Below are 115,343 nucleotides of genomic sequence, written 5' to 3'. Positions count from 1 at the left end.
ACCCTTCTATCATCAAGCACGTAACTTCTGATCTGCGAGCCCCATTCTATTTTCTTTTTCGATCCCTCTACCGCAGCAATTGCTTCGTTACGTTTCCGTTCCTCAATTTCATATAATTGAGATTTTAATAAACGGATAGCATTCTCTTTATTCTGCAATTGCGATCGCGACTCCTGGTTTTTAATAATAATGCCTGAAGGTTTGTGGTATAAACGTACGGCTGTTTCAACTTTGTTTACATTTTGTCCGCCTGCTCCACCAGCCCTAAATGTTTCGAATTCTATATCAGCAGGATTAATATCAATCTGTATGGTATCGTCAACCAAGGGGTAAACATATACAGAAGCGAAAGAGGTATGCCTACGCGCATTAGAATCGAATGGAGAAATCCGAACCAAACGATGCACACCATTTTCGCCTTTCAGGTAACCATATGAGAAATCGCCATCAAACTGAAGCGTTACCGATTTTATACCGGCAACCTCCCCTTCCTGGCTATCCTGTTCTGTAATTTTATAACCATTCTTTTCTCCCCACATCATATACATCCGCATTAGCATATAAGCCCAGTCGCAGCTTTCCGTTCCACCGGCTCCGGCTGTAATCTGTAAAACGGCAGAAAGTTGGTCTTCTTTGCTACGGAGCATATTTTTAAGTTCCAGTTCTTCTACGGCAGTTTTACTGATCTCGAACTGATCTTGCAGCTCGGCTTCTGAAGCATCGCCCGATTGGAAAAACTCAAACATTACCGCGGCATCTTCAACCGCATTATTGGTTTGGTTAAAGCCATCCGTCCATTTTTTCTTTGAACTGATTTCGGCAAGAATTTTTTCTGCTTTTTTAGGGTCGTCCCAGAAATCGGGAGCCATTGTTAATTTTTCCTCTTCGCGGATGGCGTAAAGTAGCTCATCAACGTCAAAGATACCTCCTCAGCGACGTTACTCTGTCCCTTAAATCTTGAATATTTTCTTTGGTCATGAAACAAATATATAAAATCGCTTTGAGCATAATGCACGGCGGAAAGCGATTTTAATTAAACTGACCCCTTATTGCTTGTTAATCAATTTTATTTTCTTTATTAATCCATCAGGCACCATGACTAATTAACAAATGAATAATGAACCACCGTTATTTCTTCATCGACATATAATCTAAAGTCAGGTTAGAGAGTAATTTAACCCCTAAAACAAAACCGCTTTCATCCAGGTAAAAATCTGGTGTGTGGTGCGATGGAGCTTTTAAAGGATCTTTACCTTTTGGCATCCCTCCTAAAAACACAAATAAGCCAGGTACTTTTTCCTGGAAGAAGGAGAAATCTTCTGCGCCTGTAACTGGTGGTTTTAACTTCACATGATCCTTACCTGCCGTTGATTCCATGCTTGGCAACATCTTTTCGGTTAGCGCAATGTTATTAAAAGTAACCGGATAATGGTTGCTATAGGGGATTTTAACTTCAGCCGTTGCACCGCCTGCTTCGGCCGTTTTGGTTACAATGGTTTTAATCCTTTCGATAAACATGGCCTCATCTTCCTTACTAAAGTTGCGTACGGTACCCAACATTTCTACCTTTTCGGGAATAATATTCGACCGTACACCACCATTAATTGCGCCAATGGTAACTACACCTGGGTTTTCGGTCACATTTAAATTCCTACTTACTATGGTTTGCAGGCTATTGATAATCTGGGCCGAAACCACCACCGGATCGATACTGCTCCATGGATAAGCCCCATGTGCCTGGCGGCCGGTAACTGTAATCTTCATATCGTTTACTGCAGCCATTGTACCACCCGGGCGATAAGTTATATCGCCAACTTCGGTTTGAGAATTGATATGCAAACCGAAAATTACATCAACTTTAGGATTTTCGAGTACGCCTTCCTTAATCATTAATGCCGCTCCACCTTCATCTCCGGCAGGCACGCCTTCCTCAGCGGGCTGAAATATAAATTTCACCGTCCCCTGAATATCTTTTTGCATAGAAGCCAATACTTCTGCTACGCCCATTAAAATAGCCACATGACTATCATGTCCACAGGCATGCATTACGCCAACTTCTTGTCCGTTATACTGCGTTTTTACCTTTGAGGCAAATGGGACGTCTACCCGCTCGGTAACCGGCAAACCATCCATATCGGCACGCAAAGCCACAACCGGCCCAGGTTTACCTCCTTTTAGCACACCAACTACGCCTGTTTTGGCTACACCTGTTTTTACTTGTATACCTAAAGATTCTAAATGTTTTGCAATAATGCCAGCTGTTCTAACTTCGGTATTTCCCAATTCGGGATGTTCGTGGAAATCGCGTCTCCAGGTAATTACTTTTTGTTCGATGGCATCAGCTTTTTTTGAAACCAACGGCCTTAAATCCGATTTTTGGGCGAAAGAATTTAATGTCAGTAGCGAAAAACCGATCAGGAATATTTTCTTCATAATGAATGATTGAGTTTAGGTGCTCTAAGCTAAACAATTTTAGGGAGAGAAGGAATTGGATAAAAAACAAAAGCCATCCCTTGGGATAGCTTTTTGGATGATTAACCTTTTTTATAAATTACAATCTTTCTTACGTAGATATCACAAGCGATCACCTCGTCGTTAGCTCCTAGTGCCACACCTCTGGCAAAATCTAATTGGCCAAGCCCTATTTTTTCCCTAACATCACCGTTCTCGTCAGTTTTAATAATGTAACCGCCAGCGGCAATGTATAAATAATCACCTTTACCCTTAATGGCCCAATAGTTATCTGAAACTTTCCAAGTTTTTAGGTATTTGCCCTGCTTATCAAAAACCTGCATCCTACCGGCATCACTAACATAAATATTCCCTTTAAAATAACATATGCCTAACGGCGTATAGAATTGACCATTTGCTCTGCCCTCGGTACCAAATGTGAAAAGTAACTTACCAGTTGAATCATATTTCTTAATCCGATCGTTTAGGCTGTCTACAATCCAAATATTCTGTTCGTCGTCAATAGTTAGTTCCTCTACATTTCCAAATCCATTATCTCCTGTTCCGTAAACGCCCCATTCTCTAATTAGCTGCTTATTAGCATCGAACATCTGAACGTAACTACTACTTTGGGTACGGGTTGCTATATAATTTCCATTGCTAAAAAAACCAATTGCCCTTGCACCCGGCCCACTATAAAAAAGCTCCTTATAATTTCCATTGATATCAAATTTCTGAACACGGTTTAAGCCCTCATCACTTACATAAATATTTCCAGCTTTATCTGTTTCAATGTGATAGGCAAAGTTAAATTGACCAACTCCGTTACCCTCTGTTCCAAAAGACAGTGCGCGATAATAATTTAACCCAGAGGTATATCCAAAATCTGCATCGCTAAATCTACTGAATGACGTTGTAGAGTTGTAAGTTCTAACTTTGTAAAAGTTCTTGGTTAAAGATTTGCTAATCGCCGAATCATCAAAAGTTGTATCGCTTAATTCTTTTAGCAAAACATATTTCTGGGTAACATCATTAAACTTGAATAACTGATACTTCTGAGCCAAGGGCATTGGTGTCCAGGATATAGTAATACGTGTTCCGTAAACACCTTTTGATGCTTTTAGATTTATGGGCCGATCAACATCGAGGGTATCTGTAATTCTTAAGGTATCTATTATAGTTACCCCATCCTTTTCACAAGAAGAAAAAAAGAAACAAGAAAAAAACAGGCAGCATGTTGCCAGTAGTGAGAGCGCTCTAAACATATTTTATTTTTTTGGCGAAGATAACTACTTAACCTCATTTGCTAAATAATTATCGTCAATTAATTTTACCCAAACATTCCCTTCAGCTTATCCATAATCCCACCTTCACCTGTTTGGCCGGGTTGCTGCGCTTGTCCACCACCATTAAACATCCCGATTACATCACTTACATCAAACTTACCATCATCACCGCCCAAACTCCCCAAAACATCTTTAATGTTAAAAGAGTTATCGTTCGGGTCGTTTGTTTTCTGGGTAAACTTGGCAATCAAGCCGGGGATAATGCTTGCCGCTAAAGATTTCGCCGTATCGGCATTAATGCCCAAGCCATTTAATTTCTCGATAAAATTCCCCGAAGCCTGTTCAGCAACCTGGGTGCCTTCTGCTTTGTTACCGTTAAATATATCAGTTAATGCACCAATATTACCTGATGATACCTGGTCTTTCAGCGTATCGAAGATAGAACCCGATGCAGCCTGGATTACCGCTTCATTTTGTTCATTCGGAATAGCGGTATTGTTTACAACACTTTCCTGTACGTTTTCACGCACCATTTCATTTAAGTTTTCTAACATCATGTAGAATTTAAGGTTAAAATAATTGATGAACTAACAGGGACGTTGTATTAAAGTTAAGTGGTTTAACCGACATTAAAAATTCTTATTCATTTAGAACATTAAAAAGACCATTTTAAATTTTTGCTTTATTACTTTTACAAAAAAACAAAGATTATGTTACCTAAAGTAAATTTCACAGAAACTGAGGCCTACAAGTATTTAGCCGATCATTTTATAGATATTAATCAAAAAAGCATTAAAGATCTTTTTGCTGAGGATGCAGATCGTTTCAATAAGTTTTCTGTTTTTTTTGAAGATATTCTGCTAGATTATAGCAAGAACCGCATCAGCGACGAAACATTAGCACTATTGATTCAATTAGCCCGTGAGTGTAAATTGGACGAAGCTATAAAGTCGATGTACAACGGCGATAAAATTAATGAAACAGAAGACCGGTCGGTACTTCATATTGCCTTACGTAATTTAAGCAACACGCCAATTTTAGTTGATGGCAAAGATGTAATGCCCGAAGTAAATGCAGTACTGGCTAAAATGGAGAAATTTAGCAACAGCATCATCAGCGGCGAATGGAAAGGTTATACCGGTAAAGCCATTACTGATGTCGTTAATATCGGTATCGGTGGGTCAGACTTAGGTCCTGTAATGGTTACCGAGGCACTAAAACATTATAAAAACCACTTAAACATTCACTTTGTTTCGAATATTGATGGTACACACATCGCCGAAACATTAGCAGATTTAAATGCCGAAACAACATTATTCTTAGTTGCATCAAAAACCTTTACTACGCAAGAAACCATGACGAATGCACACTCTGCACGCTCTTGGTTTTTGGATAAAGGCGGAAAAGAAAATGATATTGCTAAACACTTTGCTGCATTATCTACCAATGCGAAAGACGTTTCTGCTTTTGGTATCGATACCGAAAATATGTTTGAGTTTTGGGATTGGGTTGGTGGCCGCTACTCGTTATGGAGCGCTATCGGTTTATCCATCTCATTAAGTATAGGTTTTGATAATTTTAAACAATTGTTAGCGGGTGCCCATGCAACTGATAACCATTTTAAAACTGCTGAGTTTGAAAGCAACCTGCCTGTAATTTTAGGTTTGTTAGGCGTTTGGTATATCAATTTCTACAATGCAGAAACACAGGTTATTTTACCTTACGATCAATATATGCACCGTTTTGCTGCTTATTTCCAACAGGGAGATATGGAAAGCAATGGTAAACATGTAGATAGGAACGGTAATGAGGTTGATTATGAAACCGGACCAATTATCTGGGGTGAGCCCGGAACAAATGGCCAGCACGCCTTTTATCAGTTAATTCATCAAGGTACCCGGATTATTCCTGCCGATTTTATTGCCCCGGCACAGAGCTTAAATCCGCTAGGTGATCATCATCCTATCTTATTATCGAACTTCTTTGCACAAACAGAAGCTTTAATGAACGGTAAAACAGAAGAAGAAGTAACCGCCGAATTGAAGAAAGAAGGCAAATCAGATTCAGAAATTGAAAAAATTGCGCCGTTTAAAGTATTTGAAGGCAATCGCCCAACAAACTCTATCCTATTGAAAAAAGTAACGCCATATACGCTGGGTAGCTTAGTTGCCATGTACGAACATAAAATATTTGTTCAGGGAATTATCTGGAACATCTTTAGTTTCGATCAGTGGGGAGTAGAGCTTGGCAAGCAATTAGCAAAAAAAATTCTTCCAGAGCTGGAGGGAAGCGAAAAAGTTTCGAGCCACGATAGTTCTACCAACGGCTTAATTAACCAATACAAGGCCTGGAGATAAAATATATTAAAAAAAGCGAGTGTAAATACTCGCTTTTTTTGTTTAAATCCATAATTTAGGTGCATCCTTGTTATTGTCTCACGCTAGTGAAAAATCCAAATTAACTTATTAATGAAATAATTGCTCGCTTTCGCCTTTGATTATTTCTAATCATTTAAAAAAACTACTAATGAAAAAAAGAATTCTTTTTGCTTTGGCCATTTCCGGTCTGTGCTTAAGTGCCTCTGCCCAAAAAGTACAGTTTACGGAATTCGACCTTGACAATGGCCTCCATGTCATTCTACACCAAGACAAAACCGCTCCGGTAGTTGCTGTTTCGGTAATGTATCATGTTGGTTCTAAAGATGAAGAAACCCAGCGTACAGGTTTTGCTCACTTTTTCGAACACTTATTATTCGAAGGTTCGGATAATATCAAAAAAGGTGAATTTATGAAATTAGTGAGTAGTAATGGCGGCCAGAACAATGCCAATACTTCTCAGGACCGTACTTTTTATTATGAACTTTTTCCATCAAACCAATTGGAACTGGGTTTATGGCTGGAAAGCGAAAGAATGTTACACCCCGTAATTAATGAAGGTGGGGTAAAAACACAAAATGAAGTAGTAAAAGAAGAAAAGCGTCTACGCATCGACAACTCTCCATATGGAAAATTTACAGAGAAAATTTTCGGCCATTTGTTTGATGGGCATCCTTACCGTTGGCAGCCAATTGGCTCAATGGAGCACTTAGATGCTGCAAAATTGAGTGAATTTATTGCTTTCTTTAAAAAATACTATGTGCCTAACAATGCGGTTTTAACCATTGCCGGCGATTTAGATGTAGAAAAGACTAAAGCTTTAGTAAAAGCATACTTTGCTGAAGTACCTAAAGGTGCACCAGTAGTTCGTAAAACATATGAGTTACCAGAAATTACCAAAGAAATTATCGATACCGCTTACGATGCCAACATTCAGATCCCCGCCATCTTCGCAGCTTACCGTGTACCAGGAATGAAGAGTAGAGAGAGCAAGGTTTTAGGGATGATCAGCTCTGTTTTATCAGAAGGCGGAAGCTCGAGATTAAGCACTAAAATGGTCGATCAAAAGAAAACAGCCTTACAGGTTGCTGCTTTCAACTATTCGCTTGAAGATTACGGCGCTTACATCACCCTGGCATTACCTAATAAGAATACACCGCTTAACGATTTATTAAAAGATATTGATGAAGAAGTTTTACGCCTTCAAACCGATTTAATTAGCGAAAGTGATTATAAAAAACTGCAGAATAAATTCGAAAACAACTACGTAAGTGCAAACAGTAAAATGTTAGGTGTTGCCGAAAATCTTGCAGATGGTTATACTTTCCATGATAAGGATACAAACGATATTAACAAGGAACTTGAGGTAATCAGATCCATTACCCGCGAGGAGATCAGAGACGTTGCTAAAAAGTACCTGAACAAAAACCAAAGAGTTGTATTGTATTACTTACCTAAGAAATAAGCTGACCGCTTTTTCATTTTAATTATTAAAAACATGAAGAAATTATTCATTATAGCTGCAGTTTCCTTATTGGCTCAAGGTATTTCAGCACAAACTATAGATCGAAGCCACAAACCAAAACCAGGTCCGGCACCCGTTATTACTGTTGGCGATCCTGTTATTTATAAATTAGCAAATGGCATTACTGTTTTGGTGGTAGAAAACCATAAACTGCCAAAAGTATCAGCAAGTTATAGTATCGATGCAGGTCCTATTACTGAAGGCGCAAAAGCCGGCGTAGTTAGTTTGATGGGCAGTATGCTGAATGAAGGAACCACCACCAAAACAAAAGCACAGTTTGATGAGGCTGTAGATCAGCTGGGTGCCGATGTAAGTGCTGGTGCGTACGGTGGAAGTGCTTCTGCATTAACCCGTTATTTCCCTCAGGCCTTTGCTTTAATGGCCGAGAGTATCCGTAAACCCGCTTTTCCTGCAGAATCTTTTGAAAAATTAAAATCGCAAACCATTACCGGATTAAAATCTAATGAGAAAAGTGCGAAAGCCATTTCAGCCCGTGTGGTAAATGCATTGGCTTATGGTAAAAACCATCCTTATGGAGAGTTCGAAACCGAGGCTTCTATTACAGGCATTACTTTAGATGATGTAAAAGCAGCTTATAAGAAATACATTACACCATCTAGAGGTTATCTAACTTTTGTTGGTGATATTAAACCGGAAGCTGCAAAAGCCTTAGCAGAGAAAGCCTTTGGCGATTGGAAAGGAACGGCCTTAACTTTACCAGTGCTTACTAAAGTTGCTAATCCTGCCAAAACTGAAGTTGATATCATTAATGTAAGCAACGCTGTTCAATCTGAAATTACAGTGGTGAACTTAATCGACCTGCCAATGAACAGCCCGGATTATTTTCCGATTTTATTGGCGAACCAAATTTTAGGTGGCGGCTCTGAATCGAGGTTATTTGATAATCTTAGGGAGAAACATGGCTTTACTTATGGTGCATACTCAAGCACAGGTTCTGGTCGTTTTCAATCTAAATTTTCGGCCAGTGCAGCCGTTAGAAACGAGAAAGTTGACAGTGCTGTGGTAGAATTTTTAAGAGAAATTAACACGATCCGTACTACAAAAGTAACTGCTGATGAATTACAGAATGCCAAAAATCTTTTTAATGGATCGTTTGCATTGGGCTTAGAAAACCCAGCACGTACTGCAGGTTTTGCGAGCAATATCTTAATTAATAACTTACCTAAAGATTTTTACCGTACTTATTTACAAAAGATTAATGCGGTAACAACCGACGATATTTTAAGGGTAACCAAAAAATACTTTAACCACAATAATACTCGTATTGTTATTGTGGGCAAAACTGATGCATTTGCAGCAGGCTTAACTAAAGCAGGTTTTAAAACACAGGTTTATGATAACTATGCCAATGCGGTTAAAGCAACCGAAACTGCTGCTGTACCAACAGCTGCACCTGCAGAAATTATCAAAAACTACATTAAAGCCATTGGCGGTGAAGAAGCCATTAAAAAAATTACTTCATTACAGCAAAACGGCGAAATGGAAATGCAAGGTCAAAAGCTTACCGTTACCATGAAAAACATGGCGCCTAACTTAAGCAGCATGGAAATTTCTATGGGCGGCCAAACGGCCATGAAACAGGTTTATAATGGCAAAACAGGTTATGCCATGCAAATGGGTCAAAAGGCTGAATTAACCGGTGATGACCTGGCTGAAAAGAAAGATGATAAAGGTTATGGTAGTCAAGTGTACTACGCAACTGATGGAACGAAAATTGAAGCAGCCGGAACAGCAAAGGTAGGTACTGCTGACGCTTTTAAATTAAATATCACTTCTCCATCGGGCAAAAAGAAAACTGAATATTACGATACCAAATCTGGTTTACTTTTAAAAGACGAGAGTACCACTACCAAAGGAGGCGCTGAAATTAGCCAGTCTGTGGAATATTCAAATTACAAAAAAGTAGGCGATGTATTATTTCCGTTTACCTTAACTCAATCAGTAGCAACCCCACAAGGTGCTCAGGAGTTTTCAGTTGTAATTAAAGACATTAAAATTAATCCGCCGTTAAAAGCCGAAGATTTTAACTAGGTTTTAGACAGAATTTATCTCGAAAGCCGTCCTGATGCAAAATCGGGACGGCTTTTTTTTGCATTTTTTTTTATTGCAGGCAACCAATTATAAAAAGTGTACGTAACGATTAAGATTTTAATGGATTTTTCTTTAAAAACCCATGATTATCAAAAAACAGGGATAGTTTTCAAATAAACAAAACAGAAATCTTAAAAAATTCGGATATGGCTGCAAAAAAACAAGTTATCGCAATTTTATTTGTTGCATTTCTGATCATGTTATGCCTATCGGTAAAAGCTAAAAACAATTCCTCCATCACGGTAAAAATTTCAATTGCTCTGCAAACGAATCGAATATGATGATATAAAAATGAATCTACCAACAATTTTAATCCTAATTAAGTACCTATGAAAAAACAAAATTCAATCTTTTTATTAGCCGCAATTACTGCCTTGCTTTTTGCCTGCTCAAAAAAACAAGCAGAGGAAATAAAACCCGAAACACCGACACCCAATGGCCCAACACCTGTAACCACCGCAAATGTAACCTACACAAATTTTGCCGGGGCATTGTTTCAAACCAAGTGTAACAGCTGTCATGGCCCTAATGGGGGAATGAAGGGGGTATGGGCATTGAATGGTTTAGCCTCTATAAAAAATGATGCACGTGTAGCTAATTCAGTTTTGGTTACCAGAACAATGCCTAGAGGCGGTTCTTTAACCGCGAGCGAAAGAGAATTATTACAGGCTTGGGTTGACAAAGGTATGCCAGAATAATAAAAAAGGATTAACGCTGATCAAGATGGTTCCATTAAAAATTTAAATAGATACACCAATGCAAAAACTACTTTTCACCTTAATAGCCTTGTTATTATGCACAGGTATAAAAGCGCAGATATGGGTAAGTAAAAATGTAACTTCTTCATTTTTCTCTTCCACACCTGTTGAAGATATTGATGCGTTAAGCAAAACAGGCGCTTCGGCCCTCAATATTAAAACTAACGATATCATTTTCAAAATCAACAATACTTCTTTTCAATTTAAGAAAAAGTTGATGCAGGAGCATTTTAACGAAAACTATATCGAAAGCGATAAATACCCGACTTCAGATTTTAAAGGAAAAATTATAGAACAGATTGATTTTTCAAAGCCAGGTACTTATCCCATCACTGTAAAAGGAAATCTGCAAATCCATGGAGTTACCAAAGAATATCAGGTTAAAGGTTCGCTGGTTATCACAGCTGATGAGGTAAAAGCTACTTCGGCTTTTAATGTAAAACTTGCTGATCACGACATCAAAATCCCAACGATTGTTTTCAAACAAATTGCCGAAACCATACAGGTAAAAATGACGGCTACTTATCAACCTAAAAAATAAAACCTTATGAAATATCATCTAAAATCACTTTTATACTTGTTTGCCCTTTGTTTACCAATAGTTGCTTCTGCACAGGATTCGCTTGAAAATGCATTGCAGATGCCTGTAGAAAAAAAGAATGTAAAGGCCACATTTAAAGCGACCAAACTCATTAACATACAAACCAATGAAACCATTTACAAAAATGAACTTGATTTCAGGGTAGACCACCGGTTTGGAGATATTGCCGGATCTGGTGGCGGAATTAAAAACTTTTTTGGTCTGGATCAATCAACCGATATCCGCATCGGTTTTGAATATGGAATCAGCGATAAACTTTCTGTAGGCTTAGCCAGGGCAAAAGGTGCCGGAGTTGTAACACAATTGTATGAAGGAAATTTAAAATACCGGTTGCTGGAACAAACAGATGATGAAAAAATACCCGTAGCGGTAACATTGTTTGGCAGTACAACCATTGCAGCCGTAAAGGCTTCAACTGATCCAACAGCGGTAAATGCTTACAGCCAATTTCAAGATCGTTTGACCTATGTGGTGCAAGCTATAATTGCCCGTAAATTTAATTCGAACTTCTCAATGCTGGTAATGCCATCATACGTACACCGCAACTTTACTGTTTTTGGAGATCAGAACGATTTGCTTGCGCTGTCAGTTGGTGGCCGTATCAAGATCACTAAACGGATGGCTTTTGTTGCTGATTATACTATTCCATTCAGGGATAAAGATAAAAAGGCTTATCTGGAAAGTACATTGGGCACACAATATTACAAAACGCTAGGCGCCGGACTGGAGTTTGAAACCGGAGGTCATATTTTCCACCTTAATTTCACTAACGCCACAGCCATACAGGAATCGCAATTTATTACCGATACCAATACTTCCTGGCTGAAAGGACAATACCGTTGGGGTTTTAGTATCGCCAGAAGGTTCTCTTTTGATAAGAAGAAAGCAAAGTAGATCAAATTCAACCAAAAATAAAAACTAAACGATTATGGAACGTAACGAATTTATCAAATCATTGGGACTGGGTGTTGCCATGGTTTGTACCGGAGCTTGCTTTTCTGCCTGCGGTAAAAAAAGTGATGCACCAGAACCCGACAAACCTAATGGTGGTGGTGTTCCTTCGGGTACTACCGCAAGTGTAGATCTAAGTACACAGTTACAAGCTGTTGGTGCATTCATTACTGTAAACAGCATATTGTTTATCCGTACCGCAACAGGGAATGCCAGCACCTCGTTTGTGGCCACACAAGCCGTTTGCCCACATCAGGGTGGGGCATTAAGTTTTATTCAGGCCAGCAATTACATTCAATGTGGCTTACATAGTTCGAGATATAGCACTTCAGGCAGCATTTTGGCCCAACCAAATGATGGTGGCACCACGAGTGCACTAAAAGTTTATCCGCTTACTGTTTCAGGGAATACACTGACTGCCACAGCCTAAGCTTTTGTTTTTAAGGGTAAAGCAGTATCGATTGATACTGCTTTTTTTTTATGATTTTGATTAAACAGTTACATTCTGCGCTTTTACATCAAAAGCATCGCGTAAGCCTATAGCCAGCACATTAAAGGCATAAACCGTAAACATAATGGCTAAACCGGGCAAAACAGCTAAGTAGGCTGCATCCATAATAATATAGCCATAATGTTCCTTAATCATGCTCCCCCAACTGGGCATAGGTGGTTGAGCACCAAAACCTAAAAAGCTCAAGCCGGTTTCTAATAATATAGCTGATGCAAAATTGGATGAGGCCACTACTAAAATTGGTCCGGCAATATTCGGCAAAATATGTTTGATAATGGTTCTGCTTGTGCTAAAGCCCAAAGCTCTGGCAGCTTCTACAAATTCGACCTCTTTTAAAGCCATTACCTGCCCACGTACCAATCTGGCTACATCTACCCAGGTGGATAAACCTACCGCTATAAATATCTGCCAGAAACCTTTACCCAAAGCAAACGATATAGCAATAACGAGCAGTAATGATGGTAGCGACCAAACAACATTCATAAACCAACTGATGGCTGCATCTACCCGACCACCAAAATAACCCGCAATCGCGCCCAAACTCACGCCAATAAAAAGAGAGATGAGAACAGCCATTAAACCTACTGATAGCGAAACACGGATACCTAAAATCAAGCGGCTTAATAAATCACGTCCGTAAATATCAGTTCCTAAAATATAGGTTCGTGTATAGATGTTATTTTCTTCGAAAAGCGCTTGTGGTGTTCCTGTTTTTGAAGGTAAAACACAGCTTGGACATAAATCTTTCAGTTCGTACCTGGTTTCCTTGGCTTTTTCATCCTCGCCAATATATTCCTGCACAAAAACATCTTTGCCTTTTATCTTGTAAGAAGTAATCGGGATACTTTTAAAAGTTGGTGTTTGCCCGTTTAACATTCTTTCGAAAAAGTTAAGCTTTTCTACTTTCGGGTTCCGACTTACAATTAAAAAAGTAAAAGTACTTCCGGGTTTCTTTTTGTTTAACTGAAGAATCTGAATATTAGCATTTGGAGAATCATCGGGCATAATTAAATAACCCAAAATACCCATTACCATCAAAAGTAAAATAAAGACTAATCCGCCGAATGCAAATTTATTCCGCTTAAACTTTAACCATACTTTTTTTGATGGGCTATTATCCATTATCTAACCATTCTGCCTTTCCAATTGTATTTTCCACTGTTTCCGGCAATGCCAATGTACACCATATAAAGTACGTGCAGCACATTTAAAACAGGGATTAAAATGAGTAAACTGCGCCTTTTGGCAAAGCCGGTTACATCCCATAAAAATAAGGTTTCTAAAACCATTTTAACCAATAGTTGATAAAATGTGATGGTCAAAAAACCCGGAATAAAAAGCCCGGTGATAAAGTTTGCCAGAATAGTGAGGTTAAAGAACCAAATTAGAACCCCTAATACGATAATGGCCTTATTCTTATAACGGGTACTTTTCGAAGCCCAACGTTTTCGTTGCTGAATAAATGCGCCCAAAGTTTCTTTTGCATGCGTATACACAATAGCTTCTCTATTTTTGAGAAAACCGATCTGATCAGGATACTTGGCCGCAATTTTATGCAACAGTAGCTCGTCATCACCCGATGCCAGATCATCTATACCCTGAAAACCACCAACTTCATAAAAGGTTGTTTTCTCGTAAGCTAAATTTGCTCCATTACAGGTTGAGGGTTCCTTATTGCCAATAGTAGAGGCCCCCAAACCGATCAGGTATAGAAACTCTAATGATTGTAGGCGCTCAAAGAAACTTTTCTCCTGAAAATAGGCTACCGGAGAGGAGATCATTTTATAATTTTTCTGCTCATATAGGTTTACAATGGTAGCCAGCCAATCTGCACCCATCCTGCAATCGGCATCAGTGGTAATAATCAGATCGCCAGAACAAGTTCCTATTGCAGTTTGTATCGCCTTTTTTTTGTATGAATTCAGCGCCCTATCTTCATTCAGCTTAATCAGTTTCACATTCCGGTCTGCATAACTTAACACAATTTCTGCGGTACGATCGGTAGAATGGTCATCAATAATAATAATTTCGGTTAAAACCTTAGGGTAACGCTGAGCAACCAGGTCATCAATGGTTTTGGTGATATTGGCTTCCTCATCCCTTGCCGCAACAATGATAGAAACTTTGGTTTGAGGATCAGACTTTTGTGGAGTAAAATAAACCAGGTTATGCCATCCTCGGATAAAATTAAGGACTAAAAAACCATAGATTAAGGTTAAAGCAGCAGATACTAGACTAATTAGATTTAAGATTTCCAAAAAAATTGAGTTTAAAAACGAAATAAGTGCCTAAGATAGCAGGAATTATAATATTTATGAGCCAAATACTTGCAGTACATGCAATAACGGCCACATGTTGGTCTGTTACGTGTTTAAATAATTCAACAGCGGTAACACTTCTGATGCCCACATCAAAAAGATCAAGTGACGGCAATGCCGATTGTACCAAAAAGAGCAAACAGGTCATCATGATGATATCTGCATAATGCAACTCTGGCACCAACCATATAAACAAGATGAAGTATTGTGAGCTAAACACCAAATAGCGGACAAAACAATAGATTATGATTTTGAATAGTTCCCTTTTTCGGTACCTCGCTAAAATGCTGTAAAATTTCTTGTATTTCCTGGTAAATTTAATGGAAAGCAAAATGCCATTTAACCATCGGATGTTAAAGTAGAAGACCAGGAAAAACAGACAGAAAAATACTGCCAGAAACACCACTGCGATAAACAGCACCTGATCGATCGGGATAAAACGGTAAACAAAAAAACAGGCGGCAATGGCACCAAAAACATTCGTTAATACCAGTTGGCCAATGCTGCCCACACTCATGGCCACTATACCCACAATCCTTCTTTTAGGCGACAGGAAAAATACCCTTCCGCCATACTCTCCTAGCCTGTTGGGCGTAAAAATGGCCAGTGTTAATCCGCAAAATACCGATTCGATAGCGCGATAAAAACTGATAGGCTCGATGTGGCTCATGAGGTATTTCCATTTCCCAGCCTCCAAAAACCAATTCACAAACATCAACAATACCACAACACCGATTACCGTAATAATTTCGGTTTGAGGGATATCTTTTAATAATGTATTAAAATCGTGCAGATTTTTGTTCGCAACGAGTTTATGGTAAATAAACCAAAAAGCAAATATTACGATTGCAGCTTTGATGAAGATTGATAATATTTTTTTGTTCTTGCCTGTCAAGATTATCTTTTTAGTTTGCAAATATGCTTAATATTGCTGTAATGTTGAACGAAAAAAAGGAGCGGGTTATTATGGGCATTGATCCAGGCACAGCGGTGATGGGTTATGGCGTAATTTTAGAGAAGGGAAATAAAACAGAACTGATCAGTTTAGGGGTAGTAAAGATGACCCATTTGGATGATCCTTTTCTTAAACTTCAGCGGATATTCGAAAAAACTGTGGTTTTAATCGATCAGTACAAACCTGATGTTTTAGCTATCGAAGCACCGTTTTATGGAAAAAACATTCAGGTATTGTTAAAACTGGGCCGGGCGCAGGGCATTGCCATTGCAGCTGCACTCTCCAGAAATATCTCGGTTACCGAATATTCTCCACGCAAGATCAAACAATCCATTACCGGCAGCGGAAATGCCACTAAAGAGCAAGTGGCAGCCATGTTGCAACGCTTGTTAAACTTTAAAGAAACGCCGGAGTTTTTAGATGCTACTGATGGTTTAGCCGTTGCAGTTTGCCATTCTTTTCAAAAAATTACCTCAGGAGGGAAATCAAAGACCTATTCGGGCTGGGAATCTTTCGTAAGTGATAATAAAACCAAGGTTAAAGGTTTAGCGGCTAAGGTGAAGAAATAGTTATGAAATCAAACCGAATTTGTCACGTTGAGCTTGTCGAAACGCTTTTCCGAAAATTTTAACAATTCCTTCGACAGGCTCTCCACAGGAGTCCTTCGGACAGAATGACAATGCTATATTTGTGATACAGCCCAAATCAAGAAGATAGTAATCCATTTAATCTAAAATGGTCCGTGCCGGGCACGGACCATGGAGCGCGTTGGTGAAACACCAAATATTATTAGCAGATAAATCAAAAAAAGATGTCATCCTGAGGTTACGATTGCTCATCGAAGATAATCATAATGCTATAGGCTTTAAGATTCCCGCCTGCGCGGGAATGACGATCGATTATTTAAATCTGTCATTGGTAGCGTAGTTAAAAGAATAAATTCTTATTGCCCTGCCCGATGAATTATATTTTTAGTCGCTTCATCCATTGCTAATTTATTCTTCCTGATAAAATATTTTATAGTGAAAAAGGTTGCAATACCTATCAATATTAACATCCACAAATTGGAAATAGCGATAATGATTTCTTTAAAAATTGTCCAGCCATTTACAATGCCCAACCAAAGCCTGTTAATAAATGCCGGACGGTAGTCGTACAGATTGTCATTAGCAACAATCATTGTTTTAACCGTATTGTCCTGATAAAAATTAAGTGTAATGGTACTAAATTTCACACGGCTATCGATTTGCATATTTTCAATTCTCTTGTCAACATAATCGTCTTTGATATAAAGAGAAGATTCTACATTGGCACTTTTTTTCGAGGCTACTTTATTGATCTTTTCAATCGCATCAACACGATTCTGGGCTTTTAGTTTATTGGCTAAATAAGCGATACTTTGATCGTCCATTTTCATCGTTTGGTGGTCTACAAAGACAGCCATTTTCGCGATGGTATTAGTAAATTCATCCAGTTTCTCAGATGGAACCTTGGCCACCAGATAACCTTGCGTGCGATAGGAGGTAATTTCTTTTAACGAATCGGTAGATTGTTTAACCTTATCGGTTTCCTGAATGGAGCTTTCGATAGAGAACTCAGCAACCGTTCCGCCTTCGGCTTTGATGGTTTTGCTCAGCTGCTCTTTGGTACTTTGAACATTCTTAACCCTAAAACGCATATCGGCGGTTTTGACGATTTTCTCTGCAACGGTACTATCTGCGGTTTCACGGCTTAGCTCTTGAGTGTCGACGGCATCAGCGCTTGCATACTTTTCATTCGATTTCTGGCAGCCAAAAATTGTTAAAACTATGGCTATAGCAATAATATTCCTTTTCATGATTGTGTGGTTCTAAATAAATAATCATTTTAAATATTTGCTTCAAATGGCCATAAGAAGTGCAGCGTTTTGGTTAGCTTTTAACGCTGTGTTTTCCCTTAATACCAGAATTATATTTAGGTAACCCAATACTGAGTTTTGCCTAGTAAGAAGGGAGTTTGGAAGGGTTTTTCGGTTATTATAAACCTCGCAGGTTTTGAAAACCTTTTTTTGAAAAGCAGGTTACTGTGTATATCGGTTCCGAAAGCCCTGCCATCCGCTTTACCTCTCTGCGTTCGGTGCCCGCTCCTGTCAGGTTTAAATTACTTAGGCAGACCTTTCTATCCTAAACCCGACAGTCGCGATAGCCCCTGATTCTTCATCAGGGCTAAAGCAAATGGCGGGACTGCTGTAACCTAAATGCTTCTGAATTTGCTTTTCAAAAAAGAAAGTAATATCATTTCTAATGACCTCAATGAGGGCTGCAGGACTTAAAATCTGATGGATTTGTGCCTATAAACAAAAAAGCCGGTCATGAATGAACATGACCGGCTTTATATTTTGATAGTAGAACGCTTATGCGTCTAATATTTTGAATACACCTTTAATGGCAATAATTGCGCCGATGAACAAAACAATCCAGGATGCTAAAGATACTTGCCACGAATCATAAGCGAAACGTGCATAAGTACCCACCATGCAAACCAGTACACCAAAAATCATTAATTTATAAATTCCTGGCTGGTTAGCCGTTTTCATACTTTCTGTATTGTGCTTTAATTCGTTGTTCTCCATAATATTTATTTTTATGATGCTGCAAAAGTAATACTTATTGCTGAATAATTATAAAACTTAATAACTTTTTAATCGTTCTAATCTTTGTTTCGCTTTATCTTTATCACTAAGTTTTTCTCCCTGATACAAAGGCTTTTCCCAATCGCCATACATGGGGTTTGGCAACACGATATACTTTGTTCCAAACAGGTGCTGATTTGTGTTTACCTGTTCAAGGGTATTTTTATTTTCGCGATAAAAAATATTGCTGAAATCGCTTAAATTATCGCCACATAACAGGAGAATATTATGCGTTTCAGTAATTTTCTGGCGGCGCGGTTCTTTATTTGATGTTCCTTTCGATACCACTAAATGCGCATCATCGGCATATGGAAAGCCATAATGTTGAAGATTCTTCAATGTTGCGGTATAATCCTTTTCATCGCGGTTGCTCACATAAAAAGTTTCGATATGCTTTGATGCTGCAAATTTTAAAAAAGCTAAAGCACCGGGAACGGTATCGGCTTTGGCCAGGTTTGTCCATTCCGTCCAATCTTCTGGTACATAACTCAGGCCTTTTTTAATTTCATGTCCCTGAAAAGCAGAGTTGTCCAAAACCGTCTCGTCTATATCAACGATCACACAATTTGGCTTCTTACTGGTATCAGCCCATAAAGCTTCCTTTAATGATAAACGGGCAAAATTATAAGCCTGAAAGCATAACGCCCTATACTCGCCAGATGTTTGCTGCCAAAGCACTGCATTGGTATAATCACGGGCAGGATTTTGGGCTACAGCAAAAATTGGCAGCAAAAACGATATAACGATGAACAGGTATTTTTTCATGATTTGGAATTAATGCCCAAAGATATTAAACTCCTGTGATGCAGCATTCATTTAAACATCATTTAAATCATGTCTCAATAAATACAGGGGAAAAAAATCGTGAATAATTTAATCTATTAACTTTTTAGTTATAGAATTTATTAGCTTTGAAAACACACAAATAAAATCAAAAATATGAAAATCAAAAGTTTACTAGGGATAGCTATTGCCCTACTTTTCTTTGCAGCCTGCAAGAAACAACCAAATCCAGAAATTAGTACAACCGATTTTAACATTAATAAAAAGTCATTGTATTTAACGCAATCCATTGAACTTAATGCAAAAGATGCAACCGCAGGTGGTAATTATATTTGGAATTATGGCGATGGAACTATTGAAACCAAAGGGAGTAAAACTGAACATCAGTACAAAACTTCTGGCATCTTTGAAGTGACTTTGACCGTTTACAACAAGACTAGTAAGATCAAAGTAAGGGTACTTCCCGGGGATATCAGTTATCAGATTAAAAATAACAGCACCTTCGACTTAGATCTGAATTCTTATGTCAACCTACCTGTTAATACAGTAAGGTCGGTATTAAAGCCAAATGGACTCTCAGATACTATTTATGTTAAATTACAGGCTACAGGAAATTTATTGCAGCTTACAAACATTAGTGGTATTGCGAAAGGAAAAGCTTTTCGTTTTGATGATATGTTTTGGCAAAAAGATTCTATGCATAACATCCTCTCGGTAGATAACAATACTAAAATTCAACTTGGCGCACATGGGGAGCTAGGAATTAGTTCTACACTTGGGAATTTATAACAATCGGTTTAAAACAAAAAAGCCCGTTCCTTAATCGAGACTGGCTTTTTTGTTATAAAGATTTAACCATTCAGAAAGCTTCCCCTATCGGTTTTTGATAAGATTAGCGTTTCTGCTTCTGGATAAGCTTGTGTAAAAGTTGTAGGAATTTTATTTTTGCTCCTTTCGTTCCATTTAAACTCAACAGCTAAAAATTTATCTTTCGTTTTTTCAACATAATCGATTTCTTGCTGCTGTGTAGTGCGCCAAAAAAAGCAATCTGCTTCCATTTGATGCTGATGTAAAAACTTCATCCGCTCCGCAATCATATAATTCTCAAACAATGCACCTACATCATTTCTGTTAGCTATTGAATTAAAATTACGCGTAATAGCATTCACAATACCAGTATCATAAAAATAGATTTTCTTATTCTTTTTGATTTCATTACGCACATTGCCTGCAAATGCTGGTAATGTAAAAATCACAAAAGATTTTTCAAGTAAATTGATATATTTATCTACCGTTTTTTGATCAGCTTTAACCAACTGTGCCAGTTCAGAGAAATTAACCTCGCTCCCGACCTGTAAAGCTAAAGCCTTTACAATTTTTTCGAACAGTAAGGGCTTTTTCACTTCTTCCAAGGCAAATAGGTCTTTATATAAATAACTGTCAGCAAGCAGTTTTAAATGTTCTTCTGCATTTTGAGGATCATTAATTATTTCGGGATAAGAACCATAAATCAAACGCTGTTCTAATGATCTCTCTTCGGTAAGAAAATCGGTATCGTTTACCAGTTCCGCATACGAAAAAGGCAAAAGCATCATCTCGTATTTTCTGCCAGTTAAAGGCTCGTTAATCTTTCCAGACAACTCAAAAGCCGACGAACCTGTAGCGATAACCTGAACTTTGTTAAAGCGATCGACGATAATTTTAATTAATAAGCCAACATCAGTGATTCGCTGGGCTTCATCAATAAAAAGCACCTCATAATCACCGAGCATCCGCGCAATCTGTGTTGCATTGGGCTTGGCTAAAGCTTCCCTCACATCTGCATCATCTCCGTTCAGGTACAATGTCCTTTTATCCACTTTGGCGAGCAACTGTTCTACGAAAGTAGTTTTACCGGTTTGCCTTGGGCCAAATATAATAAACGCTTTTCCCTTAAAGAGCCTTGCAGAGGCATAATCCAATTGTTTCCTAACAATCATAGCAAATATTTACTATACAAAAGTATAATAATTTTGGATTACAATCCATAAAAAACATAATAATTTTGGATTACAATCCATAAAAAACATAATAATTTTGGATTTACTTCAATATAGGCCATAAAAAAGCCCATTTCAATTCAGAAATGGGCTTTGATAATTTTGACTGTTGACTAAAGACTTCCGACTCTAGGCCTGATCTTATCCATTCAATGCTGCCGCACCACTTACAATCTCAGTTAACTCAGTTGTAATTGCTGCCTGACGTGCCTGGTTGTATGAAAGTTTTAAGGCTTTCAATAATTCTCCGGCATTTTCAGTTGCTTTATCCATTGATGTCATACGCGCACCGTGCTCAGAAGCGTGAGAATCTAAAACGGCTTTATATAACTGAATTTTAATTGATTTAGGAATTAACTGCTCTACAATTTCTTCTTGAGAAGGCTCTAAGATATAGTCAACATTTGTTGTTTTCTTATCTGTTTTTAGATCAGCCGGGGCTTGTTCTGCTTTAGGTAAAGGCAACAACTGCTCTGTAGTAATAAATTGTACTGCTGCGTTTCTAAAACGGTTATAAACTACTTCTACTTTATCAAACTCACCCTTAATAAAACCAGCCATAATCACATCGGTGATTTTGGTTACGTTTTCGAAAGTTAAAGCCGAGTATACTTCGTTATTATTGCCAATAACGTTGTATTTACGTTTTTCGTAAAAGTCTTGAGTTTTCTTACCGATAGAAATAATGCTCACATTACCGTTTTTCAACTGTTCGCTATATTTTTCAGCAATTAAATTGTTGGCCGCTTTAATTACGTTCATGTTAAAAGCACCAGCCAAACCACGGTTTGATGATACAGTAACAATTAAAACCTTATTGGGCTCACGCTCTTGGATAAAAGGCGATGAAGACCCTTCTAAACTTGCCGATAGATTACCTAAAATCTCTTTCAGTTTAGTTGCATAAGGACGTAAAGCGATAATTGCATTAGTAGCACGTTTCAACTTTGCTGCCGAAACCATTTTCATAGCCTTGGTAATCTGCTGTGTTGATTGTACCGATGCAATCCGGTTTCTTACTTCTTTTAAATTAGCCATTTTTTAAGTATCGAGTATTAAGTATCAAGTATCAAGATTGGATTGTTCACATATCTTGATACTTGATACCCGCTACTTGTATCTAATTAGTATTTACTTGAAATCTCTTTTGCTACTGTATCTAAAACACCAGTAATGCTATCATCAAATTTACCAGCTTTTAATGCAGCTAAAGTTTCTGGATGACGTAACTCCAATTGCGTTAAGAATTCAGTTTCAAATTCTTTAACCTTGTTAACCGGAACACTACGCATTAAGTTTTTAGTACCTGCATAAACAATTGCCACTTGTTTCTCTACTGTAAATGGAGAGAACTGTGCTTGTTTCAACATTTCTACGTTACGTGCACCTTTATCTAAAACCGATTTCGTTGCAGCATCTAAATCAGAACCGAATTTAGAGAAAGCCTCTAACTCGCGGTATTGAGCCTGATCTAATTTTAAAGTACCCGCTACTTTTTTCATCGATTTGATCTGTGCATTACCACCCACACGTGATACCGAGATACCTACGTTAATTGCCGGACGGATACCTGAGTTGAACAAGTTCGATTCTAAGAAAATCTGACCATCAGTAATCGAAATTACGTTGGTTGGGATATATGCTGATACGTCACCTGCCTGAGTTTCGATAATCGGTAAAGCTGTTAATGAACCACCGCCTTTAACGATATGTTTAATCGATTCAGGCAAATCGTTCATCGCTTTTGCGATATCATCGTTAGAGTTGATTTTCGCAGCTCTTTCTAACAAACGACTATGTAAGTAGAAAACATCACCCGGATAAGCTTCACGGCCCGGTGGACGACGAAGTAATAACGATACCTCACGGTAAGCTACAGCTTGTTTAGATAAATCATCATAAACAATTAAAGCTGGTCTACCTGTATCGCGGAAAAACTCACCAATTGCAGCACCTGCAAACGGCGCATAGAACTGCATTGGAGCAGGATCTGCAGCCGAAGCGGCAACAACAACTGTATATGGTAAAGCGCCGTTTTCTTCTAATGTACGTACAATGTTAGCTACAGTTGAGTTTTTCTGACCGATAGCAACATAAATACAGAACACAGGCTGGCCTGCTTCATAAAATTCTTTTTGGTTGATAATAGTATCGATACAAACGGCAGTTTTACCAATCTGACGGTCGCCAATAACCAACTCACGTTGACCACGACCGATTGGAATCATTGCATCAATTGCTTTAATACCAGTTTGTAAAGGCTCATTTACCGGCTGACGATAAATTACACCTGGTGCTTTACGCTCTAAAGGCATTTCGTAAGTTTCACCTAAGATTGGGCCTTTACCATCTAAAGGCTCACCTAAAGTGTTCACTACGCGGCCAAGCATACCTTCACCAACTTTAATAGAGGCAATTTTTTTGGTACGTTTAATCGTATCACCTTCTTTGATCTCGTCTGAAGCACCTAAAAGTACCACACCAACGTTATCTTCTTCAAGGTTTAATACGATACCTTGTAGGCCGTTTGCAAATTCAACTAATTCTCCCGATTGAACTTTAGTTAAACCGTAAACACGGGCAATACCGTCGCCCACTTGCAACACGGTACCAACTTCTTCCAGTTCGGTTTCTGATTTGAAGCCCGCCAATTGCTGTCTGATAATTGCCGATACTTCGTCTGGTCTTACCTCTACCATAATTTTACTTTATATCTTTTTGTAAATGTTTAGTGCTTAGCGCATGGCGCTTGGCATTTATTCGCCATCCGCTTATCGCAATACTTTTTTATTTGGCGTTTGGTGCATGGCGTTTTCCGCTATACATTTATCGCCACGCGCTTACTGCGCAAATTCTTTTTTTAGTTTACTTAAACCGCTGGCAATACTAGCATCAAATTGCTTATCACCAACTTTTAATATAAATCCACCAATTAATTTTTCGTTAATTTTTTCGTTAACAATAACCTGGTTGGCGTTTAATTCTCTTTTAACAATCGCAATAATCTGCTCTTTAGCCGCAGGGCTTAGCGCACTTGCTGTAGTTACATCAGCAGTAACAATACCTTTAATTAGGTTATATTGTTGAACGAACTGTTTAGCAGTGGCAAATAAAATCGCCGAACGGCCTTTGTTTACTACAATCTTGAAAAACGAGATGGTTAGTTTACTTACTTTATCAGCAAAAATACCGTTCAAAATACCCGTTTTTTTATCTAAAGGTACAATCGGGTTTTTTAATATTGCTTCTAGTTCAGGGGTTTCATCAACCACTTTCTCAAACAAAACCATATCATTATAAGAATCCTCTAGCGCATTGTTTTCAACGGCTAGGTCTATTAATGATTTGGCGTATCTGCTTGCAACTTTAATTTCTGACATATCTTTTGGGTTGGCGTTTAGCGGCTGGCGTTTAATACGCTTATCGCTTTACGCAATACGCTTAGTTTAATTCAACGTCTTTTAACAAGTTAGCTACTAAAGTTTCTTGTTTTGCCTTATCATCCAATTGCGTACGTAAAACACGTTCTGCAATTTCTAATGATAATGAAGAAACCTGGTCTTTAACTTCAGCTAAAGCTGCTTTCTTTTGGTTCTCGATTTCGATTTTAGCTTTCTCGATCAATTTAGCACCTTCAACCTGGGCTTGTTTTTTAGCTTCGTTTAAAATACCATCCTTTAAAGTTTTAGCTTCCTTTAAAATCTCATCACGTTCTGCACGGGCCTGTTGCATCAAATCTTGATTTTGGCTGGTTAAACGAGCCATTTCTTGTTTGGCTAATTCAGCTTTGTTAAGGGCCTCATCAATGCTTTGCTCACGTTCGTGAATTGCACCTAAAATAGGTTTCCATGCAAATTTTCTAAGTAAGATCAATAAGCAGATGAATGCTAAAGCGGTCCAAAAAACCAAACCTATACTTGGGGTTACTAATTCCATTTTATCTAATTTTTTATTCTTAATACTTTATAAGGTAGGGTAAATAACCAATCGTTAAATACCCTACCAAAATTTTTCAGTTTGAATTATTGAGGATTGTTACCTAATAATGCAACTACCACACCGAATAAAGCAGCACCCTCAATAAGGGCAGCAGCGATAATCATTGCAGTCTGAATTTTTGATGCAGCTTCTGGTTGACGAGCAATACCTTCCATTGCTTTACCACCTACTTGACCGATACCGATACCTGCACCGATTACTGCTAAACCGGCACCGATTGCCGCGATTGAACCTACCATAACTAATTTAATTTATATTAATTTGTAAAAAATAGTTTTCTGTTAATGATGTTCTTCTACTGCCATACCAATAAAAAGGGCAGTTAGTAATGTAAAAATAAAGGCTTGTAAAAATGCTACCAACAACTCCAATATATCCATGAATACCACGAATGCAACTGAAACTGGAGAAATCCAAGCTGTTTCGAAAATAAATATTAAGGAAATTAAACTTAATACGATAATGTGACCTGCCGTAATGTTAGCAAACAAACGAATCATTAAAGCGAAAGGTTTAGAAATGATACCAATTAACTCTACAGGAATCATAATCGGATACAACCACCATGGTACATCAGGTAACAAAATATGTTTCCAATAGTACTTGTTACCGTTAATGTTAACAATAATTAAAGTACCCAATGCCATTACAAAAGTTAAGGCAATATTACCCGTTACGTTAGCGCCACCTGGAAAAATCGGAATCAATCCCAACAAGTTATTAAACCATATAAAGAAGAACACAGTTAGTAAATAAGGCATAAACTTTGCGTATTTGTGGCCGATGTTTGGCTTAGCAATGTCATCCCTTACAAATACAATAATCGGCTCAACCAGAGATTGTAAACCCTTTGGTGCTTTACCAACGCGTTTCTTATATGCGCTAGCGACTGAAATGAATACGATTAAGATTACTAAAATCGCTACAAACATTGCTGCAACGTTTTTAGTGATGGAGAAATCTATAACAGATTTACTTGCTTCTTCATCAATCTTTCCATCAGCACCAACCACTTTAATATGGTCTTCTTCTAAACGATAATTATTGTATTTACCGTTATAATCATGTTCACCATGATGGAAGTGACCAGAAGAGAAGAACTCTAAACCGTTAGCCGTATATAAAATTACAGGAAGAGGCAACGAAGTATGCCCCCAAAGGTGCCACATATGCGAATCGGCAATGTGTTCCATAATTACCTTAGTTGGCTCGAATTTTTCTTCACCATGTTTAGCAGCGCCATGCTCACCAGAAACCGCTTCGGCAGATCCGGCTACAACACTATCAACAGGAACAACAGCGCTATCAACCTGGGCGAAAGTATCAATTTTGATAGATAAAAACGCGATTAAAAGCGTAAAAACAACAATTAGTCTTTTAACTTTCGACACAAAAACTTGGTTACAATCCATTTATTGGCAGTTTTTTACTTTAAATTTTGGTGGCGCAAGTTACGTAACAAACAGTAAATTTCAAAGGCCGTAAACAATAAATATAAAGAAAAAAAATTAAGCAGAAATACAAGCCCAATTCCCTTCGCTTTTATACTGTAAATCAACACAAAAGCCATACAAAAAATCATCTTCACAGCAATTGATCCCATAATTGCCATCACACCTACTTCAGGATCGCGTTTTACACCGATATCCACAAGCATATAAGCTACATAAGTGATGCCGGCCAAAAAGCCAAACATTACCCAAAAGTTATTTACAAACAATTGTTTATCAGGAAATACGACAGGTAAAACGGCAATTACGCCTATTAAAAGGCCTACAAAAATGAAATAGATACTGGTAAATTTGGCTAGAGTCAATGTATAATTTCTTAGCAGATAAAAACTTTTGCAAAGATAAGGTTTTTAGTATCAAGTAAGTAGTGCAAAGGAGAATTATTATAAGGTTGATTAATTGCTTAACTGTCGAATTGGTTAACTGGTTAACTGAAGCAAGGGCTGAACTGTAAGCTGCCAATTGTTAACTGCCAACTGAAAATTGAAAACTGCCAACTGAAAACTTACGGCTTAGTGGCCTGCCTAATGGCCTGGTATAACGCAATCCCTACCCCCGCTAAAGCAAAAGCAGCAGTAATTAAATTAGTTTTGCTGTTTCTATGCTCGTCAATCTTATAGCCAATAAAAGTGAGCAGGCCAATGGTAGCAATCATCTGGAAGCCAATGGCAGAATATTTGGCGGCTGCATTTACCTTTTTCTTTGTATTTTCTTCTTTCGGATTTTCCATTTGTTAATGCAATAATTAAATTAACTTTGAATAATTAAAATTTGTTGCCAAATAAAATATTTTTCTACATATATTGTTTATTGTATATCCACCTAAGAGATTTATCATACTTGAAAAATTACGCTAGCAAAAACTTAAATCCCTTCTTCATCTTTTTTAGTGTCCTCCTTATTTATGGCTGTGTCGCAAATAAAGATACAGCAGTAGATCGCAGGTTTCAAAACTTAACGGCAAGATATAACTATATCTACAACTCCAATGTTTTATTAACCGAGTACAATGAGCGCCTATTACAAAGTTATGCCGATAATTATGAGAAAACCCTGCCCGTTTACCTCGATCCAGAGCCACAGGTAAATCTGGTGCTTACACCAGGAATGGCCAATAAACAGCTTGATGAAGTAATTACAAAAGGACAAACCGTTATAAACGATAAAAGTTTTAGTAACTATATTGATGATGCCTATATGCTTTTGGGTAAAGCAAATTATTTAAAAGGCAATTATTTTATCGCATCAGAATATTTCGATTATACGGCAAAAACCTATAATAACGATTTAAAGACATTCGTTATGGCGATGAACTGGAAAGCGCGTAGCCAAATGCAATTAAACAATATGGTGCTTGCCGATAAAATTCTTGATACCATGTTGCGTGCGTCTGATGAGTTAAAAAAAGATCTGGCAGAACCCTTGGCCACTGCCGCTCAGATGCGCATTTATCAGAAACGCAATAAAGAAGCCATCCTGTTTTTAGAATCGGCAATTGCCCTTCCAGCCGAAAAACAGCTGCGTATAAGATGGCGCTTTATCCTTGCGCAGTTGCAGGAGAAAGAAAAAAATCTTCAGGACGCTTATGCAAACTTCACCAAGGTTGAAAAAAGCAATGCACCGTTTGAGATGTATTTTCATGCCAATTTAAACCGCATTAAACTAAAGGCATTGCTCAGTGGTGTAAAACTCAATAAGGAAGAACAGCTGCTTGCTTTATTAAAAGACGATAAGAATTTCGATTATACCGATCAGATTTATTACCAGGTTGGAGAACTTTTCTCCTCCGAAGGAAACTTTGCAAAAGCTGAAGAAAACTACCACAAATCAGTTGCAAAAAGTACCAGAAACCAAACTCAAAAGGCGTTGTCTTATTTAAGAATTGCCGACTTAAACTTTAAAGAGTTTAACAACTACATTAAAGCAAAACTGTATTACGATAGTACAGTGATGATTTTACCAAAAAACTTTCCTGACTACAATAACATTGTTAAAAAGGCTGATAACCTGAAATATTTAACTGATAGGTATACTATTATTGCCAAGGAAGATACCGCCCAAGCGATAGCTAAACTTCCTACAGGCGAGCGTGAGGCTAAGGTTAAAGCATATTTAACACCTAAAGTTGAAGTGAGCAATACCGGAGGGGTAATCAGCAATCAATATTTAAATGATCCGGATTTCCCTAATCGATCGTTAAATGCTTCGAATAATACTGCAGGGAATACCTTTTATTTTAACAATAATGCGGCAATAAGCAATGGCTTTGGCGATTTCAAAAAACGGTGGGGCAACAGGCAGCTGGAAGATAACTGGAGACAAAGCATCCGGTCTTCTGCCCAGGAAACCAATCAGGTTTTGGCAGGAGGAAATGTAGCCACCGGAATAACGCCTGCAAATGGAGAAACGAATCAAACAGCTGTAGACCAAACCACATTAGAAAAACAGTTTTTGGATGGCTTGCCAACCACTCCGGCACTATTGGCTACCTCCGATCAAAAAATCATTGATGCTTATTTTGAGATTGCCAGCTTCTACCAACAAGAGCTAAACGACAAAGCAGAAGCAAATAAGATTTATCTGGAACTGATTAAAAGATATCCGGACAATAACCACTTGGTTGCCATATATTACAGTTTGCATCTAAATTACAAGGGTATTGATGAAGTAAAATCAGATCAGTACAAACAATTGGTGCTAACTAAATTCCCTGAATCTAATTTTGCCAAGAACATTTTAGATCCCTCCTATTCGGCCAAACAAACAGAGATAGAAAACATTGCCAACAACAACTACAATGTGGCCTTTGATGCCTATGCGAAAAAAGATTATGCAAATGTGGTAAAACAGGCTGATGATAACATTACCGCTTTCCCTAACAATGATTTAGCACCACAATATGCCTATTTAAAAGCAATTGCTATCGGCCGCACGGCTAAAGTTGATGCCCTGCTTACCGAATTTAATTTGATTACCACGCTTTATCCAAACGACAAAATTATTACCCCATTAGTCCGCGATCATTTAAAATATATTGAGGCAAATTTGGAAGAGTTTAAACAACGACCGCTTGCACTTATTGATTTTGATGCCAATGCGCCACGTTTTGTAAGTCAGGCTACGCCAATTGCTGTGCCAACAAAACCTTTAGTAACCGACAATGCCACTGTAAAAACAACAGCGCCTACCACGGTATCTAAACCTGCTGAGGTTAAACCGGTCGATCCTACCAAACCGGCCAGCATTTTTAGTGCAGCTAAATCAGAAGAGTATTATTATGTGATCGACGTTGCCGACGCAACTTTAACTTTAAGTTCATCGCGTTTTGGAATAGGCCAGTTTAACCGTGGCAATTATCCCGATAATGATTTGGAACATAAATTGGTAGAGTTAGATAACGACCAGCTGATTTACATTACGAGTTTTATCGATCTTGAAGACGCCAAAATTTACGAATCAAGCATTACAGGCCAGTTAAAGAACATTATGAAAGTTCCAGCTAACCTATATAAGGGCTTTATCATCAGCAAAGAAAACTTCGAAAAGCTAACAGACCGATCGCGGATTAACGAATATCTGGAGTTTTTAAAAGACACTTATAAGTAAGTGTAGAATATTTTAAGCTTGAGGCTAAAAATCGATTCTATAAAAAATTAATAAATTTGCATCCAAATCTTCTATTCTGGAGATGATTGGAAAATAACAACACAAAATGAATAAGTCCCTTTCTGCACAAGAAACAAAAAGATATAGTTTAGTCATCTGGAAAATTCTGATCGGGGGAATTGCCCTGTTTGCCATTTTCATTTCCATGATCGGGTTGGGCCTTTTTGGTGCGCTGCCCTCTTTCAGGGATATTGAACACCCAAAAAGTAATCAGGCTTCAGAAATTATTGCGGAAGACGGCCGGCCATTAGGCACCTATTTTGTTCAGAATAGGTCGAATGTTACTTATAAAGATATTTCGGAAAACGTAATCAATGGGCTAATTGCCACAGAAGATACCCGCTTTAAAGAACATTCAGGTATAGATTTCAAACGTACCTTCACTATTATCGGTTATAATTTAATCGGCAAAAAGCAGGGTGCAAGTACCATTACACAGCAATTGGCTAAAAATCTTTTCCCAAGAGAATCGAACCTGAATTTTTTCTCCCTCGTGTTAACCAAGTTTAAAGAGTGGATTGTTGCCGTTAAACTAGAGCGTAACTATACCAAGGAGGAAATTATCACGATGTACTTAAATACGGTCGATTTTGGTAACCAGGCTTATGGCATAAAATCGGCAGCAAGGGTTTATTTCAATACCACGCCCGATAAATTAACCTTAACACAGGCAGCAACTTTGGTGGGCATGCAAAAAGGAATTACCATGTATTCGCCAACGCGTCATCCTGAGCGCTCGAGAGACCGTAGAAATACTGTAATGGCCATGATGGTTAAATCTGAGCTCTTAACCCAACAGGAATTTGACGAACAAAAAGAGAAACCCTTAAACCTGCATTTTAATGCAGCAACCGTTAATGATGGTATTGCACCATATTTCCGTTCGGTATTGAAGAATGATATCAAAAACATTTTTCAGGAGCAGTCGATTACCAAACCCGATGGCACACCTTACGACTTAGACCGCGATGGTTTGAAAATTTATACCACATTGAATTATGATATGCAGGTATATGCCGAAGAAGCACAAAAAGAATACATGAAAGTGTTACAGGCCCAGTTTATTGCCAGCTGGAAAGGCAGAAACCCGTTTAAGGATAAAGCTTTACAGATTGAACAGGGTATTAAACGCTCTGATCGTTACAAATCGTTAAAACTGGAAGGTAAATCAGAAGATGAAATCAAAGATGATTTCAATACCAGAACAGAAATGACCATTTTTACCTGGAAAGGCAATATTGATACAGTAATGAAACCGATCGACTCCGTTCGCTACTACAAAATGCTGTTGCGTAATGCGATGATGACCATGGACCCAACCAATGGGCATGTGAAAGCGTGGGTTGGAGGGATTAATTACGAACATTTTAAATACGATCAGGTTAAAATGGGAACCAGGCAGGTAGGCTCAACTGCGAAGCCGTTCACCTATGCCGTAGCAATTGAAAATGGTTATTCTCCTTGCTACACTGTACCAAATGTACCAGTAACGATAGATGGCTATGGAGAACCATGGACGCCAAGAAATTCGGGCAAACCACTGCCAGGCAGCATTACTTTACAAAAAGCCCTGGCTTACTCTCAAAATTATGTTACCGCCTATTTAATGAAACAGGTTGGCCCGGTTGCAGTATCAACATTGGCAACCAAAATGGGGATTCCTAATGTTCCGGCATTTCCTTCCATCTGTTTAGGTACTTTCGATTCATCTGTTTACAATATGGTAGGCGCTTATGGCGCTTTTGCAAACAAAGGAACCTATACCAAGCCGATTTATCTATTAAGGATAGAAGATAAAAATGGTGTAGTGTTATTTTCTCAAAAGGAAATACCAAAACCGATCATGAGCGAAGAGGTTGCCTATGTAATGACCAGAATGCTTAAAGGTGTAGTCACTAACGGAACCGGATCGAGGTTGAATTATAAATACAAAGTAAACGCACCTATCGGGGCTAAAACAGGTACTACCCAAAATAATTCAGATGGTTGGTTTATGGCCATTACCCCTCAATTGGTAACAGGTATATGGACTGGCTGTGAGGATAGGGCATTCCACTTTATCAGCACCAACCAGGGTGAAGGTGCCAATACCGCGTTGCCAATTTTTGCAGGTTTTATCAAAAGGGTATATGCCAATCCGGCCTTAAAAATTAGTCATGCTGATTTTGAGGCACCAAAATCTGGCATTTCCATCACCTACGATTGCAACCAATACCAGCAACAGGAAGAAGGCGCAACCGAATTGGATGAGAAATTAGGCTTTTAATGCTTTAGGATTTGCCTGAAGGATAGCAGTGGAAATCCTTTTGTTGTCGCCCTGAGCGCAGCCGAAAGGGAACAAAAGATTGGAGCGGATAGCCTGACCCTTTGCGCAGCTTAGGGGCACGCCCAAATTATAAATTACACTAAATCGACGTCCACTTAATCAAAAGTATCCCTTCCGAATCTTATTTTTGTAATAATGAGCAGTTTCGACCATAAAGCAGCATTAACCGCAATTCCGCATAAACCTGGTGTTTACCAATATTGGGATGCCGATGGAAAGCTCATGTATATTGGAAAGGCAAAAGATCTGCGTAACCGTGTGGGTTCTTATTTCAATAGCGACAGGAATCAGTTTAATGGCAAAACAAGGGTACTCGTTTCCAAAATCCGTAAAATTACATTCACCATTGTTGATACAGAGATTGATGCCTGGTTACTCGAAAATAGCTTAATCAAAAAGCATCAGCCAAAATTTAACATTAACCTAAAGGACGATAAAACGTATCCCTGGATTATTGTCAAAAATGAGAATTATCCCCGTATTTACTGGACAAGGAAGGTGATTAAAGATGGTTCTACCTATTTCGGTCCTTATGGTTCGATAGGCATGATGCACACTATTTTGGATCTGATTAAAGAAACCTATCCCCTTCGTACCTGTAGTTTGCCTTTAACGGAGAAAAATATAGCTGAAGGGAAATTTAAAGTTTGTTTGGAATATCAAATTGGGAACTGTAAAGGTCCTTGTCAGAATTACCAGACCGAAACAGACTACGATAAAAATATAGGTGAGATTAAAGAGATCCTGAATGGCAAAATCGGAAATGTAATCCGCGAGGTTAAAGGAGTCATTAAATCGGCATCAGAAAACCTGAACTTCGAACTGGCGCATCAATATGCAAGGAGGTTAGAAGTACTGGAGAAATACCAGAGTAAATCTACCGTGGTAAATAGTGCCATTACCAATGTGGATGTTGTGAGTATTGCATCGGATGAACGTTATGCCTTTGTGAATTACCTGAAAGTGATGAACGGAACGATTATCCAAACGCAGACTATCGAGGTTAAAAAACAATTGGATGAGAGTGACGATGAGATTTTAACGCTGGCGATGTTGGAGTTCAGAACAAAATTTAACAGTACATCGAAAGAAATTATTGTTCCTTTTGAGCCGTCGTTAGAAGATGAAAGTTTAAAATTTACAGTACCTAAGCTTGGCGAAAAGAAAAAACTCCTGGAGCTTTCGCAGAAGAATGTATTGTTCTTTAAAAAAGAGAAACTTAATCAATACGAAAAATTAAATCCCGATTTACGCACCGATCGTATTTTAACGACCATGCAAAAAGATCTGCGTTTAACCCAGCTTCCAAAACATATAGAATGTTTTGATAACTCCAACTTTCAGGGCAAATACCCGGTTTCTGCGATTGTTGTTTTTAAAGATGCAAAACCATCGAAAAAAGACTACCGCCATTTTAACGTGAAAACGGTAGAGGGTCCTAACGATTTTGCAACCATGGAAGAAGCCGTTTTCCGTCGTTACAGGAGGATGTTGGATGAAAACCAGACTTTGCCTCAGCTTATCATCATTGATGGTGGTAAAGGGCAGCTTTCGTCGGCACTGAAAAGTTTAAAGTTATTGGGTATAGAAAACAAAGTTACCGTAATTGGCATTGCCAAACGTTTGGAAGAACTATTCTACCCTGGTGATTCCTATCCTTTGTATCTGGATAAAAAATCGGAAACCTTAAAAGTGATCCAGCAGCTTCGTGATGAGGCCCACCGCTTTGGAATTACCTTCCACCGCAAGAAACGCGATCAGGGGACACTTAAAACAGAACTGGAGCAGATTGAAGGTATAGGCAAAACTACTGCAGATAAACTGCTAACCCATTTTAAATCGGTTAAAAAGATCAAAGAAGCTACCGAGAAAGAACTGGCAGAAGTATTGAACAAAAAGCAGGTAACTACCTTGCTGGCACACTTTAAAGAAGCGTAAATCTGCGCCGTAAATGCCAACAGACCAGCGTGTAAAATCTTAACACAATATTAATCTTTTCTTGGTATGCCTTAAATTTTTTTTCAATAAATTAGGACTGTTAATACAAGTAAACATCTATCCCTAATTTACATGAGTAACAACATCCTGTTTACAATTACCAAGCTTTTACTTGGTGTATTGTATTTTACCGAATCAGAAAGCCCTTTTAAAGCGGCTGACTGGGGTAAAGTCCCTCCTGCAGAACTATTGCAAAAAATTGCAGTTCAATACCATTCAGCTCCATCCAATTTAAAACTCCTGGATCACGCTGTATTTTTCAACAACCTCGTTTCAAAGGTAGATGCAGCCGATGTACCTATGGTAGAAAATGCCCGTAAAATAACAGCGTTTTATTCTTCATTAAAGCAAAACCTTTCCAACATACAGGTCATCAGAGTAGAGGGTGCCAGCAGAATACCTGTTCTGATTACCGGCTATTTACCAGATGGCAACTGTGTAGTTATTGAAACATTTGCTGTCGAAACCTAAGCAATCAATCCCATCCATTAAATAATCCCAAACTAAACATGAAAGCATTAAAAAAATTAAGCTTACTGGCTGTCCTATGCCTTGGCCTCGCTGCCTGTAAAAAAGAAAACCAATTTCAACCTGAAACCAACTTATTCGAACAAAAATTAAACAGTAAAGCGGCTACTGCCAGCACACAGGCTATTGCTGCAGGTTTTCCTGAAGATTTCGAATCTGGCACAAAAGGAAGTTATGCCACGGCATCAGTAACCTTGGGCAGTGGAAGCTGGAGCCTTAACGATGCCTTAATTGGAAACCTTGCTGCAGATGCAAAAAACGGCAGTCAATCAGTTCGAATACGCAATACCGGTATATTGAGTATGAATTTCGACGTAAACGGAGCTGATGTGGTAAGTATTGCCCATGCCAAATACGGTACCGATGCCAATAGCACCTGGCAGCTTTGGTATTCTACCGATGGTGGCTCGAGCTGGTTACAATCAGGCAGTACCATTACCAGTAGTACCACAACATTATCAACCGTAACCTTCAATACTGCAATTGTTGGGAATGTACGTTTTCAGATCCGTAAAATCAGTGGCGGTACTGCCCGCATCAACATAGACGATTTCAGTATTTCCACTGGCGATATAACCAATCCGCCTACCACACCAGGAGATAACAGTAACCTTTTATTGGGTAACCCAAGCAATGCTGTTGCCAGCACTTCTTATCCAGAAAATTACCTGATGGAACGCACTTATTATACACTTTCTTACAGCAAAACAAGGGCTACACCTAATTGGGTAAGCTGGCACATTGGATCATCTGATCTGGGTTCAACTCCTCGCCAAGACGATTTTAGAGCCGACAATACTTTGCCTTCTGGATGGTACCAGGTATCGAGCAGCAGCTATTCAGGTTCAGGTTTTGATCGTGGCCATAACTGCCCATCAGCAGATAGAACAATCTCTGTAGCCGCAAATTCTTCTACGTTCTTAATGAGCAACATGATGCCTCAGGCACCAAATAATAACCAAGGACCATGGGCCGATCTTGAAAACTACACCCGCTCGCTGGTAACAGCAGGTAACGAAGTATATGTTATTTGCGGTTCTTATGGATCGGGCGGTACAGGAAGCAATGGCGGCATCACTTATACTATCGACAATGGTAAAGTTAATGTACCTTCTAATACCTGGAAAGTTATTGTAGTACTATCCAACGGCAATAACGACTTAAGCCGTATTACTTCATCTACGAGGGTAATTACAGTAAATATGCCAAATACAAATGGTTTGAATACCAATTGGAAAACATACCGTACAACAGTTAATGCAGTAGAATCTGCAACTGGTTACGATATTTTATCAAATGTACCTGCAGCTATCCAAAGTGTAATAGAATCAGCAACAGATAACCTATAAAACATTTTATCTTTAAAGAAAAGCGCGGCAATCCATTAATTTGGGTTGCCACGATTTTTTATTGGCATCATCAAACTGAGCCAGTTTAAGAATTAAGATTAGCTCATCTTCCCTTTCTTCTCAACTCTTTTGTTCGTAAGGAGTGGATATGGTACAAACAAAAAGCTCCGATGAAAATCGGAGCTTTTTGTTAATATTTAGTATTCCCAAAGACCTTGTTCGTAATCAAGAACAGATTTTTTAATCCTTTCTGATTCGTATAACCTCTCTCTAGGATCGGTAATAATATCTCTGATCTTATTATCGCCGGGATTTGATTCTTTTACAATATAGCTGCTGAATAAGCGGCGGATAAAGAAATCATCAAAGCTCAATGCTGAAGCATCGTTATTGGTATTGATTAAACGTTTCTTCGTTAAAATCTCTCTGGCCTCCGGATAGTACACCCAAAATACCGGTTGCCATTGTTTAGAAACCTCATTATACTTTAATGGAGCAATACCTACAATACGCGGTTCAAAAACAGAACGTTTAGTATCGAAAATCCAGTCTTCTTTAATTCTGAATTTCAGGAATAACTCCGGGTTAAAATCATTAACTACAGTGGTAACCGTTCCGGTTTTATTGTTCGAAACCTCTGCTGTTCCTAAAGCCGATTTGGCCGCAGAATCTGCAGACATTGGGTTAAGAAAAGCATCATCTTCGTTCAATGCACTATCAATTGGTGAATACGCTGTCAGTTCGTCTTTTTTAATTGCGGCAATCAATACATCAATTAATCGAGATTTAGGCGATTTTAAGGCTGAGTTAACCGTATCACGTAAGTCAATTTCTCTCCAGATCCGTTTTGCATAAAAAACATCCTCTTCTCTTACATCTGCCAAAGGAACCATTTCAGTACTGTCAATATCCTTACGGGCATAGAAACCATCTTTAGGTGGTACCTTAAGTTTCTTTTTAGCTGTTTTAACAGGGGCTTTCACTGTATCTACCACAGGAGGTGCAGCCACTACTGGCGCAGCTTTCTTCGGCGCTAACTTGGTTGGCTTTTTTTGTGCAAAAGCAAACGTGGTTAACAACACTAAAATAGCAATACTTAAAATCCTTTTCATCTTCTTTTTATTTTACGCTAAACGCTAATGAAGGCAAAATTTTCTGGCGTCCATCTGGCCCTATAGAAACAATATCTTCAAAAAACACCCTTGTACCAGGCGTAATCGAGTTTATTGCACCTTTAACCGCACCTGCAAAACTGCCACCACTACCAGGAATGGTAACTGCATCAGAACGCGGTTTGATAATTGTTAATTTATAACGCTGTATTTTAAATTTAACATCAAAAGGGAAATCATCCAGATCTGCCTCAATTTCAGTTTCGCTTTTTAATTGTACCGAAGCTACATCACCTCCAGAACGGCCACCAACCTTAGCAACCGGAGTTGGGATACCTTTAACCCTGAATTTTTGTGAGCCTAAACTAACCGTTTTACCTGCATTGTTCGCTGATACATTGATTGATACTTCCTGACCAACAAGGCTTCCAGGTACGTTTACATTAAAGTTTCCGTTACCACCAGACATTGAACCACCTGAAATAGATGCACGAACGCTTTCTAGTGGGAAACCTGCTGCCGATACTGTAAATGGATTCGGAATACCTGCATAAATTACATTCAGTTTGGTTGAAGAAACAGATGCAGATGGTTTCGCTACCTGATAAGTTTGTGGTTGCGTTTTATATTCTTTTACCTGACCATCAGTTTGGCGAACACGAACCGTACCAACCCAAGTAAACTGCCCAACGCTACTTGTACCACCGCTATAAGTTCCTTTACCATCTTTAACGGATAATTTACTTCCATTAACGGTAATATCGGGAGTTGATCTCGAATCGCTGGCTGTTAAAAATACTTCAGCAGTATATGGCTGACCTTGGATTACATAGGAAGTAGGTGCTACTGCAACTGCTGCAAACTGATCCAAATTAACCTGTGCTTTGTCCATATTTCCGAACAATTTTTTAACTACTTCTGCTTCAGCATTTTTTGTATCTGTTTGCAGTTTGGTTAAAATTGTCATTGCAGCAGTTAATGGCGTTCCCTCACCAAAGTAAGTTTCCTGCCAGTTTCCTTTCCTTTTTCTTGCAGGATCTTTAGCTTCAAGAGAGAATGAAACATTTGCTCTATCAGCCGGGTCCAACAAAGAGATTAATTTTTCGCGTGTAGCGTTAATTCTCTTTTTCAATTCATCTGCTTTCTTTTGATTGATCATGATATTCTGTGCAATATCCTGATTTGACCTATTTACCAAATCATCAGTTTCCGGATCGATTCCATCACCTGCCTGGGTAAATTCTTTTTTAATGCTTTCAATATAATTATTTAAGTCATCAGCGGCCTTCTGTGCCTGTTTTGCCTTATCGTAAATTGGCTGTGCACGAGCTGGCTCTTCTTTCAACTTCGAATTTTCGAAGGCAGAAAATAACTGATTAATACTTGTATTTACATTGTTTTTAGAAGTATCCAAACTATCGTTGATATTTTTGAATGCATCTAAAATGGTATCTGATACGTTTAAGGCGAGCATAGCCAACAATACCAAATACATGATATTGATCATCCGCTGCCTTGTTGTTTCTTTTCCGCCTGCCATGTTTGATGTAGCTTTTCCTTTAAAAATTAAAAACTAAACAAATTATACACGTGGGCCGTTCATAGCCGATAACATATTGCCATAAATTGCATTAAGCGATGATAGGTTTTTAGCCAACTTATTCACCTCTTCTTTAAACTGTTTCGAATCTTCCATCGATTCGTTAAAGTTCTGCATGGTTAGCGATAAGTTCGAATAGAATTTATTCATCGATTTTAGATGCGCACTAGAATCTTGTAATTCTAATTCATATACCGCATTTAAAGCTGATAAATTTTTAGCCAAATTATTAACCTGATCGTGGTAAGCCTGAGAATCTACTGTGCTCTCACCCATCGCTTTCAAATTAGCAGTGGCCTTATCAAAAGATGCACTTAAATTATCGAAGCCAGCTGAAGCTGTTTTAATTTTGCCTGTAAATTCGTTTGTTGCGGTAGATGCATCTGCAACATTAGAAATTGTTGCTACTTTATCACCAAAAGTACGCAAACCAGAGCCTAAACTTTCAATCAATTCAGGACCGATTTTAGCATCTGATAACATTTTATCCAAAGCTGCTGTGTTCGGTGCTGTTGCCGCAACTGGCCTGGCCGAGGCCGTTGGTAATTCTCCTTTAAAATCTGCTTTTAATTCAGGGTAAACTCTTTCCCAAGCTGGTTCTGGCTCTGGTGGAAAAAATCCTGTTAAAAAGAATAAAAATGCCTCTACACCAAGACCAAGACCGATCATATAGTTACCCATAATTCCACCAATGTGTAGAATTTTAAATAACGCTCCGATAATTACAATACTTGCTCCCCATGAAATCGCTACGTGTAACCAGCCTGGTTGTTTCTTTGCTGCCATAAAATTTTGATGTTTTTCTTTAGTTTTTAGTTTGTTTGGTTTAATGTCTTAAGTCGGTACCAGGATAAGATGAAACGCATCTGAAACCAATATATGATCTTTGTGTATCCTGATATTCGTATGTTGCTACTGCATTTTGTAGAAAATAGCCTGTATCTTTCCAAGAACCGCCTTTTACTACTTTACGCTTTTTGTATTTGCTGTCTGTTGCACCAGCATCATAAGTAAAATTCGGGTTCAAATCGTGCAATAATGGGCTTGCGCCTTTATTGTACGCAGTTAATGTCCATTCAGAAACATTACCTGCCATGTTGTACAAACCATAATCATTAGGAAAATACGATCTAACACCTACGGTATAAATACCACCGTCGCTCGAATAATCGCCACGGCCTGGTTTAAAGTTCGCCTGTAAACATCCTTTTGTATTTCTGATATAAGGACCGCCCCAAGGATATTTTGTTTTGGTGTTGCCGCCTCTTGCCGCATATTCAAATTCTGTTTCGGCAGGTAATCTATAATCTGATCTGGATCCTGCAGGCAATTTTCTTGCTGTAGCTACTCCATCGTACAATCTTGTTCTCCAATGAGAGAATGCTTTTGCCTGCTCCCAGCTTACGCCAACTACAGGATAATCATCATATGAAGGGTGGTTATAATAACCCCGCACCATTGGATCATTTTGTGAATAAGAATAATCTGTTTTCCAAACCATTGTATCAGGATAAATAGCAACGTTATAACGATCGATATAATCCTGGCGTTTGCTGTTTGGATCTTTATGCCCTAGAGCAGCTTTCTCCATATTTAATTCAGCATAAGAATATTCGAATTTACGAACATCCAGTTCTTTTTTTCCTGGAAGTGCATCTAAGCCTGAGTAATACATGCCATCTAACTGACTCACTTGAGCGGCAGCTGCACCCTTACCTTTATTACGCCAAATGTTGGCACCGTTTGGTCCAACTTTCCTCCAGTCGATGTATTTCTCTCCACCAACAGCATTTGCGGCATTTCCTTTGGGTGTAACCATAAATTGTTGAGGGTTGCCCATCATCACAATTGCAATCGAATCGCGTACCCAGTTGGTAAACTGGCGGTATTCTGCGTTTGAAATTTCGGTCTGGTCCATAAAGAACGCGCTAATGGTAACCATTTTACTTGGCCCGTTCTGAGAGAAAGTAATATCTTCATCCGATCCTCCCAGTGGCGTATGCCCTGGCGGCACATAAACCATTCCTAGTGGGATTCTATCGTTTTTGAATTTTCGGTTATAAGCACCAACCAGCTCGCCTTGGCCGCCATGACCACAGCTTGCTAGCATTACAGTTATACCTACAATAGCTAGAAGGTAGATTTTCTTCATATTTTTTATAGTGTGCAAAGCACGATTAGGAGCAATTTTATCAAAAATCACTGAAATTATCAACAAAAGCAAATATTTTACGTTAAATCATTACTTAAAGACAATTAAAGTTAGATTAACACTTCTCCAACAGCCTTATATTTTGTTCAAAAAAAATGCGTAACTTTCTTACTAGCAGTAAAGTTACGCATTTATTATGTTGACTTAAAATAAATTATTTATCGTATTATTTATTAGATATTTTAATGTAATTTTCAATAGCCATCGTCATAGACGGAACGCCTGGGGTTGGCGCAGCGATATCCACTATCAGGTCCATATCGGTACAGGCCTTACTCGTGTTAGTTCCAAAAGCAGCAATCCGGGTATTATTCTGTTTAAAATCGGGGAAATTTTTAAACAACGACTGGATACTTGACGGACTAAAAAACGCAATAACATCGTAGAATACTTCAGCTAAATCAGATAAGTCGCTCACTACTGTTCTAAACAAAACTGCAGGCGTAAAATTATATCCACTTTTTTCCAAGAACTTCATCGTGTCTTCGGTAGCCATATCAGAGCAAGGATATAAAAACTTCTCGTTTGCATGTTTTTTTAGCACTTCTGCTAAATCTGCTGCAGTTTGTTTACCAAAAAAGATTTTACGCTTCCTATACTGAATATACTTCTGCAGATACAATGCAATAGTCTCAGACAGACAAAAATATTTCAGTTCTGCTGGCACTTCATAACGCATTTCTTCGCAGATTCTAAAAAAATGATCTGCTGCATTACGGCTGGTAAAAATTACTGCCGTAAAATCGGCCAGATTAATCTTATCCTTTCTAAAGTCTCTTGCGGGTACACCTTCAACATGAATAAAGGACCTAAAGTCAACTTTTAAGTTGTGTTTTTTGGCCAAATCGTAGTAAGGAGATTTTTCTGTTTCAGGTTTTGGTAAAGTAACCAAAATACTTTTTACTTTGCGGATTCTAGAGTCGTTCTTTTCTTGCATTTTCCTTTTTCCTGCTACAGTCCTATCGTTTTAATTAGTATTAGGATAGGACATATTTCGAGGGCGCAAAAGTACAAAAATAAATGCATTCTAGAAAACTTATTATTAGAAAGTATTGTTATACCTGCCCGCAATAGCTGAAAAGCAAAAATAATGCCTAACAGTAAGAATGCCAACACGATATATACCCCACCGTATTTAAGTGGAGATAAGGCGAAAGCAACTACTAAAGGAATAAATAGTAGGGATGCATTGAAGTAACTGAGGTACAAAATTGAGATGTATTCGCCCACCGGTTTCTGCACATTGAACAGATAACCCAAAAAGCGTAAAAGGACCAGCTTAAGGGCATAAAAGACAATTATAGTAATCGATATACTAAAAAAGAATTTAAACCCATCTTTTGCCTGATACATATCATTCCACTGTGCTACAAGAAAAAAGAACATTCCAAAAACGAAACCAAACTGCACAAAAAGCAACAAAAATGGCCAGGAACTAAACAGGTTATCCTCCTTGTTAATATTATTCAAAATCCTGTTACTGAAAAACGATTGAACGATTGCCGATAGTTGTTTCGAAAAAGCATTTTTGAGAATGGCAAAGATGATGAGCATGCCGAAAATAAATCCCAGCAAACCAACGTTGCCTTTTGGGATTTTTGTGCCCAATTGATAAGGATTTACCTTTTTCTTTAAGTGCTGGTATTTCTTTTGCCAAGCCAGTAGATCGAGTTTAGGAAAAAGATATTCCTTTTCGATGGTATCGAGCAAAGCCCCTTTATTAATTAAACTATCGGGAAGCACCCAGGTATGGCGAACAAGCGAATCGGTCGAAAATTTCTGCCTGGCGAGTGTTGCCGAATCTGGCCGGTATCTTCGATATTGATTTTGATTCACAGCTACGCTATCTGTTTGAACAGGAATTTCCTGTGCTACTACAAAATTAGCAGACCATACAAACGCGAACAAAAAGAAAATAAATTTCGGCATGCAGTAAATCAAAACTTAAGGATGCAAAAGTAGTCGAATAATCATGGTTTACCTAAAGAAAATAAATGGATTAATTAATAACTTTAACAATAATGCTCAAGTCGCACACATTCAACAATGTCCAATTCAAAAAAGAAAACGCCAATATTCGGAATAACAACTGCAATTTCAGAAAAGTTAGATAAAAGGAGATGGAACAAAACCTTTAGAAGGATCGTAAAAATACAGATTATTAAACAGGAAGAGCTTCCACACAAAATTTCAGCTGTTACAAATGTTTTGGATGGAGATAAAGATGGGAAAAGATACTTAAAAAAATACAGTAGCAAAGATATTAGAAAGTAGTGTTATTCATTCAATTAGTAAAGCTATTACTTTACAAAAGCAAGAAATAAGTAAAGCTATTACTTTACTTACCCGATTTCCATTAATGGTTATGTAAACTAATTGCTTATTATTTATAACAATAAAGAAAAATTAACTTCGCTATCTTTGCAGCAATGTCCGGTATCTATATTCATATCCCTTTCTGTAAAAAGGCCTGTCACTATTGCGATTTTCACTTCAGCACTTCCTTAAAATATGCTGATGAAATGGTTGATGCGATCTGTAGGGAGATCAACATGAAAAAAGACCGGATTAGCGGACAGGTTGGAAGCATTTATTTTGGCGGTGGAACACCCTCCATTTTATCGCAGGTATCTTTGCAAAAGATTTTTGATGCCATTAACCACACCTTTTCGGTCGATGCAAATGCTGAAATTACTATCGAAACCAATCCTGATGATTTAACCGCTCAGAAGTTAAAAGAACTAAAACAACTGCCCGTTAACCGCTTTAGTGTGGGCATCCAATCTTTTTATGATGAAGATCTGATCTGGATGAACCGGGCACACCAGGCCCAAGAAGCCGAAGATTGTATCAGAAGAAGTCAGGATGCCGGTTTTGAAAACCTCACCTTAGATTTAATTTATGGTTATCCTTTGCTTACCGATCAAAAATGGCTAAATAATATCCAAAAAGCAGTTGAGCTTGAGGTTCCGCATATTTCGGCCTATGCCCTAACAGTAGAACCCCGGACAGCTTTAGCCTATGCCATTAAAAACAAAAAACAAACTCCCGTAAACGATAATCAAAGTGCCGCTCAGTTTATAATTTTGATGGATAAACTGATAGATGCAGGATTTGAACACTATGAAATTTCGAATTTTGCCAAACCGAACCATTATGCCGTGCATAACACCAATTATTGGAAAGGTGTAGATTATATTGGCATTGGTCCATCGGCGCACGGCTTTAATGGCCAGAACCGTTATATGAACCCAGCCAATAACGCTCTGTATATGGAAACGTTAGGCCATAACAAGCTTCCTGAAATTGTTGAGGAACTGAGTTTAAACGACAGATTTAACGAATACATCATGACTTCGTTAAGAACCATGTGGGGAACTGATTTACAAAAAATAAATACCGATTTCGGGAAAGACTTTTTAGCAGAAACAAAACACAACCTAAAAAATTTCGAGGATAAAGATTGGCTACTGGTTGACGGAGATAAGATTTTTTTAAATCAGAACGGAAAATTATTTGCTGATCATATTGCTTCAGAATTGTTTATAGTAGGAGATGAATGAGTGAATTGAGAAGGATTGATTTAGAGAATGACTGATTTAGCGGGTTAAACAACATTCACTCATTCAAAACTCGGTCATTCAATAATTAATTAAAATGTATGTCGAAAATTGTATGGATTACAGGCGCATCATCAGGTATTGGCGAAGCCTTGGTATATGAATATTTTAAAGCGGGCAACAAGCTGATTATTTCGGGAAGAAACCGTGATGAGCTGTTCAGGGTAAAAGGAAATTGCCAAAACTCCTTTAATGTACATGTTTTACCGTTCGATTTGAGTGAAACAACTACACTGGAAAACAAAGCTGCCGATGCCACCCGTATTTTTGGAAAAATAGATTTACTGATCAACAGCGGTGGTGTAAGCCAGCGGAGTTTAGCGCTCGAAACTAATCTGCAAACAGAACAACACATTATGGATACCAATTTCTGGGGAACAGTGGTACTGAGCAAAGCAGTTTTGCCGCTGATGATCGCCAACGGTGGTGGGCAGATCGTTGTAATTAGTAGTCTTGTTGGGAAATTCGGCACGAAATTCCGCTCTACTTATTCCGCATCAAAACATGCGCTGCATGGTTATTTCGATTCACTCCGATCGGAAGTTTACGATAAAAACATCGATATTACCATCATCTGTCCAGGTTTTATCAAAACAAATGTAACCTATAATGCGCTTACCGCAGATGGTAAGCCCCTAAATAAAATGGGTGATGCACACGAAAATGCCATGACGCCGTCCGAATGTGCCAAACAAATTGTAGTGGCTGTTAGCAACAAAAAAGAAGAAGTTTATATTGGCGGAAAAGAAACCAGAGCCGTATTATTGAAACGCTTTTTCCCTAAGCTTTTTTCTAAAAAAGTAAGAACGGCTAAGGTGAACTAGCACTGCGTTTTGAGGTTGGCGTTAAGCGTGAAACACAAAGTATAAAGGATGCGACTAAAGGAAGAACCCAATTTATCTAAACCAGGTTGAAGCGATATCCTTTTGGCATAATTCTGAGCATAGTCGAAGAACAGCCAAAAGATTAAGCGAAAAACGGGACTAGCCGCCCCGAAGAACCACTACTGTATCTTTACAAGAAAAAAAATAAAACACTAACAATCAATACATTGCAAATTATTTTTCATTTCTAAAAACCAAGTATCTGTAAGCCATCGTAAATGGAACCAAATAACAGAAACTTAAAATTAGAAATAATGAAAAATTTAATCTTATCCGCATTTGCCGTAATTACAATGGCATTCACTACTCAAGTTTACGCTCAAAAAAATCCAATGGTTGGTGGTGCAGCCATGTATTCTACTAAGGATATTGTAGACAATGCCGTAAATTCAAAAGACCACACTACACTGGTTGCGGCAGTTAAAGCAGCAGGCTTGGTAGAAACTTTAAAAAGCAAAGGTCCTTTTACAGTTTTTGCGCCAACTAACGCTGCATTTGATAAACTTCCTGCGGGAACTGTAGACAATTTGGTTAAACCAGAAAACAAAGCAACCCTTACCACTATTTTAACCTACCATGTTGTTGCCGGTAAAATGGATAGCAAAACAATTGCTAAAGCAATAAAAGCTGGTGGTGGCAAAGCAGAACTTACAACAGTACAAGGTGGTAAACTTTGGGCCTGGATGGAAGGTAAAAAATTAGTGCTAAAAGACGAAAAAGGTGGAATGAGCACGGTAACCATTGCAGATGTTTACCAGAAAAATGGCGTAATCCATGTAATTGATACTGTTTTAATGCCCAAATAACATTTAAAAGATATCCTTATTAAAACCAAAAATCACGCCCTAAGTGATTTTAACGTTAACGCACTTGCTCATAATTAAGTGCGTTTTTTGTTATCAAACATCATACTTTCTGACTTTTTTTGATGAATTGTCAGTTTTTTTTCACGTTTTTGCATTTGTAATGCTTAGTGTTTTTTAACTATTTAATTTTGCTACATTAATAGTTTTTTAACATGAAATTCAATTTATCTCCGATAGATGTAGTTGAAGACATATCTAAATCAGATTTCGAGCTGAACTACCTTAAACCGCGTAAACCATTGGTAATAAAGAATATGGCTAAAAAATGGCCTGCTTACCAAAAATGGACGATGGAATACATGAAAGAAGTTGTTGGCGATAAAACGGTTCCGCTTTACGACAGTTCTAAGGCCGATCCTGCTAAACCTATAAATGCATCTGCCGCCGAAATGAAATTTGGCGATTATATCGACCTGATTAAAGAAACACCGACCGATCTGCGCATATTTTTGTTCGATCCGATAAAATTTGCACCAAAGCTACTCGAAGATTATATCGCACCGAAAGATTTAATGGGCGGTTTTTTAGATAGTTACCCTAATATGTTCTTTGGCGGTAAAGGATCGGTAACGTTTTTGCACTATGACATCGATTTAGCACACATTTTCCATACGCACTTTAATGGCCGAAAACATGTAATCTTATTCGATTATAAATGGAAAGAACGTTTGTATCAAATCCCCTATGCTACTTATGCCTTAGAAGATTATGACGTAGAAAATCCTGATTTTGATAAATTCCCGGCTTTAAAAGGTGTTCAGGGCGTTGAAGCCTTTTTAGAACATGGCGATACCTTATTTATGCCAACCGGGTACTGGCACTGGATGAAATACCTGGATGGTTCTTTTTCTATTAGCTTAAGGGCATGGGACAAAAGCTGGGCGGTAAAAGCAAAAAGCTTGTATAACTTAACTTTACAGCGTAAATTTGACGACTTTATGAAAGCAAACTACCGCGAAAAATACATGCAATGGAAAGAACAGCTTGCAGTTAAAAGAGCAAGTAGAGCACTAGAAAAGAATTTACCAAAGTAAAATAATGAAAGAATTATTGAATGATAAGATGAGCGCATTAATCTCGCTCAAAACATTCACTCATTCAAAACTCAATTATTCAATAATCATACATGCATCCTAACATTATAAAAATCCAGGAAAGAATAGCGCCACTTAGGCAGGAAATTATTAACCACAAAGTTTATTCGGCCATTAGTGAAATAGAAGATCTCCGGGTTTTTATGGAGCATCATATTTTTGCAGTTTGGGATTTCATGTCGCTGCTTAAAGCCCTACAAATTAACTTAACCTGTACTACTTTACCCTGGTTCCCGGTGGGCGATCCGGTTACCCGGCAGCTGATCAATGAAATTGTGGCCGGTGAAGAATCGGATATAGATGCCAATGGGGCAATTAAAAGTCACTTTGAGCTGTACTTAGATGCAATGGATCAATGCGGTGCCAATACAAAACCCATTAATATCTTTTTACAGGAACTAAAAAACGGAAAAAGCTTTAATGAAGCTTTCGAGAAAGCGGATGTTCCTGCAGCGGCAAAGGATTTTGTAAATGTGACCTTCGAAACCATTAACAGTGGAAAAACACATTTACAGGCCGCAAGTTTTACTTTTGGCCGCGAGGATTTGATTCCAAACATGTTTTTTAGTATGGTAAACGACCTGAACAGTACCCAGGCAGATAAAGTTTCGATTTTTAAATATTATTTAGAGCGCCACATCGAAGTAGATGGCGATCACCACAGCCATTTGGCGCTCTCCATGACAGAGAAACTTTGTGAAAAAGATGAGGCTTTTTGGGCTGAGGCAGAGGAAACCACAAAACAGGCACTACAAAAAAGGATCGACCTGTGGGACGCTGCCTATGCCGAAATTGTTAAAAATAAAGTTGAGGCGTAATTACTAAATTGTTAAGTATTTGCTAATTTAGATTACGTGATTTTAGTCACATTTACCTGTTAACATCAATTTTGTAAAATAAAATTTACACATTTGTTGTTCGGCACAAATAACCGATTTTAAGCGCATGAGTTTCATTTTAAAACCTGTTGATATCGTTGAGAGCATCACTCCCGAAGATTTTAAGAAAAATTATCTGAAAACTAAACGTCCGTTAGTAATCAGGGGCCTAACCAAAGACTGGCCTGCCAGAGAAAAATGGACGACTGAATATTTAAAGGAAATTGGTGGCGAGCTTGAAGTTCCACTTTACGACAACTCTAAAGCAGATCCATCAAAACCAATCAATGCAGCTACGGCGCATATGAAATTTGGCGATTACCTTGACCTGATCAAACGTGAGCCAACTGAACTGCGTATATTCTTTTTTAACCTCTTTAAAAAAGTACCAAGTTTAATCAATGATGTAAAAATCCCTAAAGATTTAATGGGTGGTTTTATCGAAAGTATGCCCGCTATGTTTTTTGGCGGCTCCAACTCGGTAACCTTTTTACATTACGATATCGATTTACCGCATATTTTCCATACACACTTTGGCGGTAGAAAGCACATCGTTCTTTTCGACAACAAATGGAAAGACAGATTGTATTGCCTGCCAAATGCAACTTATGCTTTAGAAGATTATGATGTGGCCAACCCCGATTTTGAAAAATTTCCGGCACTAAATGGCGTAGAAGGTTATGAAGTTTTCTTAGAGCATGGCGATACTTTATTTATGCCAACCGGAATGTGGCACTGGATGAAATACCTGGACGGATCGTTCTCTTTAAGTTTAAGAGCCTGGGATCAATCAATTACACGCAAAGTAGCCAGCGTTTGGAGCTTATTTACTCACGGTGCGATAGACAGTTTAATCAAAATGACTTTCAAAGAAAAATACGCCCACTGGAGAGAGAAAAAAGCTGTTAAAATTGCTGAAAGAGCTTTAGCTAAAGGCAGGCCATAGAAAAGTATTGAAAAAGTAAAATACAACGGGGCATCGGTTACGATAGCCCCGTTTTTTGTTATAATTGCGTAAACACCGAGAATTAGAAATCAGGCACCAAAGATGGAAAACAATATCCTTAGCGAAAAAGAAAAAATGCTGGCCGGCAAAGCTTATCGGGCTGGCGGCGAAGAACTCTCTAAAGAAAGATTAAAAGCACGTGAAATTGTTTTCGAGTTTAATAACCTCGCGCCAAAATTTATCAAACAACGAAAAGAATTATTAAAAAGGTTATTCGGAAAAACAGAACGGATGTTTTATGTAGAACCTCCATTTAGATGCGATTATGGCTACAACATTGAAATCGGCGATAATTTTTACGCAAATTTTAACCTTGTTATTTTAGATTGCGCCAAGGTACGCATTGGCAATAGCGTTTTCATTGCACCAAATGTGGCTATTTATACTGCAGGCCACCCTATCCATGCACATTTACGCGATCAGGAATATGAGTGGGCTCAGGAAGTGACCATTGGCAACAGTGTTTGGATCGGTGGAAACGTGGTGATTAACCCAGGGGTAAAAATCGGATCCAATGTGGTCATCGGATCAGGCAGTATTGTAACCAGGGATATTCCGGATAATGTTTTTGCAGCAGGAAACCCATGTAGGGTAATCCGCCAGTTAACAGATGCGGATAAGGATTATTATTACAAAGATTTTAAGTTGGGGGAATAAATAATCGTCCCGATTTGCAATCGGGATGCATGAGAGGGGCGATTTTATCGCAATTAAATTTATTCTAGAGGCTGTATTATAAATCTAGTTTCATTAGAATTGTCACGTTGAGCCTGTCGAAACGCCTTATACAGGTTTGGTAGATCCTTCGACAAGCTCAGGATGACAATTCTATAAGCTTATTGCATTATGATTCCCAATCAAGCTAGGAATGAGAACCCGTTTATATTAGCTACTATGATCAGCAACTACTTTCCATTCTCCTTTAATTTTTCTGATTAGGAGTGTAAAATACCCTTTAAGTTCATCCTTTTCTCGTTTAACATTCCAGCTGCCCAATACAAAAGCCAGATCAGGTTTTAAAAAATCGACTTTTTTAATTCCAAACACTAAAAACCCCATTGCTGCTTTGTCAGGATAGCCCTTTTTATAATTATCCAATGTTTTCTGCCAGCCATAAGTTGGTCCGCTTTTACCTACAAAAAGTAAACTGTCTGATTTTTCATAACCCTGCATAAAGGCCTCAACATCGCCTTTGTTCCAATCTGTACGTTGCTTTTCGAGTAAATTAAGTATGGCCTGTTTATCTTTTGGATTTTGAGCAAAAGCGCTAAAGGAAGCTAAAAACAGTGCAATTACAAGTATTCTTTTCATGGTTATTTAAGTTGAAGTAAAAATTAAAGATATGAAACAAATTATTTTGTTCCATGCGTAAAAATTCTTTATTTACACTTCTATAAATCTCCTATGCAAAATAAAGTAATCACAATTGGCGAAATACTCTGGGATGTTTTTCCAGAGGGTAAAAAAGCTGGCGGCTCGAGTATGAATGTTGCGCTTAATTTACACAAACAAAGTATAGACAGCAGTTTTATTAGCGCAATTGGTGATGATGAAAACGGAAAAGAGCTATTCGGTTTTCTGGCCAGCAATCATTTTGCAACTGATTTGATCCAGGTAAACGCCGAATTACCGACCAGTACGGTGGTGGTGCAGTTGGATGAAAACCATCAGGCCACTTATACGATTAAACAACCCGTAGCTTGGGATGACATCAAAATCAGCGACGAAAACATAGCAGCTGTAAAACAGGCAGATGCCTTGGTATATTGTAGTTTAACCTGCAGGGAAGAAAAATCTAAAAAAACCATTCTTAAACTTTTAGAAAATGCTAAGACTAAAATATTCGACATTAACCTTCGTGCGCCTTTTTATACAAAAGAATTAATTGGGGAGCTTTTGGCAAAAGCAGATATTCTAAAAATAAATGAAGATGAAATTTTATGGGTAAAAGAATATTTTGGCTTAAGTGGTAGTACAGATGAGCAACTTTTAAAACAGCTTTCCAGTCAGTTTAACATTGAAATCATCTGTCTCACACTTGGCGATAAAGGTGCCTGCGTTTTAAAAGAGGGCAAATTATTTAAACACCCTGGCTATAAGGTACAGGTGGCCGATACAGTTGGTGCCGGCGATGCCTTTTTAGCCACATTTATTGCCTGTTACCTACAGGGCTACCCTATGGAAACCACATTGGATAATGCCTGCAAAGTTGGGGCTTTTGTAGCCTCGCAAGCTGGCGCAAATCCGAATTACAATAAAAAGATTTATCATATGGCGTTGGGTTAGCTTTATTTTTTAGCCACGGAAACACAGATTGACACGGAATTTTTATTTCTAAAACGGTGGGTTTTGCGTTAGGGATTGTAAGGGTTCAGTGCCTATTAAGCATCTGTTTTTATTTAATCATGGTATGCTTGCTTGTTTCACAGGTCTTCATCGGTACTGAAGCGAAGCGCAGCCCTGTAAGGCCCGACCCTTGCACAGCTTGGGGAACGCCCAGATCAGTTTGACAGTTTTCAGTTGGAAATTCAATCTGCTTTGGTCTTTCGACTTTTACCTTTTGCTTGTCTCAAAAATGACACCGCGCTTAAATTAATGCAAAGCGAAACTTTTATCTTCGATAAATCGTTAATACAAGCACATGAGAGGTTTTCGTTTTTCTGATTATAAGCCGGGCGATACGCCAAAGGGTGGGTTTGATGAGTTGCTGAAATTATTTAGCGAACTGCTGAATTATACAGCTGGAGATGCAGCAGAGGCTTTAAGCTGGCTGAACGAGCTCGACAAGCAATATAAACTAACCAATAACGATTATGGTATTGGTAATTTTATCGACGACCTGAAAGACAAAGGTTATCTTACGGAAGACAACCAATCTGGAGAATTTAAAATTACAGCCAAAACCGAACAAACGATCCGCAAATCGGCCCTTGATGAAATTTTCGGCAAACTAAAAAAATCAGGCCGGGGAAACCACAACAGTAACCAATCGGGTGTTGGCGAAGAGAAAAATGCCGATAGACGTGAATATAGTTTTGGGGATAGCTTGGATCAGATTGATATGACGGCCTCTATTCACAATGCGCAGATTAACCATGGCATTGGCGATTTCACCTTAACTGATCGCGATCTGGAAGTAGAGGAAAAGGATTTTAAAACTTTAACTTCTACGGTATTGATGATCGATATTTCGCACTCGATGATCCTATATGGTGAAGACCGGATTACCCCTGCAAAAAAAGTTGCGATGGCTTTGGCCGAATTGATTAAAACGAAATACCCTAAAGATACTTTAGACATTGTGGTTTTCGGAAATGATGCCTGGCCAATTAGCGTGAAAGACCTGCCTTATTTACAGGTTGGTCCTTATCATACCAACACCTATGCGGGATTAGAACTGGCTGCTGATTTACTCCGCCGAAGGAAAACGCATAATAAGCAGATTTTCATGATTACCGATGGAAAACCAACCTGCTTAAAAGAAAATGGCAAATACTATAAAAACAGTATGGGTTTGGACAGGAAGGTAATTAATAAAACCTTAAACATGGCTGCCCAATGTAAACGCCTGAAGATCCCGATTACCACATTTATGATTGCCAAAGACCCTTACCTGCAACAGTTTGTGCGCCAGTTTACCGAAATTAATGGCGGAAGGGCTTTTTATAGCTCATTGAATGGCTTGGGCGAATATATTTTTGAAGATTACATTAAAAACAGACGTAAGACAGTTAAATAAGGTAGAGGGCAAAAAGGTGGAAGGTTTAAGGCAAACCCAAAGCCGGAAACACCTACCTAACAAGTCTAAGAAAACATTTTAAACAGGCGAAGATTTAATGGTTGAATGCTGCGCGCTGTAACCCTAAACACTAAACCTTAAACCGATTTTAAAAAGATGCAAAACACCACATTAGGCGAATTAAAAACCACAGGATATAAATCGAGATCTGTAAAAGAAGAGCTTAGGGAAAATCTGATTAAAGTGCTCCGCGATAAAAAAACCGAATTTGAGGGCATTATCGGCTACGATGAAACGGTGATTCCTGAACTGCAAACAGCCATTTTATCGCGCCATAATATTTTACTTTTAGGTTTACGTGGGCAGGCAAAAACGCGTATTGCCCGTTTGATGGTAAACTTATTGGATGAATATGTACCATATGTTGCCGGAAGTGAGATTTTTGATGATCCGTTGAATCCAATTTCGTGGTATGCGAAAAACGAAATTGCCATAAAGGGCGATGATACCGAAATTGCCTGGTTACACCGCAGTGAAAGATACACTGAAAAACTGGCTACACCAGATGTTACCGTTGCCGATTTAATTGGTGATGTTGACCCTATTAAAGCTGCCACATTGAAATTAACCTATAATGACGAGCGTGTAATCCACTTTGGTTTAATTCCACGTGCACACCGCAGCATATTCGTAATTAATGAACTTCCGGATTTACAGGCACGTATCCAGGTGGCATTATTTAACATGCTACAGGAGAAAGATATCCAGATCCGTGGTTTTAAACTGCGTTTACCGCTGGATATCCAGTTTGTATTTACCGCAAACCCTGAAGATTATACCAACCGAGGAAGCATTGTTACACCTTTGAAAGACAGGATTGAGAGTCAGATTTTGACGCACTACCCTAAAACCATCGAAATTTCGCGCAAAATTACTTTTCAGGAAGCAAAATTAACCACCGATCAAAAAGCCAATATTGAGGCCGATGGATTGGTAAAGGATTTAATCGAGCAGATTGCTTTTGAGGCACGCAAAAGTGAATATATCGATCAAAAATCGGGTGTTTCGGCTAGATTAACCATTTCAGCATATGAAAATTTAATCAGCACAGCTGAAAGAAGAATGCTGATTGCGGGCGAGAAAAATACTTTCGTACGCTTATCCGACCTTGCAGGAATTGTGCCCGCAATAACCGGTAAAATAGAACTGGTTTACGAAGGCGAACTGGAAGGACCAGCGCATGTGGCGACAACCTTAATCGGCAAAGCGGTTAAAACGTTATTTGCACGTTACTTTCCAGATCCTGAAAAAGCGAAGAAAAGCAAAACGGCAAATCCTTATACTGAAGTAACCGAATGGTTTACCGAAGGCAATAATGTGGATGTTACCGATGTTTTAACCAATGCACAGTATAAAAAAGCACTGATGCTGGTACCGGGTTTAAACAATCTGGTAAAGAAGTTTCATCCTAAATTAAGCGAAAATCAAACTTTATTGTTAATGGAGTTCGTATTACATGGTTTAGCTGAATATTCGCAATTGAGCAAAAATTATTTAAATGGCGGCTTCGGTTTCGCTGATATGTTTGGCAGTTTATTTAATGCCGAATTTGACGAAGAAGAGGATGAAGACGATTTCAGATAAAATTAATGGAGTTTAACGGATATCTTTTATCGCTGAGGTTAAAACAAGAACACCTTCCTAATGGATATCCGTTTAATATCCCATGCTTAAAATCTTTTGAAAAGTTAGACTTCCATCCCAATGTTACATTTTTTACCGGCGAAAACGGGGTTGGAAAATCGACCCTGATTGAAGCCATAGCGGTTTACCTTGGTTTTAACGCAGAAGGTGGCGGTAAGAATTTCAATTTTAAAAGCACGGCAACACATTCTGCATTGCATAACTTCCTCAGTATAACCAAAGGATTTAAACAAATTAAAGACGGTTATTTTTTAAGGGGAGAAAGTTTTTACAATGTTGCCAGCGAGATTGACAAACTTGATGAAGACGACCCGGATATACCTATATCTTCACCTAAGATAATCGCTTCTTATGGAGGTATTTCCTTACATGAACAATCGCATGGGGAATCTTTTTGGTCGCTATTTATGAACCGTTTTAGCGGCCATGGTGTTTATATACTCGATGAGCCCGAATCGGCACTTTCTGCCACGAAACAAATTGCCATGTTATCTAAAATCAATAATCTGGTAGGCAAAAATGCCCAATTCATCATCGCCACACACTCTCCGATCTTATTATCGTACCCTAATGCCTGGATATACGAAATGTCAGAAAGTAAAATAGCTAAGGTTAAATATGAGGAATCGGAAGTTTACAGGGTTTATAAAGCCTTTTTAGATCATCCTCAACGAATATTAGACAATTTATTTACTTCAAATACTTAATTTAGACAGCTCAATAGAACCTCTCTTATTTTTTAATTTAACTGGAATAACCCGATCGTATGGGAAGACTACCTTTCATCATTGCTGCCTGCATATTCATCATTGCTTTTGATATTTATTGTTATAAGGCCATTATCGCTGTTTTTAAAAAATGGAAACCGACTACTAAAAAAATATTTGGTATTGTTTACTGGACTTATAGCGCACTATTGATCATTGGTGTTTTCTGTGGAATTTACCTCAACCTTTTCCTTACGCTAAGGGCCATTATTCTAGTTGCCTTCTTTTTAACAGTTGCCTGTAAACTGGCTATGCTTCCATTTTTGATCTTGGATGATTTACGAAGGTTATTCGTTAAAATTTTCAGAAGGAACAAAAAAAGTGAAGTCTCAACAGCACAAAATACAACAGCAGAACCCATTTCACGCTCTGAGTTTCTGGTTAAAGCCGGATTGGTGGCAGCAGCAGTACCCTTAACTTCATTAAGCTGGGGCATTATTTCAGGCGCATACGATTATCAGGTACGACGGGTAAATTTAATCCTCCCTAACCTGCCCAAAGCTTTTGACGGCATTACCATGGGGCAGATTTCGGACATCCACTCTGGAAGTTTTTACAATAAAACAGCCGTAAAGGGCGGGGTAGAAATGCTATTGGGCGAGAAACCCGATTTTGTTTTTTTTACGGGAGACCTCGTGAATAACCTGACCAACGAGGTAAGAGATTATCAGGATATATTTTCGAAAGTAAAAGCACCTCTAGGTGTATATTCATCATTAGGAAACCACGATTATGGTGATTACTTTTTTGGCAAAGAATCTTCTCCTGCAAAGGTAAAAAACCTGAAAGATATGGTTGATGTGCATAAAGTAATGGGCTACGATTTACTCATGAACGAAAACCGCAGATTAAAGGTAGATGGAGAAGAAATCGGAATTTTAGGTATCGAAAACTGGGGAATGGGCCGTTTTCCTAAATACGGAAAAATGGAGCAGGCGGTTCAAAATACGGATGATTTACCCGTTAAACTTTTACTAAGTCACGATCCTTCACACTGGCGCGGAGAGGTTTTGAAAAAATACCCGCAAATAGATGCCATGTTCAGCGGACATACCCACGGAATGCAGTTTGGCGTTCGTTTTAAAGCGGCTCAATGGAGCCCCGTGCAATACATTTACAAAGAGTGGGCAGGTTTATACCAGGAGCAAAAACAACAGCTTTACGTTAATGTAGGCTATGGCTTTTTAGGTTATCCGGGCAGGGTTGGTATTTTACCTGAGATCACAATATTTACTTTGAAGAGAGCTTAGTAAATAAAACTCGTCATTTCGACTGATTGCAACGAAATGGAGAAATCTATTCTTAGTGATGTCAGATGTTACCATCTGACATCTATAGAACCGTCAGATGGTAACATCTGACGGCACAATAACATCTGACGACGCAATATAATTATCCCGCGTTAAAGCGATAACCTACTCCTCTAACAGTCTGTAACAATTGTGGATTATCAGGATTCAATTCTATCTTTTTACGTAAGCGCACAATGTGCATATCGAGCGTTCTGGTGTTTACATCAGAGTTGTAACCCCATACCACCAACATCAATTCATCACGGTTAATTACTTTACCAGGGTTGCGCAAGAAATAAAGCAAAATACGGTTTTCCAATATCGTTAACTCAATTTTCTTTCCATCTCTAAACAACGTGTGGATGTTTGGATGATGTTCCATAGTACCAAAACGGTGAATTTCGGCTGTATCTTTATTCACGATAAATTTCACCTTGCTCTCCAACATGGCTACCAAAACATCCATATTAAATGGTTTGGTAATATAATCGGATGCCCCAAAGTTATAAGCGTCAATTTTATCTACATCCTGTGCTTTGGCAGTCATCATAATGATCAGGTTTTCGAAACCTTGCTTACGTGCATTCTCGCAAACTTCGGCGCCCTGTTTACCCGGCATCATCCAATCCAATAAAACAATATCTGGCTGATCGGCAACAATCATTCTTTCTCCAGCTTCGCCATCATTTGCTTCGAGCACAGTATAACCTTCAGCCTTTAAACGGTGGGCCACAAGAAAGCGAAGATTTTCATCATCTTCTACGATTAATATTTTTACTTCTTTTGACATTTGTATGTGTTTTATGTGGTTGTAATGTTGAAACGCTGCAAAGTTCGAATGTTGAACCTAACCTTATCACATTTCAACCTTTAACCTTCCTATTTTAACTATTATAAGGCAGTACAATTTTAAATTCAGTACCGCTTCCTACTTTGCTTTTTACAGAGATTTCTCCCTCCATAAAGTTAACCAGTTCTTTGCAGAATGCCAAACCCAGGCCTACACTGCCCATCTGGTTATATTCATTCTGAATTCTGAAAAACTTCTTAAATATATTGTTTAATTCTGATGCTGCGATACCTATTCCTTTATCGGCAAACCGGAAAACCAGCACCCCTTTGATCAGCTTTGCACTAATGTGTAATTTTTTATGTTCTGGTTTCGAATATTTGTAGGCATTTTCTGCCAGATTATCGAATAAACTCCCCAATAATACCGGATCGGTAATAAAGGTTTTAAAGCCCACCACCTCATAGGTAATTTTGAAATCGGGATGTTTTAAGGTATGCGATTCGATTGTGCTTTCAATAAAATCTACAATATTAACTTCTTCCTGATTGAGTTTAATCGCCTTATTTTCGATCTGTGTAAAGGCCAGCAATTTATTCATTAAACCATTCAGTTTGTCGGCTTCTTCATCCAGTATCTTACCATAGAGCTGCTGCTCCCTCTGGCTTAATGTGGTAGCACTTTTAATATTGTTTCCCGCAATCTTAATCACGCTGACGGGCGTTTTAAACTCATGCGTAAGGTTATTCACAAAATCGTACTGCAGCTTAAACATTTTGCTGTTGATGTTGAGGTTACGGTAAATCAAAAAAGCAACCAATAAAAGCACACCATATACCAATAAAAGCACCAAGGCTATCGGCATAAAGTAAATAAAAATTTCTTTCTTGATGTAAGATCTTGATGAAATGAGGTATAATTTAAAATCAGAAAATGCGCCTGGCAGGGCAATTTCTGTATTGATATTTTCGTCAGAAGTATCAATCGGGTCATAAGTCAATGGTTCAATCCTGATTGTTTGGTACAACAATGGCCTGGTATTGATGATCTTTATTTTATGCGCATCGAGATTAAAAACCAGTACATCTTGTTGATAAACCGGCGCCGGATTTAACTTTCGCCTGATCATATCTTTGTAAGCCCTTAAATCTTCGCGGCGCGGAATATTTAAATAAGTGATTTTATTTTCATTGGAGTTAACGATAGAAAAATTGGTAAAAAGTTCTTCTTGTGTAGGTACCGATGCCGTATCCAGATCCTCAACAAAAGTGGCCAGTTTAATGGCTATTGCATTAAAATCGCTCCCCACATTAAAAGATCTCGTATCGTCTTCTGAATATAGTTTTACCGAATCGGGCTTAACACCTTTGCCAAACTGAAAAATAGATTTAGGGCCAATACCTAAGTGGTTTGCATTGATCCCATCCTTTACCGGAACATTCTTTACTTCTGTATCATAAAAAGTAACCTTCGAAATGAAAGGATACTTTAACATCACCGTATCTACAAACTTTGCTGCTGTAGAAGAATCTAAAAAGCCACTATAATATGAAATCTCGGGCATTTTATTCTGAAAGAAATCATTATAAGGCTTAATGCTTTGCTCTAGCACATTTACTTTCTCAGATACAAAATCGTTCTCAATCGATTTCTTGCTGTAATTAAACGCTAAAAAAAGCGATAGAATAAAAAGAATGGAAATGAGTACAATGAAGGTTATCCCGAGAGAGAAATTTTTACGATATCCACTTTTTTTATCTAAGGCCATACCCTATTTCTTACCTAGATTTTCCTGTAAAAACTCTTCTAATGCTTTGTACAGAGCCGTTCTGCTCTGTTGACGTACTATAGGGTTTGGACCTTCTTCCTTTTCGATATAGGTAACCTGAACATTCCGTTTTTTCAGCTCTTTGATAAACTGAACACCTTCTGCTACGTTAACACGAGGATCTTTAGGATTCTGTGCGATGAAAACAGGCGATTTAAACCGATCGGCATGGAAAACAGGTGATGCAAACCGCATATAATCGGTATCGGCTACCGGATTGCCAACAATTTCATAGTACATCTGCAAATTCGCTTTTAAAAACGGCGGAATGGTTTTCAGGTAACTAAACAAATTGATTACGCCTGAATTTGACCCACCACATTTATAAAGATCAGGATTTTTATACAAACAATTTAATGCGATATAACCACCAAAACCATTGCCATAAATGGCGATTTTTTTAGGGTTGGCAATTTTTTGCGCGATTAACCATTTTACACCATCATTAACGTCTTCCTGGATTTTATCGCTCCACTGCTTAAAACCAGCGGCATAAAAAGATTTACCATAGCCGGTAGATCCACGATAGTTTACCTGCAAAACAGCATAACCACGGTTAGCCAAGAACTGCACTTCTGCATTATAGCCCCAACTATTTCGCCCTGCAGGGCCATTATGCGGCAGCACAACTACAGGTAAATTAACAGGCTTTTTATTTTTTGGCAAGGTTAAATAACCATTAATGGTTAAATTATCTGAGCTTTTAAAAGAGATTGGTTTCATGGCACTCATATCGCCCTGTTTAATAGAAGGGCTGATATCAGTTAGTTTTTTAAGTTTATTCTCACCAACGGTATAGAGGTAATAAGAACCCGGATTTTTATCCGTAAATGTTCTTACCACAAAAACCCTATCCATTTTATCTTTATCCATAATTTTCCATTCTGTACCTGGCAAAAGCCGGTCTATTTTCGAATAGGTAATTTTGGTACTGTCATCAAGGTAATATTTTTCCTTTTTCCAGGTTTCGCAGGTTACAAAAAGCATTTTCTTTTGCGGGCGCGAATATTTTGCATCTACAACGTTTAAGGTATCATTTGCAAAAAGCACCTGTTTCTCTTTACCGCTTTTTAAATCGAGTGCTACTAGTGCATTCTTATCCCTGTTTACATTAGAAATGGCATAAAGTACATTTGGTTGATCTTCTGAGAAGGCAACTGGTTGTAAAGTGGTTTCAAAATTATTGGTAATTACCGGAGCAAAGGCCTGGTTTTCGTTTTCGCGGTACATTAAGGTTTCATTCACGCCGTCGCTCGCTACAGCAATTTTTAGTACCCCCCTGTTATCCGTCATCCATTCGGTAATATTACCGGGATTTTTGGCAGCAATATCCATCTTCCCATTCCGAACATTTAAGCGGTAAACATCAAAAACGGTCGAATCGCGCTTGTTGGATGCAACAATAATGTATTTATCGTCAATTAATTGATCTTCTATTACCCTTAACCTACTTTTCTCGTTGGCACTTAGCTGAACCTGCTTGCTTCCATCTTTATTGATTACGAAAATATCCGATTTACGCTCTTTAGATTCATCTTCAGTATAATAAATCAACTCATTATTGCTGGTCCAGAAGTGGAAACTGATATTCTTTCCATTTAAATGGGTTAACTGAACACTGTTTCCGGTAGCAAGATCTTCAACAAAAAGATCAAGTTTTTTATCATGAAGTTTTAAATAAGAAAGGCTTTTCCCATCCGGGGCAATACGATAATAGGCTTTATCCTGCGTTTTAAAAAAATCATCCACAGGAATAGTATCATTGTTAGTGCCCTTACAAGCCCAAATCAATGCAACCATTAACAATAGAAAAATCCTGTTTAGCATAAATAAATCCTTTACGGGATGACAAAAATAAGTATCACAACAACTTAACCGCGATTTACACCAACAATGTTACTTATGCAATCAATAATAAGTCGTGGGTCAATTTAGTATTTATAAAATTTCTACAAAATAAAATACAGGTAACATTTAAAATACGTTTAATATGAATTGACGGTTTAGCTAAAGATGTATTAAAATGTTACATTTAAAACTTATAATTTAGGGTTTATGAACCGCTTGTTTTTCATCGTATTCTTATTTCTATCGCTTGGGGCCAATGCACAAATCTTTCGCCCCAATCAGCAGATTGCGCCTGATGAAAGTAGTCTGGCTATTCAATATTATCAGGATGGAGAATATGAAAAGGCGGTTGTACTACTGGAAAAACTCTATGCTATTCCCAATAATGAAGCCTATTTCGATATTTACTTTAATACACTCGTAAAATTGAAGCGTTATGATGTGGCAGAGAAAGTGGTTAAAAGGGAAATCAAAAAAAATCCGCAGAGCGATATTTATCCAATAGCATTGGGCAAGCTTTATCAGGAGAAAGGCGATACACAAAATTCAAATAAAATTTTCAGCGATGTGATCAGCAAACTTCCCAAGGATGAGTTCAAGATCAGAAATTTGGCCAACAGCTTTTATCGCTTCGAAAATTACGACTATGCAGTACAAACTTTTAAGCAGGGCAGAAAACTATTGGGCAACGACCAAATGTTTACCTTCGAGTTATTAAATATCTACCGTTTTAAAAAGGATAAAGCCATGCTCATGCAGGAATATCTTGATGCACTTGGAACAATGCCGCAGCTTTTACCGCAGGCTGAAGCCGTACTCGCCTCTATTTTTGAAGATAAAAACGACTATCAAACCTTTCAGACAGCCATTTTAAGAAAAATACAGAAAGAACCAGATGCCGAAATTTATATTCAGTTGCTTACCTGGAATTATATTCAACAACAGGAATTTGATATGGCCCTGCGCCAGTTAATTGCGTACGATAAACGTACTAAGGCTGACGGTGGTACCCTCTTTAATGCCATTTATACCTTTGTTGATAATGGCGCTTACGAAACAGCCATTAAAGCCTACGACTATCTGTTAACTAAAGGAAAGGATAACCAGTATTATCTCCCTTCAAAAATAGAAATGCTGAATACCAAGTATAACCTGCGTACCAATGGAAAATATACAGTTGCCGACCTTGATCTGCTGGCGAAAGATTATCAGGCTTTATTAGACGAAAACGGCAAGAACAGGAACACACTTTTTGCCATAAAAAAACTGGCAAACCTGCAGGCTTATTATTTAAATCAACCCGGCAGTGCAGAAAAAGAACTGGAAGAAGCGATAAAAATGCCTGGCATTAACGATCAGGACTTAGGCCAGCTAAAACTCGATTTAGGCGATATTTACATTTTAACCAACCAACCCTGGGAAGCTTTTTTAGTGTACGAGCAGGTGAGTAAACAGTTTGAAGGACAACCCGTAGGAAATGAGGCACGTTTCAGGAGCGCCAAACTTTCCTTTTATCAGGGTAATTTCGAATACAGCAATGGTCAGTGTTTGGTTTTAAAGGCGGCCACTTCGCAGCTTATTGCAAACGATGCCTTGAACCTGAGTTTGCTGATTAACGATAACATTCAAACCCCCGCAGACAGTAATGCTTTAAAAATGTATGCTGATGCAGAGATGCTTTTATTTAGAAACCTGCCCGAACGTGCTGTTAAGAAAATGGATAGCATTGCGATAGCCTTTCCGCAAAACAGCTTAACCGATGCGATAATGATGAGTAAAGCAAGGATTTTCATCAAGGCTAACGATTTTCAAAAAGCGGCCGATATCCTGAAAAAAGTAACGGAAGATTTTAAAGATGGTATCTGGACAGATGATGCCCTTTTTACCTTAGGCGATCTTTATGAAAAGAAATTGAACGACATTGCGCAAGCCAAAATTTATTTTCAGAAACTGATTACGGATTACCCGGGGAGTATGTTCAGTGCCGAGGCCAGAAAAAGATTTAGGAATTTACGCGGAGATGGAGTTTGATTGGTTCAATGGTTCATTAGCCATTCGTAATGGTTAATCAGTTAACTGAAAACTACCAACTGAAAACTGGCAACTGGTTAATTGATGCCAAACGCCTATCGCTAAACGCCAAACCAATCTACCGTTTCCAGTCCCAAATCACAACATTCCATTCTACAGCACTGCCATCGGTATAAGTATGAATAACCTCGAAGCCAATACGTTTATGTGCATTCATCGACCGTAAATTAATGGTTGCAATTTCGGTGATTGCAAAATCGTATTTAGATTCAAAATGCTCTTTATAAGCATGATAACATTGATCGAATAAACCTTTTCCCCTATAATTCTGACTAACACAAACCTGTCCTACAACAACATAAGAGAAAGAAGAAACGGGTTTACCCTGGTATTGAATCTGATCGAAACTTTCGTACATTTCAACCAATCTTGGGATGTCATTTTTAGACTGTTCGGTCATGGCCAACACATAAGCCACAACCAGCTCTCCATCTTTTGCAATAATATTGGGTTCATGCTGATGCATCTTTTCCAGATCATCAAGCGAATGTGAAACCGTAACAAAACCCTGTTCCTTTATTTGTTCGGGGCTTAAATCTTTTTTTAGGTTTTGTTTTTGGAGTTCAAGAACCCCTTCAAGTTCTTTAGTGGTAGATGAATTGACAATGGTAATCATTTCTGAATGGCAGATAATTTAGGCATCTAATGCAATGATAGTTAACGTTAGCAACAAAATGAAGCAAATACTTGCTAATATTAAGATCCTCGCACCGTGCTGCCGATCAGTTAATGAATAAGAAAAAACTTTCTCACCAGTATGCAGTGTTCTTTTTTTCTTCATTAAATCCCAACCAATAACCAGCCCTAAAATCCCTCCGAAAATTGCCGTCAGGTAACCAGTATAAATGTAATTGCGGGTTGAGTTATCTATTTTTTGAGAGTCGTTAGTTCGTATCATGCTTAAAAACAATGGGAATTGACAAATTTAAATGATTCATATCACTTTAAAGAATAAAATCCTTTATCATCAATTTTTTAACATTTATATATTATTTACCTTTGTGCCATGTTTTTATATAATGTTACGCTTATCTTAGATGATGCAGCTGCCGAAGAATGGTTACAATGGATGCAAGATGTTCATATTCCTGAAGTGATGGCTACGGGCATGTTTATTTCCAACCGTTTATTAAAGGTTGTAGATTCACCAAACGAAGGGGTAACCTATTGCGCCCAGTACGTTGCCGAAACATTAGAAAACTATAATAAATACCAGGAAACATTCGCACCCGCATTACAGGCTGAACTAAACGAAAGATACAAAAACCGCTTTGTGGCTTACAGAACTTTGATGGAGTTTGTACCCCCAACCTCCTAGAGGGGGCTTAAAGCCTTAGAAATATAAAGTCTCTTTTAGGGGATTTAGGGGTTCAGCTTCTCATTATTCTTATGCCTATCGGCGTCGCGGATGCTCTTTTTTTCCAGGTTCTTTTCTAAAGCATCGGTAAGGTTTATGCCTGTTTGATTAGCCAGACAGATTAAAACGAACATCACATCGGCCATTTCATCGGCGAGGTTTACCGCTTCATCGCTTTTTTTAAACGACTGCTCGCCATATTTGCGGGCCATAATACGGGCTACCTCTCCAACTTCTTCCATCAAGATGGCCGTATTGGTGAGTTCGTTAAAATAACGGATGCCTGTAGTTTTAATCCAACGGTCTACGGTTTCCTGTGCTTCGTTAATGGTCATGTTTTTCTTCTTCTATTTCTGAATTGATTCTACTATTAATATCAATATTGGCGTCTTCGAGTAAAAAAACGCTTGCTCCTTTTTCTCTGGCATATGGCGTTCGTACCTCACCAATTTTGGTAATCTTCCCAAAAAACGGCCGTTCTTTTTTACGCTGGGGATCCTCTTCATTTGGCTCCCTTATTAAGATTACATGTTTAATCGGTTTATCAATTTTAAACCAGTACAAGTAATCGGCATTATAGGCAACAGCATTGATATTTTTAAATTTCGAGTAATAATTGATGGCCCCAGCCTCTCCGTAATTATCAGCACGGACCAGCAAAGCTGATTTATCTTTAACCCTGGCATAGGCAATATCGGTTAAGGCAGCCATTTCTTTCCAGCCCTGCATATCGGCAAAATCCTGAGGCAGGTCGTGCTGTAAACCATCTTCCCAACGCAACATGCCAATTTTAGCAAATTTCTCATGTTTGGCTATAATCTGCTCTGGACTTAAAACCGGATAAGCAAATTTCAGGGTAAGGCTAAACAGTGCGATGGGTAAAATGACCATCAATACTTTCAAATATTTTTTCCAGCCATTATTAAATACGAAGCTGAAATAAGTACAGCCAGCAGCGATAATTACAGGATACAAACCTGCAGCATAATATCCTTTTGCCCTAAACCAAGTGAACAAGATAATGGAAATGATAAAGCCGAAAATTATCCAACGGAAAGCCGTAAATGGCTTATAAAACAGCAAGGCAATAATCCCCGCCAAAACAATAAAAATAATATTGAAGTAGTAGAGCAACTGATCTTTCAGAAAATCGACCCGGTTAATTTTATCCAATTGCGTTGCGGCTAATTCTTTCATGTGACCAACAACCGGAAAATGATGTGTATACTGCCAGATGAGGTTAGGCAATATCATTAATAAAGCCAGCAAGGCAGCTAAATAGAGATGTTTATTCCTGAAAACCTGTCGTTGGTTTGAGATCAGCAAAGCGGGGATTACACCTGCTGCCAAAAACACAATGCTGTATTTATTTAAAAAGCCCAAGCCAAGAGCAATGCCTGTAAAATAGAGGAATCTATTTTCTTTCGTATCAACAAACCTGATGAGAAAGAAATAAACAGCCGTCCAGCTTAAAATATCGAAGGCGTTAGGTTGAAAAAGTAGATCTAAACGTCCGACAGCACAGCAGATCAAAGCAATTGCCGACAAGACTTTCGCGTATAAATTACCTTTTAGGGCATCTACAATTTTCCAGGTAAAAACCAGGGTTGCTGCACCAATGCTGGCTGACACCAGACGAACTGCTGCCTCGCCACTACCCAGTAATTTAATAATCAGCGCAAATATGGAGGTTACCGGCGGTACAGATTGAAAACCCCAGGCCAAATGATTTGCTTGGTCTAAGTGTAAAAACTCATCGCGGTGTAAACTATATGCTGCATTGACCAGGAAGAAAGGTAAAATCAGTTTCAAAATAACGAAGAAAACAAGAACACCTAAATCCACCGGAGTGGCATTTGACTTTTTAAGATTCATATCATTTTCCATACTTGTGCTACTTTCAGGTAATCTGGCCGTTAAACTTTTCCTATACGCTTATTCTTTATCCTTCGTATCAATCAAAATCGTAACTGGTCCATCATTTAAAAGTGCGATTTTCATATCAGCCCCAAAAATTCCGGTTTTTACTCTTTTACCCAATAAAGCAGATAGCTTTTCGATCATTTTCTCGTAAAGAGGAATCGCCACATCTGGTCGCGCTGCCCTTGTAAAACCCGGACGGTTTCCTTTTTTGGTAGATGCAAACAAGGTAAACTGGCTAATCAATAAAATATCTCCACCCACATCGGCAAGTGCTTTATTCATCATCCCGTTTTCATCTCCAAAAACACGCATCCCGATAATTTTCTGTGCCAGCCAGTCCAAATCCGTTAAAGCATCGGCATCTTCTATGCCTAATAAGACTAAAAATCCGTTTTCAATTGCTCCCGTAACCTTACCATCAACCGTGCAACTCGCCTGTGTAACTCTTTGTAAAACTGCTCGCATTTTATACTACTTTTGCTCAATAAAATTGATATGCGCAAGATAAGTATTTTAGTGATTTTTGTATTTCTCTTCTTTGGCTGCAAACAAAAAACAGTTGTTCACCCTACTTTTTATTATTGGAAAACGGATTATCAGAACAAAAAGGAAGAAACCAGTTATCTAGATCAATTTAAATCTAAATCTTTGTACGTGCGTATTATGGATGTAGATTTTAATCCAGATCTGCAGCTGCCTGTACCTGTTTCGCCGATTAAATTTTCAGACCCGCTACCTAAACAGATTGATATTATCCCTGTTGTGTTTATCGTTAACGAGGTTTTTAACAAGATTGACACCATGCAAACAGCGGTTATGGCCGATCGCATTGTTAAATTTGTAGCCGCTAAGGCAAAACAGGCAGGAAAGCAAAACTATGCAGAATTACAGATTGATTGTGATTGGACCAAAGGCACCAGAAACAGGTATTTTAAATTTCTCGAACAATTAAAAGGAAATGCGCTTTTAAAAGGAAAAACCGTTTCGGTAACCCTGCGTCTGCATCAGGTTAAAAACATTGTATCAAGCGGCGTACCTCCCGTAGAGAAAGCCATTTTAATGTGTTACAATATGGGTAACCTACGTAAGTATGGCGAACAAAACTCTATATTGGATCAGTACGAAATGGATATCTACTTAAAAGATTTCCTGGAACAATATCCCTTACCACTTGATGTGGCCTTACCCATTTTCGAATGGGCAGTGGTATTCAGAAACGGGCAATATGCGGGCATTTCCAAACGGATAGGCAAAACACAAATCGAAGATAAAAAACTTTTTAAACAGAGAGGAAATTCCATTCTCTATGATCTTTTGGTTGATTATCCTGCAGCCGGGTTAAAAAAAGGAGATGTGGTGAGGTGGGAACAGATTTCTGCTAAAGATTTACTTTCGACCTCTAAATTTTTATCCCGACATTTAAGCCCTAGGACTCGAAACCTTGTTTTTTACCATTTAGACACCGACCTATTAAAACATTTTACCAATGAAGACGTTCAAAAAGTTATCGCTAATTTTTAGTGTATTCCTGATTACTTTTTTCGGCGAAATTGCCGTAAATCTTGCCTGTGGTGGCGAGATAGATCCTTATGATTATTATATTTCTTACTTTCACAACAATGTTGAAGGAGATGAATATTCGCCTTTTGCCTACAACCAGATGGTTTACCTCAACAGCGAGACCGATATAGAAAGTGAGCCTGATATTAACAGTCGAGAATGGGCGAAATACCTTAATATTAAAAAAGAGGATGTGCTAAAAGTAATGTACAAAACTGATAGCGCAACTGATGCAAAACTCATTAATTTTAATGGTAACGTTTCACAATTACCCGATAGCTTACAACAGAATAGTTTTATCCAGGCGTTAAGCAAACGCAAAGAATCACTAAAGTATTACCAATTTGCCAAAAGCTGCGAACCATTGGCCAATGTAGATTTTAGTCTTTGGGATCCAAAGCCTCGCGATACGACCGCCATGGGTTCAAAAGCCCAAGAAGGCCTAAAATTGACAGAAGCAGAAAAAGATGACTTTCTTAAACTGCGTTACGCTTACCAAGCTGAACGGATGTTCCATTTTGCAGGTTATCATGCCGAGAGTAAATCAACTTACGAGAAATACATTAAAACCAGTAAGGTAAACAGTGCGGTTAAGGGCTGGGCATTGGCATTGTATGCAGGTTCTACCCGCAGGCTGGGCAATCCCGAAGAATCTGCCTTTTTGTTCTCGAAAGTTTTTGCAAGCAACCCTGAACGGAGAGTACAGGCTTATAAAAATTATTATTACACCAGCTCGCCTGTTAATGGGGCGCTAAAATACGCCAAAACCAATAACGAGAAAGCCAATATCTGGGCGATAAACGGGTTTGGTGATGCTGATTCAGGAATAGAAAGCTTGAATAAAGTTTATCAATACGAACCAAAAAGCCAGCTTAACGGAGCGCTGCTGGTGCGCGAAGTAAATAAATTAGAACAAGATCTTATTGAGGCGAATGACATAGCCAAAATTGGTTATAATTATTATTTCTCGGATAACGGCAATTCTAAATATAAAGACAGCCTAAAAAACATCAATTTAAAACACCTGAATGAAATCAGGAACTTTGCAGTAAAACTGGCTACCGAAAAAAAATATCCACAGCCAGAGCTGGGTACATTAACCGCAGCTTATTTATCGTGGATGGAGAACAAAGATTTTCTGGCGACAAATTACCTTGCCATCCTAAAGCCAGATAAATTACCAGAAAGATTACGCGACCAATACCGCATTACCGATTTATTGATCAAGGCAAAAAACATCAAAAAAGGCAATCCTTTTAATGAGAACGATTTATTGCCGACCTTAAAATGGCTTGACGAAAAGCGTTTTGCAGAAAACAGCGAACAGCCAAAAGGGCAATATTACTATGATACCGATCGTGCCAGTAAACGCTTTAGCAGAACCACGAGGAATTTCTACCAGCAAATATTGGCGCCAGCTTATTTGAATATGGGCGATACTGCAAAAGCAGCATTGGCAATGGTTAAAGGCGATCTGGAATATAAAACATTAAAGGAGAATTCACTTTTCCAGAACATGAGTTATCAGAGTATTACTTTTTGGCAGAAAAACTTAAGTCCGAAAAGCATGCAGGGCTTAGCTGTTTATAAAACCAGGGCGGCAGGCAATGATGTTACCGCTTTGTTGGCTTCGGCTTTAAACCAGCTTAAAAATGATGATTTTTATGAACTTTTTGGCACAACTTACTTGCGCACACATCAATATGATAAGGCTGTGCAAATGTTTGCAAAGGTTTCGCCAAGTTATAAATACTTCAATCCAGAGAACTGGTATGGAGATGAATCCAACGCAAAACTATATGCTAATCCTTTCATCGAAACGATAAATGATTATCCTAAAAAATATGTAACGGCTAAAACTTCGGTTACCAAAAAGGCTTTTGCTGCAGAAATGCTCCGCTTACAGAAATTAACCATCAGTGATAAAAAGAATGCCGCATTTTACTATTATAAAATGGCTAACGCCGTTTACCAAACTGGTTATTTTGGTAACAGTTGGTTCCTGATCAGTTACGATTGGTCATCATACGACAATAGTAACCCGGCAAAATATGTATACGATGGCGATTACAAAAAAGCACAGACCGCAAAAGCCTGGTATTTAAAGGCCAGGGCACTAAGTACCAATGCTGATTTTAAAGCAAAATGTACTTTTATGTTGGCAAAATGTTTGCAGAAACAGATCATCATGAATGCCAATCCGCTATCATTTTATTATTACGATAAAAAAGATATAAAATGGAGAAACTTTATCAAGGCAAATTATAACAATCCTTATCTTAAAGAATTAAGGTTTAGCTATGCAAAAACACCTTTTTATGCTGTGGCGGCAGGCGAGTGTAGTTATTTAGGAGATTTTATCAGGACTAAAACGCAATAGGCCAATCGACTACGCCACTATTAACAGCTTCAAATGAACGGTCGTCATCTCGACCGAAGCAACGCGGAGTGGAGAGATCTTTAGAGCTAGATTTCTCGACTTCGTTGCAATCGCTCGAAATGACGAACCTATGGTTACCATCTAATCAATGCACTGGCCCAGGTAAAGCCCGATCCGAATGCGGCAAGGCATACCAGATCGCCATCTTTAATTTTTCCCGCTTCCCATGCTTCGCACAAGGCAATGGGAACAGAAGCTGCTGTGGTATTGCCATATTTTTGGATATTATTAAAAACCTGATCATCATTTAAACCCAACAACTGCTGCACATACTGGCTGATACGCAGATTTGCCTGATGTGGCACCAACATATCAATATCTTTCTCTGTTAAATTATTAGCAGCCAAAGCCTCTTTAATTACTTCAGGGAACTTCACTACTGCTTTTTTAAAAACCGATGGTCCATCCATATAAGGTAAAGCGGCACCACTGTCTAAAATTTCCTGTGTCATAAATAGTCCCCCCAACTCTTGTTCCGGATAGGCAGGTTTATCTTTTAACCATTTATTGGCATGAGAACCTGGATAATACATGGCCAGGATTTCGGCATCGGCACCATCGCTATGTAAATGTGTACTTAAAATCCCTTTTCCAGGCTCGTCTGTAGGTTGCAGTACCACAGCGCCAGCGCCATCGCCAAAAATTACAGATACGTTGCGGCTACGGGTCTCGAAATCCATCGCGAACGAATGTTTTTCGCTCCCCACTACCAGCACATTTTTATACATACCTGTTTTTACAAACTGATCGGCCACAGAAAGTGCATAAACAAAGCCCGAACATTGGTTTCGGATATCTAAGGCACCAATTTCACCCATGCCCATTTCGCGTTGCAATAACACGCCACAACCTGGAAAATAATAATCGGGGCTTAATGTGGCAAAAACGATAAAATCGACATCCTTAGCGGTAATCCCAGCCCTGTCGATCGCAATTTTGGCTGCTTCAATACCCATTGTAGTAGTGGTTTCCTCATTTCGATCGGCAAAACGGCGTTCTTTAATGCCGGTACGCTCCTGGATCCATGCATCATTGGTATCCATAAAACGGCTTAAATCATCGTTGGTATATATATTTTTCGGAACGTAGTAACCTATTCCCGCAATTTTAGACTGGTGCATGCTATTATTTATATTTTGGTTAAACAAAGTTAATCATTTATTGCCTAAGCCATTATTATTAACAAAGGAACAAAATCTTGTTACTCGATACTAAATACTTGATACTAATGTTTATTTTTGCACCATGTCTACAGAAACCAAAGAAGAGACCTTTACGCTCGAAGAAATTTTAACTTCCCTAAAAACCGTACATCGCCTTATTTTGTGGAATGATGATATCAATACTTTCGATCATGTGATTTACTGCATGATGAAATATCTCGATTATAACGAATCGCAGGCTGAAAAAATTGCCTGGAAAGTGCATAATGACGGAAAATGTCCAGTTTTGGAAGGATCATTTACCGAGATGGAAGTTTACCGTAAAATTTTACAGCAAGAAGGATTAACTGTTTCTGTTGATTAGCATTACTTGTTTCTAGAACTACCCGCGCAATAACGCCATTTCGAGCGAAGTGCAACGAAGTCGAGAACCGTGTAGTGCTCAGCGAAGCTAAATCTATTTAGGCAGATCTCTCTCCCGAACATTCGGGACTTCGCTACAGTCGAGATGGCGACTATTCTATATAAAGATTAACCCTCCAGCCCTTTCAAAAGTTCTAATAATCCGGCCTGTGTGGTTTGTGTTTTATCTTTAGCATACCAGCCATGAAGTTTTTCTGCCAAAACCGACATTTCAGTATTTTCTTTTCTCCACTCCTTTAAAAGCTCCTGCAAAATTTGTGGTCTTGGGCCCCAGGTTCCTAAAACCTGGTCTGCTGATTCATTTAACACAATTAAAACCGGAATAGCTCTTCCACCATTGGTTAAATGCGCATCAATTAATGGCAAATTTTTATCTCTAAGCACAAATTTCAGATCAATTTTACCCAATGACGCAGTTGCGATTTTATTGAATATCGGAACAATCTGCGCAGCATCGCCACACCAGCCTTCAGTAATCACCAAAAACTTATAATTTTCTTTAAGATGATCAATGGTCGAAATCAACTCATCATTTAAGCTGATCGTCTTATCCACGCGATTCATCCTTTGCACATTCATTTTAGTATAATGCAAATCGTAGGTTACATCACCGGTTGCCTTTCCCTCTAACAGAAGTTGATCAATCAATGCACGGTAAGTTAAATAGTCAATACCTTGTTCCTCAAAAATTTCGCGATAATTTATCATAAGATTTCCTAAAAATACAGCGCAAAGGAAAGGAGAAATTCAATGAAAATAATCACGGATTTGCAAGAAAATGCAAGCGATTGATTGCACAGATTTTGGGATTACACAAATGTTTCAGCTGGCAAGAAAAGCAATTCTATGATCGTATAAATGCTGATTTTTGTAGTGTCCCATTTTGATTAAACCCGATAGGAGCGAAAAACACGAAGGTGAGGAACGAACCAAGGCTTTGAAGCGGATAGCGGGACCGCTGCAACCCAAATGTACAGAAACCTGCTTTTCATATTATAAAAATTGCGCGTCAAAAAGATCCTGAAATAAATTACCTTCGGTGAGCTCGCTTAAGGCTCGGTTTACTTCGTAGCTTGGCTGCGCTACAGGTCAGGATGACGATTTGCATCACTAAACCGCCATCAACTTACTCACATGCTGCGTTAGGGCAACAAAATCGGCCACGGTTAGCTGCTCGGCACGTTTCTCAAAATAAATATGATCGTCCATTTTATCCTTAGGCATCACTGCAGAAACAGCATTACGCAAAGTTTTTCTCCGTTGGTTAAAACCCGCTTTAACCACCCGCCAGAATAATTTTTCATCGCAGTCTAAGGTCTCCACTTCATTTCTGGTTAAACGGATTACTGCAGAATGTACTTTTGGCGGTGGATTAAATGTACCCGGCTTAACCGTAAACAGGTATTCAATTTTATAATAGGCCTGAAGAAACACACTTAAAATCCCGTACTCTTTGTTACCTGCAGGTGCTGCACAGCGTTGGGCAACTTCCTTCTGAAACATCCCAACCATTTCTACAACCTTGTTGCGGTTATCTAAAATCTTAAATAAAATCTGCGATGAGATGTTATATGGAAAATTACCAATAATGGCAAACTGACCTAGAAAAATGGCATCGAAATCAAGTTTCAAAAAATCGCCATTAATCAACCGATCGCCAAGCTGAGGATATTTTTCATTTAAAAAGTGGAAAGATTCGGTATCGATATCGATCAGATAAGTTTCTAAATCTTTGCGCTGCAGCAAAAAATCAGATAGGATTCCCATCCCTGGCCCTACTTCTAAAACCTGATTGTATTTATCGGTATTCACCAAAGCCTCTACAATGCGGTTGGCAATGCCTTTATCGGTTAAAAAATGTTGCCCTAAATGTTTTTTCGCTTTTACTAAACTCATACCCCAAACCCCTGAAGGGGCTTTAAAAATTAAAATTCTTTGCAAAGATAGGCTTATTATTTCTTTGCAAATCACTTTGCGTACTTTGCGGTTTCATTTTTTTTAAAGGGTTTAAACGAAAATCAGTAATTTGCGCTAAAATTTTCCAGTAATTATGAGCGATAAACTTAAAATTGGCATTAGTATAGGCGACGTAAACGGCATAGGTTTAGAGGTAATCATTAAAACATTATCTAATCCTGCTATTTTAAATTATTGCACTCCAATTGTTTATGGCCATACTAAGGTTTCATCTTTTCACAGAAAAGCGAATAATTTAGGCGATTTCAGTTTTAATGTAGTTAGCCATGCCAACCAGGCACAGCCCAAAAAAGCAAACATGATTAATTGCTGGGAAGAAGATGTAAAAATCGAATTAGGGCAGATAACGCTAACAGGTGGAAAATATGCACTTTTATCATTAGAGCGTGCAACAGCCGATCTGGTAAACGGTGATATCGATGCACTGGTTACTGCGCCAATCAACAAACATAACATTCAATCAGAAACTTTTGCTTTCCCCGGCCATACCGAATACCTGCAAGAAAAAAGTGGCAGTAAAGATGTGCTAATGTTTTTGATCAGCGAAAATTTAAGGGTCGGTGTAGTTACTGGCCACATTCCGGTGAAAGATGTTCCAACCTCGATTACAAAAGAGAAAATTATCAGTAAATTAAAGCTGATTAACGAAAGCCTGAAAAAAGATTTCTGGATTGAAAAACCAAAAATTGCTGTTCTGGGGTTAAATCCACATGCCAGCGACAATGGTTTATTGGGCACTGAAGAGGCTGAAATTATTACACCAGCCATTCAGGAAGCTTACGACAAAGGTATCGTTTGTTTTGGCCCATATCCTGCCGATGGCTTTTTCGGCAATGGTAGCTACAAACAGTTCGATGCCGTTTTGGCCATGTACCACGATCAGGGCTTAATTCCTTTCAAAACATTAGCTTTCCATAATGGCGTAAACTATACCGCTGGTTTAAGCTTCGTCCGTACCTCTCCCGATCATGGAACAGGCTACGACATTGCAGGTAAAGACCTTGCAGATTCTACTTCTTTCACCGAAGCTTTATTCTCGGCCATCCATATTGTTAAAAACCGTAGGGAACAAGAGGAGATGTTGGGCAATCAATTGCGTACAGGCGGTAAAGTGGTTGAAACACAGTTTGATATTAAAGATGATGCTTCTTAAGGTAGAAGGCTGAGGGTAGAAAGGCTGAAGGTTGTAAGAGCAGAAAGACGAAAGCTGAAAAACCAAAGTAATAATCGGTAGCTATGGCACTCTTGCCTCCGACTTCGGACGTCTGACCTCGTACTTCCAGAAACTAAAGTGATCCATTACTTATTTGTAAAGCAATTGCTGTGTTTCATCGGTTCCGAAAGTCCTGCTATGCGTTCCAATCTTTTTGTGATTATCATGCTCAGCTTGTCGAGGCACCATAACAAAAAGTATTTCCACTACTATCAGGTTTATTTTTGGTAAAATTGTGCATCAAATTCAAAATGAGCGGCACTAAAAAACCCAATTACATTCTCCCCACAATTGTTATTGCACAGTTTCTCTGTACATCGTTGTGGTTTGCTGGCAATGCTGTATTACCCGATATTGTTAAAAGTTTCCCAACTGAGACAAATCTACTGGCCAACCTCACCAGCATGGTACAGTTTGGTTTCATCAGCGGAACATTAGTTTTCGCTTTTTTTGCCATTTCCGATATTTTTTCACCCTCGAAAGTATTCTTTATCTGTGGAATTGCAGCCGCGTTGTTTAACCTTGGCATCTGTTTAGAACTAGCCGATGTTCATTTATTGTTGCTTTTTCGCTTTTTAACTGGTTTTATGTTGGCTGGAATTTACCCTGTCGGCATGAAAATAGCATCCGATTACTTTAAAGACGGGCTAGGAAAATCATTAGGTTTTTTAGTTGGTGCTTTGGTTTTGGGTACTGCCTTCCCTCATTTATTAAAAACATTTACTGCAAATTTTCCCTGGCAGTATGTAATCTTCGCTACTTCGGGTTTATCTCTAATTGGTGCAATTGCTATTTTATGGTTTGTACCAAATGGCCCATTTAGAACTGCCGGACAAAAATTCGATTTTCGATCTTGTTTTAATGGCTTTAAAAACCCTGATTTTCGCTCTGCTGCTTTCGGCTATTTCGGGCACATGTGGGAGCTTTATACCTTCTGGGCTTTTTTACCAGGTATGCTATTGCTTTATAACACCAAACATGCACATGCAACTTTAAATATCCCGCTGTTTTCTTTCTTAATTATCGCATCAGGTGGCCTCTCCTGCATGATCGGCGGTTTGCTCTCACAAAAATTCGGCGCAAAACGGATTGCCACTATTGCGCTGTCCATTTCTGGATCATGTTGCCTGCTCTCCCCAATTTTCCTATTCAGCGGCTCAGTATATCCTTTTCTTATATTTTTATTTTGCTGGGGCTTGTCCGGCACAGCCGATTCACCCTTGTTTTCTTCTTTAATTGCCAAACATGCACCAGAAAGTCTGAGAGGAACTTCGTTAACACTGGTAAACTGTATCGGCTTTGCCATTACGATTATTAGCATTCAGGTGATTAATCTTTTGGCTAAAGAAATGAATTCGCATTATCTTTATATGGTTTTGGCTGTTGGACCGGTTTTGGGATTATGGGCACTAATCAGCAAGAAATCGCATTAGGCCTGATTTCCAAAATCTCTTATATTGCAAAAAATTGAATCGCAAAATATACCATGGGGCTCGACATTCATCTCATTACCGATAATTCAGAAGAAATATCCCGTTTAAAAAACACAGATAACTATGTAGATTTTTTTAACCAACATAGTTTAAGCAGAACCTTTTGCAACCTGATGTCGCGGAGGGATGTGATTGAAAAAGAAACCGAACTCGACCAGATAAGTAGGCTGACAGAAACAGATATTTCAATTTTATATGAAATGGAGCAATACTGGAACGAAATGGAGATTGATTTCCGTTTGTCTTTTGCAGAAACAGAAAACGATAAGAAAAAAGTTCGTGAGCAGATCGCAAATAATAGAAAAAAAATAGATAACAATATAAATAAGGTACTGGAAACGATCGAAACTTTGATCCAAAAGCTTTCAAAGCTAGGCGCACTAAATGATAAATTGGATAGCCATGAGATAGACACCCTTGACAATGATTACTATTTTACTGATTTTAATCTCGATAAAGGTGAAGGCTATATTGGCAATAATTTCGGACAGGACCTTAGAAATTTCAGAAGATTTTTAGAATATGCAAAAGCCAATGGCGCAAATGCAGTATGGTTTGATTACGGATAAATAGAATGAAATATGAAGAATAATATATCACCCATCATAAAACCAGCAGAATTAACCTGGTTAAACCAAGACGAGGAGATCGTAATTATCGATGCCAGCGCTGGTTCGAAAGCCAGATACGATGAACAACATTTGGCAGGCGCACTTTTTGCAGATGTAAATAGCGATTTAGCCAACATTGGCGATTTTGCTATCGGTGGAAGGCATCCCTTGCCAACATTCGACCAGTTTTCTGCCGTTTTACAGGGGCTCGGTATCACAAAAGACAGCCATGTGATTGTTTACGATGATAAAAACGGCGGTAACGCCGCTGCAAGGCTCTGGTGGATGCTAAAAGCAATTGGTCATGAAAAAGTACAAGTAATTGATGGGGGCTTTCAGGCGGCCGTTAAAGCAGGTTTCCCAACAACAGATAAAGTAGAAATCCCAAAATCTGTGGGAAAATACGAAATCACAACATGGAACCTACCGTTATCGGATATCAATGAAGTAGAAAAAGTTGCTAAAACCGACGATTACATTGTGATTGACGTGCGCGATGCCAACCGTTTTGCAGGCCTCACTGAACCGATCGATTTGATTGCAGGCCATATCCCTGGTGCGGCAAATATTCCATATACCGAAAATTTAGATGCTGATGGTGCTTTCCTGGCCCCTGAAATATTGAAGGAAAAATATGCTGAAGCTTTGGCTCAGGTTAAACCAGAAAATGTAATTGTACACTGCGGCTCGGGCATTACCGCCTGCCATACACTACTGGCGATGGATTATGCCGGCCTACCTATTCCAAAACTTTATGTAGGCTCATGGAGCGAGTGGAGCAGGAATAACAAAGAAATGGTATTGGCTGATCAGTAATTTTTGTTGGTCGATATTTGCAATCTCGGCTCAATGAACTGTGGATTTACAATCCACTTAATAAATAAAAACCCTTTATTCTAAGTCGGGATTACAAATCCCGACTAACAAGAAACGTTCAAGGTCTTACAGTATTTCAATTAACATTCTGAAAACCTGTCCGATTAACATCAACAATTTTAAAAAAACATTTTTAATCTAATTATTTTATCCCTACATTTGCAGGCTAAAATTTTACAGTACTTTGAACCCACTAAAACAATTTTCATTACCGTTTACCGGATTAAAATTGGGAACTCATCAGTTTGATTATGAGCTTGATGACCGCTTTTTTAATGCATTTGAGTATTCGTTAATAAAAAGCGGAAATTTAAAAGTAGACCTGGAACTTGAGAAACAAGAGACCATGTTGCTTCTAAAATTCAAAGTTATTGGTACAGTTAATTTAGATTGCGATAAATGTTTATCTGAGTTTTCGTTGCCTGTAAATCTTTATGAAAGGCAGATTGTAAAGTTTGCTGAAGATGAACTGGAGAGCGATGATGAAGAAATTATTTCGCTAAGCCGTAAAGATACCGAGATTGATATATCTGGTCCTTTATACGAAATGATTAACGTAGCGGTACCTTATATCAAAAACTGCGAGCAGGCAGATAAAGATTGCGATCAGGAGATGATTGACCGTTTAAATCAATTATCGATCGAAAAGCAGGCTGAAGAAAATGAACAAACAAGCGACCCACGTTGGGAAGCCCTTAATAAGTTAAAAAAATAATTAGATTATACACCAATGGCACATCCAAAACGGAAAATCTCGAAACAGAGAAAAAATAAAAGAAGAACACACTATAAAGCGGTTACTCCTTCTTTAGCAACATGCTCGGCAACAGGTGCTATTCACGTACCTCACCGTGCTTACAACGTTGATGGTAACTTATACTACAACGGCAAACTGGTTATCGAAAATACTCAGATAGGGTAATTTTCTTAAAAAATTGTTTGTGTTTTCAGCGGCTTTAGTCATACCTTAGTCAACTGAAAAATTCAGGATTACACCTGACTTAACACAAACAGATTTTTTCTATGAAAATAGGCCTCGACATAATGGGCGGAGACTATGCTCCCAAAGCAATTGTTTTGGGAGCAATAGCTGCTCATCAATCGCTTAACGCTGGAGAGCATTTAGTTCTTATTGGCGATACCGAACAGATTAAACCCATTCTTGCAGAAGAAGGTTTTAATCCAGATCATTTTGAATACGTTCATACTGATGAAGTAATTGGTATGGGCGAACATCCCACCAAAGCAATCGTTCAGAAACCAAATTCGAGCATAGCAGTTGGTTTTAACCTTTTAAAAGAAGGCAAAATCGATTCTTTCGCTAGTGCTGGTAACTCTGGAGCCATGTTGGTTGGCGCAGTTTTTAGCGTTAAAACCATTCCGGGCATTATCCGCCCTTGTTTATGTACAATTCTTCCAAAAATTAAAGGTGGCACAGGCTTACTGTTAGATGTAGGTGCTAATGCCGACTGTAAACCCGATATTTTACTACAATTTGGTGTTTTAGGTAGTTTATATGCAGAAAATCTTTTGCATATAAATGATCCGAAAGTTGCCCTGATAAATATTGGTGAAGAAGATGAGAAAGGGAATATGCTAAGCATGGCTACTTTCCCGTTAATGAAAGAAACCAAACTCTTCAACTTTGTTGGCAATGTGGAAGGGAGAGATTTATTTAACGATAAGGCCGATGTAATCGTATGCGATGGTTTTACCGGAAATGTGATGCTAAAATTAGCAGAATCGTTTTACGTGCTTACCATCAAAAAGGGACTTAAAGATGAGTTCTTCGATCGTTTTAATTATGAACAATACGGTGGAAGTCCGGTTCTAGGCGTTAACGCTCCCGTTGTTATCGGACATGGAATTTCTAGTCCGCTAGCTGTTAAAAATATGGTTCTACAATCCAGAGAAATGATCACTACAGGATTGGTAGAAAAGATTAGAATGGCATTTAAATAATTTATTAAAATTCTTAAAATGAGTAAAATTCACGCTGCTATTACAGCAGTAAATGGTTACGTTCCCGACTATGTGCTTACAAACGCAGAGTTAGAGACCATTGTTGACACTTCGGATGAATGGATTACCAGCAGAACGGGAATTAAAGAACGTAGAATTTTAAAGGGAGAAGGTTTAGGTACTTCCGATATGGCTGTTCATGCTGTAAATGGTTTACTTAAAAAGAGGGGAATTGATGCAAAAGAAATTGAACTGATTATCTTTTGCACCACTACTCCAGATTTTACTTTCCCTGCAACAGCAAACGTTTTAGCTGATAAAATCGGCGCTACAAATGCCTGGGGTTATGACTTACAGGCTGCTTGTTCTGGTTTTATTTTCGGGCTTTCTACAGGCGCATCGTTTATAGAATCAGGAAGGCACAAGAAAGTTTTAGTTGTTGGCGGCGATAAAATGTCGTCAATCATCAACTACGAAGACCGTACAACCTGTATCATTTTTGGTGATGGTTGTGGCTGTGCCTTATTGGAACCAAATGAAGAAGGTTTGGGTATTCAGGATTCTATCTTGAGAACAGATGGTTCTGGAAGAGATTTTCTGGGTATGAAAGCTGGTGGCTCTGTTAAACCTGCTACACACGAAACCATCGATGCAAGAGAACATTTTGCACACCAGGAAGGTCCAACAGTATTTAAATTTGCCGTAACCAATATGGCCGATGTTGCTGCCGAAATTATGGAACGCAACAGCCTAACTGCTGATGATGTTGCATGGTTAGTGCCTCACCAAGCCAACAAACGCATTATCGATGCCACTGCAAACCGCATGGGCGTTACAACCGATAAAGTAATGATTAACATTGAACGTTACGGAAATACAACCAACGGAACAATTCCTTTATGTTTATGGGAATGGGAAAGCAGACTAAAAAAAGGCGATAACATCGTTTTAGCTGCATTTGGCGGTGGTTTTACCTGGGGTTCGGTATACCTTAAATGGGCTTACGATACCAAGTAATTTATTTGAGCGCTTGGAGTTTGGAGTTAATTAACTACTTGATAAAGCATCATGGCCATTAACTATCAACTATTAAACCATCAACCTTAAAGGGTTGCAAAGAAAAATAAAACAAAAAAAGTATAACTTAGTTAATTCAATAAACACTATTTTTTACATAACTAGCCTAAAAAATGGATATCAAACAAATACAGGAACTGATTAAATTTGTTTCTCGTTCTGGAGTAAATGAAGTTGCTATTGAGCAGGAAAACTTCAAAATCACGATCAAAACAAACCAAGCACCAACAGTTGTGCATGCTACCGTACCACAGGCTCCGCTTGTACAGGCTGCTGCCCCTGTTGCCACAGCTCCTACTGCTCCGGTTGCAGCAACACCTGCTGTACCAGCTGCAGAAGACACTTCAAAATACTTAACCATTAAATCTCCGATGATCGGTACTTTCTACCGTTCAGCTAGCCCAGACAAGCCAATGTTTGTTAATGTTGGCGATGAAATTAGCACTGGTAAAGTAGTTTGTATTATCGAGGCAATGAAACTTTTCAACGAGATTGAAAGCGAAATTTCTGGCCGTATCGTTAAAATCCTGGTTGATAATGCATCGCCAGTAGAATACGATCAACCGTTATTTTTAGTAGAACCTATTTAGAAGCTGATTTCACAGATTAATTTGATTTCACAGATTGATGATGACGCCAAAATAATCGGTGTAATCACAATATCGGTGTAATCCTAAATTAAAAATTATGTTTAAAAAAATACTAATTGCCAACAGGGGTGAAATCGCTTTGCGTATTATCCGTACCTGTAAGGAAATGGGCATCAAAACGGTTGCTGTTTACTCTACCGCAGATCGCGAAAGTTTACACGTACGTTTTGCTGATGAGGCTGTTTGTATTGGCCCCCCTCCTAGTAAAGATTCTTATTTAAATATTCCAAATATTATCTCGGCTGCAGAATTAACTAACGCCGATGCCATACACCCCGGTTATGGTTTCCTATCAGAAAATGCTAAGTTTTCTAACATCTGCCGCGAGTACAACATCAAATTTATTGGTGCTACCCCAGAGCAGATCAATGGCATGGGCGATAAAGCCTCTGCAAAAGAAACCATGAAAATTGCCGGTGTACCAACCATTCCAGGATCAGAAGGTTTGCTTACCAGCGTTAAAGAAGGTATTGCAATAGCAAATGAAATGGGCTACCCTGTTATCTTAAAAGCAACTGCCGGTGGCGGTGGCCGTGGTATGCGGGTTGTTTGGAAAGACGAAGATTTCGAAAATGCATGGGATAGTGCCCGTCAGGAATCTGGTGCAGCCTTTGGTAACGATGGTTTGTATTTAGAAAAATATATCGAAGATCCACGTCACATCGAAATCCAGATTATCGGAGATCAGTTTGGCAAAGCCTGTCACTTATCAGAACGCGATTGTTCTATTCAACGCCGTCACCAGAAACTGGTAGAGGAATCTCCCTCTCCTTTTATGACAGATGAACTCCGTGTAAGAATGGGCGAAGCAGCTATTAAAGGTGCAATGGCCGTAAATTATGAAGGTGCCGGTACAATCGAATTCCTGGTTGATAAACACCGTAACTTCTACTTTATGGAAATGAACACCCGTATCCAGGTAGAACATCCGGTTACCGAAGAAGTAATCAACTTCGATTTAATTAAAGAACAGATTAAAGTTGCTGCCGGAATTCCAATTTCGGGTAAAAACTACTTCCCTGATATGCACGCAATCGAGTGCCGTATCAATGCCGAAGACCCAGCAAATAACTTCCGTCCTTCACCAGGAAAAATCACCAACTTCCACTCTCCGGGCGGCCATGGTGTTCGCGTTGATACACACGTTTACGCAGGATATTCAATCCCTTCTAACTATGACTCGATGATTGCCAAATTAATCTGCGTGGCACAAACACGCGAAGAAGCAATCTGTACAATGGAGCGTGCTTTAGGCGAATTTGTAATTGAGGGTGTAAAAACAACCATTCCTTTCCATCTGCAGTTGATGAAAGATCCGAACTTCAGAGCAGGAAATTTCACTACGAAATTTATGGAAACATTCGAATTCTCAGAATAATAAAGTCTTTCTATACTAATAATACAAGGAGGCTATTCAAATAATTTGGATAGCCTCTTTTTTGTTTTAGATTTCAGTTTTTTTTAGATAAAAACCTGATAATTAATATTTAAGACCAATGCTGTAGCGTTTAATTAATCTCATACGTTTAATATTAAAAACACTCCAATTATGAAAAAAAGTCTAATTAACGTACTACTCCTCCTACTTGTTTTCGCTGTATTTACAGGCTGTAAAAAAGACGAGTATGAAATGATACAGATTGTAAAAATGATTTCTGTTCAGCAAATGAGGGCTTTACCAGTGGGGATGACAAAAGCTATTCCTGCTAAAAAAACCGGAAAAATATACATTTACAACGATTATCTTTTCATTAATGAACCCAATGAAGGTATCCACATCTATAACAATGCCAACCCTAGTGCTCCTGTAAATATAGGTTTTCTGCAAATTCCGGGAAATGTAGATCTAGCGGTTCGCGATAATATCCTTTACGCCGACAATTTTATTGATTTGCTTGCTTTTGATCTCTCCAATATGAGCAATATCAAACAAGTTAAAAGAGTAACCGATGTTTTCAATCAGTTCTATTTGCCAGGTGCACAGAAGTACCTTTACACCTATAAAGATACCCTCGTAAAGAAACAAACTTATAAAACTTACAAAGGAGTAGTTAACGATCTCGCTTATACCAGCAACTCTTCTTCCGGGCAAGGTGGTTCAATGGCCAGATTTACCTTAATGAATGACTATTTATATACTGTTGGAATAAATAACTTAAGTCTGTTTGACGTTAAGACTGCATCGAACCCAACTTTTTTAAAGGCTATTACTTTAGGTTGGGGTGTCGAAACCATCTTCCCTTACGAGAATAAATTATTTATAGGTACCAATAGCGGTATGCACATTTTTAGTGCTACCGATCCGGCTAATCCCGTAAAACTATCTACTTACAGCCATATTTTTGCCTGCGACCCTGTTGTTGTACAGGGCAAATACGCTTACGTTACCTTACGCACAGGCAATATGTGCAGGCAAGCAACTAATCAATTGGAAGTTGTAGATATAGAAGATCCCACCAAGCCGAAACAGATTGCAATTTATCCTATGCAAAACCCACACGGCCTAAGCACCAGTGGTAATAATTTGTTTCTTTGCGAAGGCAATTATGGAATAAAGAGCTTCAATATTACCGATAAAACCAAAATAGGCGACAACATGTTGCAGCATTTAAATAACATCAAAAGCTTTGATGTTATTGCTGGTCCTAAATCTTTAATCGTTACCGGAGAAGATGGTGTATATCAATTTAATTATAGCAACGCCGCAAATTTAAAGCAACTGAGTATAATTAAAGGGCAACGTTAAAAACTACTGTTATAGCTTCTTTCTATTTTTGCAGTCATTTCTCATAATAATATAAACTATTTCTATATTTAACACGTAAATACCATTCTATTCAAATAGAATGGTATTTTTGTTTTCAACATGAGCGACACTAAAAAAACTTCACTAACAAAAGCTATCGGACAAAAGAGCACCACATTAGAGGCAGAAATGTCTTTTTTTGATCACCTGGATGTTCTCCGTAAACATTTAATCAGGGCCGTAATTGCCATTGCCGTTTTTACCGGTATTGCTTTTTACTTTAACGAATTCATTTTAGATAAAATCATATTTGGTCCAAAAAAGCCCGATTTCTGGACTTATAGGATGATGTGCAAACTGGTAGAAAAATTTCCTTCACTTGGTGCAGATATGTGTATCACCAAAATTAATGGAGAGATTATTAACACCGAAATGGCTGGCCAGTTTAACCTTCAGTTAAATGTTTGCGTAATGTGTGGTATTGTAGTTGGTTTCCCCTATTTATTGTGGGAAATCTGGCGTTTCATTAAACCGGCATTACATGAAAATGAGCGTAAATCTGCAAGTGGATTTGTATTCTTCGCCTCTGTACTTTTCATTATCGGTATCTTTTTTGGTTATTTTATAGTTTGTCCGTTATCAGTTAATTTTTTAACAGGTTATACCGTTAGTGCCGAAATCAAAAATACATTCACAGTTGATTCGTATCTATCATCTGTTGCAACTTTAACTTTAGGCACAGGGATTATCTTCGAACTTCCAGTTATTATTTTCGTGCTGTCGAAACTTGGGTTGATGACACCAAAGCTGATGAGATCGAGCAGAAGGTATGCCGCGGTTATTATTTTAATCATTTCAGCTATTGTTACGCCAACACCTGATATTATGACGATGCTAATTGTAGCTACGCCATTGTTCTTGCTTTATGAGCTCAGTATTTTTGTATCAGCTTACATAGAAAAAAAGAAGAAAAAGGCTGAGGCTGCTTTCTACGCTAACTAACAAAAACATTACGAATAGATTTTATAATTCTCTATAAATTTGACAATGTCTGATACAAAAATTAAAATTGCTATTGGAGCGGATCACGCTGGGTTTGAATATAAAGAAATATTAAAAGATTTTTTACAGGATTACGAGGTAAAAGATTTTGGCACTTACTCAGAAAATTCTGTTGATTATCCAGATTTCGCTCATCCGGTAGCTGCTGCTGTAGAAAATGGAGCATTTACTTACGGGATTTTACTTTGTGGGTCGGCAAACGGTGTAGCCATCACCGCGAACAAACATCAGCACATCAGAGCAGGTTTATGCTGGGAGAATGAAGTTGCTTCTTTAGTCCGCAAGCACAATAACGCAAACGTTTTGTGTATACCTGCCAGATTTGTTTCGGAGGAACTGGCTAAAGAGATTACCACAACCTTTTTAACAACTGAATTTGAGGGCGGTCGCCACCAAAACAGGGTTGAAAAGATTTCATGCTAACAAGAAACTTAACTAACTATTATCATAATGAACAAAAAGTTTTTAACCCTTGGTTTGGTATCATTTGTTACCGCAAGTTGCTTTAGCCAGGTAAAGTCCCTTATACCGAATAAGGATGCGATAAAATTCAGCAAGGCCATTAGCCCTGAAAATGCCTACAAACACCTTTCAATACTGGCTTCTGATGAATACGAAGGCCGTGAAACTGGAACAAAAGGTGCCTGGATGGCTGCTGATTATATCCGCGATTATTTTAAATCTTTGGGTTTAAAAGCGCCTGTAAATGGCAGTTATTTCCAAAAAATCGATTTGGTTAACGTTACCTTAAAAGAAAGCCATTTAACGGTTAACGGTCAGCCTAAAGAATATCAGAAAGATTATTTAGTATCTCCTAGTCTAATCAGCGATCAAGGTTTTACTTTCTCAGCTAATGAACTTGTATTTATTGGTTATGGTTTAAAGAAAGACAACTATAACGATTTTACAGGTACCGATATCAAAGGGAAAGTGGTTATCATGTTCAATGGTGGCGATCCAACCGTAAAACCGGGTACAAGAATTGATAGAGCAGCTTATCGTGCTACGCTTGAAGCTAGGGCAAAATATTTTGCAGAAAACAATGTGAAAGCCATTGTACTGATCGACCCCGCGGTTGATAGAATATCCGAAAACACGAAACAAACCCTTAAAAATGGAAGGGTAATGGTGAAAACCAATGCCGCTATCGAAGCGCAAAAGCAAAACGATATTCCACGTATCTCGATATCGGTTGCTTTAGCCAACGAATTGTTAAAGGCATCGAATACTACGGTGGCTGATCTGCAAAAAAAAATAGTAGATAGTCAGGCTCCTGCCTCGCAGGTATTAAACGTACCTTTCTCTGCTAGTGCTGCAAAAACAGAGACACCAGTTAGATGCGAAAACGTTCTGGGTTATTTAGAAGGTTCAGATCCGGTACTTAAAAAAGAAGTATTAATCTTAACCGGCCATTACGACCACATTGGATTAGAAACAGATCCAAATGCAAAAGATAAAGTGAACAATGGAGCAGATGATGACGGATCGGGAACTACCGGCGTTTTATTAATGGCAAAAGCATTTACAGATGCCAAAAAAGCTGGAAAAGGTTCTAAACGCAGTATCCTTTTCATGACTGTTGTTGGTGAAGAAAAAGGTCTTTGGGGTTCTGAATGGTATTCGGAGCATCCGGTTTTCCCTGTCGAAAACACCATTGCTGATTTAAATACCGATATGATTGGCCGTACAGGTGAAGAATATTTAGGCAAAGCAGATTCAGCAAACTACATTTATTCGGTAGGCTCGAAAATGTTGAGCAGCGATTTAGCTAACTTAAGCGAGCAGGTAAATGCAACCTATACCAAAATGAAACTGGATTATAAATATGATGATCCAAAAGATCCTGAGCAGATTTATTACCGTTCAGATCATTATAACTTTGCTAAATTAGGCATTCCGATCATCTTCTATTACGATGGGATGTTACAACAAGACTACCACAAGCCTGGTGATGAAGTAAGCAAAATCAATTTCCCGCTTCTGGCCAAAAGAGCGAAACTAACCTACTTTACCGCATGGGAATTGGCCAACAGAGCAAAACGCCCGGCAGTAGATATGGATGGAAAAGGTAATCCAAAGAAATAATCATTCAAAATATTAGGTCCCGACTTTACATCGGGACTTTTTTATGCTTAATGGTGTAGCTTTATATTTCAAGATTAAAATGTTATTTTTGATAAAAGCGAGTTTATGGATCAGTTGCACATTTTAGAAAAAATTAAAATGATCCCTGTTGCCTACCAGCAAGAGGTGGAAGACTTCATTGATTTTATTTTACAAAAAAAAGTAAATAAAAAAAATGAAGAAAAAACACAGCGAAAACTCGGTTTACTAAAAGGAAGAATGAAAATGAGCGATGATTTTAATGCACCATTAGATGATTTCAAAGATTATATGTAGTGAAAAAATATCTGCTTGATACACACGTTTTACTTTGGATGCAAGATGATAATATTGCATTGTCTAAAACAGCAAGAAAAATTTTAGAAGATTCTGCTACTCAACTTTATTTAAGCATAGTTAGTTTATGGGAGATTACCATAAAACAATCACTAGGCAAATTACAATTAGAATATTCCTTAGATGAACTCATAGATTCTTGCAATACAAGTAACATCACCATTCTTCCTATAGATTATGGAACGCTGAAAATACTTAAAGTGCTGCCATTTTTACATCGCGATCCTTTCGATAGAATCATCATAGCAACAAGTATAGAACTGGATCTAGATCTTATTTCGAATGATGAAACAACAAAAAAATACATGTCAAAAGTTGTCTGGTAATATTCTTTTAAAAAAGCAACCTTCTTCTTTGTTTAATTTCTAAAAATAAACTCAACAGGGTTTCCTATCTTTGATGTTATAACGAAATAGCTAAAAACTAAAATCAGTTAATATTCGTTACCCTATTACAAAATAACTATTGATGAATATTGCCGAGGAATTTTTAGAGAAATCTGACGAGAAAGCTTTCGATCTACCGCATCGTAAAACCATAAATTATAATATTGGGAAATACAATGCAGCTGTTGAACGGGGCTTATCAAAATTCGAAAATTTAGAGGCATCCAAAAAAAAGGCACACGTAATTAAATGGCGCGTGATGGAAAACCTCGATAAGTTCTTACCAGAGTTCGAATCAAATTTCCAGCGCCGCGGCGGTAAGGTAATCTGGGCCAATGATGCCGAAGAAGCCCAACAGGAAATCCTCAACATCATTAAAAGAAACAACGGCAAAACGGTTATCAAATCAAAATCGATGACTACCGAGGAAATCCACTTAAACGATTTTCTGGAAAAGAACAACATCGAATCTTTAGAAAGTGATCTGGGCGAATACATTGTTCAATTGCTTGGTCAGGCGCCGTACCATATTGTTACCCCGGCCATGCACCTAAGTGCAACAGACATCGCACAGTTATTCCACGATAAATTTGGCACACCTATCGATGCCACTCCTCCGCAGCTGGTACAAAAAGCAAGAGAATTACTCCGCGATAAATACCTGAATGCCGATATTGGCATTAGTGGCGGAAATTTTTTAATTGCCGATACCGGAAGTATTGCACTAACAGAAAACGAAGGCAATGCACGTTTAAGTACCACTTTCCCTAAAATTCATATTGCTGTTGTGGGTATTGAAAAAGTAATTCCTTCGATGGCAGATCTTGATCTGTTCTGGCCTCTACTGGCATCGCATGGAACGGGGCAAAACTTAACAGTTTATAATACCATTTTAAGTGGTCCACGCCAGCCTAATGAAACAGATGGGCCAGAGGAAATGTATGTGATTTTGCTGGATAATGGCCGCACCAATTTATTGGCACAAAAAGACCAGCGACAGGGTTTGTACTGCATCCGTTGTGGTGCGTGTTTAAATGCTTGTCCGGTTTATAAAAATATCGGCGGCCATATTTACAATACAACCTATAGCGGCCCAATCGGCTCAGTAATTACGCCTCATTTAAAGGGCATGGAAGAGTTTAAACACTTAAGCTATGCTTCTAGTCTTTGCGGTAAATGTTCAGAAGTGTGCCCCGTAAAAATCGATATCCATAAAATGCTCTTACTTAACCGTAGAGATGCCGCCGCAGGGCATGAAAACGGCAAAAAAGAGGAAATTGGCTGGAGCATGTTCAGCAGAATGATGCAAAAACGCAAATGGATGGATTTCTTTGGTGGAAAGTTTAAAAATTTTATGCTTAAAAGATTTTTCAAAAAAAGCTGGGGCAAATACAGGGAGATGCCTAAGGTTGCCGATAAATCTTTTGCAAAACAATGGGAGGAATTAAAAAAAAATAAGGAGTCATAAATCAGGTCTCATTAGTCAAAATAACCAGATATGCAATTTAAGAGAGGTGATAAAGACGACAAGTTCTTATTGAACTTATACAGAAGATTGCTTTACCCTCGGATGGTTGAAGACAAAATGCTCAAGCTGCTGCGTCAGGGTAGAATTGGCAAATGGTTCTCGGGCATTGGCCAGGAAGCAATAGCTGTTGGTAGCACTTTAGCCATGCAAAGTGATGAGTATATTTTGCCCATGCACCGTAATTTGGGCGTTTTTACCACTCGAGATATTCCTTTAAAAAAATTAATGGCCCAATGGCAGGGCAAAATTACCGGCTTCACCAAAGGCCGCGACCGCTCTTTCCATTTCGGCACACAAGAATATAAAATAATTGGGATGATATCCCACTTGGGGCCACAAATGGCTTTAGCCGATGGTATTGCGCTGGCGGATGTTTTAGCCAATAAACAGCACGCCACATTAGTTTACACCGGAGAAGGGGCAACCAGTGAAGGCGATTTCCACGAAGCCGTAAATGTTGCTGCAGTTTGGAACCTTCCTGTTATTTTTCTGATCGAAAATAATGGATATGGACTTTCCACTCCAAAATCAGAGCAGTTCAGGTGCAAAAACCTGGTTGATAAGGCCATTGGTTATGGCGTTGAGGGTATTCAGATAGATGGGAATAATATTTTAGAAGTTTATGATACCATCAATCAACTGGCTATGGAAATCCGAAAAGATCCAAGACCAGTTTTGGTAGAATGCCTTACTTTCCGCATGCGGGGGCATGAAGAAGCATCAGGCACTAAATACGTTCCGCAAGAATTGTTGGATGAGTGGGGAAAGAAAGATCCTTTGAGTAATTACGAAGCGTATTTAATTGAACAGGGTATTTTAACCTCAGATTCAATTATCGACATCAAAATCCAGGTTAAGAGAGATATAGAGCTGGAAGTTGAAGAAGCTTTTAATGAAGATGAGCCGATTGCTAATGCCGATCAGGAAGAGGCCGATATGTATTTTCCTTATCAGCAAGATGTTCTCCAACCAAGTCAAACTTCTACAGAAAAAAGATATTTAGATGCAATAACCGATGGATTAGACTTGGCCATGCAAAAATATCTTAACCTGGTTTTAATGGGTCAGGATATTGCCGATTATGGTGGGGCTTTTAAAATTACGGATGGTTTTACTGCCAAATATGGCAAAAGCAGGGTCCGCAATACCCCTATATGCGAATCGGCCATTGTAGGGGCAGGTTTAGGCCTATCCATAAATGGTTATAAAGCGGTTGTGGAAATGCAATTTGCAGATTTTGTAACCGTCGGCTTTAATCAGATCGTGAATAATCTGGCAAAAACACATTACCGTTGGGGCGAAAAGGCCGATGTGGTAGTGCGCATGCCCACGGGTGCCGGAACAGGTGCCGGGCCATTTCACTCACAAAGTAATGAAGCTTGGTTTACCAAAACACCGGGTTTAAAAATTGTTTATCCGGCTTTCCCTGAAGATGCAAAAGGCTTGTTATTGGCGGCCATTGAAGATCCAAACCCAGTACTTTATTTCGAGCATAAATACCTCTACAGAAGTTTAAACGCCCTTGTTCCAGATGGCTATTATACTACAGAGATCGGTAAAGCAGTTAGGCTTGCCGAAGGAAGTAAATTCGCGATCATTACTTATGGCCTTGGCGTACACTGGGCTTTAGATTACCTGAAGTTATATCCGGAAAGTGGCGCAACCTTAATTGATCTGCGCACATTGCAGCCCTGGGATAAAGAAGCAGTAAGGGCAGCTGTTAAAGCAACCGGAAGGGTTTTAATTTTGCATGAAGATACCTTAACAAACGGTTTTGGTGCCGAACTATCTGCCTGGATTGGGGAGCACTGTTTCTCTGATCTCGATGCACCAGTAATGCGTTGTGCGAGCCTGGATACCGCCATTCCAATGAGCAAAGTATTAGAAGAAGATTTTTTAGCTAAAGCAAGATTGGCAGAAACGATTGATAAATTATTGAAATATTAAGAGCGGTTCAGAACGCAATCGTCATGCTGAATTTATTTCAGCATCTTTAAAGACACTGAAATAAATTACCTTTGGTGAGCTCGCTTAAGGCTCGGTTTACTTCGTAGCTTTCCGCTGCGCTACAGGTCAGGGTGACGACATTAAAAAACATAAAGAATACATGAGCAATTTTAAAGTCGAAGGAAATATCATCAACATCACAAAGCGGAATATTTTCTTTGGCGAAGTAGCCGTTGAGGATGGAAAAATAAAATCAATCTCTAAAATTTCTGAACAGAAGGAAGGAGCACATTTTATCTCACCAGGTTTTATAGATAGCCATGTGCATATCGAAAGCAGTATGCTAATTCCGAGTGAATTTGCTCGGTTAGCCGTAGTTCATGGAACCGTTTCCACAATTAGCGATCCGCACGAAATTGCCAACGTTTGTGGAATGGAAGGTGTAGAATTTATGATCGAAAATGGGAATACCGTCCCTTTTAAATTTAATTTTGGTGCCCCTAGCTGTGTTCCGGCTACCATTTTTGAGACAGCTGGAGCTGAATTGGATCATGATGATGTAAAATCACTTTTAGAACGTCCCGAAATAAAATACCTCAGCGAAATGATGAATTTCCCAGGTGTACTTTATAAAGATGAAGGGGTTTTAAAAAAGATTGCTGCCGCTCATGAACTCGGCAAACCAGTTGATGGACATGCCCCAGGCTTACGTGGAGATGCTGTTCAACAATACATCAATGCCGGAATTTCTACCGACCACGAATGTTTTACTGCCGAAGAAGCATTGGATAAATTACAGCGCGGCATGAAAATCCTCATCCGGGAAGGAAGCGCGGCGAAAAATTTCGAAGCCTTAATCGATCTATTGAACGATTGGCCGGAAATGATGATGTTCTGCAGCGACGATAAACATCCTGATAGTTTAGTCGAAAACCATATTAATCAGCTTTGTGCAAGAGCAGTAAAAAAGGGAGTTGATATTTTTAATGTATTACAGGCAGCCTGCATCAACCCTATTCTTCACTATAAATTAGACGTTGGCTCACTTCAAACCAATGATGATGCAGATTTTATCGTGCTTGAAGATTTAAAAACATTTAAAGTTAAACAGACCTATATCGATGGCTTGTTGCTTGCCGAAAATGGAAAAACAGTGGGCAACTGGGTAAAACATGTCGAGGATCGCGAATCGGTAAACCATTTCGATTGCAGTTTGAAAAAGGAAGCAGATTTTATTTATCCATTCACCGGACAAAAAGAAATTCCGGTTATTGAAGCATTGGATGGGCAATTGATTACGAATAGAATATCTGCCAAGCCGAAAATTTTAAATCAAAATATCATTAGTGATCTGGAAAACGATGTTTTGAAAATGGTGGTGGTTAACCGTTATCATGATGCGCCTATTGCCATATCATTCGTAAAAAACTTCGGTCTAAAAGAAGGCGCCATTGCCTCGAGTGTTGCCCATGATAGTCATAACATTATTGCCCTTGGTGCTGACGATAAAAGTATCTGTGAAGCCGTAAATCTGGTCATTGCAGCCACCGGGGGTGTAGTAGCATTGGGCAATGGAAAAAAAGAAGTTCTGGCCTTACCGGTAGCAGGCTTGATGAGCAATCATAACGGTTACGAGGTTGCAAAAAGTTATACCTCCATAGATCAGTTTGCGAAGGACCTGGGTTCTACCCTACTTGCACCTTTCATGACACTTTCTTTTATGGCTTTATTGGTGATACCACACTTAAAATTAAGCGACAAAGGTTTATTTGATGGGGATGAATTTAAGTTTGTATAGATAAACTATTGAAAATCGTCATCTCGACTGAAGCGCAGCGAAATGGAGAGATCTATCTCAAGACAGATTTTGCTTCGCAGAGCCTTCGGGTTCTCGGCTTCGTTACACTTCGCTCGAAATGACGATTTTTCGTTATTCCACCACAAAAACCTCTGCCAAAGGATTAAACAGATATAACCGCTTATCATCTAAACAGATACAGCGGTACCGCTTCCTAATCCGTTCGCCTTTGGTAAAACGCCGGCCATCTTTAATTCTAAAGGTGGTATTAATGGGCAATTGCTCTAAATGTAAAGTCTCGGTTTTATTGCTGTCGTATTTTTTTAAGGCACGCGATAAATGCAGATCAGAACAGCTGGATGCCGCCGGGTTCGACATATAATTATCAATTGCTTTGTGTATATCGGCAGGAAAGATATTCATATCAAAAAAGGGAATCATCATCCGCTGAAAGTTCTTCTTCCACTCTGTGCCATGCGGTTTCACTTTATTTTTGAAATCGTTCCAGGTGAGCAAATGTGCAAACTCATGTACTGTGGTAACCAGAAAAGCGTAGTGGTTAAGATTGAAGTTTACCGAAATGCGATGGCCTTTGCCTTGATAAGGATGGCGATAATCGCCCAGTTTTGTAGAGCGGGTTTTAGAAATCTTAAATTCACATTGAAAATAATCAATCCACTTTGCAATTAGCGGTGCCGCTGGTTCGGGCATGTACTGCGCTAAAACTTTAACCTTTTCCACGGATGCTAAGATAAATAATTTTAAGGTTTAACCACAAAAGACACAAAGTTTTACACAGAGGAAACAGAATCTTCTTGTAGCGTATAACCACAGAGTGCACTAAGTTTGCACAGAGAAAACGGAGATGTTTTAGTAACCATTAACAACAAAGTTTATAAACTCAATAGATAAATAATCTATTTTAGGAAAAATGTTCTGTAATACTTAAACATACAGTCGTCACCCTGAACCGAGCCTTAGCGAGCTCACCGAAGGTAATTCATTTCAGGGTCTATCTGGCAGGAAAGATGCTGAAACAAGTTCAGCATGACGATCAGATTTATAGAACGAACATTCTTTATAGGCGCTTTCCAACAGACCAGGACCTAAAGCACTATGAACTTCTATTGCCAATCCGATTACAATTTTTGATAATTCATTCTCATCCATATCTTTGAATTTGCTCTTGCGCCCTTTGCGTTTTTGTCCTTAGCGATCTTTGCGGTTAAATTTCGATCTATTCCTCTGATGGGAACAACGATGCCAGTACCAGTTTGATCTCGCCAAAAGAATAATCTTTTCCCAAAAACTCCCTTATCGTAGCCATCGATTTTGTTTTCTGACGCTCCACCGCATCACTGATATTTCTGATCTTATTGGCCTTTACCAGTTTGGTTACATCCAATTGTTGTGTAGAAACATAATAAGCCAAATGCCCCTCAATGGTACCGGCAGAAAAACCACGTTCCTTTGCAATTTCATCAATGGTTTTGCCCTGCTCGTAAAGCTCAAAGCTGACCAGCTTGGTATCCGTTTTTGGTTCTTTTTTCTTTTTCTCCGCTGCTGATTTTACTTTAAGTGTTTCTCCTTTTAACTGAATGGCTTTTTGAAGCTGATTGTTTCTTTCTACCGTATTCAACAGTGCATCGGTATCGGCTTTGCTAAACTCTTTTCCTGCAATGAGCGCTTGCAATAATGCTTTGCTTTTATGCATTTTTTTCAATTGCTCGTACACCAGAATTTCGAGTTCTAACAGCTCTGTAACATAGGTTTTAATCTGTTTTTCTTCTTTTATCACTTCGATTTGGGCCAGAAAACGATCTGAAATTTCCTTAACTAAAGGGTTAAAATATTTCAAAGCAGCCTCAACCCTTTTCGATACATTAAATAAAGTATGTTCGGTTTGCTGTGCGAACAGGTTTTTGAGCTGATTAACAAATGTATCAGCTGTGGCTGTTATTTTTTGAAAGTCTATATAAATGGTATCGGTCCAATCTTCGTGCCTTTGCTTGGCCGATTTTTCACTTTTATCAAAAGTCTGACGGTGTTCTTTTAAGTAATAGCGGATCAGGTTCAGATCAAATGCAGCAAGCAGATAACTGCGGATAAAAGTATAACTCTCTATACTGATCTGCTCGTTCAGTACCGCTGAAGGTTGTTTCGTTTTAGAAAAGTAATGTACATTCTGATCCTGTTGCAAGCCACTCTCGCGCAGGTGAGAAGTTAAAACCAAACCTTTTAACGAGCGTAAACGTGATAAGGCCACATAGGCCTGGCCAGGTGCAAATGCATCACCTACATCAATAATGGCTTTATCAAAGGTTAAACCTTGACTTTTATGCACGGTGATAGCCCAGGCCAGTTTAATAGGATATTGAATAAACGAACCAGCTACATTTTCCTTAATCTCGTTGGTTGCCTCATCCAGCTTATATTTTACGTTCTCCCAGGTATAGGGTGAAATCTGGATCACCACTTTGTCTTCAGGCAGTTCAATTTCAACCACATCCTTTTCGATATGATGTACCACACCGATCTTACCATTGTAATACCGCTTTTCGGCTGTCATGTCATTTTTAATAAACATTACCTGTGCACCAACCTTTAATTCTAAACTTTTATCATTCGGGTAAGCATATTCATTAAATTCACCCTGAATTTTTGCTTCAAAAAAGTAAGATTTGGTTTTCAATTGGGTTAATCTTTCACGGTTAATGCTATCAGCCTTATTGTTATGCGTGGTTAATGTAATGTAGTTTTCATCGGCCGCAGGTTTAAAATCCTGTTTGAAATGCTGTCTTAGTAATGCAGTATCTTCAGCGGTAATTTTGTTATTCCGTAGGTTGTTGAGCAAATCGATAAAAACAGCATCATCCTGACGATAAATTTTATCCAGTTCGATATAAACCGGTGGATTATCCTGCAGGGCCAGCGCATCGAAGAAATAAATGCTCTTATAAAACTTAGCCATGATGCGCCACTCGTCATTTTTTACCACTGGAGGTAACTGGTGCAGGTCGCCTATAAACAATAACTGTACCCCGCCGAATGGAAGGTTTCTATTCCTCCGTACATAACGCAAGGCGAAATCTATGGCATCGAGCATATCGGCCCGCAACATACTTACCTCGTCGATAACAAGTAATTCCAGTTCCTGCAACATGCGGCGCTTATTGCCCTGCATGTTTAAGTGTTTTACTAAAGTTTTGGGCGTATTGAAGTTAAAATTGATATTTTCATTGATCAAGGCGCCGGCAGCATCAGGAAAAAAAGCCCCAAAAGGAAGTTGAAAAAGCGAATGGATAGTTACCCCAGCTGCATTGATTGCAGCAATACCCGTTGGTGCCACAATTAAGGCTTTTTTATGCGTAAGCTGGATGAGTTTCCGTAGAAAAGTTGTTTTACCTGTTCCTGCTTTTCCGGTCAAGAAAACGTGTTTTGAGGTATAATTAACAAATTTAGCCGCAATTTCTGCGGGCATAGAAGTTTCTTCCAAAGTAGGCATCGGCAGTAAAATTTTAGTCAACAATAAACGGAGGGATGAATAAAGCTAAACATTTTAGCACAAAACTAAACAATGATTGGTGAGAAATTTTAAATTTTATTGGATAATTTCGGTTTAAGCCACTGTTTAGCCGATTAAGTATTTAATTAGTGGAAATAAAACCCTCAATAGAATTACTGCAGAAGCAACCTAAACCTAAGGGACAGGAACGGCAACTCCCGATGTAAAATTCTATCGTGTGGATACAAGTAATTAATATTCTTCTGCCGCTCTATGCCGCGGAGGCATGGTACTTTGGAGCGCCAAAGTACCCAAAGCGCTTTGTCAATCCAGCAATGAGCCTTTTGCTCAATCCCATGCACATCAAAAAAACAGTGGCACTTCGTTTAATCAGTTTTGTTTGTGTTTTCTTTGGTCTGATTGAGCCCTTCGGGGTTTGTGTTCAATATTTTTTGAAAAAATTAAATCATAGTTTATGAACACAAAACCACTGCGCTTCAGGTTTGTTAGTGCCAATTTACCTGAACTGCAACTGTTTTTTTGATTTCCCGGCTCTTGGGATTGACGGGCGTTCTTCGGTAAAACCTGTTTACTTTCAAAGCAAGCTAGCGTAACGCCTTAAAAAGATGGTCCACAAAGAAGGAAGAAAGGTCGGGAATATGGTGTATAGCAGGACTGCAATAACAAAAGAACCACTGTCCTTAGTTTTCCAAATCATTTTCTAAATCTATTCATCCCAACAATAAAACAATACAACAACCTAACTATTAATAATAAAGCTTTTTATTATCTTTGCGGCCTGATGAAACAACAATATTCAAATCTTATCGCTGTTAAATTCCTTTAACAAGGTTTCATCACTCTTTACACCCAAAATTTTATTATGCTTAACCCTGAAATAGAAAAACGTAAAACCTTTGCCATTATTAGTCACCCCGATGCGGGCAAAACCACACTGACAGAAAAATTTCTGCTTTTTGGTGGTGCTATTAATACTGCTGGTGCGGTAAAAAGGAACAAAGCGAACCAAAGTAATACCTCCGATTTTATGGAGATTGAAAAGCAACGTGGTATCTCGGTGGCGACTTCGGTAATGGGTTTCGAATACAGTGGTAAACGCATCAATATTCTCGATACTCCTGGTCACAAGGATTTCGCAGAAGATACCTACAGAACTTTATCGGCAGTAGATAGTGTGATTTTGGTGGTAGACTGTGTAAAGGGTGTGGAGGAACAGACCGAAAAACTGATGTCGGTTTGCCGTATGCGTAATACTCCGGTAATCATTTTCATCAACAAAATGGACCGCGAGGGTAAAGAGGCTTACGATTTACTGGATGAAATTGAAGAAAAACTAAACATCAGCCTTTGTCCGCTTTCATGGCCTATAGGTCAGGGACATACCTTTAAAGGCGTTTACAGCATTTATAACAAACATTTAAATCTATTTAATTCGGATAAAACTAAAGTAACCGATTCGGTTGTGGCGGCAAGTGATTTAAATGACCCATCTTTATTAAATTATCTAAAAGAAAACGAAATCAATACATTGAAAGATGATGTTGAATTGGTTGACGGTATTTATGGTAAAATTGATAAGGATTTATATACGGACGGTTTAGTTGCGCCTGTATTTTTTGGTAGTGCGATCAATAATTTCGGGATAAAAGAGCTTTTAGATACGTTTATCGATATCGCCCCAAGTCCTCGTCACCGTGAAGCCGAAGAACGTGACGTATTGGTTGAAGAGAAAAATTTCAGTGGCTTTGTATTTAAAATCCACGCCAACTTAGACCCTAAACACCGCGACAGAATTGCCTTTTTAAGGATCTGTTCTGGCAAGTTTGAACGCAATAAATTCTATTACCACACCCGTCAGGATAAGAAGCTAAAATTCTCTAACCCGATGGATTTTATGGCGAACGAAAAAAGTATTGTAGAAGAGGCCTGGCCGGGCGACGTGGTGGGTTTATACGATAGCGGCAACTTTAAAATAGGCGATACTTTAACCGAAGGTGAAAAACTGCAGTTTAAAGGAATTCCTAGTTTCTCTCCATCTATTTTTAAAGAAGTAGAAAATATGGACCCAATGCGCACCAAACAATTGGAAAAAGGTATTGAACAGTTAACGGACGAAGGTGTTGCACAGTTATTCGTAATGCAGCCCGGAAACAGGAAAGTAATCGGTGCAGTTGGAGAACTTCAGTTTGAGGTAATCAACTTTAGGTTAGAGCATGAATACGGCGCAAAATGTCGTTTCCGAACCTTGAGTTATACCCGTTCTAGCTGGGTAACTTCTACCGACAGAAAGAAACTGGATGAATTTGTAAAACGTAAACAACAGCACATCGGTTTCGATAAAGAAGCTAATCCGGTTTATCTGGCTGATAGTGAATACATGATTAATTTAACGAAACAGGATTATCCTGATATTGAGTTCCATAAAACCAGTGAGTTTAAGAGTTAATTTTTGAATAACTGAGTGATTGAATGAGAGAATACTGGCTACAGTGCTAATAAATTCATTGATTCAATCACTCAAAATTCAATCATTTTCGTTTACTCATATCCCAAACCTTAAGGCTATTTAAAACTGCTTTTCCTGCCGTAGAAAATACAGCTAAGTCTGTTGCTTTTTCATCAGGAAAAATCATGGTGCTAATTACCTTTTCGCCTCCATTTCCGAAAACTTCAAGCGAAGATTTATCAAACAACACCTGGAGTTTAATTTTACCATTTACCGGATTTACCCTTGCAGTTTGAATGATGTTCTTATCGTTTTTAATCCCTGTCTCTGAAAGCGTACAATCTACATAAAGTTGTTTTTTAATAGCATCATAGCCAACTTCAACTTCCTTAACAACATTTCCTTTCTCATCTTTTAGTTGTGCAAGTTTAAAACCTACGTTTTTTGCCTCCTTAACAGAAAATTCGGCATCAATCCAATACGAATTTTGGCTGGTTCCCAAGTCGATATACTGATCGATAACAACATTTTGCCTCGTTATAACCTTACTACCCGCATGTTTTTTAATATTACCGGCAATCAAGCCAGCTGGCTGCTGAAACAACCTAATTCCTTCAGGCGTAGTTTTTAAGGATAAATCTCTTGGGATAGACATCTGTCCTTTCCATGGGAATGTTTCTTTACCGCCAGGTTGTAACCATCCCAATAAAATCCGCTGTTTTTTTGGCGCATCGTTCCATGGAATAGCGGCATAAAAAGAATCGCCATCATCAACCAACAAGGTTAATTTTCCATCATTGTCGTTTTTAAAAGTCTTGCCATCAAAATCGCCGACAAAATATTGCATTGTTGGCCCCTTTGGTCCAAATAAAGATATGGCCAAAATCCATTTTGTATTGTCCTGGTTTCCGTCAACAGCAAGGGGAATAATAAATGGGCATTCCCAGCCACTACCTTGATTGCCTTGTTTACCGAAATCACTCAACATGGTCCAATCTTTTAAGTTTTTTGAGCCATAAAACCTTGCCTGGTGCTCATCAACCATCGCAACAGTCATAATCCATTGCTGAGATGCCTCATGCCACCAGACATTAGGGTCCCTGAAATCTTTTTTATTTAAATCAATAATAGGATTTTTGGCATAATTGGTAAAGGTTAGCCCACCATCATTGCTATAGGCCATGTACTGCGATTCATTACGCTGTTTAGGTAGATCTGCCGTATAAAAAGCAACAACTGGCGCTTTTCCCTTTCCCAATCCGCTTACATTGTGCTTATCCAGCACGGCCGAACCTGAAAAAATCATGGTAGTGGTATCTTTTGTTATTTTTTCTGGAATGGCAACCGGGAGGTGTTTCCAGTTGACCAGATCCTTACTGGTTGCATGGCCCCAACTCATGTGCCCCCATTTATTTTCGAATGGATTATACTGGTAATAAAGATGAAATTCGCCATTCAGGTAAATTAATCCGTTTGGATCGTTCAACCAATTGGATGGTGCAGTAAAATGATAATCCGGCCTCCACTGAGGCGTAGGCTGTTGAGCGAAAGTACTTATCGAACAGCACATTAGAAAAGCTAGAATATATTTGGTCTTGAACATAATTAAATTCAAATTACACATAAGAATTCAATTACTAAAACGTTTAACTAGTTTCCTGAAGATTTTACCATTTTTTCTTCATCAACGCTTTCGTAATGCTTATACGTTTGTGCTAAACGCCTTTTAATTTTTGAGATTAGCAATCGTGGAGAAAGCACTTTAACACACTCTCCAAAGCCTAAAATTTCGCGCTCCAGTTCATAATTCAATACCACATCGATCCTAAAGGTTGTTGTTTTTTCGTTCTTATTTAATATTACCTGCGATTGATGCATCGGCTTTGTTACCACGTAAGGGGCATGATCGTTTGTAAATTCGAGAATCACTTTCTGCGCACGGTCACGTTCGTTTTTAGTTACACCGATCAGATCTTCATAATACCGATCGAAATCTACCCCCTGGTACGCAACAAAAGTTTCATTGGGTAGTTCTTGAAATTCTATAATCCTATCCAGGGCAAGATTCAATATTCCAGGCCGCTTTTTTGCCTTACAGATCAAAAACCACCTGTTTCTGTATTCCTTTAACAGGTATGGATAATAAATTCCCTGTTGAGATTGTTGCGCCTTGAAAGATTTATATTCTATTAATAAAGATTGTTTGTTTAAAACAGCTTGATACAAGGGCGGAATACATTCTAAGCCTTTAACCAGCTTATTACTCTCCAATTGGATATTATTGCCACTCTGTTTGGTCGATTTGTAGAGGTTATTTTCCAATCGGGCAATCATATCACTCATTTCGTCGAAATAATTAAAGGCGTTAAACTGTTTGAGTACACCAACAATTTCCTTCATTTTATCTACATCGGCATTATTAATCGGGGCTTTGGTAATACTGAAAGCTGGGTCTTCGTAAGCATAAAAGCGTTTATCGTTTACCACAATCGGCGCATTGTAGCCCAATTTGTCACTCCGCATCAGTTGGATATCGGCTTGGATAGTCCGCTTGCTTACCCCAGTGGTAATTCCTTCTAGTTCGTACAGCGTTGCCGATACCTTTTCGATAATATCTTCTAATGTCCATTTGCGGAAACGGTTCTTTAAACAATCGTCGATGGTTTTGTACCGGATGAGCGCTAATTTATTTACTGCCATTTTTAATCAATTTGAGTTTCAGGCTAAAAGTCTGATCATAAAGCTTATTTAAATATAGCAAAGTGTTCTTCATCTACGCAATACAATTGCGCAATTGAGTGTTAAAAGAAAAAAATTAAGGAAAAATTAAAATTTATTCGACTAACTATCAACTAATTAACGTTTTTTCAACAAAATAAATTTTACTGCGCAAATCGGCCGCGTAGTGGTGGTGGCATCTTTGTAATGTCGCCAGTCGATAAAGTTCTTTGAGAAATATTAATAATAACAATCTGATTGATAAGAAACAGTTTACTGTTCTAAATGATACGCGCTCTCGCGTTTATGCTGTTCCAGTTTTAACTGGATCAGCATTCACTAAAATGAAGCCCCTGTTCGGGATACGCCGGACAGGGTTACGTTAGTAAAGGTTATCACAATTAGATTAATATAAAGAAATCCCGAAAGGGATGGCAACACTAAATAAAATCTATCCAATGTTGCGGGTTTCGGAATAGCCCCAAAGTATTCGGGCAAATTGCTTGGAATATACTGATAAGGATTATGATAGACTGTCTAAACACGTTGTGTGTCGTGGGTTCGAATCCCACTTCCGAGCAATCGGAATAATTCAGGGGTAGAATAACAACAAACCATGCAGGTTCGAATCCTGCTTCCAAACATCACTTGGAATAGCTAATTGGTAAGCGTTTAGGACTCAAACTCCAAAACAAAAAGATGAGCAACTTTTCAAATCGCTCTAAAGATCAGCATTGTAAAACCGCACTCAGCTTTAAGATTTATCATAAAATCTCAAAAGCGAATTTGCCTTTTGCTTTGTAAGCAAAACAGATGAACGAAACGGTTTAAAAATCAAATTCAGCAATTAGCGGCTAACAGAATCTTCGGATGCGAAAACTGCTAAAGTTCAATTTCATTCTTAAAAAAATCAGGATTCTTTTTACTTCCGCAAGAAACAAATGAATGCGCTTTTGCAATGCTTTGTAAAACAACAAATTAAATAATTATAAATCTCAACATCAGAAAACATGAAAAGAGTAACCATTAACACCAATTATGTTGGATTGGTGTTCAAAAGAGGAAAATTAAAAAACGTTTTAACCGCAGGAACTTACTGGTTAGGTTTTGGTGAAAACATCACTTTGTACGATATGGCCAAAGAGTATTATTATTCGGTAGCTGAATTGGATATCTTATTGGAAAATACAGATTTTGTGAATTTGATTCATCTGGTAGGTGTTGCTGACAATGAATTGGCTTTGGTTTATCAAAACAAAAACTTTAAAAATGTTTTAACCGCTGGCAGACATGCCATTTGGAAAGGTTTGTCGACATATAACTTTGTTAAGGTAGATATCAGTAACATCAAGATTGATGAAACCATTGACAAAAACTTGTTGGAGAAAGCGCCATTATTGAATTACATCAGGGCTTACAAAGTAGAGTCATTCGAAAAAGCCTTGTTATTTATCGATGGTAAATTTGAAAACGTATTGGAAGCCGGAAACTATGTTTACTGGAAAAACAGTACTACTGTTCAGGTGTTAAAAACCGATATGAGGCAATTGAATATGGAAATTATCGGACAAGAAATCTTAACCAAAGATAAAGCACAATTAAGGGTAAATTTCAGCATTCAATATAAAGTTGATGACATCATAAAAGCCTTATTGGAGAACAAAGAATTTGAAAAACAATTGTACATCACCATGCAGTTAGCATTAAGAGAATGTATTGGTTTAATGACTTTTGACGAATTGATGGAAAGCAAAGAAAAAATTGCCGAAATGGTAATGGCCATCACCTTGGATAAGGTTGAAAACCTGGGTGTAAAATTAACCAACTGCGGTGTTAAAGACATCGTTTTACCAGGGGATGTTAAAGAAATTATGAACCAGGTTTTAGTTGCCGAAAAAAGGGCCCAAGCCAATATCATTACCCGAAGAGAAGAAACGGCCTCAACCAGAAGTTTGTTGAATACCGCCAAATTGATGGAAGACAACGCTATGTTGTATAAGTTGAAAGAGATGGAATACGTAGAGAAAATCGCTGAGAAAATCAACAACATCAGCTTATCGGGCAGTGGACAAATTGTAGATCAATTGAAGCAAATCTTCGTAAAATAAATTAAATTTAGAAACCCCTCGGTTAAGTGAGTGTTACCTGCCGGGGATTAATTAGAAATAAAATGAACAACAACATAACAGGAAAAGACCTGATCGAAATAGGTTATTCCGAAGGAAAAATATTAGGCCTGGCTTTAGCTATCTTGAATGAAAATTTCGCGGATATTGAAGAAAAAAAATTATTAGCCTTATTTAAAAAAGTAAAAGACTATCCTGAAAGCTTTTTGGATGATGAAGTATTAAGTGTACTGGCAACTACTGTGATTGAGGAAGCCAATCCAAAGTCAGATGGAACCATTGAACTGATCAACAATGCTAAGGATTATTCAATTTTCGGTGCCAATTATATAGAAGATGGTGCCAGAAATCAAATGGATATCGCTATGAAGCTCCCTGTTTCGGTAGCTGGGGCGTTAATGCCGGATGCTCACCAAGGTTATGGTTTGCCTATTGGTGGTGTATTAGCGACCAGAAATGCAATTATCCCTTACGGTGTAGGCGTAGATATCGGTTGCCGAATGGCTTTAAGTATTTTCGATATTCCAGAGAAACATTATTTCGGAAAAGATGCAATGTACAAACGCGAGTTAATTGCTTTTACCAAATTTGGTGCGGGTCAAAATTTTAAAGGTAATGAAAGAGCTGATCATGATGTTTTAGAAAATGACGCATTTAATGCTACTCCTTTTCTTAAAAATTTACACGGAAAGGCTTGGGCACAACTGGGTACTTCAGGTGGTGGAAATCATTTTGTAGAGTGGGGGATTATTGATTTTGCAGAACGCGATGAAATTTTAAATATCGATAAAGGGCGTTATGTGGCCTTGCTTACACACTCAGGATCACGTGGATTGGGCGCAACCATTGCTGGTCATTATACCAAACTGGCGAAAGACATTTGTAAACTCCCTAAAGAGGCTGTAAACCTGGCTTACTTGGATCTAAATTCTGCCGAAGGACAAGAGTATTGGATTGCCATGAATTTAGCCGGAGATTATGCTTCAGCCTGTCATGAGGTGATCCATAAAAGATTAACCAAGGCGATTGGCGCTAAAGTTTTGGCCAAGGTAGAAAACCACCATAATTTCGCATGGAAAGAAATGCTTGATGGAGAAGAAGTGATTGTGCACCGAAAAGGTGCTACACCGGCAGGTAAAGGTGTGATGGGGATTATTCCGGGAAGTATGACCGCCCCAGGATTTTTGGTTAGGGGTAAAGGTGAAATGAGCGCGATCAATTCAGCTTCGCATGGAGCGGGTAGACAAATGAGCCGAACAAAAGCCATTCAATCGATTACCAAATCAGATATGAAAGCGATTTTGAAAGATCACAACGTCACTTTAATTGGTGCAGGTTTGGATGAAGCGCCAATGGCCTATAAAGACATTAACAAAGTGATGGCAGCACAAACCGAACTAGTTGATGTAGTGGCCAAATTTGAGCCTAAAATGGTGAGAATGGCCGATGATGGAAGTAGGGAAGACTAGTTTGATGGTGGGGAGTCTGAAGTTGAATGTCCATAGTTGCAAATACATCAACCTCGCAGGTTTCAGAAACCTGCGAGGTTTAATGTTATTTCAAATAAAAAATTAGAAGAACATTGGCTCCTGTCTATTATCCCAAAAGAAAAGAATTTCTATCCGATCAGACTTAACCTCATAAAATACAGAAGAAAGCTTTTTGATTAATCCTTGTCTGATATTAGGATCAAATTCAGTTTCTTTATAAAGGAATGGAGAATTACTAATTAATTCTAAAGTTTTAATCGTATTCTTTTTAAAATCACTTAATGCTTTAACCCCTAATCTTTCATGTATTTGAGTACAAATGTATTCGAAAGTTATATATGCTGTTTCTGATATGATTACAGGCAAACTCATCAAATAGTTGAGATTTTTTCTTTAAATTCTTCTAAAGAAAAGCTTTTGCCTGCTTTGACATCATCCTGTCCTTTTTTTATCCCAGACACAACATGTGCTGGTAAAGAACTATCCTTTTTTATTTCATAAGGAACTTCTAAAGCTTTAAGAAATGCCTTTAAAGCTTTTTCTTGCATTTTATCAGGATGTACAAGGTAAGTTTCCATATAAACGTGATTTTAAACTAATATACAAATTTAAAGATTATTAAATAAAACCTTCAAACTTAAATAGTGTCCATCAAAAGATTAAAAACAAAAACCCTCTTCAAAATTAATTGAAGAGGGTTTCTTATCTAATTTATAATCCTATTTCAACTTACTCAAAGCAGTTTTAATCCTAGGTAACATATCTTTAATATCCTGCAGGGTACAAGCACCAACCGAAGCCCTGAACCAAGGCATACTGTCTTCATTTCCAAATGCAGAGAATGGAACCAAAGCTGCTCCGGCTTCTTTAATCAGGTAGAAATTCACATCTGCACTGTCTTTTAAAACTTGACCATCTTCTGTAGTTTTCCCGATATAATCGATTTTAATAGTCAAATAAATCGCGCCCATCGGCTCAACAGCATCAACATTAAAGCCTTCGTTCTTTAATTCGTTAAAACCATTATAAAGTGCATTTAAACTATCCTGGATCTGGCCTTTAAAACTGGTCAAAAAAGTATCTACCTGTGTTTTATCATTAAAATAGTTAGACATAGCCACTTGCTCAGCTTTCGGTGCCCATGCGCCCATATGCCCAACCAATGCTTTCATTCTATTGATAATATCCTCCGGACCAAAACCCCAGCCTACACGTACACCTGTTGCAGCCAAACATTTCGAGCTACCATCAACAAAAACGGTAAAAGGACGCATTGCAGGACGCAAAGAAACTGGGTTTACATGCTCTTTTCCGAAAGTTAAAAGCGAATAAATCTGATCGTACATCATGTACAACGGTTTTTCGTCGGCACTACGTGATGCATTTTCTTCTAAAACAGCATCACAGATTTCAGCTAGTGAATCTGCATCAAACATGGTTCCCGTCGGGTTTAACGGCGAACACAAGGCCAACAAAGTTGCGCCTTTTAAATGTGGCTTTAACTGTGCAGCTGTTGGCATAAAATTATGCGCCGCATCTGTTTCTACGGCAATTGTTTTTGCCGAAGTCAAGTGAGAGTAGTGGTTATTGTTCCAAGATGGTGCAGGAAAAACCACGGTATCTCCCGGATCGATCAAAGCCAGATAAGTTGCATAAATTAACGGGCGTGAACCACCAGAAACTAAAATGCTGTTGGTGTTGTATTCTAACCCAAACCTGTCCTTTAATAATTCTGAAACCGTTTCTCTTAAAGGCAAAACGCCATCAGCAGGCGGATAATTGGTTTGGTTGGCATTGTATGCCTCCACAATTCCGGCTTTTAATTCAGTTGGGATTGGGTAAATGTTTGCATCAAAATCGCCTATGGTTAAATTAGCGATCGAAGCACCTTTGCGCTTCATTTCGTTAACTTCGTTACCGATTTTTATAATTTCTGAGCCGATTAATGAACTGGCCAATACTGAAACTTTCATATATTATTATTTGTTATCGCCTTTATAATTAGCGAATTAAATCTTCTATTGCTTTATTCACTTTTCCGAAACCAAATTGCGACAACACACCCTGCATAGCTGCAGAAATCTGTTCGTTACAAAGGTTGCCGATGCTCCCTTCGTGTGTATGATGTATTTGGCCAGATGGTGCAAAACTACCATTTTCTATCTGTTCGCCAACAATTTTATAAGCCTCTCTAAATGGAACACCTTGGAGCGCCAGATCGTTTACGACTTCTACGCTAAACAGATAGTCATATTTTTTATCCTTCAAAATATCATCTTTTATCGTGATGTTCTGGAACATAAAAGTAGCGATCTCCAAACATTCGTTTAAAGAAGTGATTGCCGGAAATAAATTTTCTTTCAGCAATTGTAAATCGCGGTGATAACCCGATGGCAAATTGGTAATCATCATGGCAATTTCATTCGGCAAAGCCTGGATTTTATTGCAACGCGAACGGATCAATTCAAAAACATCAGGGTTTTTCTTGTGTGGCATAATGCTCGAACCTGTGGTAAGCTCTGCCGGAAAACTAATGAATCCGAAATTCTGATTGATGAACAAACACACATCCATAGCCATTTTAGCTAAAGTTGCCGCAACTGCACTCATTGCCTGAGCCAAAATCCTTTCAGTTTTGCCACGTCCCATCTGTGCATAAACTACATTATAGTTTAAACTTTCAAAACCCAATAAATGGGTTGTCAAAGTCCTGTTTAATGGAAATGAAGAGCCATAACCAGCAGCTGACCCTAGTGGATTCTTATTGCAGATTTTCCATGCAGCCAACATCAATTCCATATCATCTGCCAAGCTTTCGGCATAAGCACCAAACCATAGGCCAAAAGACGATGGCATGGCAATCTGCAAATGCGTATAACCTGGCATCAATTTATCTTTGTGCGTATTGCTTAGCTTAATTAGCTCATTAAACAAGGTTGAGGTTTGGCCAACCATATCTTCAATACAAGCCCTAAAGAACAGTTTCAAATCAACCAGCACCTGATCGTTACGCGACCGTCCACTATGGATTTTCTTACCTGCTTCGCCAATACGCTGGGTAAGTAACCACTCTACCTGTGAATGTACATCTTCCACACTGTCTTCAATGGTGAAATTTCCAGCTTCAATGTCAGCGTAAATGTTTTTCAATTCTTGTTGAACCGTTTTAAGTTCTTCAGCTGTTAGCAAATTAATGGTTTCTAACATCTGTGTATGGGCCAAAGAACCCAATACATCAAACTTTGCCATTTGCAGATCCAGTTCACGGTCTTTACCAACCGTAAAACGCTCTACAAACTGATTTACATCTATATTTTTTTGCCAGATTTTCATTCTTGTGATTGCTCTATTATATACCTGCACAAAGGCAGTCGAAATACCCGCAAAAGTACAATAAATACATTAGAAATCAGGAATGAGATTGATTTGTAATGCACATTAAAACGCCAATAAACTCAATTTTATATGGCTACTCATAATTCTTGGTTTAAAAGCTTATTTTCGTATAAACTTAAACTTATTATGAAATCCCTAAAACTGTTCTCCACCGTTTTTTTCATGCTTGTTATACACCAGCTACAAGCACAGGAAAAACCAGCATTAGGCTGGAAAGATGTTTCTAAATGGACCTTTAACAGACCTGCTACTTTATCGCCCAACGGCGAATGGATTGCGCTGGCCAGTGGACCAGTTGAGGGAGATCTAAAGATGACGATCAGAAAAACCAATGATACTTTAAGCCGCAATTACCCAATTGGAGCAATGGCCAATAGCATCTCATTTTCAAACGATTCAAAATTTGCTGCTTTTAAAGTTGCACTTAAGGATAGCGAAGCCAAAGCAGCAAAGAAAACAAACAAACCGGTTTATGATAAACTCTTGCTGGTTTCGTTAAGTGATAATAAACAGACGACTTTCGAAAAGGTAAAAAGTTTTAGCTTTTCTGAAAAATCACCTGAATGGATTGCCATCCAATTTGCTCCGGCAGAAAATGCTTCTAAAGAGAAAGATGCACCAAAAGGTACCGACGTACTGCTTTACAGCCTTATCACCAAAAAAAGTTACAACCTCGGTAATGTTTCAGAGTTTGCATTTAACAAAACAGGAAGCCAGTTTGCTTATGTTATCGATGCAGCAGGGCAAAATGGAAATGGTATTTTTTTACGTGATATGAAAACAGGCATTACCACGGCGCTTGATAATGATAAAGCTGTTTATCAGAAACTGGGCTGGAATGAACAGGGAACTGCATTTGCTTTGCTTAAGGCCAATAAAAACGATAAATATAAAGATGATGTTTACAGTATGCTTGGTTTTAACAAAATCAATGGAGATTTAACAAACAAAGTAATATACAATGGTATTGACGACAAAATATTCCCGGCCAATATGGGCATCAACACCAATGCCGCCCCATTCTGGTCTGACGATCAAAGCGTGTTGTTCCTTGGCGTTAATACATTAACTAAAAAGGAAGATAAGAAAGAAGAAAAAAAGGAGGATAAGAAATCAGACACTTTAGCCAAGGCAAAACCCGAAGTTAAAAAAGATGATATCGAGAAACCTGATATGATTATCTGGAATTGGCAGGATAAGAGACTACAATCGGCCCAGCAAACGCAAGAAATGCGCGATAAAAATTTTAGTTATTTAAGTGCTTATCGCATTGCGGATAAAAAATTCATTCAACTTGCAGACAGCAATATGCGCTCAGTTAGTGTAAACCCTAAAAGTTTATACGCGATTGGGTACGATAATTCGAAATATGAGTTGATGGGAAATTTAGATGGGCAAAGTTATGTGGATGTTTATCTGATCAACCTTAAAACCTTTGGCAAGAAATTACTATTTGAGAAAATGTATGCCTCTAATGGTGGAAGACTTGTGGTTGCACCAAATGGAACTTTAGCCAGCTATTATTTAGACGGTGTATTTTATAGCATTAATTTAGAAAGCGGAAAAACGGCTAACCTTACCGGTAAGATTAAATCTTCTTTTGTTGATGAATTAGATGACCATAACGTAATAAAACCTGCCACGCAAAACCTGGGCTGGTCAGCTGATTCTAAATATGCATTGATTAAGGATAATTACGATTTATGGAAAATCTCTGCTGACGGAAACAGTATTACTCCATTATCTGATAATTGGAAAAGCAAAAAAACCGAAGTGGCAACCCGTTTTCGCGTTGACGCTGATGAGAAAGGTGTTGATTTAAGCAAAGACCAGTATTTTGCGGTATTTAATACCAAAAACAAGAAAAACGGCATTGGCATTTTACCTGCAGGTAAATCTAAGATCAATATTTTGTTTCTAGATGACAATGCTTACCAAAGTTTTTCAAAAGCCGAACAAGCTAAAGTTTTTACTTATACCAAAAGTAATTTTCAGCAATCGCCAGATTATTATATAAGTACAACGGGCGATTTAAGTACTGCCAAAAAAGTAACCACAAATACTCCAGATCAGGCCAAATATGCATGGTCTTCGGGTGTAAAACTAATTGACTATGTGAGTGCAAATGGCGATAGCTTGCAGGCGGCCATTTATTTACCTGCCAATTATGTTCCCGGAAAGGCTTATCCTACCATCACATACATTTATGAAAGGTTAACTGATGACCTGAATACTTATACCATGCCTACATTTCCTGGTGGAGGTTTCAACAAAGCGATGTATACCAGCAATGGATACGCAGTTTTAATGCCCGATATTAAATATAAGCTAAATGATCCGGGCATGTCGGCCGTTGCCTGCGTAGTACCTGCAGTAAAGGCAGCCATTGCTACCGGAATTGTTGACGAAAAAAATGTGGCTATCCATGGTCACTCATGGGGTGGTTATCAAACTTCATTTTTAATTACCCAAACCAATATTTTTAAAGCGGCCGCAGCAGGAGCACCTTTAACCAACATGATCAGCATGTACAGCTTAATCTATTGGAATAGCGGTGGCACAAACCAAGCCATTTTCGAAGCTAGTCAAGGTAGGTTAACGCCTGGTTATTGGGATAACTGGGATGCTTTCGCACGCAACTCTCCAGTGTATCACATCAAAAAAGTACAAACCCCATTATTGCTTTTACACAATGATAAAGATGGGGCTGTAGATTTTACTCAGGGCATTGAATATTACAATGGTTTAAGAAGGTTAAACAAACCTGTTGTGATGATTACCTATCGTGGCGAAAATCACGGAATTGCAAAATTACCAAACCGTAAAGATTATGCTGTACGGATGATGGAATACTTTGACTATATGCTTAAAGGAAAACCCGCTCCTGAATGGTGGAGCAAGGGGGTAAATCGATTAGATATGGAAAAACACTTAGAGGCAAGAGCTTTTGATGGTGGCGAAGAGAATTGATTATTTTGAGAAAGCCTCAGATCTATTAGACCTGAGGCTTTCTTTTTACTTACCGTTTATTACCGGTTTCAGCATGTTTACATATCCCTCAACTCCTTGGGCTACTTCTCTAACATATAAAAACTCATCAGCCATGTGCGAGCGGCCAGAAAAACCCGGACCACATTTTACAGATGGAATATCTAATAACGCCTGATCGGAAGTAGTTGGCGAACCATAAGTAGTTTTTCCAAGGGCAACACCAGCCTGAACAACCGGATGGTTTTTATCAATCGACGATGGTTTTAAGCGGATAGACCGCGGGGTAACATCACAATCAACACTTGACCTGATAATCTCTAAAACTTCTTCATTCGTGTAAGCATCGGTTACACGAACATCAACCGTAAAAGTACAATTTGCCGGAACCACATTATGTTGCGAACCTGCATTGATAATCGTAACCGTCATTTTTAATGGCCCGAAAACCTCCGATACTTTTGGAAACTGATAGTTTCTAAACCATTCGATATCTTTTAATGCTTTGTAAATGGCATTCTCTCCCTCTTCGCGGGCAGCATGACCGGCTTTTCCATGAGACACACAATCTAATACCAATAAGCCGCGCTCGGCAATGGCTAAATTCATTTCTGTTGGCTCACCCACAATACCGAATTCCAGTTCACCCAAATCAGGCAGCACCAGTTCTAAACCATTATTACCAGAAATTTCTTCTTCAGCAGTTGCTGCCAAACAGATGTTATATTTTAAATCTTCTTGTTCGTAGTAGTACAGAAATGTACCAATTAATGAAACTAAACAACCACCTGCATCGTTACTGCCCAAACCAAACAGTTTATCACCTTCAATTGCAGCATCATAAGGATCGCGGGTATAACCAGAATTAGGCTTTACCGTATCATGATGTGAGTTTAAAAGTAATGTTGGTTTAGCGGCATCGAAATGTTTGTTGTAAGCCCAAACGTTATTCATTTTACGTTGAGTCTTAACTCCTCTCTCCTCCAAAAACTGGGCAATTAAATTCGCCGTGCGATCTTCTTCTTTACTAAAAGACTGGATACGGATCAACTGTCGCAATAAATCCAGACTTTCTTTTTGTATATTTTCTAATAACATAGTATCAAGTAATTAGTATTAAGTATCAAGACTAAACCCGTCTTTAAACTTTCTACCTTTTATTTTGGCTTTCAGTTTTATGTTTGCGATTAAGACTTTATGCCCTATACCGCTAACCCTCTTTAGTATACAGATTTCCTGCTTTTAAAGCCGAAAGTTTGATACCTTTTATCAATGATGAGCTAAAACCGTTATGTTCCATTTCATTTAAACCTGCGATGGTACAACCTTTCGGCGAAGTTACCTTATCTATTTCTGATTCTGGGTGTGTTCCGTGTAATAAAAGCAAATCGGCAGCTCCTTTAGCCGTTTGAACAGCCATTTTTAAAGCTTCATCAGCATGAAAACCAATTTCTACCCCACCTTGACTTGCTGCCCTAATTGCCCTCAAAAAAAATGCAATACCACAGGCACAAAGCGCTGTTGCTGAAGTCATTAAATCTTCATTAATTTTCACAACGGAACCAACAGTTTCGAACATTTTGGTCACCTCTGCAATGTTTGCTGCTGAGGCATTATCACTGGCCATACAGGTCATCGATTGACCAATAGCAATTGCTGTGTTAGGCATTACCCTGATCACCTCCACATCATCGCCTAATTTCTCCCTAACAGCAGCACAGCTCACGCCAGAAATTACCGAAATAACCAAATGTTTGGCCGGAACAATTGAAGTTTGAATTTCATCTAAAACCGTATTTAATTGTTGCGGCAGAACAGCCAAAATCACAACATCAGCATCAACCACAGCCTGTTTATTGTTATTGCTTACATTAAAACCGGCTTCGGCGAAAGATTTTAAATGGTCAGTATTTCTACGGGTAAGCGTAATGTCGCCTGCTTGAGCAAAGTCGGCCTT

Annotated in this window: 103 protein-coding genes (2 of these 103 cut by a window edge); 55 read left to right on the top strand and 48 right to left on the bottom strand. The window is 38.5% G+C overall.

The window, feature by feature from the left end; all coding sequences use genetic code 11:
• From prfB to AC1RJ8_RS20265, 4 genes are all read right to left on the bottom strand, one after another.
• Positions 1–978 (bottom strand): peptide chain release factor 2 gene (prfB, locus tag AC1RJ8_RS20280; RefSeq protein ID WP_131030342.1). Its coding sequence is split into 2 segments (ribosomal slippage): positions 1–917 and positions 919–978, totalling 1,074 coding nucleotides; it reaches 97 nt to the left of the window's first position; the frame shifts between segments, so codons are not numbered across the junction.
• A 150-nt stretch (positions 979–1,128) separates the two neighbouring features.
• Positions 1,129–2,433: an amidohydrolase gene (locus tag AC1RJ8_RS20275; protein WP_492955362.1), complete on the bottom strand. Its 1,305-nt coding sequence runs from the start codon at positions 2,431–2,433 to the stop codon at positions 1,129–1,131.
• A gap of 101 nt (positions 2,434–2,534) precedes the next feature.
• A complete protein-coding gene (locus AC1RJ8_RS20270; protein WP_492955361.1) occupies positions 2,535–3,716 on the bottom strand; it encodes an NHL repeat-containing protein in 1,182 nt (393 codons plus the stop codon).
• A 65-nt stretch (positions 3,717–3,781) separates the two neighbouring features.
• Positions 3,782–4,294 (bottom strand): hypothetical protein, encoded by a 513-nt coding sequence (locus tag AC1RJ8_RS20265; protein WP_492955360.1) that lies wholly within the window; start codon positions 4,292–4,294, stop codon positions 3,782–3,784.
• A gap of 153 nt (positions 4,295–4,447) precedes the next feature.
• On the opposite strand from AC1RJ8_RS20265, the gene pgi reads away from it, so the two are divergent.
• The 7 genes from pgi to AC1RJ8_RS20230 all read left to right on the top strand — a co-directional run bounded on the left by pgi (position 4,448) and on the right by AC1RJ8_RS20230 (position 12,489).
• Positions 4,448–6,094 (top strand): glucose-6-phosphate isomerase, encoded by a 1,647-nt coding sequence (pgi, locus tag AC1RJ8_RS20260; RefSeq protein ID WP_492955359.1) that lies wholly within the window; start codon positions 4,448–4,450, stop codon positions 6,092–6,094.
• 169 nt (positions 6,095–6,263) lie between these two features.
• A complete protein-coding gene (locus AC1RJ8_RS20255) occupies positions 6,264–7,577 on the top strand; it encodes a M16 family metallopeptidase (protein ID WP_492955358.1) in 1,314 nt (437 codons plus the stop codon).
• A 33-nt stretch (positions 7,578–7,610) separates the two neighbouring features.
• A complete protein-coding gene (locus AC1RJ8_RS20250) occupies positions 7,611–9,689 on the top strand; it encodes a M16 family metallopeptidase (protein ID WP_492955357.1) in 2,079 nt (692 codons plus the stop codon).
• A 389-nt stretch (positions 9,690–10,078) separates the two neighbouring features.
• Positions 10,079–10,447: a hypothetical protein gene (locus AC1RJ8_RS20245; RefSeq protein WP_492955356.1), complete on the top strand. Its 369-nt coding sequence runs from the start codon at positions 10,079–10,081 to the stop codon at positions 10,445–10,447.
• 58 nt (positions 10,448–10,505) lie between these two features.
• Positions 10,506–11,048 carry a YceI family protein gene (locus tag AC1RJ8_RS20240; protein ID WP_057931733.1) on the top strand — a complete coding sequence of 181 codons (543 nt, stop codon included), beginning with the start codon at positions 10,506–10,508 and terminating at the stop codon, positions 11,046–11,048.
• A 6-nt stretch (positions 11,049–11,054) separates the two neighbouring features.
• Positions 11,055–12,002 carry a DUF5777 family beta-barrel protein gene (locus tag AC1RJ8_RS20235; protein WP_492955355.1) on the top strand — a complete coding sequence of 316 codons (948 nt, stop codon included), beginning with the start codon at positions 11,055–11,057 and terminating at the stop codon, positions 12,000–12,002.
• A gap of 34 nt (positions 12,003–12,036) precedes the next feature.
• Positions 12,037–12,489: a QcrA and Rieske domain-containing protein gene (locus tag AC1RJ8_RS20230; protein ID WP_492955354.1), complete on the top strand. Its 453-nt coding sequence runs from the start codon at positions 12,037–12,039 to the stop codon at positions 12,487–12,489.
• Between the two features lie 60 nt (positions 12,490–12,549).
• Here the strand turns inward: AC1RJ8_RS20230 and AC1RJ8_RS20225 are convergent, their stop codons facing one another.
• The 3 genes from AC1RJ8_RS20225 to AC1RJ8_RS20215 are packed head-to-tail and all read right to left on the bottom strand — an operon-like array spanning position 12,550 to position 15,783.
• Positions 12,550–13,692: an ABC transporter permease gene (locus AC1RJ8_RS20225; protein ID WP_492955353.1), complete on the bottom strand. Its 1,143-nt coding sequence runs from the start codon at positions 13,690–13,692 to the stop codon at positions 12,550–12,552.
• Entirely contained in the window at positions 13,692–14,828 is a 1,137-nt protein-coding gene (locus AC1RJ8_RS20220; protein WP_492955352.1) for a glycosyltransferase family 2 protein, read from the bottom strand. The genes AC1RJ8_RS20225 and AC1RJ8_RS20220 overlap by 1 nt, the downstream gene beginning before the upstream one ends.
• On the bottom strand, positions 14,806–15,783 hold the full coding sequence (locus AC1RJ8_RS20215) for a lysylphosphatidylglycerol synthase domain-containing protein (RefSeq protein ID WP_492955351.1): 978 nt from the start codon (positions 15,781–15,783) through the stop codon (positions 14,806–14,808). Before AC1RJ8_RS20215 ends, AC1RJ8_RS20220 begins: the two co-directional genes overlap by 23 nt.
• A 41-nt stretch (positions 15,784–15,824) precedes the next feature.
• Between AC1RJ8_RS20215 and ruvC the strand changes: the two genes are divergently transcribed.
• The gene (ruvC, locus tag AC1RJ8_RS20210; RefSeq protein ID WP_492955350.1) at positions 15,825–16,412 is read left to right on the top strand and encodes a crossover junction endodeoxyribonuclease RuvC; all 588 of its coding nucleotides are present in this window, start codon (positions 15,825–15,827) and stop codon (positions 16,410–16,412) included.
• Between the two features lie 374 nt (positions 16,413–16,786).
• Here ruvC and AC1RJ8_RS20205 read toward each other — a convergent pair whose 3' ends face one another.
• The 3 genes from AC1RJ8_RS20205 to AC1RJ8_RS20195 form a co-directional block, all read right to left on the bottom strand.
• The gene (locus AC1RJ8_RS20205; RefSeq protein WP_492955349.1) at positions 16,787–17,680 is read right to left on the bottom strand and encodes a DUF4349 domain-containing protein; all 894 of its coding nucleotides are present in this window, start codon (positions 17,678–17,680) and stop codon (positions 16,787–16,789) included.
• Positions 17,681–18,235: 555 nt separating this feature from the next.
• A complete protein-coding gene (locus tag AC1RJ8_RS20200; RefSeq protein WP_029278686.1) occupies positions 18,236–18,454 on the bottom strand; it encodes a hypothetical protein in 219 nt (72 codons plus the stop codon).
• Positions 18,455–18,511: 57 nt separating this feature from the next.
• Positions 18,512–19,279 carry a 5'-nucleotidase, lipoprotein e(P4) family gene (locus AC1RJ8_RS20195; protein WP_492955348.1) on the bottom strand — a complete coding sequence of 256 codons (768 nt, stop codon included), beginning with the start codon at positions 19,277–19,279 and terminating at the stop codon, positions 18,512–18,514.
• Positions 19,280–19,453: 174 nt separating this feature from the next.
• Between AC1RJ8_RS20195 and AC1RJ8_RS20190 the strand changes: the two genes are divergently transcribed.
• On the top strand, positions 19,454–20,086 hold the full coding sequence (locus tag AC1RJ8_RS20190; protein WP_492955347.1) for a PKD domain-containing protein: 633 nt from the start codon (positions 19,454–19,456) through the stop codon (positions 20,084–20,086).
• A 62-nt stretch (positions 20,087–20,148) separates the two neighbouring features.
• On the opposite strand, the gene AC1RJ8_RS20185 is transcribed toward AC1RJ8_RS20190, so the two are convergent.
• The 9 genes from AC1RJ8_RS20185 to AC1RJ8_RS20145 all read right to left on the bottom strand — a co-directional run bounded on the left by AC1RJ8_RS20185 (position 20,149) and on the right by AC1RJ8_RS20145 (position 27,576).
• Positions 20,149–21,276 carry an ATP-binding protein gene (locus AC1RJ8_RS20185; protein ID WP_492955346.1) on the bottom strand — a complete coding sequence of 376 codons (1,128 nt, stop codon included), beginning with the start codon at positions 21,274–21,276 and terminating at the stop codon, positions 20,149–20,151.
• 201 nt (positions 21,277–21,477) lie between these two features.
• A complete protein-coding gene (gene atpG, locus AC1RJ8_RS20180) occupies positions 21,478–22,374 on the bottom strand; it encodes an ATP synthase F1 subunit gamma (RefSeq protein WP_492955345.1) in 897 nt (298 codons plus the stop codon).
• A gap of 86 nt (positions 22,375–22,460) precedes the next feature.
• The gene (gene atpA / locus AC1RJ8_RS20175) at positions 22,461–24,035 is read right to left on the bottom strand and encodes a F0F1 ATP synthase subunit alpha (protein ID WP_492955344.1); all 1,575 of its coding nucleotides are present in this window, start codon (positions 24,033–24,035) and stop codon (positions 22,461–22,463) included.
• Between the two features lie 141 nt (positions 24,036–24,176).
• Entirely contained in the window at positions 24,177–24,716 is a 540-nt protein-coding gene (gene atpH, locus AC1RJ8_RS20170) for an ATP synthase F1 subunit delta (protein ID WP_492955343.1), read from the bottom strand.
• A 61-nt stretch (positions 24,717–24,777) separates the two neighbouring features.
• Positions 24,778–25,272 carry a F0F1 ATP synthase subunit B gene (locus AC1RJ8_RS20165; RefSeq protein WP_492955342.1) on the bottom strand — a complete coding sequence of 165 codons (495 nt, stop codon included), beginning with the start codon at positions 25,270–25,272 and terminating at the stop codon, positions 24,778–24,780.
• A gap of 86 nt (positions 25,273–25,358) precedes the next feature.
• Entirely contained in the window at positions 25,359–25,574 is a 216-nt protein-coding gene (atpE, locus tag AC1RJ8_RS20160) for an ATP synthase F0 subunit C (protein ID WP_056087863.1), read from the bottom strand.
• A 42-nt stretch (positions 25,575–25,616) separates the two neighbouring features.
• A complete protein-coding gene (gene atpB, locus AC1RJ8_RS20155) occupies positions 25,617–26,747 on the bottom strand; it encodes a F0F1 ATP synthase subunit A (protein ID WP_492955341.1) in 1,131 nt (376 codons plus the stop codon).
• Positions 26,748–26,761: 14 nt separating this feature from the next.
• Positions 26,762–27,151: a hypothetical protein gene (locus tag AC1RJ8_RS20150; RefSeq protein WP_440826701.1), complete on the bottom strand. Its 390-nt coding sequence runs from the start codon at positions 27,149–27,151 to the stop codon at positions 26,762–26,764.
• 200 nt (positions 27,152–27,351) lie between these two features.
• Positions 27,352–27,576, bottom strand: a complete 225-nt coding sequence (locus AC1RJ8_RS20145) for an AtpZ/AtpI family protein (RefSeq protein ID WP_492955340.1) — start codon at positions 27,574–27,576, stop codon at positions 27,352–27,354.
• Between the two features lie 110 nt (positions 27,577–27,686).
• Between AC1RJ8_RS20145 and porW the strand changes: the two genes are divergently transcribed.
• The 5 genes from porW (at position 27,687) to AC1RJ8_RS20120 (ending at position 36,713) form a co-directional block, all read left to right on the top strand.
• A complete protein-coding gene (porW, locus tag AC1RJ8_RS20140; RefSeq protein WP_492955339.1) occupies positions 27,687–30,452 on the top strand; it encodes a type IX secretion system periplasmic lipoprotein PorW/SprE in 2,766 nt (921 codons plus the stop codon).
• A gap of 106 nt (positions 30,453–30,558) precedes the next feature.
• Complete coding sequence (locus AC1RJ8_RS20135; RefSeq protein ID WP_492955338.1) at positions 30,559–32,778, top strand: transglycosylase domain-containing protein; 2,220 nt, start codon at positions 30,559–30,561, stop codon at positions 32,776–32,778.
• Between the two features lie 195 nt (positions 32,779–32,973).
• A complete protein-coding gene (gene uvrC, locus AC1RJ8_RS20130) occupies positions 32,974–34,776 on the top strand; it encodes an excinuclease ABC subunit UvrC (protein WP_492955337.1) in 1,803 nt (600 codons plus the stop codon).
• Positions 34,777–34,908: 132 nt separating this feature from the next.
• Positions 34,909–35,307, top strand: a complete 399-nt coding sequence (locus AC1RJ8_RS20125) for a nuclease A inhibitor family protein (protein WP_492955336.1) — start codon at positions 34,909–34,911, stop codon at positions 35,305–35,307.
• 38 nt (positions 35,308–35,345) lie between these two features.
• Positions 35,346–36,713: a DNA/RNA non-specific endonuclease gene (locus AC1RJ8_RS20120; RefSeq protein ID WP_492955335.1), complete on the top strand. Its 1,368-nt coding sequence runs from the start codon at positions 35,346–35,348 to the stop codon at positions 36,711–36,713.
• A gap of 197 nt (positions 36,714–36,910) precedes the next feature.
• Here the strand turns inward: AC1RJ8_RS20120 and porN are convergent, their stop codons facing one another.
• The 6 genes from porN to AC1RJ8_RS20090 all read right to left on the bottom strand — a co-directional run bounded on the left by porN (position 36,911) and on the right by AC1RJ8_RS20090 (position 43,566).
• Positions 36,911–37,825 carry a type IX secretion system ring subunit PorN/GldN gene (gene porN, locus AC1RJ8_RS20115; RefSeq protein ID WP_492955334.1) on the bottom strand — a complete coding sequence of 305 codons (915 nt, stop codon included), beginning with the start codon at positions 37,823–37,825 and terminating at the stop codon, positions 36,911–36,913.
• Positions 37,826–37,832: 7 nt separating this feature from the next.
• The gene (gene porM, locus AC1RJ8_RS20110) at positions 37,833–39,365 is read right to left on the bottom strand and encodes a type IX secretion system motor protein PorM/GldM (RefSeq protein WP_492955333.1); all 1,533 of its coding nucleotides are present in this window, start codon (positions 39,363–39,365) and stop codon (positions 37,833–37,835) included.
• A gap of 42 nt (positions 39,366–39,407) precedes the next feature.
• A complete protein-coding gene (gene porL, locus AC1RJ8_RS20105; RefSeq protein ID WP_492955332.1) occupies positions 39,408–40,211 on the bottom strand; it encodes a type IX secretion system motor protein PorL/GldL in 804 nt (267 codons plus the stop codon).
• Between the two features lie 40 nt (positions 40,212–40,251).
• Positions 40,252–41,577, bottom strand: a complete 1,326-nt coding sequence (gene porK / locus AC1RJ8_RS20100) for a T9SS ring complex lipoprotein PorK/GldK (RefSeq protein ID WP_492955331.1) — start codon at positions 41,575–41,577, stop codon at positions 40,252–40,254.
• Between the two features lie 226 nt (positions 41,578–41,803).
• A complete protein-coding gene (locus AC1RJ8_RS20095) occupies positions 41,804–42,574 on the bottom strand; it encodes a uroporphyrinogen-III synthase (protein WP_029274186.1) in 771 nt (256 codons plus the stop codon).
• A gap of 14 nt (positions 42,575–42,588) precedes the next feature.
• Positions 42,589–43,566, bottom strand: a complete 978-nt coding sequence (locus AC1RJ8_RS20090) for a DUF4271 domain-containing protein (RefSeq protein WP_492955330.1) — start codon at positions 43,564–43,566, stop codon at positions 42,589–42,591.
• A gap of 117 nt (positions 43,567–43,683) precedes the next feature.
• Between AC1RJ8_RS20090 and AC1RJ8_RS20085 the strand changes: the two genes are divergently transcribed.
• The 8 genes from AC1RJ8_RS20085 to AC1RJ8_RS20050 all read left to right on the top strand — a co-directional run bounded on the left by AC1RJ8_RS20085 (position 43,684) and on the right by AC1RJ8_RS20050 (position 50,642).
• Positions 43,684–43,911 (top strand): hypothetical protein, encoded by a 228-nt coding sequence (locus AC1RJ8_RS20085; protein ID WP_492955329.1) that lies wholly within the window; start codon positions 43,684–43,686, stop codon positions 43,909–43,911.
• 155 nt (positions 43,912–44,066) lie between these two features.
• Complete coding sequence (gene hemW, locus AC1RJ8_RS20080; RefSeq protein ID WP_492955328.1) at positions 44,067–45,200, top strand: radical SAM family heme chaperone HemW; 1,134 nt, start codon at positions 44,067–44,069, stop codon at positions 45,198–45,200.
• Positions 45,201–45,298: 98 nt separating this feature from the next.
• Positions 45,299–46,081 (top strand): SDR family oxidoreductase, encoded by a 783-nt coding sequence (locus AC1RJ8_RS20075; RefSeq protein ID WP_492955327.1) that lies wholly within the window; start codon positions 45,299–45,301, stop codon positions 46,079–46,081.
• 314 nt (positions 46,082–46,395) lie between these two features.
• The gene (locus tag AC1RJ8_RS20070) at positions 46,396–46,947 is read left to right on the top strand and encodes a fasciclin domain-containing protein (protein WP_492955326.1); all 552 of its coding nucleotides are present in this window, start codon (positions 46,396–46,398) and stop codon (positions 46,945–46,947) included.
• A gap of 212 nt (positions 46,948–47,159) precedes the next feature.
• Positions 47,160–48,041 carry a cupin-like domain-containing protein gene (locus AC1RJ8_RS20065; RefSeq protein WP_492955325.1) on the top strand — a complete coding sequence of 294 codons (882 nt, stop codon included), beginning with the start codon at positions 47,160–47,162 and terminating at the stop codon, positions 48,039–48,041.
• A gap of 92 nt (positions 48,042–48,133) precedes the next feature.
• The gene (locus tag AC1RJ8_RS20060; RefSeq protein ID WP_492955324.1) at positions 48,134–48,919 is read left to right on the top strand and encodes a DUF3050 domain-containing protein; all 786 of its coding nucleotides are present in this window, start codon (positions 48,134–48,136) and stop codon (positions 48,917–48,919) included.
• A gap of 127 nt (positions 48,920–49,046) precedes the next feature.
• Positions 49,047–49,925: a cupin-like domain-containing protein gene (locus AC1RJ8_RS20055; RefSeq protein ID WP_029274179.1), complete on the top strand. Its 879-nt coding sequence runs from the start codon at positions 49,047–49,049 to the stop codon at positions 49,923–49,925.
• 102 nt (positions 49,926–50,027) lie between these two features.
• Complete coding sequence (locus AC1RJ8_RS20050; RefSeq protein ID WP_492955323.1) at positions 50,028–50,642, top strand: sugar O-acetyltransferase; 615 nt, start codon at positions 50,028–50,030, stop codon at positions 50,640–50,642.
• Positions 50,643–50,870: 228 nt separating this feature from the next.
• On the opposite strand, the gene AC1RJ8_RS20045 is transcribed toward AC1RJ8_RS20050, so the two are convergent.
• Positions 50,871–51,296, bottom strand: coding sequence for a YybH family protein (locus tag AC1RJ8_RS20045; RefSeq protein WP_492955322.1), 426 nt, complete (start codon positions 51,294–51,296; stop codon positions 50,871–50,873).
• A 93-nt stretch (positions 51,297–51,389) separates the two neighbouring features.
• Here AC1RJ8_RS20045 and AC1RJ8_RS20040 point away from each other — a divergent pair, with 93 nt between their 5' ends.
• The 5 genes from AC1RJ8_RS20040 (at position 51,390) to AC1RJ8_RS20020 (ending at position 57,445) form a co-directional block, all read left to right on the top strand.
• Entirely contained in the window at positions 51,390–52,271 is an 882-nt protein-coding gene (locus AC1RJ8_RS20040; RefSeq protein WP_492955321.1) for a carbohydrate kinase family protein, read from the top strand.
• Positions 52,272–52,626: 355 nt separating this feature from the next.
• The gene (locus AC1RJ8_RS20035; RefSeq protein WP_131030386.1) at positions 52,627–53,724 is read left to right on the top strand and encodes a vWA domain-containing protein; all 1,098 of its coding nucleotides are present in this window, start codon (positions 52,627–52,629) and stop codon (positions 53,722–53,724) included.
• Between the two features lie 156 nt (positions 53,725–53,880).
• A complete protein-coding gene (locus tag AC1RJ8_RS20030; protein ID WP_492955320.1) occupies positions 53,881–55,368 on the top strand; it encodes a magnesium chelatase in 1,488 nt (495 codons plus the stop codon).
• Between the two features lie 5 nt (positions 55,369–55,373).
• Positions 55,374–56,135: an AAA family ATPase gene (locus AC1RJ8_RS20025; RefSeq protein ID WP_492955319.1), complete on the top strand. Its 762-nt coding sequence runs from the start codon at positions 55,374–55,376 to the stop codon at positions 56,133–56,135.
• Positions 56,136–56,194: 59 nt separating this feature from the next.
• Entirely contained in the window at positions 56,195–57,445 is a 1,251-nt protein-coding gene (locus AC1RJ8_RS20020) for a metallophosphoesterase (RefSeq protein ID WP_492955318.1), read from the top strand.
• A gap of 142 nt (positions 57,446–57,587) precedes the next feature.
• Here AC1RJ8_RS20020 and AC1RJ8_RS20015 read toward each other — a convergent pair whose 3' ends face one another.
• The 3 genes from AC1RJ8_RS20015 to AC1RJ8_RS20005 all read right to left on the bottom strand — a co-directional run bounded on the left by AC1RJ8_RS20015 (position 57,588) and on the right by AC1RJ8_RS20005 (position 61,932).
• Positions 57,588–58,277, bottom strand: coding sequence for a response regulator transcription factor (locus AC1RJ8_RS20015; RefSeq protein ID WP_492955317.1), 690 nt, complete (start codon positions 58,275–58,277; stop codon positions 57,588–57,590).
• Positions 58,278–58,371: 94 nt separating this feature from the next.
• Positions 58,372–60,045: a sensor histidine kinase gene (locus tag AC1RJ8_RS20010; RefSeq protein ID WP_492955316.1), complete on the bottom strand. Its 1,674-nt coding sequence runs from the start codon at positions 60,043–60,045 to the stop codon at positions 58,372–58,374.
• Between the two features lie 3 nt (positions 60,046–60,048).
• Positions 60,049–61,932: a S9 family peptidase gene (locus tag AC1RJ8_RS20005; RefSeq protein ID WP_492955315.1), complete on the bottom strand. Its 1,884-nt coding sequence runs from the start codon at positions 61,930–61,932 to the stop codon at positions 60,049–60,051.
• 228 nt (positions 61,933–62,160) lie between these two features.
• Between AC1RJ8_RS20005 and AC1RJ8_RS20000 the strand changes: the two genes are divergently transcribed.
• Positions 62,161–63,984, top strand: coding sequence for a tetratricopeptide repeat protein (locus AC1RJ8_RS20000; protein ID WP_492955314.1), 1,824 nt, complete (start codon positions 62,161–62,163; stop codon positions 63,982–63,984).
• Between the two features lie 118 nt (positions 63,985–64,102).
• Here the strand turns inward: AC1RJ8_RS20000 and AC1RJ8_RS19995 are convergent, their stop codons facing one another.
• Both AC1RJ8_RS19995 and AC1RJ8_RS19990 read right to left on the bottom strand, forming a co-directional pair.
• Complete coding sequence (locus AC1RJ8_RS19995) at positions 64,103–64,660, bottom strand: GNAT family N-acetyltransferase (protein WP_492955313.1); 558 nt, start codon at positions 64,658–64,660, stop codon at positions 64,103–64,105.
• Between the two features lie 18 nt (positions 64,661–64,678).
• Positions 64,679–64,942, bottom strand: a complete 264-nt coding sequence (locus AC1RJ8_RS19990) for a hypothetical protein (protein ID WP_492955312.1) — start codon at positions 64,940–64,942, stop codon at positions 64,679–64,681.
• 108 nt (positions 64,943–65,050) lie between these two features.
• Between AC1RJ8_RS19990 and AC1RJ8_RS19985 the strand changes: the two genes are divergently transcribed.
• The gene (locus tag AC1RJ8_RS19985; protein WP_492955311.1) at positions 65,051–65,362 is read left to right on the top strand and encodes a DUF4286 family protein; all 312 of its coding nucleotides are present in this window, start codon (positions 65,051–65,053) and stop codon (positions 65,360–65,362) included.
• Between the two features lie 44 nt (positions 65,363–65,406).
• On the opposite strand, the gene AC1RJ8_RS19980 is transcribed toward AC1RJ8_RS19985, so the two are convergent.
• The 3 genes from AC1RJ8_RS19980 to dtd are packed head-to-tail and all read right to left on the bottom strand — an operon-like array spanning position 65,407 to position 67,789.
• Positions 65,407–65,736, bottom strand: a complete 330-nt coding sequence (locus tag AC1RJ8_RS19980; RefSeq protein ID WP_492955310.1) for a nucleotide pyrophosphohydrolase — start codon at positions 65,734–65,736, stop codon at positions 65,407–65,409.
• On the bottom strand, positions 65,726–67,276 hold the full coding sequence (locus tag AC1RJ8_RS19975) for a glycosyltransferase family 39 protein (RefSeq protein WP_492955309.1): 1,551 nt from the start codon (positions 67,274–67,276) through the stop codon (positions 65,726–65,728). The genes AC1RJ8_RS19980 and AC1RJ8_RS19975 overlap by 11 nt, the downstream gene beginning before the upstream one ends.
• A gap of 60 nt (positions 67,277–67,336) precedes the next feature.
• Positions 67,337–67,789 (bottom strand): D-aminoacyl-tRNA deacylase, encoded by a 453-nt coding sequence (dtd, locus tag AC1RJ8_RS19970; protein WP_492955308.1) that lies wholly within the window; start codon positions 67,787–67,789, stop codon positions 67,337–67,339.
• Positions 67,790–67,819: 30 nt separating this feature from the next.
• Between dtd and AC1RJ8_RS19965 the strand changes: the two genes are divergently transcribed.
• Positions 67,820–68,845 carry a hypothetical protein gene (locus tag AC1RJ8_RS19965; protein WP_492955307.1) on the top strand — a complete coding sequence of 342 codons (1,026 nt, stop codon included), beginning with the start codon at positions 67,820–67,822 and terminating at the stop codon, positions 68,843–68,845.
• Complete coding sequence (locus tag AC1RJ8_RS19960; protein WP_492955306.1) at positions 68,811–71,264, top strand: hypothetical protein; 2,454 nt, start codon at positions 68,811–68,813, stop codon at positions 71,262–71,264. The genes AC1RJ8_RS19965 and AC1RJ8_RS19960 overlap by 35 nt, the downstream gene beginning before the upstream one ends.
• A 134-nt stretch (positions 71,265–71,398) precedes the next feature.
• Here AC1RJ8_RS19960 and AC1RJ8_RS19955 read toward each other — a convergent pair whose 3' ends face one another.
• Complete coding sequence (locus tag AC1RJ8_RS19955; protein ID WP_492955305.1) at positions 71,399–72,445, bottom strand: 3-oxoacyl-ACP synthase III family protein; 1,047 nt, start codon at positions 72,443–72,445, stop codon at positions 71,399–71,401.
• A 124-nt stretch (positions 72,446–72,569) separates the two neighbouring features.
• On the opposite strand from AC1RJ8_RS19955, the gene AC1RJ8_RS19950 reads away from it, so the two are divergent.
• Positions 72,570–72,851 carry an ATP-dependent Clp protease adaptor ClpS gene (locus tag AC1RJ8_RS19950; protein WP_029274160.1) on the top strand — a complete coding sequence of 94 codons (282 nt, stop codon included), beginning with the start codon at positions 72,570–72,572 and terminating at the stop codon, positions 72,849–72,851.
• Between the two features lie 167 nt (positions 72,852–73,018).
• Here AC1RJ8_RS19950 and AC1RJ8_RS19945 read toward each other — a convergent pair whose 3' ends face one another.
• Positions 73,019–73,618, bottom strand: a complete 600-nt coding sequence (locus AC1RJ8_RS19945) for a thioredoxin family protein (RefSeq protein ID WP_492955304.1) — start codon at positions 73,616–73,618, stop codon at positions 73,019–73,021.
• Positions 73,619–74,020: 402 nt separating this feature from the next.
• Positions 74,021–74,806 (bottom strand): 16S rRNA (adenine(1518)-N(6)/adenine(1519)-N(6))-dimethyltransferase RsmA, encoded by a 786-nt coding sequence (rsmA, locus tag AC1RJ8_RS19940; RefSeq protein ID WP_492955376.1) that lies wholly within the window; start codon positions 74,804–74,806, stop codon positions 74,021–74,023.
• A 154-nt stretch (positions 74,807–74,960) separates the two neighbouring features.
• Between rsmA and pdxA the strand changes: the two genes are divergently transcribed.
• From pdxA to ade, 19 genes are all read left to right on the top strand, one after another.
• Positions 74,961–76,040 (top strand): 4-hydroxythreonine-4-phosphate dehydrogenase PdxA, encoded by a 1,080-nt coding sequence (gene pdxA / locus AC1RJ8_RS19935; RefSeq protein WP_492955303.1) that lies wholly within the window; start codon positions 74,961–74,963, stop codon positions 76,038–76,040.
• Positions 76,041–76,351: 311 nt separating this feature from the next.
• On the top strand, positions 76,352–77,533 hold the full coding sequence (locus AC1RJ8_RS19930; protein ID WP_492955302.1) for an MFS transporter: 1,182 nt from the start codon (positions 76,352–76,354) through the stop codon (positions 77,531–77,533).
• Between the two features lie 53 nt (positions 77,534–77,586).
• Positions 77,587–78,162: a hypothetical protein gene (locus AC1RJ8_RS19925; protein ID WP_492955301.1), complete on the top strand. Its 576-nt coding sequence runs from the start codon at positions 77,587–77,589 to the stop codon at positions 78,160–78,162.
• A 12-nt stretch (positions 78,163–78,174) separates the two neighbouring features.
• Positions 78,175–79,020, top strand: a complete 846-nt coding sequence (locus AC1RJ8_RS19920) for a sulfurtransferase (RefSeq protein ID WP_492955300.1) — start codon at positions 78,175–78,177, stop codon at positions 79,018–79,020.
• A gap of 244 nt (positions 79,021–79,264) precedes the next feature.
• Positions 79,265–79,795 carry a YceD family protein gene (locus tag AC1RJ8_RS19915; RefSeq protein WP_086547980.1) on the top strand — a complete coding sequence of 177 codons (531 nt, stop codon included), beginning with the start codon at positions 79,265–79,267 and terminating at the stop codon, positions 79,793–79,795.
• A 15-nt stretch (positions 79,796–79,810) separates the two neighbouring features.
• Complete coding sequence (gene rpmF / locus AC1RJ8_RS19910) at positions 79,811–80,002, top strand: 50S ribosomal protein L32 (protein WP_025143959.1); 192 nt, start codon at positions 79,811–79,813, stop codon at positions 80,000–80,002.
• Between the two features lie 101 nt (positions 80,003–80,103).
• On the top strand, positions 80,104–81,042 hold the full coding sequence (gene plsX / locus AC1RJ8_RS19905) for a phosphate acyltransferase PlsX (RefSeq protein ID WP_492955299.1): 939 nt from the start codon (positions 80,104–80,106) through the stop codon (positions 81,040–81,042).
• Positions 81,043–81,060: 18 nt separating this feature from the next.
• The gene (locus AC1RJ8_RS19900; protein WP_492955298.1) at positions 81,061–82,059 is read left to right on the top strand and encodes a beta-ketoacyl-ACP synthase III; all 999 of its coding nucleotides are present in this window, start codon (positions 81,061–81,063) and stop codon (positions 82,057–82,059) included.
• Positions 82,060–82,232: 173 nt separating this feature from the next.
• Positions 82,233–82,709, top strand: coding sequence for an acetyl-CoA carboxylase biotin carboxyl carrier protein (gene accB, locus AC1RJ8_RS19895; RefSeq protein ID WP_086547983.1), 477 nt, complete (start codon positions 82,233–82,235; stop codon positions 82,707–82,709).
• Between the two features lie 97 nt (positions 82,710–82,806).
• Positions 82,807–84,147, top strand: coding sequence for an acetyl-CoA carboxylase biotin carboxylase subunit (accC, locus tag AC1RJ8_RS19890; RefSeq protein WP_057931790.1), 1,341 nt, complete (start codon positions 82,807–82,809; stop codon positions 84,145–84,147).
• 171 nt (positions 84,148–84,318) lie between these two features.
• Positions 84,319–85,515, top strand: coding sequence for an LVIVD repeat-containing protein (locus tag AC1RJ8_RS19885; protein WP_492955297.1), 1,197 nt, complete (start codon positions 84,319–84,321; stop codon positions 85,513–85,515).
• A gap of 120 nt (positions 85,516–85,635) precedes the next feature.
• The gene (gene tatC, locus AC1RJ8_RS19880; RefSeq protein ID WP_492955296.1) at positions 85,636–86,517 is read left to right on the top strand and encodes a twin-arginine translocase subunit TatC; all 882 of its coding nucleotides are present in this window, start codon (positions 85,636–85,638) and stop codon (positions 86,515–86,517) included.
• A 45-nt stretch (positions 86,518–86,562) separates the two neighbouring features.
• Positions 86,563–87,000: a ribose 5-phosphate isomerase B gene (gene rpiB, locus AC1RJ8_RS19875; RefSeq protein ID WP_492955295.1), complete on the top strand. Its 438-nt coding sequence runs from the start codon at positions 86,563–86,565 to the stop codon at positions 86,998–87,000.
• Between the two features lie 27 nt (positions 87,001–87,027).
• Complete coding sequence (locus AC1RJ8_RS19870) at positions 87,028–88,662, top strand: M28 family peptidase (protein ID WP_492955294.1); 1,635 nt, start codon at positions 87,028–87,030, stop codon at positions 88,660–88,662.
• Between the two features lie 105 nt (positions 88,663–88,767).
• The gene (vapB, locus tag AC1RJ8_RS19865) at positions 88,768–88,977 is read left to right on the top strand and encodes a type II toxin-antitoxin system VapB family antitoxin (RefSeq protein WP_492955293.1); all 210 of its coding nucleotides are present in this window, start codon (positions 88,768–88,770) and stop codon (positions 88,975–88,977) included.
• The gene (locus tag AC1RJ8_RS19860) at positions 88,977–89,363 is read left to right on the top strand and encodes a type II toxin-antitoxin system VapC family toxin (protein ID WP_492955292.1); all 387 of its coding nucleotides are present in this window, start codon (positions 88,977–88,979) and stop codon (positions 89,361–89,363) included. Before vapB ends, AC1RJ8_RS19860 begins: the two co-directional genes overlap by 1 nt.
• Before the next feature lie 142 nt (positions 89,364–89,505).
• Entirely contained in the window at positions 89,506–90,891 is a 1,386-nt protein-coding gene (locus AC1RJ8_RS19855; protein ID WP_492955291.1) for a LutB/LldF family L-lactate oxidation iron-sulfur protein, read from the top strand.
• Between the two features lie 30 nt (positions 90,892–90,921).
• Entirely contained in the window at positions 90,922–92,898 is a 1,977-nt protein-coding gene (locus AC1RJ8_RS19850) for an alpha-ketoacid dehydrogenase subunit alpha/beta (RefSeq protein ID WP_492955290.1), read from the top strand.
• Positions 92,899–93,058: 160 nt separating this feature from the next.
• Complete coding sequence (gene ade / locus AC1RJ8_RS19845; protein ID WP_492955289.1) at positions 93,059–94,696, top strand: adenine deaminase; 1,638 nt, start codon at positions 93,059–93,061, stop codon at positions 94,694–94,696.
• 132 nt (positions 94,697–94,828) lie between these two features.
• Here ade and AC1RJ8_RS19840 read toward each other — a convergent pair whose 3' ends face one another.
• From AC1RJ8_RS19840 to AC1RJ8_RS19830, 3 genes are all read right to left on the bottom strand, one after another.
• Complete coding sequence (locus AC1RJ8_RS19840; RefSeq protein WP_492955288.1) at positions 94,829–95,437, bottom strand: SprT-like domain-containing protein; 609 nt, start codon at positions 95,435–95,437, stop codon at positions 94,829–94,831.
• 264 nt (positions 95,438–95,701) lie between these two features.
• Complete coding sequence (locus tag AC1RJ8_RS19835) at positions 95,702–95,866, bottom strand: GxxExxY protein (protein WP_492955287.1); 165 nt, start codon at positions 95,864–95,866, stop codon at positions 95,702–95,704.
• 67 nt (positions 95,867–95,933) lie between these two features.
• Positions 95,934–98,201, bottom strand: coding sequence for a helix-turn-helix domain-containing protein (locus AC1RJ8_RS19830; RefSeq protein ID WP_492955286.1), 2,268 nt, complete (start codon positions 98,199–98,201; stop codon positions 95,934–95,936).
• Positions 98,202–99,084: 883 nt separating this feature from the next.
• Here AC1RJ8_RS19830 and AC1RJ8_RS19825 point away from each other — a divergent pair.
• The gene (locus AC1RJ8_RS19825; protein WP_056094020.1) at positions 99,085–100,668 is read left to right on the top strand and encodes a peptide chain release factor 3; all 1,584 of its coding nucleotides are present in this window, start codon (positions 99,085–99,087) and stop codon (positions 100,666–100,668) included.
• A gap of 82 nt (positions 100,669–100,750) precedes the next feature.
• Here the strand turns inward: AC1RJ8_RS19825 and AC1RJ8_RS19820 are convergent, their stop codons facing one another.
• Together AC1RJ8_RS19820 and AC1RJ8_RS19815 are read right to left on the bottom strand one after the other, a co-directional pair.
• Positions 100,751–102,271 (bottom strand): glycoside hydrolase family 32 protein, encoded by a 1,521-nt coding sequence (locus AC1RJ8_RS19820; protein ID WP_492955285.1) that lies wholly within the window; start codon positions 102,269–102,271, stop codon positions 100,751–100,753.
• Positions 102,272–102,318: 47 nt separating this feature from the next.
• Positions 102,319–103,368, bottom strand: a complete 1,050-nt coding sequence (locus tag AC1RJ8_RS19815; protein WP_492955284.1) for a helix-turn-helix transcriptional regulator — start codon at positions 103,366–103,368, stop codon at positions 102,319–102,321.
• A gap of 1,028 nt (positions 103,369–104,396) precedes the next feature.
• Between AC1RJ8_RS19815 and AC1RJ8_RS19810 the strand changes: the two genes are divergently transcribed.
• Both AC1RJ8_RS19810 and AC1RJ8_RS19805 read left to right on the top strand, forming a co-directional pair.
• Positions 104,397–105,494 (top strand): slipin family protein, encoded by a 1,098-nt coding sequence (locus AC1RJ8_RS19810; protein WP_492955283.1) that lies wholly within the window; start codon positions 104,397–104,399, stop codon positions 105,492–105,494.
• A 62-nt stretch (positions 105,495–105,556) separates the two neighbouring features.
• Positions 105,557–106,981: an RtcB family protein gene (locus AC1RJ8_RS19805; RefSeq protein ID WP_492955282.1), complete on the top strand. Its 1,425-nt coding sequence runs from the start codon at positions 105,557–105,559 to the stop codon at positions 106,979–106,981.
• 102 nt (positions 106,982–107,083) lie between these two features.
• Here the strand turns inward: AC1RJ8_RS19805 and AC1RJ8_RS19800 are convergent, their stop codons facing one another.
• The 4 genes from AC1RJ8_RS19800 to argH all read right to left on the bottom strand — a co-directional run bounded on the left by AC1RJ8_RS19800 (position 107,084) and on the right by argH (position 110,335).
• Positions 107,084–107,374, bottom strand: a complete 291-nt coding sequence (locus AC1RJ8_RS19800; RefSeq protein ID WP_492955281.1) for a type II toxin-antitoxin system RelE/ParE family toxin — start codon at positions 107,372–107,374, stop codon at positions 107,084–107,086.
• Positions 107,374–107,580 carry a DUF2683 family protein gene (locus AC1RJ8_RS19795; protein ID WP_492955280.1) on the bottom strand — a complete coding sequence of 69 codons (207 nt, stop codon included), beginning with the start codon at positions 107,578–107,580 and terminating at the stop codon, positions 107,374–107,376. Before AC1RJ8_RS19795 ends, AC1RJ8_RS19800 begins: the two co-directional genes overlap by 1 nt.
• Before the next feature lie 141 nt (positions 107,581–107,721).
• Positions 107,722–108,975 carry a pyridoxal phosphate-dependent aminotransferase gene (locus AC1RJ8_RS19790; protein WP_492955279.1) on the bottom strand — a complete coding sequence of 418 codons (1,254 nt, stop codon included), beginning with the start codon at positions 108,973–108,975 and terminating at the stop codon, positions 107,722–107,724.
• 28 nt (positions 108,976–109,003) lie between these two features.
• Positions 109,004–110,335: an argininosuccinate lyase gene (argH, locus tag AC1RJ8_RS19785; RefSeq protein WP_492955278.1), complete on the bottom strand. Its 1,332-nt coding sequence runs from the start codon at positions 110,333–110,335 to the stop codon at positions 109,004–109,006.
• A 225-nt stretch (positions 110,336–110,560) separates the two neighbouring features.
• Between argH and AC1RJ8_RS19780 the strand changes: the two genes are divergently transcribed.
• Positions 110,561–113,368: an alpha/beta hydrolase family protein gene (locus tag AC1RJ8_RS19780; protein WP_492955277.1), complete on the top strand. Its 2,808-nt coding sequence runs from the start codon at positions 110,561–110,563 to the stop codon at positions 113,366–113,368.
• A 45-nt stretch (positions 113,369–113,413) separates the two neighbouring features.
• Here the strand turns inward: AC1RJ8_RS19780 and AC1RJ8_RS19775 are convergent, their stop codons facing one another.
• Both AC1RJ8_RS19775 and proC read right to left on the bottom strand, forming a co-directional pair.
• Positions 113,414–114,484, bottom strand: coding sequence for a M20 family metallo-hydrolase (locus AC1RJ8_RS19775; RefSeq protein ID WP_492955276.1), 1,071 nt, complete (start codon positions 114,482–114,484; stop codon positions 113,414–113,416).
• Between the two features lie 112 nt (positions 114,485–114,596).
• On the bottom strand, positions 114,597–115,343 hold the 3' portion of the coding sequence (proC, locus tag AC1RJ8_RS19770) for a pyrroline-5-carboxylate reductase (RefSeq protein WP_492955275.1). Its footprint extends 66 nt past the window's final position; 747 of the gene's 813 nt are visible here — the last part of the coding sequence; the start codon falls outside the window, past its right edge — the gene reads right to left on this strand; it ends in the stop codon at positions 114,597–114,599.

It is taken from the genome of Pedobacter sp. GW822-FHT03F06, assembly GCF_058801365.1.
The sequence above is the reverse complement of the archived record's forward strand: the minus strand, read 5'-3'. Positions and strand labels throughout refer to the sequence as shown.

Bases quoted from the DNA above. Each gene is read 5' to 3' on its own strand.
- porL (WP_492955332.1), bottom strand. From the start codon at position 40,211: ATGGCAGCAAAGAAACAACCAGGCTGGTTACACGTAGCGATTTCATGG.
- AC1RJ8_RS20020 (WP_492955318.1), top strand. From the start codon at position 56,195: ATGGGAAGACTACCTTTCATCATTGCTGCCTGCATATTCATCATTGCT.
- tatC (WP_492955296.1), top strand. From the start codon at position 85,636: ATGAGCGACACTAAAAAAACTTCACTAACAAAAGCTATCGGACAAAAG.
- ade (WP_492955289.1), top strand. From the start codon at position 93,059: ATGAGCAATTTTAAAGTCGAAGGAAATATCATCAACATCACAAAGCGG.
- AC1RJ8_RS19780 (WP_492955277.1), top strand. From the start codon at position 110,561: ATGCTTGTTATACACCAGCTACAAGCACAGGAAAAACCAGCATTAGGC.
- AC1RJ8_RS19945 (WP_492955304.1), bottom strand. From the start codon at position 73,618: ATGATAAATTATCGCGAAATTTTTGAGGAACAAGGTATTGACTATTTA.
- AC1RJ8_RS20060 (WP_492955324.1), top strand. From the start codon at position 48,134: ATGCATCCTAACATTATAAAAATCCAGGAAAGAATAGCGCCACTTAGG.
- AC1RJ8_RS20070 (WP_492955326.1), top strand. From the start codon at position 46,396: ATGAAAAATTTAATCTTATCCGCATTTGCCGTAATTACAATGGCATTC.
- AC1RJ8_RS20045 (WP_492955322.1), bottom strand. From the start codon at position 51,296: ATGAAAAGAATACTTGTAATTGCACTGTTTTTAGCTTCCTTTAGCGCT.
- AC1RJ8_RS20255 (WP_492955358.1), top strand. From the start codon at position 6,264: ATGAAAAAAAGAATTCTTTTTGCTTTGGCCATTTCCGGTCTGTGCTTA.
- AC1RJ8_RS20275 (WP_492955362.1), bottom strand. From the start codon at position 2,433: ATGAAGAAAATATTCCTGATCGGTTTTTCGCTACTGACATTAAATTCT.
- accB (WP_086547983.1), top strand. From the start codon at position 82,233: ATGGATATCAAACAAATACAGGAACTGATTAAATTTGTTTCTCGTTCT.
- rpmF (WP_025143959.1), top strand. From the start codon at position 79,811: ATGGCACATCCAAAACGGAAAATCTCGAAACAGAGAAAAAATAAAAGA.
- AC1RJ8_RS20250 (WP_492955357.1), top strand. From the start codon at position 7,611: ATGAAGAAATTATTCATTATAGCTGCAGTTTCCTTATTGGCTCAAGGT.
- AC1RJ8_RS19900 (WP_492955298.1), top strand. From the start codon at position 81,061: ATGAGTAAAATTCACGCTGCTATTACAGCAGTAAATGGTTACGTTCCC.
- AC1RJ8_RS20035 (WP_131030386.1), top strand. From the start codon at position 52,627: ATGAGAGGTTTTCGTTTTTCTGATTATAAGCCGGGCGATACGCCAAAG.
- atpG (WP_492955345.1), bottom strand. From the start codon at position 22,374: ATGGCTAATTTAAAAGAAGTAAGAAACCGGATTGCATCGGTACAATCA.
- AC1RJ8_RS19790 (WP_492955279.1), bottom strand. From the start codon at position 108,975: ATGAAAGTTTCAGTATTGGCCAGTTCATTAATCGGCTCAGAAATTATA.
- AC1RJ8_RS20225 (WP_492955353.1), bottom strand. From the start codon at position 13,692: ATGGATAATAGCCCATCAAAAAAAGTATGGTTAAAGTTTAAGCGGAAT.
- AC1RJ8_RS20230 (WP_492955354.1), top strand. From the start codon at position 12,037: ATGGAACGTAACGAATTTATCAAATCATTGGGACTGGGTGTTGCCATG.
- AC1RJ8_RS20245 (WP_492955356.1), top strand. From the start codon at position 10,079: ATGAAAAAACAAAATTCAATCTTTTTATTAGCCGCAATTACTGCCTTG.
- AC1RJ8_RS19980 (WP_492955310.1), bottom strand. From the start codon at position 65,736: ATGACCATTAACGAAGCACAGGAAACCGTAGACCGTTGGATTAAAACT.
- AC1RJ8_RS20205 (WP_492955349.1), bottom strand. From the start codon at position 17,680: ATGAAAAGGAATATTATTGCTATAGCCATAGTTTTAACAATTTTTGGC.
- AC1RJ8_RS20055 (WP_029274179.1), top strand. From the start codon at position 49,047: ATGAGTTTCATTTTAAAACCTGTTGATATCGTTGAGAGCATCACTCCC.
- AC1RJ8_RS20075 (WP_492955327.1), top strand. From the start codon at position 45,299: ATGTCGAAAATTGTATGGATTACAGGCGCATCATCAGGTATTGGCGAA.
- AC1RJ8_RS19950 (WP_029274160.1), top strand. From the start codon at position 72,570: ATGTCTACAGAAACCAAAGAAGAGACCTTTACGCTCGAAGAAATTTTA.
- plsX (WP_492955299.1), top strand. From the start codon at position 80,104: ATGAAAATAGGCCTCGACATAATGGGCGGAGACTATGCTCCCAAAGCA.
- porN (WP_492955334.1), bottom strand. From the start codon at position 37,825: ATGAAAAGGATTTTAAGTATTGCTATTTTAGTGTTGTTAACCACGTTT.
- AC1RJ8_RS19805 (WP_492955282.1), top strand. From the start codon at position 105,557: ATGAACAACAACATAACAGGAAAAGACCTGATCGAAATAGGTTATTCC.
- rpiB (WP_492955295.1), top strand. From the start codon at position 86,563: ATGTCTGATACAAAAATTAAAATTGCTATTGGAGCGGATCACGCTGGG.
- pgi (WP_492955359.1), top strand. From the start codon at position 4,448: ATGTTACCTAAAGTAAATTTCACAGAAACTGAGGCCTACAAGTATTTA.
- AC1RJ8_RS20190 (WP_492955347.1), top strand. From the start codon at position 19,454: ATGAAAATCAAAAGTTTACTAGGGATAGCTATTGCCCTACTTTTCTTT.
- AC1RJ8_RS20120 (WP_492955335.1), top strand. From the start codon at position 35,346: ATGAAAGCATTAAAAAAATTAAGCTTACTGGCTGTCCTATGCCTTGGC.
- uvrC (WP_492955337.1), top strand. From the start codon at position 32,974: ATGAGCAGTTTCGACCATAAAGCAGCATTAACCGCAATTCCGCATAAA.
- vapB (WP_492955293.1), top strand. From the start codon at position 88,768: ATGGATCAGTTGCACATTTTAGAAAAAATTAAAATGATCCCTGTTGCC.
- AC1RJ8_RS19810 (WP_492955283.1), top strand. From the start codon at position 104,397: ATGAAAAGAGTAACCATTAACACCAATTATGTTGGATTGGTGTTCAAA.
- AC1RJ8_RS20040 (WP_492955321.1), top strand. From the start codon at position 51,390: ATGCAAAATAAAGTAATCACAATTGGCGAAATACTCTGGGATGTTTTT.
- AC1RJ8_RS19965 (WP_492955307.1), top strand. From the start codon at position 67,820: ATGCGCAAGATAAGTATTTTAGTGATTTTTGTATTTCTCTTCTTTGGC.
- AC1RJ8_RS20265 (WP_492955360.1), bottom strand. From the start codon at position 4,294: ATGATGTTAGAAAACTTAAATGAAATGGTGCGTGAAAACGTACAGGAA.
- AC1RJ8_RS20240 (WP_057931733.1), top strand. From the start codon at position 10,506: ATGCAAAAACTACTTTTCACCTTAATAGCCTTGTTATTATGCACAGGT.
- AC1RJ8_RS19850 (WP_492955290.1), top strand. From the start codon at position 90,922: ATGCAATTTAAGAGAGGTGATAAAGACGACAAGTTCTTATTGAACTTA.
- AC1RJ8_RS19795 (WP_492955280.1), bottom strand. From the start codon at position 107,580: ATGGAAACTTACCTTGTACATCCTGATAAAATGCAAGAAAAAGCTTTA.
- accC (WP_057931790.1), top strand. From the start codon at position 82,807: ATGTTTAAAAAAATACTAATTGCCAACAGGGGTGAAATCGCTTTGCGT.
- AC1RJ8_RS20270 (WP_492955361.1), bottom strand. From the start codon at position 3,716: ATGTTTAGAGCGCTCTCACTACTGGCAACATGCTGCCTGTTTTTTTCT.
- AC1RJ8_RS19995 (WP_492955313.1), bottom strand. From the start codon at position 64,660: ATGATTACCATTGTCAATTCATCTACCACTAAAGAACTTGAAGGGGTT.
- porK (WP_492955331.1), bottom strand. From the start codon at position 41,577: ATGAAGAAAATCTACCTTCTAGCTATTGTAGGTATAACTGTAATGCTA.
- AC1RJ8_RS20050 (WP_492955323.1), top strand. From the start codon at position 50,028: ATGGAAAACAATATCCTTAGCGAAAAAGAAAAAATGCTGGCCGGCAAA.
- AC1RJ8_RS20000 (WP_492955314.1), top strand. From the start codon at position 62,161: ATGAACCGCTTGTTTTTCATCGTATTCTTATTTCTATCGCTTGGGGCC.
- AC1RJ8_RS19835 (WP_492955287.1), bottom strand. From the start codon at position 95,866: ATGGATGAGAATGAATTATCAAAAATTGTAATCGGATTGGCAATAGAA.
- atpA (WP_492955344.1), bottom strand. From the start codon at position 24,035: ATGGTAGAGGTAAGACCAGACGAAGTATCGGCAATTATCAGACAGCAA.
- rsmA (WP_492955376.1), bottom strand. From the start codon at position 74,806: ATGAGTTTAGTAAAAGCGAAAAAACATTTAGGGCAACATTTTTTAACC.
- AC1RJ8_RS20010 (WP_492955316.1), bottom strand. From the start codon at position 60,045: ATGGCCTTAGATAAAAAAAGTGGATATCGTAAAAATTTCTCTCTCGGG.
- AC1RJ8_RS20200 (WP_029278686.1), bottom strand. From the start codon at position 18,454: ATGGAGAACAACGAATTAAAGCACAATACAGAAAGTATGAAAACGGCT.
- AC1RJ8_RS19955 (WP_492955305.1), bottom strand. From the start codon at position 72,445: ATGCACCAGTCTAAAATTGCGGGAATAGGTTACTACGTTCCGAAAAAT.
- AC1RJ8_RS19960 (WP_492955306.1), top strand. From the start codon at position 68,811: ATGAAGACGTTCAAAAAGTTATCGCTAATTTTTAGTGTATTCCTGATT.
- AC1RJ8_RS19925 (WP_492955301.1), top strand. From the start codon at position 77,587: ATGGGGCTCGACATTCATCTCATTACCGATAATTCAGAAGAAATATCC.
- AC1RJ8_RS20125 (WP_492955336.1), top strand. From the start codon at position 34,909: ATGAGTAACAACATCCTGTTTACAATTACCAAGCTTTTACTTGGTGTA.
- porM (WP_492955333.1), bottom strand. From the start codon at position 39,365: ATGGCAGGCGGAAAAGAAACAACAAGGCAGCGGATGATCAATATCATG.
- argH (WP_492955278.1), bottom strand. From the start codon at position 110,335: ATGAAAATCTGGCAAAAAAATATAGATGTAAATCAGTTTGTAGAGCGT.
- AC1RJ8_RS20090 (WP_492955330.1), bottom strand. From the start codon at position 43,566: ATGCCGAAATTTATTTTCTTTTTGTTCGCGTTTGTATGGTCTGCTAAT.
- AC1RJ8_RS20145 (WP_492955340.1), bottom strand. From the start codon at position 27,576: ATGGAAAATCCGAAAGAAGAAAATACAAAGAAAAAGGTAAATGCAGCC.
- AC1RJ8_RS20235 (WP_492955355.1), top strand. From the start codon at position 11,055: ATGAAATATCATCTAAAATCACTTTTATACTTGTTTGCCCTTTGTTTA.
- AC1RJ8_RS19815 (WP_492955284.1), bottom strand. From the start codon at position 103,368: ATGGCAGTAAATAAATTAGCGCTCATCCGGTACAAAACCATCGACGAT.
- AC1RJ8_RS19870 (WP_492955294.1), top strand. From the start codon at position 87,028: ATGAACAAAAAGTTTTTAACCCTTGGTTTGGTATCATTTGTTACCGCA.
- AC1RJ8_RS19855 (WP_492955291.1), top strand. From the start codon at position 89,506: ATGAATATTGCCGAGGAATTTTTAGAGAAATCTGACGAGAAAGCTTTC.
- AC1RJ8_RS20195 (WP_492955348.1), bottom strand. From the start codon at position 19,279: ATGAAAAAATACCTGTTCATCGTTATATCGTTTTTGCTGCCAATTTTT.
- AC1RJ8_RS20185 (WP_492955346.1), bottom strand. From the start codon at position 21,276: ATGATTGTTAGGAAACAATTGGATTATGCCTCTGCAAGGCTCTTTAAG.
- atpE (WP_056087863.1), bottom strand. From the start codon at position 25,574: ATGGTAGGTTCAATCGCGGCAATCGGTGCCGGTTTAGCAGTAATCGGT.
- ruvC (WP_492955350.1), top strand. From the start codon at position 15,825: ATGTTGAACGAAAAAAAGGAGCGGGTTATTATGGGCATTGATCCAGGC.
- AC1RJ8_RS19820 (WP_492955285.1), bottom strand. From the start codon at position 102,271: ATGTTCAAGACCAAATATATTCTAGCTTTTCTAATGTGCTGTTCGATA.
- AC1RJ8_RS20165 (WP_492955342.1), bottom strand. From the start codon at position 25,272: ATGGAATTAGTAACCCCAAGTATAGGTTTGGTTTTTTGGACCGCTTTA.
- AC1RJ8_RS20030 (WP_492955320.1), top strand. From the start codon at position 53,881: ATGCAAAACACCACATTAGGCGAATTAAAAACCACAGGATATAAATCG.
- AC1RJ8_RS20095 (WP_029274186.1), bottom strand. From the start codon at position 42,574: ATGCAAGAAAAGAACGACTCTAGAATCCGCAAAGTAAAAAGTATTTTG.
- AC1RJ8_RS20015 (WP_492955317.1), bottom strand. From the start codon at position 58,277: ATGTCAAAAGAAGTAAAAATATTAATCGTAGAAGATGATGAAAATCTT.
- AC1RJ8_RS20025 (WP_492955319.1), top strand. From the start codon at position 55,374: ATGGAGTTTAACGGATATCTTTTATCGCTGAGGTTAAAACAAGAACAC.
- atpH (WP_492955343.1), bottom strand. From the start codon at position 24,716: ATGTCAGAAATTAAAGTTGCAAGCAGATACGCCAAATCATTAATAGAC.
- AC1RJ8_RS19885 (WP_492955297.1), top strand. From the start codon at position 84,319: ATGAAAAAAAGTCTAATTAACGTACTACTCCTCCTACTTGTTTTCGCT.
- AC1RJ8_RS20065 (WP_492955325.1), top strand. From the start codon at position 47,160: ATGAAATTCAATTTATCTCCGATAGATGTAGTTGAAGACATATCTAAA.
- AC1RJ8_RS19775 (WP_492955276.1), bottom strand. From the start codon at position 114,484: ATGTTATTAGAAAATATACAAAAAGAAAGTCTGGATTTATTGCGACAG.
- dtd (WP_492955308.1), bottom strand. From the start codon at position 67,789: ATGCGAGCAGTTTTACAAAGAGTTACACAGGCGAGTTGCACGGTTGAT.
- AC1RJ8_RS19930 (WP_492955302.1), top strand. From the start codon at position 76,352: ATGAGCGGCACTAAAAAACCCAATTACATTCTCCCCACAATTGTTATT.
- AC1RJ8_RS20135 (WP_492955338.1), top strand. From the start codon at position 30,559: ATGAATAAGTCCCTTTCTGCACAAGAAACAAAAAGATATAGTTTAGTC.
- pdxA (WP_492955303.1), top strand. From the start codon at position 74,961: ATGAGCGATAAACTTAAAATTGGCATTAGTATAGGCGACGTAAACGGC.
- hemW (WP_492955328.1), top strand. From the start codon at position 44,067: ATGTCCGGTATCTATATTCATATCCCTTTCTGTAAAAAGGCCTGTCAC.
- AC1RJ8_RS19825 (WP_056094020.1), top strand. From the start codon at position 99,085: ATGCTTAACCCTGAAATAGAAAAACGTAAAACCTTTGCCATTATTAGT.
- AC1RJ8_RS19975 (WP_492955309.1), bottom strand. From the start codon at position 67,276: ATGAATCTTAAAAAGTCAAATGCCACTCCGGTGGATTTAGGTGTTCTT.
- AC1RJ8_RS20005 (WP_492955315.1), bottom strand. From the start codon at position 61,932: ATGCTAAACAGGATTTTTCTATTGTTAATGGTTGCATTGATTTGGGCT.
- AC1RJ8_RS19830 (WP_492955286.1), bottom strand. From the start codon at position 98,201: ATGCCTACTTTGGAAGAAACTTCTATGCCCGCAGAAATTGCGGCTAAA.
- AC1RJ8_RS19990 (WP_492955312.1), bottom strand. From the start codon at position 64,942: ATGATACGAACTAACGACTCTCAAAAAATAGATAACTCAACCCGCAAT.
- AC1RJ8_RS19920 (WP_492955300.1), top strand. From the start codon at position 78,175: ATGAAGAATAATATATCACCCATCATAAAACCAGCAGAATTAACCTGG.
- AC1RJ8_RS20085 (WP_492955329.1), top strand. From the start codon at position 43,684: ATGTCCAATTCAAAAAAGAAAACGCCAATATTCGGAATAACAACTGCA.
- AC1RJ8_RS19985 (WP_492955311.1), top strand. From the start codon at position 65,051: ATGTTTTTATATAATGTTACGCTTATCTTAGATGATGCAGCTGCCGAA.
- atpB (WP_492955341.1), bottom strand. From the start codon at position 26,747: ATGGATTGTAACCAAGTTTTTGTGTCGAAAGTTAAAAGACTAATTGTT.
- AC1RJ8_RS19800 (WP_492955281.1), bottom strand. From the start codon at position 107,374: ATGAGTTTGCCTGTAATCATATCAGAAACAGCATATATAACTTTCGAA.